This window comes from Clostridium sp. JNZ X4-2 (assembly GCF_054889485.1).
On the sequence record NZ_CM142685.1, the window covers coordinates 3458927 to 3559965 of the forward strand.

Here is a 101039-nt window from a genome sequence, read left to right on the forward strand (position 1 = left end):
CTCCAGTCAATCTATGAATTACCATATTAGGAGGAATACTGCATAAGGCCAAGCATACCATATCTACATATTCATCTTGTGTCATAAATTTTAGTTGTCCCTTATTGTACAGCTCCACAAGGGGAGTGTATTTCATTAAATGAAGTAAGTGAAATTTTACTCCCTGTATATCTTGATTTGAAATATACTTTATTGTATTCATCATATCAGCTTTATTTTCTCCAGGTAAGCCCATTATTATATGGGTTACTACATCAATTCCTATTTCTCTAAGTACACTTACGGCCTTCTCAAAAGTCTTTAATTTATACCCTCTATTTATTGTTTCTGCCGTACAGTCATTGGAAGTCTGAAGGCCAAGTTCCACCCAGGTATAAATTTTCTTATTGAATTCCTTTAATAGCTCCAACACCTCATATCCAAGGCAATCCGGTCTAGTAGCTATAGCCAGCCCTACTACTCCTCTTTGATTTATAGCCTCTTCATATTTCTCCCTAAGAACTTTTATCGGAGCATAAGTATTAGTGTATGCCTGAAAATATGCTATATATTTCCCGCATTTCCATTTCTTTTTCATCATTTGTTTTATATCCTCAAATTGTTCAGTTATAGATTTTTTTCTGTCTCCTGCAAAATCTCCAGCTCCCCTTTTACTACAGAAAACACACCCTTTTACACTTATGCTTCCATCTCTATTTGGACAAGAAAATCCTCCATCCAAGGATATTTTAAACACCTTGCATCCAAATTTTTTTCTCAAATAATAGTTTAAACTGTAATATGCCTTATCTCCCCACTGCATTTCCAAGTCCTATCCTTTCCATAATATAAGTATTGAAACCAACATACAGCAATTATATCACATTTTTACCGCTTTAAAATTCTTTAAGTTCAATTCCCATTTTCCAATGGTCTGGGGAAGTACACCTTTATTATTAATTTTAGATACAATGTCAAAATTTAATATACCTGCATCAAAAGAAGAAAAAATCACATCCACTTTATCAAGAGGAAAATTTTCTTCAAACTTATAACTTATCATATCTCCAGAATCTGCCTTATAAACTCGTATGCAATGTCCTATGTTGTCATTGGTATATTGAATCGCAATAAATTTTTCATCTGGAGAGAAAGTCAAGAATTCAACCTTAGAATTTTTTAAAATATCTAAATCAGTTATATCCTTACCTATAGATTTATTTTCTCCTTGCTGGCCACCCTGTCCGCCACCGCTTGAACCACCAGCATCACCACTTCCTCCGCCTCCCTGCTGCTCTCCTGAATCTTGAGACTGTACTTGCATGCTTTCATCTATTCTAATTATTCCTATATAGGAATCTTTGGAATAAGTAACCACAGCTAACCGATCACCGTCATAAGAAAAATTGATTATACCGAAATTAGTTTTGGGAACAGGGATTTTGTCTACATTTGCTTTATCATCTTTGCTAAATACATAATTAGGCATACTTCTAATGTCCGTTATTACACTTAAGCTTACGTCATTTTGATTTCTCATTTTTAATTTGTTTTTTTCAACAAATGCCTCTCTATTTTCCACATTATTTGTTTCATCCACCTTGTAATCATTGCCTTCTTTTATTATCTTTATAGAATACTCGTCTAAAGTTGCAAAGGGCTTGCTTAAATCAGCTCTCGCCACTTTCATCTTTAGAATACCGGATTTTCCAACTTCACTGCTGTCTATTAAATTATATCCTAAAATCTGCAGGTTTTTATTTTCATCTTTATTAGATCCTTTTAAAAGATTTTTAGAATACATTTTTTTAGCATTTTCCATATCATTTTTCATAAGGTACTTCATATACGTATCCGCTGTATTAGTAGCAGATTTCATGTCAAAACTTTCATTTATACTTTCCGTATCCTGTTTCTTACTCAAATTGCATCCAGATATTACACTGCAGAAAAAAATTATAAGCAGAATAAACTTAAATAGATTCTTTTTTTTCATGCATTTCCTACTGCACACATTTATTTGTCTATCCGCAATAGGAATTTCACCCCTTTCAAATTTATTTAACCCACTATACTATTTTATAAATTATATTTTTCCCCTAAATAAAATTTTAATTTATGATTCATTATTTTTATATGTCATTTATATACTTATATTAATAGGAGTTTGTTCAAGGAGGGATATTTTTGAAAGAAAAATTATTTTTAATTTTCCAGATATCTGCTGTTTTTATAGGCACAGTAGTTGGGGCAGGACTTGCATCCGGACAGGAAATAAGTCAATTTTTTACTCAGTATGGCTATAAAAGTTTTTTTGGTATATTACTTTGCTGTGTTATCTACATAATAATGTCTATTATAATAATCAACATAAGTATAAAATATAAATTAAACTCCTACGATGGTCTTATACTTTTAGTAAGCCCTGGATTTCTCGGTATAGTTACTAATTTTTTAACTACTTTTTTTTTAATCGGCGGTTCTTCAATCATACTGGCTGGAAGTGGAGCCTTGATACATCAATATTTTGGTGTATCAAGATGGATAGGTATATTGCTTATGGTTTTTATATCCATAATCATTTTATTCAGAGATACTAAGGGACTAATTGAAATAAATTCAGTAATAGTACCTTCTCTTATACTTGTTATATCAACCTTATTTATACTTCATTTAGTTTTTTATAAAGGCATAAATTTATCTTTTATAAAAAACATACCTTATTCTAAAAATAACTGGATTCTGTCTTCATTAATATATTCAGGATTCAATATATTATGCTGCAGCGGTGTACTCGTACCTCTTAGCCTTTCAATACGCAAGGAAAAAAGCCTTATAGCTGGCTCTGTTATAGGCTCCCTGGGGCTTACAGTTCTGGCTCTTATAATAAATTTTTTGTTGATTCTAAACATACCTTATATATTTAAATATGAAATTCCTTTATTATACATAGCCAACCGATTTGGCAAGGTACTTCAAACAATGCTCCTTTTTGTAATCTGGCTTGAAATGTTTTCTACAGAAGTATCGGATATATACAGTGTAGGGAAAAACTTTCAAGAAATATTCAATATATCCTACAATAAATCCGTAATAGTAATCATTCTAATTACTATCCCCATATCCCAAATTGGTTTTATAAATCTCATTTCCTTTTTATACCCGGCATTTGGAGTAATCAGCCTTATATTTATAACTCAATGCATAGCTTTTTATGTAAGGGATCATGGAAAATAATGGTGTTTTCCATGAATACCGAAAATCATCCAAAATTTTTAACTTTTAACTTAACTATAGTTCAGTTATCTTATGTCTTTTTATAAATTTTCCATAACCTTTTTTTCCTACGAACTGGCCATCCCGTGCAATTATCTCTCCTCGAACCATAGTTAAAACCGGATACCCTTTAACTTTAAAGCCTTCGTACATTGTATAATCAACATTCTCATGAAGAATATTTTTAGTTATAGTAACTTCTTTATTAGCATCTATTAAAACCATATCTGCATCTGAACCCACTGCAATATGTCCCTTTTTAGGATAAAGTCCTGAAATTTTAGCAGGAGCTGTTGAACATATATCAACAAACTTATTGATACTTATTCTCCTTTTTACAACACCTTCAGAAAACATAAGAGGTATCCTTTCCTCAATGCCAGGTCCCCCATTAGGGCAATCAGCAAAGCTGTCTTTTCCAAACTGCTTTTCCCCCTTATAAAAAAACGGGCAGTGATCTGTGGCTATGGTTTGTATATATCCATCCTTAATTCCACTCCACAGTGCAGTTGAATCTTTTTCCTTTCTCAGAGGCGGACTCAAAATATATTTAAGTCCATCAGGCTGTCTAAGTTTATCTTCCGTTAGAAAAAGATATTGAGGACAAGTCTCTGCATATACCATCTGCCCCCTATCTCTTGCCATTTTAATATATTCCAGTCCAATTTCCGTAGAAAGATGCACTATATAAAGAGGAGCATCCCCTGCAATTGCAGCAAGATTTACCATCCTGTTTACCGCCTCTCCTTCTGCTTCAGCCGGTCTGCTTAACGCATGATATATTGGTTGTGTTTTTCCCTGTTTAATGAAACGTTCTTTAAGGTATCTTATGGAATCATTATTTTCACAATGTACGGCAGTAATCCCTCCCAGTTCTTTTTGTGTACTCAAAAGTCTTAAGGCTTCATAATCACTTAACTTGAAATCATAAGTGAGGTACATTTTAGAGCTTGGAATCCCTTCTTCTATGGCTAACTTTTTTAACTCTTCTAATTTATTATCGTCAATATGCTGGATGACACCATGAAATCCATAATCTATGACAGCCTTTCCATCCGCATATCCATGATAAACTTTCACCTGATGCATCAGGTCACAATCCTTGGGACCAAATCCCATATGATCCACTATGCATGTAGTTCCGCCACAAGCAGCTGCTACCGTACCTGTGTAAAAATCATCACTTGCTGTTACCTTGCCAACATGGATATTGAGATGGGTATGTATGTCAATGCCGCCCGGTATTACATATTTCCCCTCTGCATCAATAACAGCATCGGCCTTCTTTGAAATATTAAGACCAATTTCTGTTATTATCTCATTTTCCACATATATATCACCCTTATACATATCTTCTGCTGTTACAATAACTCCATTTTTTATTAAAATAGATATGTGTACCACCTCCTAAAATCATATACATGATTTTGATTATTCTTAAATAAAAGCAAGAACCATTCCATTTCACAAAATCAAGCAATTCTTATGTGGGTTAAAGTTTACTCATCAACAAGGAGTGCTTTTCTCCATCATACCTTATTAACAGTATTCTTAGTGTCTTTAGCACTTAGAATACGTTATCCTTTAGGGGAAGAACTCATCCAGTAAAATCACACTTTGAAAAATCGGTGTGCTGAACGGCAGCCATAGAACAAAAACAATCCTATACTAGCTATATTTTAATCCTATTTTATAAAAGCCTCATTATCATTTTAATAAAAAATTATCTTTTTGATAATGAAGAATATAATTTTTATGGTGAACTATACAATTAAGTCCCATTAACTTATAATTTATTTTAATGGGATAGTGTTTACTAAATATGGAAAGGAAGTATTCTTTATGCTAAAGCTTCTCGAAAGCTGCAAGTTATGTCAAAGAAATTGCAATATAAACAGATTAAAAGGATATACTGGTTTTTGTAAAGCTGGTAAAACCATAAAAATAGCCAAAGTTTCTCTTCACAAATGGGAAGAACCCTGCATCTCAGGAAGTAACGGTTCAGGTACCATATTTTTCTCTCATTGTAATTTAAGATGTGTTTTTTGCCAGAATCACAGTATAAGTGCTGGAAATACAGGCAGAGAAGTATCAATACAAAGGCTCAGCCATATATTTTTAGAACAGCAAAAAAGAGGTGCTCATAATATAAACTTAGTTACTCCAACTCATTATATACCTCAGATAATCCAGGCTCTTGATATAGCTAAATCGAAAGGACTAACTTTACCTATACTTTTTAACACCAATGCTTATCAAACCATAGATACATTAAAAGCTTTAAAGGGATATGTAGATGTATATCTTCCTGATTTAAAATATTTTAACGATAAATACTCCATGAAATATTCCAATGCTCCAGGCTATTTTAATTGTGCCTCAAAAGCTATAAAAGAAATGTACGCTCAGGTAGGAAGTCCCAAGTTTAATAGCAATGGGTTAATAATAAAGGGTTTAATAATACGTCATCTTATGCTTCCAGGTTTATTGTTTGATTCAAAAAAAATAATAGATTATATTTATAATACCTTTGGAGATTCAGTATATATAAGCATTATGAATCAATATACTCCTATGTATAACTCTTATAAGTTTCCAGAAATAAACAAGGTTCTAAACCCCAAGCACTATGATTCTTTTATAAACTATTGTATTTCCCTTGGAATAAAAAATGCATTTGTTCAAGAAAAGGGTACATGTTCTGAAAACTTTGTACCTGATTTTGATTTGCAGGGTGTTTGATTTCTTTTATTTAAAAACTGGCTAAAAGAAATACTTGAATATTTATCTCTCAGTCAGTTTTTAAATTATCATATCTTGTATTTATCCAGTTCCGACTTAAAGGATTCTGTTATCTTTTTAAATTCTCCTATGCTAGTCATAAGATTTTTAATGTCATTTGTATAATTGGATACATTTGCGCTGACTTCCTGGGAAGATGCTGAATTCTCCTCTGCAATGGCTGCTAAGGATTCCATGTTATCATATATTCCGGATATAGAATCTGATTCCTCAGTCAGCTTATTTATGGTTTTTATCATGGAAGAAGCCACTTTTTTTATAGAAGTAGTTGCTTCATAATTTACATCTCTCACATTTTGAAGTTTGCTGCTTTCTCCTTGAAGTATATCAAACTGTGCTCCTATCTTTTCCACCAATACCCTTATATCTTCTATGAACTTAGCCAGATTGGAATTTATATCTTTCACCGCTCCCTGAGATTGTTCTGCCAGATCTCTTATTTCTTCAGCTACCACTGCAAATCCCTTCCCCTGTTCTCCTGCACGGGCAGCTTCAATAGATGCATTGAGTGCCAACAAATTAGTTTGTTCTGAAATTCCTGAAACTATAGAAACGATACCCGTAATATCCTTTGCCTTTGATTGAAGCTCAGAACCTTTATCCTTTACCCCTTGAAAGCTTTCCAAAGTACTTAGTATATTTCTGCTTGTATTGTCTACATTTTCATAACTATTATTTATCTTATCCATTGACTTTTCAAGTTCTAATTTATTGTTGTTTTCACTTTTTACTATACCCTTCAAATTTTGAATGTTGTCATTTAACACAGATACTACTTTTTCAGTATTCTCCGCTTGACTTACTGCACAATCTGCTACCTGTTCTACCACGTCAGATATCTCATTTGATGTATTATTCATAGAATTTGATATTTTATTTATATTGAACACAAATGTATTCATCTCATCAGTTACCCCTTTAAACCCCACAAAATCCGTTTTAACCGTCTTTTTATGTTCTTTTAGGAGATTATATATATATTCAAAAAAGTCATTTGTTTCTATATCTCCATCCTCAATATAATCATTCTCATTAATTTTCTTTATGGTATCTATTATAATAGAGCGGGGTTTCATAAGCATGGAACCCGATACATAGGCTCCTAAAAAAGCTATCAGCGAAATTATCACAGATTTAAATAAATTATTTAATCCAAACATGGGAATAGACACTATCAAACATAGTATAAAACTAAATACCCCAATTTTTACTCCAATGTCTTTTATAAATCCAAGAGAAAGCACCTTGCTAAAAACATAGTCTTTCTTATAATATATATCCCTATCAAAAGTAAATTTAAATCTTGCAGAATTATCTGTCTGATCAATCTTCTCTATGTCAAGTTTTTCTCCAAAAAACTTAGCACTTCCCTCTATCATTCCCATAAGATAATCAAACATGCCTCTTTCAGATTTGTATTCAAATACAGCAGTTCTAGATGATATGGGACTTATTGTTACAAGAGGTGGTTTTGCTCCTGGAAATTTTTTAGTCATAACTACATGCACATCAAACATTGACCTTAAAAATGAATACAAGTTTTCATGCTTAAAGAAAGCCGGATAATCTTTATAAAAAGCATTTATATTATCCAGTCCTATTTTTTTCCATAAAATTTTAATATCCTCATTATTATCTTTTGCTATAATCTGAATTGCCCTTTTTATTTCTTCATCATTTATATTTTCAATTGGCGAAAATATTTTGGATGCTCCCCATCCCACCTTATCCATGGCAATATTGACAGTTTCATCACCATAAAGCTTTCTGCAAGTTCTCATCCAGGTGGCAATCACAGTACCTTTCATTCCTTTATCCCCCCTATTGGCTATTATATACACAAGACTCCCTTATTATTTATTACAAGGAACCTGTTTATAACATAATCTCCACTTTATCTAACTTTGCAATTACCTTCAAATTTTTAATTTGAACGGTTTCGGTTCTTATAGTATTTTTACCGCTTATAAGAAGCATTTTATTAGAATCCAATTTTTTTATTTGTCTTAATTCCCTCTTTTCATCATATTCTACTAAATATATGGAATTGCTTTTAATTTCTCTAGTAATATGTGCAAAGGCCAAATCCCCCTTGTGTATTCTGAAACCTTCCATATCCTCACTTTCTATCTTTAAATACAATACCTTATCCTGTGCATATCCTTCTATTTTATTTTCAACCAGGGGAAGCTGTTTGAATCCAATAGGCCTATCCATTTTATATTTATAAACAGGTATTTTTTTTAGAACCGATCCAAAGGCTTCATCCCAGATATCTTTTACCTTTTCATTTTTACCGGGCACTGGAGAAAATTTCTCCTTTTTCCCTTCATCATATACCTGTTCCTCAAAAGACATGGTTATATCATTCATATCTTTACCTAAGATCTTAGAGATTCTATCAATTATTTCTTGGTTGGCTATTTTTTTTCCCATTTCCACTTCATTGATGAATCCTTCAGAAACTCCTAACTTTTTAGCAAGTCCTTTTTGACTAATTTTTGATTCCATTCTTGCAGATTTTATTTTTTCTCCTATTCTACTCATTTTTCCCCTCCAATACCTTAGCTATATTGCATAATATAATTAATTTGACTTAACATTATGCTATTCAGAAACCTTACTATTATTTTTTTCAAACCATTCCCTTTCCTGTAGAAGATGAGTTAATAAATAATTAAAACTCCAATCAATAGAAGTTTCAGTTACCACAGCTAAAATAGGCCTTTCATTAACCTTGTTCTTCAATTCCCCCATAATGCCGCTTATCTGTGTATCTGTCAGATTATTGAATAGCACTACTTTCTCCTGTACATCATCAAAGTTATCCTGTGCTTTTAAATTTCCCTCCAATATATCCCTTATCTTCATTCCTGTCATATGATTTTTTATTACTCTAAAATTATCAGCATTGAAATCCTTACCTATTTTTTCTATAATCCTTTCAGTATTTTTGTCAAAACCATACATGAGTATAGTTCTATTGTCCTGGGAAGACATCATCATCCATCCTTTCTCAGACTACTAAAATCAATTTGCAAAAGTCACAAAAAACATCAGTATATGTAATCTAATCTTACAATTAATCTTCTGCCCGTAAAAGCCTATAGCTTAATCCTATAATATCCTGGCTATTCATAGAATTAAATATCTTTATATTTCCCACTCTATCCCTGTTATTAATTACAATATTATACTTAATCAGCTGCCTTTTCAGCTGTTCTACAGTACCCTTGCTCCCATCTATTATTGGTACATTATCATCCAATACTTTAGATATACTCTTCCTTATAAATGGATAATGAGTACAACCCAATACAACAGCTGCAATTCCATTATCCTTTAAAGGATCCAATTTCACCTTTAAATAATCCTCAATCTCTTTTCCTTCTATTATGCCCTGTTCAATAAGCTCCACAAGTCCCGGGCAGGGCAGTGGCTTTATTATTGAATTTTTATCATATCTTCTCATAAGATTATTAAATTTCTTTTCTGATAATGTCATAGGAGTTGCCATTATCACTATTTTCCCTTTTCTGTTAAACTCCACTGCTGGTTTTAAAGCTGGTTCTATGCCTATTACCGGCATATACTTGCTATATCTTTTTCTTAAATCTATTATAGCTGCACTAGTAGCAGTATTGCATGCAATAACCAATGCTTTTATATTTTTCTTCAACAAAAATTCTACAGCATTAAATGTAAGTCCTTTTACCTCTTCTACATCCCTTATTCCATAAGGCGCCATCTTTGAATCCCCAAAATATACAAAATCCTCATTTGGTAAAACCTTAACAGCTTCTCTTAAAACACTTATGCCGCCTATTCCAGAATCAAAAAAACCAATTGGTCTGTCCTCTGACTCCACTTTATCACCTCATTAATTCTAATCAATAAATGTTATTTTATTATATATATTATATATTATAGATTTAAAGTATACAAATTTTAAAAATACTGCATAAATATACATTATTTTTTTATTTTATACTCTTGATAAAATGCCAGGTACTTATATTTTAACAATATTGCAATTTCAACTATAAATTCCTTCAAAATATATTGACATATACACATATTAATTATAAAATCATAGATATATAAAATTTAAAAATATAAATTATAGATTTATTATGCACAATGATTAGAGTATTAATTTACTCTTCTAAACTATTTAGTAGGAGGGAAAACCATGTTAAAAGATCTGATCTATATAGTGCCTAAGGAAATGCACTCGGAAGAAAACTTAAAAAAAATCTTAACTTCCCATCCAGAAATAAAATTCGTATCCCTGATAGGTATAGACCTTTCTGGAAATGACACTGATGAAAAAATTCCCATTAAAATTCTCTTAGAGGACATAACCGCCTTTTTAAAGGGTGCAATCCAAACTGACGGCTCATCTGTAGTTCTTCCTGGAATTGCCAGCTTAAACAATGCAAAAGTAGATATGATATGCGACTTGGATGTAAACTGGTACGTAGAATACAATAAAGACAATGAGGATTTCGAAACAGGAAAACCCATCGGAACCCTGAGAATTCCCTGCTTTTTATATCACGAAAACAAAGCTGTAGATTCAAGATACACTTTAAAGAATTGTATACAACACTTCAAAACAAACCTTCTGAATTTATTCAAGGATCACCCGGATTCCTTATCTTCTTTTAAAATAAAATATGAGGATATAGATGATGTAGTTGCCACCTGTGCAACAGAATTGGAATTTTGGGTAAAAACACCTAATGATGAAGCTGAAATTGAAGAACTTTCTACATCTCAGGTACTCCAGGAGCAATACTGGACGAGAACAAAGGGTGCTGTTAGGACAGCTTTAGAGCAAACTATTTTGACTATGGAAACCTATGGTCTGGAACCGGAAATGGGTCATAAGGAAGTAGGCGGAGTAAAAGCTCAAATTGATGAATCCGGAAATTTCAATCACATAATGGAACAATTGGAGATAGATTGGAAATATTCTACTGCTGTACAATGTGCTGACAATGAACTTCTTGTAAAAAGTATAGTCAAAGAAACATTCAGGAATAACGGACTTGAAGTTACTTTTCTTGCTAAACCTATAGATGGAGTTGCCGGCAGCGGTGAACACACTCATATAGGATTGGCCTTGAAATTAAAAAATAATAAGATAATAAATTTATTTTCTTCTACTAAAAACCACTTTTTAAGTATTTTCGGATATTCTTCTGTAATGGGTATACTTAAAAATTATGAAGTCATTAATCCTTTTGTATCTTCTACAACTGATTCCCTTAGAAGGTTAAAGCCAGGATTTGAAGCTCCAATTTGTATTGTAACCTCTATAGGACACTCTGTTGATTTACCTTCAAGGAATAGGACAGTCCTTATAGGTGTTATAAGGGATCTTGTAAATCCTTTAGCCACAAGATTTGAGCTCAGGGCTCCAAATCCTCGTACCAATACTTATTTGGCTGTGTCTGCAATATATATGGCCATGATGGATGGAATAAATTACGCTTTAAAAAATAATAAAACAGAGGATGAGCTCTTATCTGAACTTTCTAAAAAACCTGGAGAAGATGCAGATTATTTGGAAAAGGAAAGAGCCTATAGAACTGAAGAAAATATATTTGAGGATTTTACCGATGAGGAAAGAGAAAAATTCTTCGGTAAAGCTCCTGCAACTGTATACGACAATCTCTCTGCTATTGATAAATATCCTGAGAAGAAGGCTGTGTTGGTTAAGGATAATATATTGAATGACAAATTAATAAACAGTTTTAAACTTGGTGCTACAAAAAGATGGCTCATAGAAATAAATCACAGAATCATAAATGAATTCTGTAATGAAATAAGGAACTGTAAAATGCTTCATTCTATAGATAAAGCATTGGATCTGGATGTAGCCAATTGGATGAAAATAGAAGAACTCAGATATTATTTGATGAAAGATTCTTATTCTAAAAAAAGTTTATTTTCAAGAATAAGAATTGCATCTGAAAACAAAAATTATGAGGAAGTTTCCAAACTTCAAATAGAAGCTGAAGAAAAGATGTCAGAATTAAGAAATTTATACTCAATATACAAAAAAAATTTATTAGATATTTAATAAAAAATGAGAGTAAGCTTTAAGCTTACTCTCATTTTATGAAATGTTAAAAACTCTTTAAGGGGAAATTTTTTATCAGCATTTCTTTTTTGTTATTTATTGGTTTCCAGAGCGCTATCCTATCAATCTTAGCCATTTTGTGCACTTCTTCTCTTTTAACGCTTTCACAAGCTGCTGAATATTCTTTAGAACTCCATTCTCTCATAGCATAATTGGTATTGGCCAGTGAAATATGTAAATCCCAATTATTTATATCTTTCCTGACATCAAATTTATACAATTTTAACTTTTCATTTATTTGTCTTGCCAGCCTTATAATATATCCTTTGTTTTCTATCTTCAAATTCACAGATTTATAAGGAGGTTCAAAACAAATAGCCCCATTTATCTCAACTTTAAACTTTTTATATGGTTTTATTATTTCTGAAACAATTTTATCAAATTTATCTATATCTGGATTTTCCACAACCTCCAGAGTTATATGTAAAACTGGCATATTTCTATACAACCTGTATTTCCTACATATATTTTTTTGTATATGTTCAATATATGAATAAGAATCCTTATCAAACAAGGCCACTAAATAGTACTTCATTGTTTTATCATTCCCCCAAATAATATTATAAATATATACTTCATTTTATAATATTATATCATAGAACCATCATCTTTAATAATGCTAAATTTTTTCAATAGTTTTTAGTATATAAAGCATTTAATAATGAAATACTAGTATTGTTATAAAATTTATAAAAGAAGAGGTGTTATTATGAATACTAATCACAATAACAGTATTGGCTGTATAGTTAATGAATGTAAATACCATGCAAAGGATACCAACCATTGTACACTCGATAAAATAGAAGTTACAAAACATGAGGCAATGGCAAAAGATGTTCAATGTACCGATTGCGGAAGCTTTATGAAAGACTAGTTACTTTAAGATTTATCCATCTAAAATAATATACCCATAGAACCCGGTTTTATTAAAAATAAAACCGGGTTCTTATTCTGGGAATAATTATTTTAACCTTCTGCCCATATTTTTAAATTTTGTGTTAAAATAATATAAAATTATGATATAATAAATTTTGTGTAATATGAATTAAATTTTGAGATTTTCTAAACTTTATATAAATATAAATTTGTGATAAGGATGGATATATGAATGGATAAATTGGTAATTAAAGGTGGAAATCCTCTTTCCGGTTCTATAGAAATTAATGGTGCAAAAAATGCTGCTGTTGCAATATTACCGGCCTCAATAATGGCTAGTAGCGGCATTTGCTCTATTGATAATATTCCTAATATAGAAGATGTTCACTGTATAGAGAGAATTCTTGCAAGCTTAGGCTGCAAAATAAAGACAGGTAAAAATTCAGTAGTAATTGATAGTACTACTATAAATAGCATAGATGCAAATACTGATGACGTAAGAAAGATGAGGGCTTCCTATTACCTCATAGGTGCATTGCTTGGCAGGTTTAAGAAGGCCAGAGTTGAACTGCCCGGGGGATGTCCCATAGGCGTTAGGCCTATAGATCAGCATATAAAAGGTTTTGAAGCACTGGGTGCCAAGGTGGAAATCAAGCACGGATGTGTAGTGGTAAAGGCTGACAAATTGATTGGAACTAGTATATTTTTTGATGTAGTAAGTGTAGGCGCCACTATAAACGTGATGCTGGCTGCCACACTTGCCGACGGCATCACTACTTTGGAGAACGTGGCAAAGGAACCTCATGTAGTAGATGTGGCAAATTTTTTAAACAGCATGGGAGCAAATATCAAGGGTGCAGGTACTGAGGCAATACGAATTGTGGGCGTAAAGGAACTGAAAGGATGTTCCTACAGCGTTATACCGGATCAGATAGAAGCAGGTACATATATGATTGCTGCCACAGCATGCGGTGGAGAGGTTGTGGTGGAAAATATTATACCTAAACATTTGGAATCCATATCAGCAAAACTTATCGAAATGGGTGCCGAAATAACGGAAGATGGTGATTCCATAACTGTAAAATCTAATGGAAAGCTGAAGGGCGTAAATATTAAAACTCAGCCTTACCCTGGTTTTCCAACTGATGTACAACAACCTCTCAGTGCACTTTTAACCGTAGCCAAAGGCAGAAGTATCATAAATGAAAGCATATGGGAAAGCAGATTTAAACATGTAGATGAACTAAAAAAGATGGGCGCTAATATCAAAGTTGAAGGTAGGACTGCAATTATAGATGGCGTAAACAAACTAAGTGGAGCCATAGTCAAAGCCACAGATCTAAGAGCTGGCGCAGCAATGGTAATAGCTGGCCTTATTGCAGAGGGTACTACCGAAGTCTTAAGTATTGAACACATTGATAGAGGATATCCAAATATAGAAGACAAATTCAGGGCCTTAGGTGCTGATATAAGAAGAGTATCTTATTCTAAATAATATTACGGGGAGTATTCTAATATGATTTTTTGTCCTTTGTACAGCGGCAGCAGTGGAAATAGTGTATTTTTAGCATCTCATAATGCTAAAGTTTTAATAGACGCAGGTCTTTCCGGTAAAAGTATAGAAAAGGCTCTTGTAAGAATTGGCTACAATCCCAGTGAAATAGATGCAATATTAGTTACCCATGAACACATTGATCACATCAAGGGAGTAGGTGTTTTATCCAGAAAATACAATATACCTATATATGCAAATTCTCTTACATGGAAGGCTATGATAAAGTGTATTGGTAAAATAAGAGAAAATAATATCAAAATAATTTCTACTAATTATATAAGCATAAAGGACATGGATATAACAAGTTACTCTATATCTCATGATGCTGTAGATCCTTATGGTTATGCCGTTAACTGCGGCAATAAAAGAGCCTGTGTAGCAACAGACCTAGGATTTATTTCGGAAAAAACTAAATCTATATTAAAAGACTCAGATGTATTACTTCTAGAAAGCAATCATGATGTAGAAATGCTAAAATTTGGTCCATATCCTTATGAACTGAAAAGAAGAATTTTAAGTAAAACAGGTCATTTATCCAATGACGATTGTGGAAAAGCTATATTGGATATTTTAAACAGCAGATTTAAAAGGATTATCTTAGGACATTTAAGCAAGATAAACAATTATCCTGAGTTAGCCTATCAAACTGTAGTAACTACTTTAAACGAGGCTGGTGTTAAATTAAATATAGATGTAAATATATCTATGGCGAAACGTGATGGGCCTAGCAATTTTATAAATTTTTAATAAAAAGGTGATAAGATATGAAAAAAATCTTCAGCATATTACTATGTTCTACAATTGCGTTTTCTAGCTTAACACTGACTGCCTGTGAAAAAAAAGATAATTTAAGCATGAACAATAAGCAGAAGGAAAAAGATATAGTTCTTTCAAAAGAAAAAACTAATTTATTGGATTTAGATATTTATTTCAATTCTTCAGATAAATCAAACAGTGTTAAAATTACAAAAGAAAGCAGAGTCATAAAAAAAGATGAGCTGTTAGCTGAAACAATAGTAAACGAATTGATAAAAGGTCCCTCTGTGAACAGCAAATTAACTCCTATACTTCCTAAAGACAGCAGAATTATAAGTATCTCAATAAAAGATAATATTGCTTATTTGGATCTAAGTAAAGAAGCTAATGTCAAAATGACCTATACTAGAGAGGAGGCTTGTTTGAAGAGCATAATTTTTTCTCTTGAACAGCTCCCTACTATAAAAAAAGTTAAAATTTTTATAGATAATAAGGACTCCAACCTTTGGGGAAACAATTTCGACTTGTCTAAACCCATGGGGAAAAGTGACATAGAACATTCAGGCAAAAACTAAATACTGCTTATTTAAAATTTATTTTCAAACTTTGAGAGGAGGTACTGCGGCTAAATACATGCAGCAGGATAAAATATGAATTTGTATAAAGAATGGACAGACATGGTAGTAAATTTTGTGAAGGAAAAAGGTGAAGCTGCTTTCTGGCGGGAATACGGTTCGGTTGAAAAAAGTATTTATACAGAAATATTATCTCAACATGACTCTGCCATAAGTGGAACAATAAAAGATCTGGCTGAAAAATTTAAAACTTCATCAATATTTTTTACAGGATTTTTAGATGGAATAAATCAAAGTATTAAAAAACCTTTAGAATTGGAAAACTTGGAGGAAATCTCCACTATTGACATAGAAGTTGATTTTGAAAAACTATACTATAATATGTTAGATGCCAAGGCTGATTACCTATATAAACTTCCCCAATGGAATTCCATATTTTCGGAAGAAAAAAGAAGGGAAATTCATAAAAGCTGGGCTGCTTCTAAAACAATAATTAATAAAGACAAAATAGGTAGAAATGAACCCTGCCCATGTGGAAGTGGTAAAAAGTATAAAAATTGCTGTGGAAAAAATAATTAGTAAAAAATCCTTGCACAATTTAATTTGTGTAAGGATTTCGTTATAGCTTAAAATTTGCCTCTAATATCTTTTATTTTTCTATAAGCTGTATCTTCCAGCGGCAGTTTAGTTCTAAATTTCCCATCCAACTTGAAATAAGCTCCTTGAATGGCTGGTGCTGTTGGAATACAGGTTATTTCTCCTATTCCCTTGGCTCCGCATGCAAGGGAAGAATTATTACCTTCTATTATTATAGTTTCTATTTTAGGAACCTTTGGTGCTCTAAAAAGTCCTAAAGTCCCAAATTTAGCTGCAGGTACTGAATTTTTCAATGGATAATCCTCCGTAAGTGCATATCCAAGTCCCATTACAACTCCACCTTCTATCTGGCCTTCAATATTAGTTGGATTTATGGCCTTCCCTACATCGTGAGCAGCTATTATCTTTTCAACTACTCCTTTTTCATTCAAAACTGCCACTTGAGTTGCATAACCATATGCTACATGACTTATAGGATTAGGTTTATCTGAATTTATTGGATCTGTAACTCCTGAATACTCTGCATAAAAGTCCCTGCCCTCTAACTCTTTGATTGATTTACTTTTCAAGGCTTTCTTAAGTTTTAATGCTACTAACCTAGTGGCTTCTCCTGTAAAAACAGTTTGCCTGGAGGCAGTAGTTGTACCTGAATCAGGTGTAATCTCAGTATCTGGAAAGTCCACTGTTACATCACATGGATATATGTCTGCAGTTTCACAAAGCACTTGGGTAACCATAGTGGCAAGACCCTGACCTATACAAGCTGCACTAGTTCTTATATGCACCTTCCCATTTATTATAGTCAACCTACATCTGCCTATATCCGGAAGTCCTACGCCTATGCCGCTGTTTTTGAAACAACTGGCTATTCCAGTATAAGGATATTTTTCATATTCATCTTTTACTGCCAGAAGAGTTTGTTTAAAAGCTACATCATCTTCTGCCACTTGTCCATTAGGAAGTACCTGACCTGGTTCAATGGCATTTTTATATCTGATCTCCCAAGGTGATATACCAACCTTTTCTGCCAGTAAATTCAAATTACATTCTATAGCAAATACAGATTGGGTGACTCCAAATCCTCTAAAAGCCCCTCCTGGAGGATTATTTGTATACACTGCAATTCCCTCAACCTCTACATTTTGATAATTATAAGGTCCTGCTGCATGTGTACAGGCTCTTTGAAGCACAGGCCCTCCAAGAGAGGCGTAGGCACCGGTATCAGATATAATCTTTGCTTTCAAAGCTGTTAAAACTCCTTTCTCATCACATGATGTTGCAAACTCCATTTCCATAGCATGTCTTTTAGGATGTGTGATGATACTTTCTCTACGACTTAAAGTGACCTTAACTGGTTTTTTAGTATACCAAGCTAGAAGAGCTGCATAATGTTGAACGCTCATATCTTCCTTTCCGCCAAATCCCCCGCCAACATATTTGCTAATTACCCGCACTCTTTCAGGATCCAAACCTAAGATATTGGAGATTTCCCTGCGATCATCATATACTCCCTGCGTTCCGGTATATACTTTAACTCCATCACCATAAGGCATAGCCAGTGAGGACTCCGGCTCTAAAAAGGCATGTTCTGTAAAAGGTACTGAATACCTTTGGGTAACTACATACTTGGATTTTGATATAACTTCATCCGCATTGCCTCTTTTCAAGACTTCTCTTGAAAGTATATTACCTTTAGAGTGCACCTTAGGAGCATCTTCTTCCATAGCTTTTTCTGGAGAAATCAATGGCTCTAATTCTTCATACTCCACCCGAATTAAATCCAGGGCTTTTTGTACAGCTTCTTTGGTTTCTGCTGCAACCAAGGCAATGGAATCACCCAAATATCTGGTTTCTTCTCCCACTGCAATCATAACTGGCCAGTCACTTATTATATGACCTGAATATCTCTTGCCTGGTATATCCTTAGCTGTAAGCACTGCCTCAACACCAGGATACTTCTCTGCCTCACTTATATCTATAGATTTTACTAAAGCTCTAGGGTATTTGCTTCTTAAAGCCGAACCATATAACATTCCATCTACATGCATATCTCCTACATATTGTGCTGTACCCAATGTTTTATTTCTTGCATCAACTCTGTATATCCGTTCTCCAACAAGTCCCTTAAAATTTCTTTTAGGGGGCTCAATTCCCTCCTTGAAAGCTTTTGCTGCCATACTTATAGCTTTTTCTATTTTTACATATCCAGTACATCTGCATATATTACCACTAATAGCTGTTTTTATATCCTTAGGCGTTGGATTCAAATTTTTGTTTATAATGGATTTAGCACTTATAACCATTCCAGGAATACAGAATCCACATTGTACTGCTCCGGCTTCGGAAAAGGCCCATGCAAATACTTCTTTTTCTCTCTGGGTGAACCCTTCAATAGTTGTTACATTTTTGCCTTCTACTTTAGACAAAGTAAATAAACATGCCCTTGCGGCTTTATGGTCGATTAATACCATACAAGCTCCGCAGGCACCTTCACCACACCCATTTTTTACTGACGTCAACCTTTCATTATCTCTTAGATAATCTAATAGCTTTTTATCTTCATTTACAACCTTTTCAACTCCATTTAAAATGAACTTATACATATTATTCTCCTCTTTGGCACCCTTAAAAACATATACAATCTCTATGGATTACAAACTCTGGTAGTCTCCATCCCATACTATCTTTCTATATTTATCTGGATCCGTATCGCCCTCTGTACTAAATAAAAGTACTTTTGAATTTTCATCCAATCCTAATTCTTCCCTAAGTCCCTTTAAATCATCTCTTGTCATTATTGAGCATAAAAGACCTGTTGTAACAGCTCCTGATTCTCCTGAAATAACTTTATTATCTCCTCTCAATGGATTTCCAAGAACTCTCATTCCCTTGGCGGTAACCCAATCTGGACATGCTACAAATTCACTGCTATAAGACTTTAGGACTTCCCAGCCTATGGTATTTGCTTCTCCACAAGCAAGTCCTGCCATTATAGTTGGCATATCCCCGCCAACTGACCTTACTTTTCCATCGTTTGCCACCGCAGATTTGTATAAACAAGCTGCTTCATCCGCCTCCACTACAACTGTTTTAGGACAATCATCTCCAAATACAGAGGCAAAGAAACCCTGAACCGAGCCCGCAAGGGATCCAACTCCGGCTTGTATGAATATATGCGTAGGTCTTTCAACCTTTAATTTTCTCAATTGCTCCAAAGCTTCCATTGACATAGTTCCATAACCTTGCATTATCCATGTTGGTATTTTTTCATAACCTTCCCAGGCAGTATCCTGAACCATAACCCATCCATTTTTTTCAGCATTTTTATTAGCCAGCCTAACAGCATCATCATAATTCAAATCAGTAATTGTAACATCTGCACCCTCATTCTTTATGTTCTGAAAACGGTTGTCAGATGAGCCCTTCGGCATATACACAACTGATTTTTGTTTTAATTGAGATGCTGTCCATGCAACTCCACGTCCGTGGTTTCCATCAGTAGCAGTTATAAAAGTTATTTCTCCCAGTTCTTTTCTTATTTTATCAGAGGTGATTTCTTTATAGCCTAGCTCTGAAATATCTTTATTAAGCCTTTGAGCCAAATAACTTCCCATTGAGAAAGATCCTCCAAGAACTTTAAATGCATTTAGTCCAAAGCGATAGGATTCATCTTTTACATATATACCGCCTACTCCAATTTTCCTTGCCAGATTATCCAAATTAACTAAAGGCGTTTCTGAATATTGAGGGAAGCTTTCATGAAATTCTTTAACCTTTTTAATTTCATTTTGGCCTAAAAATTCCACGGACTTTTTTTTCTCTACTTCAATAGTATTTTTTTTCCATAATATTTTCTTATTCATTTTATTTATCTCTCCTCTTCACAATAACTTTTTTATATAACTTAAAATAAAAGCAATAATCATTCCATAACAATTTAAGAAAGACTTTATATAAATCCATACCTAAAATCCAACAGATCCAAACTACAGAATATCTTAAAAAAAATATCAATTATCATTATGATATTTTTTTTCATAATGATAATTGATAAAAATTCACTTTATATTTTCTAACTTCCTGTACAGGGTTGCAATACCTATGCCCAATTTCTTTGCCGCCCTTTGTTTACCTTTTGTATCAGATCCATATATGTCCAGAGCCCTTAATATATATTTTTTTTCAACTTCTTTAATTGGTTCTATTAATTTACATGATGAATCATTGCTATCCAATTGTCCCCTATAATTCAATATGGTTTCAGGAAGCATATCCTCAGTCAGAACTTCACTTTCACCCGCCATATTTATCATAAACTCTATAGCATTTTCTAACTCTCTTACATTACCTGGCCAGGGATAGTTTATCAAAAGCCTCTTTGCTTTATTATCAATAGTATGAGTACCATTACTAAAAATATAATCATATTTTTCAATTATGTTCATAGCAAGCATTTCTATATCTTCTTTCCTATACCTAAGGGGCGGTACCTCCATAGGTATAACATTAAGACGATAATACAAATCCTCTCTAAACTTATTTTCCTTTATAAGCTTTTTTAGATCTCTATTAGTAGCAGCTATAACACGTATATTCAAATTCATAAGCTGATTGGATCCTATTCTGACTATTTTTTTTTCTTGAATAACCCTTAATATTTTAACTTGTAAATACAAAGGCATATCTCCGATTTCATCTAAAAATATTATGCCTCCATTGGCCAATTCAAACTTCCCTATTCTTCCCCTAGGATCTGCTCCACTGAAAGCACCTCTTGCATATCCAAACAACTCACTTTCCAGAAGAGTATCTGGTATGGCTCCGCAATTTATTGCTATAAAAGGTTTGTCTCTCCTATCACCTTCAGAATGTATAGCCTTAGCAATCAGTTCCTTTCCTGTACCGCTTTCTCCTGTTATAAGTACCGTTGATTTGGAAAAAGCCATTTTCTTTATTTTATCTTTTAATTTAATCATCAACTTGGACTTTCCTATAATATCATCAACTTTAATTTTCTGTGTTTTTGCCACTTTATACATCTCAGTCTTTAACTTTCGTATTTTATCAAATATAAATATCTTATCATAGAAGGGCAGTCTTGGGGAAACTGGAATCAATTGTCCCATTAGATACAGTTTTTTTTCATTTATTATAACTGTGTACACTTCCGTACCTGCTATATACTCATTGGTAGCAGTTATCTGTATACTATGTTTAAATCTTCCCAGATTTACATCAAGCTGATCCATTGCACTACTGTTCATATGGACGATCTCATTTTTATCGTTCATAACTACTACACCCTTATCCACAGAATCCATAATCTGCTTTAGAAGGTTTATCATCATATTGTTTCTCTTATTTTCAAAATGAGCATATACTTTGGAACTTATAAAATCTGCAATTTGTTCTAAAATTTCCAGATAAGACTTTATATTCTTTTTTACCCTGTGTTTTTGTTCATCATCTGAACATATAAACCCTATAACCCCAATAATCTCTTTTTCATAAATTATAGGCATAGACACCTGCATTTTCTCAATGCAGTGTTTTCTATTATCACAATTTTTACACAAAAAATTCCTACCTGGATTTTCTATTATTTGTCTTTCTCCAGTTTTCAAAACGTGATCATATGCATATCCTTCTGTTGAAATATCTTCATTAGTTTTTTCACCATATATGCCTGTACCTGCAATTCTTAAAAAGTCCTTATCCACTATTTCCACATCTACATTTATTGTATTTGAAATTATATTTGCATACTTAACAACTGTAGGTTGTATTTGTTTTAAAACAGAAGCTTCCTTCATATATTAATCCCTCGCAAATCTAAAAATCCCACTCCTATAGAGCAAGAATTACCAGTTTGATATAAATTTATACTAAAAATATAATTTAATTATATTATACACTATAGCAGAACCAAATTTATTAAATATATATGCAATTATCAGTTTGATAATAAAACCCTGTTAAAGGTTCGCTACAAATTAATTTTCCATAATTATAAATTTGTATTTACAATTTACCAACAACCCTTCATTTTATCCCGGCTTACCATGTATGATTTCATATTAATAGTTAAATGCAGTATTTTGGGTATACTTATTGCTTATAATTAATAAAAATCAAAATATATATTTACCATGCTGATAATCGGGGTGTTAAAAATATTGTTGAAAGATTTATTAGGTATATATAAAAATTGCGTTATATCAATAGTTGGGGCTGGAGGCAAAACCTCTTTTATGTTTAATTTAGCACAGGAACTTAAAACGGACAATAAAGTATTATTATCTACTACTACAAAAATTTATGTTCCTGCTGTAAAACAATATGACTTTATGTCCATTGGTAAAAAAAGCTTTCTGCGTTGCTGCACATTTTCTAAAAAAGGTATTTATATTTATGGCAATGCTATAAATAATGAAACAAAGATAACAGCACTAGATGAAGAGGTACTGCTAAAAAAGCTTTATGATTTTGACTATATACTAATAGAAGCAGATGGTTCAAAAGGCAAACCCCTTAAAGGCTGGAGAGAAAATGAACCTGTGATCTTTAAGGGCACAAATATGACTGTGGGGATAATTGATATAACCTGCTTAGGTAAGAAAATTAATTCAAATAATATTCATAGAGTAGATAAGTTCCTGGAAATAACTCACTCTCACTTAAACGAAAGGCTTTCATTAAATCATTTGATTTCACTTATACTTCATCCTAATGGTTTATTTAAAAAAGCATTGGGTGAAAAAATTTTATTTATTAATAAGGTTGAGAATACAAGTTTAACAGTATTTTCAAAAATATTATCAGAAAATATTAAAACTCACAATTATATAAATAAGATAATCACAGGCAGTTTAAAAAACAGGACTTATCAAATACTTTAAATCATGCTTTATAAGGAGGTTATAGATGATTAATGCTATTATAATGGCTTCAGGATATTCTTCTAGAATGGGTACTAATAAACTGCTTTTACCGTACAAAGGTAAACCCCTGCTTGAACATACCATTGATGCCATAACGAATTGTACTTTTGGCCAAATCATTTTAATTGCCAAAGATGCAAAGGTGATAAGCTTGGCTGAAAAAAAAGGTTTACGGATTGTAAAAAACCATAAAGCTTATATTGGGCAAAGCCAATCCATAAAGCTTGGAATTATAAATTCACCTTCTGCTGACGGATATATGTTTTTTACAGGTGATCAACCTATGTTAACTTCGGATATTATAAATGCCTTAATAGAATGTTTTAAAATTCATAAACATTCTATTATAGTGCCTAGGTTTAAACTTGAACCTGGTTCTCCTGTTATTTTTTCCAAAGATTATATAAATGAACTTTTAAGTTTAACTGAAGACACTGGTGGAAAATCTATAATAAATAAAAATATTGATAAAGTGATTTTTCTTAAGTTAAAAAATAAATATCCTATCTTTGACATTGATACACCAGATGATTATAAAACTATGTTAAATATAAAATAAAGGTGGTTTATCATGTATACTGATATTGTCGTAATTCGAGGAGGAGGGGATATTGCTTCAGGTACCATCCAAAAGCTTCATAGATGTGGTTTTAAAGTACTGGTCCTGGAAGTGAAAAAACCTACTTCCATCAGAAGATTAGTATCTTATGGCGAAGCAATATATGAAGGTGAAGTTACAATAGAGGGAATTACAGCTATATATATAAAAGACATAAAAAATATATATAAGGCATGGATAAATAATAAAATTCCTGTAATTGCAGATCCTCACTGTAATTGTTTAAATACCATAAAACCTAAGATCCTGGTTGATGCAATACTGGCCAAGAAAAATTTGGGTACAAATATAAATATGGCAGATATAACTATAGCTTTAGGTCCTGGGTTTAAAGCAGGTCAAGATGTAAATGCAGTTATTGAAACCATGAGAGGCCATAATCTTGGAAGAGTTATTTATAGTGGAGGTGCTATGCCAAACACAGGATGCCCCGGGAACATAATGGGATTTTCTAAAGAAAGGGTAATATATAGCCCCTGCAGCGGGATCATAAAGAACATTAAAGAAATTGGAGATTTAGTAAAAAAAGATACTGATATAGCTATTATAGATAATGTAGAAATCAAGACTCCATTGACTGGTGTGCTTAGGGGAATTATAAGAAATAATAGTACTGTAATCAAGGGACTTAAAATAGCAGATGTGGATCCAAGAGCTGCAGAGAAAAAAAACTGCTTTACAATTTCTGATAAAGCAAGAAATATTGCAGGAGGAGTATTGGAAGCTATTTTATACCTGAAAAATAATAAATTGAAGGTAGGTAGTTATTGTGGAAGACAAAATATTAAAGCAAATTTATGAAAGCCTTTATAGAGGAGAACAAGTAGCTTTAGCCATTATAACAAATATAAGAGGATCTACTCCAAGAAAATCCGGCTCAATGATGGCAGTATGGAAAGATGGAAAGATTTCAGGTTCAGTAGGCGGAGGATCCCTGGAACATAAAATAATATTAAAATCCATAGAATGTATAAAAGAAAATACACAAAAGGAATTTTCCTACAATCTAACTGAAAATGGAGAATTAGATGCGCGATGTGGAGGAGAACTTCATGGATTTATAAAATTATTTACACCTAAACCCAGGCTTATCATAGCGGGCGCAGGACATATTGGAAAATACCTATTTAAATTTGGTAAGTTATTAGGATTTCACACTGCAATATTTGACGACAGAGAAGAGATTACGAATGATGACTTTTTTAAGGATTCAGATGAAATAATACAGGGAAACATAGGTGAAAACCTATCTAAATACCCCATGGATAAATCAACTTATGTTATAATAGTCACTAAAGGACATAAAGATGATTTCAAGGCGCTAAAAGCTGTTGTTCTAAAGGATACCGCTTATACAGGAATGATAGGGAGCACTAAAAAAATCCTATTCATACTAAATAAATTAATTGAAGAGGGCGTACCAAAAGATACATTGGAAAAAGTATATACTCCCATAGGAGTTAATATTGCCTCAGAAAAGCCGGAGGAAATAGCTTTTAGCATTTTAAGTGAAATACTATTGATTAAAAACAAGGGTTCACTGAAACATTTGAAAGATATAAAAAAGATAAACTTATAAATAAAATATTTTCTTACCTGCAGGAGAGTATGCCCTTTAAAGGTTTACTCTTTTTTATTTTATATGTTATTATATTAATATTTGAATATAGAACACATTTCATTATTTTGAAAATTAAGAAAGGGAAATCTATTATCATGTGGAATAAAAAACATATATCTATAACTTTAATTATAGCAATTTTTATTTTTACATTTATTTATTTTAACAGTCCTCTTAGATCCAATAAAAATTATCCAATAGTAACTGGCTCCTTTATACAGTTGGATATGACACAACACTGGGACAATGCTCATTGGAAAAAGGAATTAAACTATCTTAAAGACAACAAAATGAGATACATCGTAATAACAAATGTTTCTCAAACTCAAGGAAATATAACCAAAACCTGTTATAAAAATAATATCGCAGGATATAAAAAGATATACGGAAATACAGATCCTGTAGAATTGTGTTTAAAAAATGCAGAAGATTTAAATCTGAAGGTTTTTATAGAACCCAATTTCAATAGTGACTGGTGGCAGATACCGGCGGATAATTATCTTTGGCTAAATTCTCAGATGGAACGTTCTAATATTATAGCTGATGATCTATATAAAAAATATCATTCTAAATATCCAGATGCTTTCTATGGATGGTACTTCCCCTATGAAATTGACAATGCCAGATTTAATAAAACCAGTGAATTCGGCAATCTGGCCAATGCCATTAACATTCACTTAAATTATCTTGATTCAAAGGGAGAACATCTGCCTGTTTTATTATCTCCATTTATGAATTCATCTGCCGGTACTTCAAAAGAGTATTCTGCTGACTGGCAGTATTTATTTTCAAAAACCAATTTTAAAAGTGGGGATATATTTTGTCCCCAGGACTGTGTAGGCAGCGGAAGATTGAACCTGGATGAAGTGAATTCCTGGTATACTTCCTTGAGAAAAGCTGTAAATAAAAAATCCGGTATGTTATTTTGGGCAAATGCCGAAAGTTTTGACTATGTAAATAATTCCAGTGCACCTTTAAATCGATTTTTAAAACAGCTTACATTAGAAAGTCCTTGTGTAGACAATATAATAAGCTTCTCCTATAGTCATTATTACAGTCCTGATAATATAGACAGCGGATTTAATGAGGCATACTCATATTATGTAAAAAAGGGAAAGCTGCCTTATAAAAGACTGGACAGCCCTCAGAATCTAACTGTGGCAGTCATAGAAAAAAATAAATTCAAGATAACCTGGTCATCTCCCAAACATACGGATAACCTATGCGGCTATGAAATATACAGGGATAATATTTTAATTTCAAGAATCATGGTTCAGAGGAAATACGGCGGCAACCCTAAAGATTTCTCCAAAACCATTACAGACACACCTCTACTAAAAGAAAATATAAAATCCCATACTTATACAGTAAAGTCCCTGGGGTTTTCCGGTAATGTTTCAAAACCATCAAATTCAGCAGCAGTTAAAGTAGATGCCATCAATAAATTGCCCCATTTAGTTTCTAAAAATTGCAGGTACTCCATTATACCCTTACCTCATGAAAAATATAATGACATAAGCCTTACCAAACTTACGGATGGTAAATACTCCTCTGTAAATTCAGTAAAAGACAAGGCTTTTGTAGGATGGTATAATGATCCTATAGATATAGATATAGATTTGGGTGAAATAAAATCAGTACAGCAATTTATGGTAAGCTACCTTAGAGACCCCATACCTTGGGCTGAACTTCCTGAAAGAGCTTCCATTGCCGTATCTGAAAATGGGATAAATTTTACTCCGGTAGGGCTTTTAAGAATACCTTCCATACCTTTTTCAGACAGACATGGTTCAAAGTATCCAATATACCTGACTTTAGATAAACCTATAAATGTCCGATATGTAAAGCTTACTTCCATTACTAGACCAAACTATTATACCTTTATAGATGAATTTGAGGTGAGAAATTGATCTAAATACAGATCTTTTTGAATCATTTAAAATTTTATATTTTATAATTATTGACAATATATCTTATAAACATTATAATTTTAAAATGAAGATTCATAATTTTGCATAGATAAAATCATTTAAATTTATAAAGCTATGAAGAGAAGAGTAAATATAGAAACTATTTAAAGCGAATTGGTCATGGTGAAAGTCCAATATGAATCTATATTGAAGAACATCTCGGAGTTTCTAACCGAAATTCTTTGGGAAAGTAGGCTTAGAGGTATTCAACACCTTAATGTGAAAGATAATGAAGTACATTTTTTATCTTGAAGTTGGTCATGTTTAATGACAAATTGGGTGGTACCGCGAACATAAAGTCTTTCGTCCCTTTGAGGATGAGAGACTTTTTTATTAACAATTTAAAAATACAACATACTTATGGAGGAGGAAATTATGGAAACCACATTAGTAAAATCTCTCTATAGAGAAACTAAAAAATTTACAGATAAAAAAATTCAAATTTCAGGCTGGATTAGGACTATAAGAGATTCCAAATCATTTGGTTTTATAGAATTAAATGATGGATCATTTTTTAAAAATATTCAAATAGTCTTTGACGACACACTTGAAAACTTTAAACAAATATCAAAATTGGCCATTAGCTCATCACTTTCCGTAGAAGGTGTATTGGTTCTTACCCCAGATGCAAAACAGCCTTTTGAACTCAGAGCTAATAAAATAGTACTAGAAGGTAATTCAGCCTCGGATTATCCGCTGCAAAAGAAAAGGCATACTCTCGAATACTTAAGAACTATATCCCATTTAAGGCCTAGAAGCAATACTTTCTCTGCAGTATTTAGAGTGCGCTCTGTTGCAGCTTATGCCGTTCATAAATTTTTTCAGGAAAGAAATTTCGTATATGCAAATACTCCCATAATAACAGGCAGTGACTGTGAAGGTGCAGGTGAAATGTTTAAAGTAACTGCACTGGATTTAAATAACATACCAAAAAAAGATGATGGTACTGTAGATTTCTCCAAGGATTTCTTCGGTAAAGAAACAAATTTAACTGTAAGCGGTCAGCTGTCTGCTGAAACCATGGCTCTAGCCTTTAGAAATGTATATACTTTCGGTCCTACATTTAGAGCTGAGGACTCAAATACAGCAAGACATGCCGCTGAATTCTGGATGATAGAACCAGAAATGGCCTTCGCCGAACTAAAGGATTATATGGATGTAGCCGAAGACTTGGTAAAATATATAATACATTATGTACTGGAAAATTGTCCTGAGGAGATGTCTTTCTTTAATTCCTTCATAGATAAAACCCTGTTTGATAGACTAAATAACGTAGCTAACTCAAGCTTTGGAAGAATAACCTATACTGAAGCTGTAGATATTCTCAAAAAAAGCGGACAGAAGTTCCAGTATGCCGTGGAATGGGGAATTGATCTTCAGACAGAGCACGAAAGGTACTTAACTGAAAAAGTATTTAAGAAACCTATATTTGTCACTGATTATCCAAAAAAGATAAAAGCTTTCTACATGAGGGAAAATGAAGATGGCAGGACAGTAGCTGCCGCTGATTTATTAGTACCAGGGGTAGGTGAAATAGTTGGAGGAAGTCAGAGAGAAGAAAGATATGATGTGCTTGAAAGAAGAATAGAGGAGCTTGGCCTTAATAAAAAAGATTACTGGTGGTATTTAGAACTTAGAAAATATGGTGAAACGAAACATTCAGGTTTTGGCTTGGGATTTGAAAGAATACTCATGTATATGACTGGAATGTCGAATATAAGAGACGTCATTCCATTCCCTAGGACAACTGGTTCTGCTGAATTTTAATATGCATATAAATATTTAATTTAAGGAGGGACTTCTATGGATAAAAGAATTGGCGTGGTTGCTATAGTAGTAGAAAATCTTGAAAATGCCTCAATAGTGAATGATATACTTCATTCTTTTGCAAGTATCATAGTCGGAAGACTGGGCATTCCCTATAGAGAAAGAAATGTTTCCATTATCTCCACAATAGTGGATGGCAGCTCTGATGAAATAAGTTCCATGACTGGAAAACTGGGCAAAATAAGCGGTGTAACAGTAAAAACTGCTATAACTAAAAAATAATATAGTTTATAATTTGATAATTTTAAAATAATAAAACTTCTATAATTTTTCATAAAATTGTAGGAGTTTTATTATTTATGTACTTATGTATTAAATTTTTTAAAAAAATATTTAATTTTTTTGCTGTAACCGGTTGCACATTGTTTCAATATTTATTAAATTTAGTTAAAATATAATATATAGGAAAAGTAATTATAAAAATTCTTTTTAATTATCACATGAATATAGAAAGGAAGCCTATTTATGAATCTTATGAAATTATTTGAATTACAAGAAAATTTGGATCAACAAATTAGAAAAGACATTTCTATTGATAAAACTTCTTTAATTTCAAAGAAAACCCTTGCTCTTCAAGTGAAAATGGCTGAACTAGCTAATGAAACCCGATGTTTTAATTTTTGGAGTAATGACGAAACTATAAATAAGGACTTAATTTTAAAAAGCTATATAAATTCTCTATGTTTTATGTTGACTTTAGGCATTGAGAAAGAATTTACGGATATTTCAATAAAAATAAAGCCCAATGAATATGATATAACAGCTCAATTTTTAAACCTGTATATTGATATAAACGATTTTGTAATATCTTCTTCTAAAGATCACTACATAACTTTATTTGAAGATTTCATAAGTTTAGGAAACAAGCTGGGTTTTTCCTTAAAAGAAATAGAAAATGCTTATTATTATAATAATAATTCTTTAATAAAAAAATCTGGATGTTATTAGTCTCAAATATTCTCAAGATTTTATATCTTGAGAATATTTTTTATTGAATGGATACCATTGCTTATAACTAAACTCCACCTGAATCTAAAAATTAGTCCATTATACAATATTTTTTAATACTTCCACCTTTCATAAATAAATTTGTTATGGTTAAACTAACCTCTGGGAGGTGATAATTTATGTTTGGCATATTATATTCAATAATAGCTGGAATAAGTATGAGTATTCAAGGAGTGTTCAATACCAGGCTTAGCGAAAAAATAGGTTTATGGGCTACCAATGCAATAGTTCAAGGTATTGGTTTTATAATAACCCTCATAGTAGTTCTATTAGTTGGAAAAGGAAGTTTTCAAAATATAACCCACTGCAGAAAATTATATCTTTTTGGAGGTGTCCTGGGAGTAATTATAACCTTTACTGTAATGCAGGGAATTAAATCCCTGGGTACAACCCATTCTATTGCAATAATACTTGTATCTCAGCTGCTGGCAGCAGCCCTAATTGATTTTTTTGGCCTGTTTGATTCCCCCAAAATCAACTTCACTCTAAATAAAATAGCAGGAGTAATAATTATGATTATAGGTATATTAGTGTTAAAATGGAAAGGTTAATAAATATATTAGACTAATCTTAAAGCTAACTATATAATTAATAAAGGAACTTTAAATCATTAAATAAAACAGCTTATTTTGGGGGGATATTAAAATGGATTTTAAACAAATAGATGCTTTTATAAATGTAGCTAAGTTTAAAAGTTTTTCAAAGGCTGCAAACTCTATATTTTTATCACAGCCTGCTATCAGCTCTCATATTGCTACCCTTGAAAAAGAACTAAAAGTGCAACTTTTTGACAGGACTTCAAAAGAGGTAGTGTTAACTCCCGCCGGTGAATCTTTTTTAAAATTCGCCATAGAAATCTTAAACACCCGTGATAAAGCCATACATACCTTAGTAACTTTTAATGAAACTATAAGCGGCAAGCTCAAATTGGCTGCCAGCACAACACCTTGCAACGCTATAGTTCCTTCTTTAATAAAAAAATTTCATGACATATATCCTGACGTGGCTTTTGATGTGGTAGAATTAAACTCAGCTCAGATAATTAAAAACATAATAAGATTTGACTATGAAATTGGCTTGGTGGGGGAAGAAGTAAGAGATGAAAAAATCAAAAGTTATAAATTAACTAAGGATGAATTAGTTATCATATCCCATCCTTCACTTAATGTTCCGGATATTATAGACATAGCTTCGCTTTTTAAATACAATTTTGTATTACGTGAAAAAGGTTCTGCCACTAGAAAAACTTTTGAGGATATTCTTCAACAAAATGGATACAATACTTCCAATATAAACTCATATTTTGAAGTAAATAATTTAGATACTCTTATTCAGTTTGTAAAAAAAGGATTGGGTATATCTGTAGTTTCAAATCAAGTATTCAGAGATTATATATCTTTGGGACTCATAAAGGAAAGCAAATTGGACAATATATCTCTAAACAGATCAATATATTTAATTTTAAGTTCCAAGAGAACTCTTACTCCAACTGCAAAAGCATTTTTCAATTTATGCAAAAAGACTTTTAATATCAAGGACGACTGATTTTATTGTAACATAACTCCCTTGGCCTTTAATTATTTTCAACCATGTCACATATATTATAATAACTATTATAATATATTATAAATAATCTTAAGGGGAATAATATGTTTTCCATTAAAAATAAACTGGAACCTAATTTAAGATCATCAATGGATAAAAACTTATACAAAAGTTATAGAATAATAATACAATATACTTCTCTGCCCGAAACTATAGTAAAAAAAATAAGAGCATACAAAGGAAATGTACTGCATTCTATCCCAGTTATAAATTGTATAAGTGCTATTTTAACACCTAATGCCATAAGCAGGATAATAGAATTACCCCAAGTAAGTCATATCTCAAATGATTGTTTTGCCCTGTTATGTGCTGGGAAAAGTATACTTGCTTCAAACGGCATAGTATTCCAGGAAAAATATAAGCTTACTGGAAAGGGTATATGCATAGGGGTAGTGGATTCAGGTGTTTATCCTCATCCCGATCTTATAAATCCCAAAAATAGAATTAAAAAATTTATAGACTTAATAAGAGAATACAAGTATCCTTATGATGATAATGGACATGGTACTTTTATAAGTGGAATTATATGCGGAAATGGAAATGAATCCGGTGGAGTATACAAGGGTATTGCTGAAAACAGCACTATTTACTCTATAAAGGCTTTCAATTCCCTGGGAAAAGGATTCGTGTCAGATATTTTATTTTCAATTCAGCTTCTTCTAAATGAAAGTGAAAATGAGAACATAAAGGTAATCTGTCTTCCTTTCGAATTATGTGTGAACAATTATTTTATACTATCCCTATTCAAAAAGTCCTTCCAAAAGGCAGTAGAAATGAATATAACTGTTGTAGTACCTTCGGGGCATTGTGGTAATGTTCAAGGCAGTATAAGAGGTATAGCCATTCTTGACAATTGTTTAACCGTAGCTGGAATAGACACGAGCTCCAAAATTATCAAGCCATATATCTATTCTTCCTGTGGGCCTGTAGGCAAAATGGAAAAGCCTAATTTAACTGCTGGCTGCGTAAATATATGTTCTACAAATTCTAATGCAGAATATATATCCGAAAGAAATGGTGCTAAAATATATCCAAAACCTTTGGAAAATCCATATTCCTGTTATACCGGTACTTCCTGTGCAGCTGCCTATATAAGCGGAATATGTGCTCTTATATATGAAAATAATCCTGCGCTTACTTTTAATGATTTAACATCACTTCTCAAAATATCATGTGATCTTTTAAATATTCCCAAATGGTATCAAGGCGCTGGTATGCTTAATATAGATAGGTTGCTTCCTTAAATAATATTAAAGTCTTCAAGCCGTTCTAAATATTTGACATTCTATTATTATATGCTATTATATAATATATACTATTATATAGTAATAATTTATTTAGGAGGTTTTATAATGTTAAGCGAAAGATTAAAAAAAGCTATAAACGATCAGATAAATTTTGAATATTATTCTGCTAATATTTATTTAGCCATGGAAGCGTACTTTGCAGGACAAAATTTAAACGGCTTTGTCAACTTTTTTAAAGTTCAGATACAAGAGGAAAACTTTCATGCATCAAAATTCTTTGACTACTTAAATCAAGTAGGCGCCGATATTACCATAAAAGGATTCCCTGATCCTAAAAATGATTACGAATCACCGCTTTCAGTTTTTGAAGCTGCTTTAAAACATGAACAAATTGTCACTTCAAGAATTAATAACTTAATGTCTATAGCCAGTGAAGATAAGGATTATGCTTCAATAGCTTTGCTTCAATGGTTTGTAAATGAACAGGTGGAGGAAGAAGATACCTTTAATAATGCCATTCAAACTTTAAAAAGAATAGGTGATAATCCTGCTGCACTTTATTTATACGATCAGGAACTTGCAGCAAGAACTTTTGTACCACCTGCAGCTACATCCTCGGCTGCAAATCAAAATTAACAGTATTTCTAGGTTAATAAAGATAAACTACAAAGAATATACCTTGTTATTCTTTGTAGTTTATTTTTATTTTAAAGACTTTTACATTTCTTAATAGCCTCTGTATACATCCACCAAATTATTTAATTTATCACCTGATGCATATCTTTTTAAATTATCATATATCATATTAAATCTTCTGATATCTGCTCTTTCGGATATCCATGAATTATGTGGTGTTATTATTACATTTTTAAATTCCCATAAAGGACTATTCTTATCCAAGGGTTCTTCTTCCACTACATCTAGTGCAGCTGCAGCTATTTTTTTATTTTTTATATTTTCTATAAAAGCCTTTTCATCCATTATTGATCCTCTTGCTGTATTTATAATATAAACTCCATTCTTCATGGACCTAAATGCAGCTTCATCAATCAAATGCCGTGTTTTTTCAGTATAAGGAATAGTTATTACAACTATATCACATAGTCTCAGCATATCCTCCATGTTTGCTGATGGAAAACATTTATTAAAATAAGGTACTTCTCTGCCCTTTGTATTTAACCCTAGAATTTCCACATCAAATCCTGCCAGTCTTTTTGCAGCTTCCCTAGCTATGCTGCCAGTTCCAATAAATCCTACAGTTTTGCCCCATAATTCCAGTATATCAACATCCATTTTCCACAATTTTTTTTGCTGCTTTTCATAAAATCCCCTACTGTGCCTTAACATTTCCAGTGTTTTTAATACTATCCACTCACCCATGGGTATGCTGTATCCGCCCTTATTGTTAGTAATCAATATATTATTTTTCTCAACTACATCTATGGGCAGCTGATCTATGCCGATACTAAACAATTGTATCCACTTTAACTTTTTCATATTACTTATATCTAAGGTTTTAAATGGATTATAGCAAAGCAGCACCTCTGTATCCTTCATTTCCTCTGTATAACATGCTTCCCTCTCCCTTACAGTCTTTATATCATATCCCAGTTTTTTTATATTGTCCATATTCTCATCACCAAAATTACGAGTACACAGCATTTTGATCTTCATGAAATTCACCCCTATTAAAATATGATAATTTAATTATCTAATCTTCAAATTTTCCAATACGTCTAAATTTATTATACCTGTCTTCCAGTAATTCTTTTTTAGATCGCTTTCTAAGTATACCTATTTTTTCTATAAGCTGCTCCTTTATAACCCTGGACATCTTTTCCACATCTTTTTGTGCTCCGCCTGCAGGTTCTTTTAATACTTTATCTATTATACCATATTTTTTTAAATCTTCAGCTGTAATCTTCATAACTTCAGCTGCTTCCTTGGCCTTGGAGGCATCCCTCCAAAGTATACCTGCAAATCCTTCCGGAGACAAAATAGAGTATATGGAATTTTCCAGCATCCATACTGAATCTGCCACAGCAAAAGCCAGAGCACCCCCACTTCCGCCTTCTCCCACTATGAGAGATATTATAGGCACTTCTAATTTAAATATATCCATTAAATTTCTGGCTATAGCCTCTCCCTGTCCTCTTTCTTCTGCCTCCATGCCGCAAAAAGCCCCGGGAGTATCTACAAAACATATAATAGGCCTATCAAACTTATGAGCCTGCTTCATAATCCTTATGCCTTTCCTATACCCATCAGGTTCCGGCATACCAAAATTTCTCTTAATATTCTCTTCAGTGTTTCTGCCTTTTTGCTGGGCCACTATCGTCACTGGTTCCCCGTCCAGCAGCCCAATACCGCCTACTACAGATGGATCGTCTCTGAAGTATCTGTCTCCATGAAGTTCTATAAAAGAATCAAACACATTTTTTATATAATCCAAGGAAGTAGGCCTTTCTATCATCCTTGCCAGGGTCACTTTTTTCCATACATCTTTGCTATCAAGTTTTTTATTTAAAACCTTTTGGATTTTTCCTAATTTCTCCATGTAAAAGCTTCCTTTCATTTAGAAAATTTATATAAAAATTTAAAAATATTATCTATTTTTATTATGAATTGATAATATTTTTCCTAAAGTGTTTTTTAAATTTTCTCTTGAAACTATACTGTCTACAAATCCATGCTGCAATAAAAATTCCGAACTTTGAAATCCATGGGGAAGTTTTTGCCTTATAGTTTGTTCTATTACTCTTTTCCCTGCAAATCCCACAAGTGCACCGGGTTCCGCCAATATTATATCACCAAGCATGGCAAAACTAGCTGTGACCCCTCCTGTAGTAGGATCTGTAAGTACAGATATATAAAGAAGTCCTTCCTCATTTAACCTGGAAATGGCTCCGCTTATTTTAGCCATTTGCATAAGGGAAAAGATCCCTTCCTGCATTCTTGCTCCTCCAGAAGCTGTAAAAATAATCAGCGGAAGTTTTAACTCTATAGCCTTTTCTGCTGCTCTAGTTATCTTTTCTCCTACTACAGAACCCATGCTTCCCATCATAAAATTACTATCCATAACGCATACTACTGTCTCTTCTTTCAATATAGTACCTCGCCCTGTTATTACTGCCTCTGTCATATTTGTTTTTTTCTGCATATCTTTAACCTTATCTTCATATCCTTTAAATCCTATGGGATTTACTGAAGTCATATTCTTATCAAATTCGCAAAAACTTTCTCTATCAATTATAAGATCAATTCTCTCTTTGGCACTTATCCTAAAATGATGGTTACAGTACTGACATACGTTATAATTATTTTTCAGATCATTCTTGTATAATATCCTACCACAGCCGTCACATTTTACCCACATACCATTTGGTATGCTGGGTCTTTTATTTAGATTATCATGAACGTCACTTAAAGCCTGTTGACTTACTGTAATATACTTTGTCTTTTTAAACAATTTATTCAACAAGATTTACCACCTCTTTTAAATAATGTTTTTCTCTGCCTGAACCTTGGAAAAACTTATTCAGGCTGCTTATCCTCCATTTTACAGAGCTGGGGATATTAGCTGAACCATGGGAGAAAAACATCATTCAGCGCTTTAAATTATTTTCTATAAATTTTGTATCATAAGTTCCATTTATAAATTCATCACTGTTTATGATTTTAAATTGGAAATCTATATTGGTGTCAACACCTTCTATAATAAATTCTCCCAAAGCTCTCTTCATCCTGCATATAGCCTCCTCTCTATTTTTACCATATACAATAAGCTTTGCTATCATGGAATCATAATATGGAGGAATATTATATCCTGAATAAACTGCACTGTCTACCCTTACATTAAAACCACCTGGCACATATAAATCCTTTATTTCCCCTGGCGAAGGTATAAATCCCTTTTTTACATTCTCTGCATTTATTCTACATTCTATAGAATGACCTTGAATTTTTATATCCTGCTGAGAAAATCCAAGTTTTTCTCCAGCTGCAATTTTTATTTGTTCCTTTATAAGATCTATTCCAGTTACCATCTCAGTTATACCATGTTCCACCTGAATACGTGTATTCATTTCCATAAAATAATAATTATTGTTTTTATCTAAAAGGAACTCCACAGTTCCTGCATTATTATAATGTACTGCACTAGCAGCCTTTACTGCTGTTTCTCCCATGGATCTTCTAAGTTCTTCTGTAACAACTTTACTGGGTGCTTCTTCCAGAACTTTTTGATTTCTTCTCTGCATTGAACAGTCTCTTTCACCCAGATAAACTGTATTCCCAAAATTATCTGCCAGTATCTGAATTTCTATATGTTTTGGTCTTTCTATAAACTTTTCCAGATATATGGTGTCATCACCGAAAGCAGCCTTAGCCTCTGCCTTAGCATTCTCATAATTTTTTATAAGCTCACCTTCTGTATATACAACTCTTATGCCTCTTCCTCCACCACCTGCTGAAGCTTTTATCATAACAGGATACCTTATACTTCCGGCAACTTGCAAAAGCTCTTCCTCTGAAGTCACAGCTCCCTTTGAGCCAGGTACAATTGGAATACCATACCTGCTCATTATATCTCTGGCATTGGACTTATTGCCCATTCCTTCAATACACTCTGGAACAGGCCCTATAAAAGCAATATTACATTCTCTGCATATACTGGCGAACTTGCTGTTTTCAGATAAGAATCCAAATCCAGGATGAATAGCCTGAGCACCGGATAAAACTGTGGCACTTATTATGTTCTGCATATTTAAATAGCTTTCTCTTGGAGCAGCAGGTCCTATACAAATAGCTTCATCCGCTAATTGTGTATGAAGGGCTTCCCTATCAGCCTCAGAATATATGGCTACAGTTTCTATGCCCATTTCCCTGCATGCCCTAATTATTCTAACCGCTATTTCCCCCCTGTTTGCAATCAAAATTTTACTAAACATTTTTTAAAACTCAACTCCTGACAATTTAGTCTTTGTCCCCTATCATAAACATCAATTCCGCTTCTGCAGCCTTTTTATCTTCAACATATGCTGCTGCCTTTCCTATTCCTGCAGGACCCTTAACTTTTATAATCTCAACTTCCAACTTCAGTGTATCTCCAGGTACTACCTTTTTTCTGAACTTTGCTCTGTTTATTCCTCCAAAAAAGGCTATTTTATTTTTAAATTGTTCTTTAGTCAATATAGCTACAGCTCCAGCTTGAGCCAGGGCTTCTATTATAAGCACTCCCGGCATCACAGGTTCTTCCGGGAAATGTCCTGAAAAAAAATATTCATTGCCGGTAACATTTTTATAAGCCGTAACTCTTTTTCCTGGTTCCATATACGTAACTTTATCTATCAGTAAAAATGGATATCTATGTGGGATAATTGCTTTTATCTCTTTTAATCCAAAATTCACCTTAAATTTATCTTCATCCATATGCATCTTTTCCTCCCATAACTCTTTACATTCATGCAATCAGTTGAAAAATATGGTTGATTTTAAATATTGGTTCTTATTTTAAATAGTGTTTCTCCATACTCCACCATTTGTTTATCCTTGGCTAAAATTTCCACTACCTCTCCATCTGCTTCAGTTTGAATTTCATTCATAAGCTTCATGGCTTCTATTACACAAAGAGTATCTCCCTTTTTTACTTTAGATCCTATACTTACAAAAGCAGGTTTCCCCGGGTTAGGTGAACTGTAAAAAGTTCCTACAATAGGTGATATAACATTCTTTATATTATTATCTTCTCCTACAACACTTTTTTCTTTTTTATCCGAGCTCAATTCACCTAATATGCCATTATCTTTATCCTTCTTTTTACTGTCATATTTCTTTAATATATCATTTTCTTTAGATTCATTTCCTTTTACAAAATTCACCTGACTTATATTTCCTCTCTCTCCCTCCTTTTTCATTATTATAGATATATCCTGCCAATTAACTTCCAAGTAACCAAGTCTTGAATCATCCATAGTTTTTATAATATTTTCAATTGCTTTAAAATCCACATTACTCACTCCATTTTTTTAATAGAATAACCGCATTATGCCCTCCAAATCCCAAGGAATTAGACATAGCATATTTAACTTCTACATCTCTGCCTTTATTAGGTATGTAGTCAAGATCACATTCCTCATCCTTTTCACTATAACCTATTGTAGGTGGAAGATAATTATCTTCCATGGATTTAACACATATTATAGCCTCTATTGCCCCTGCTGCGCCCAAGAGATGTCCAGTCATGGATTTTGTGGAACTCACTGGTATATCTTTTGCAAGATCTCCAAATACTCTTTTTATAGCTTTAGTTTCAGATTTATCATTACTTATGGTGCCTGTTCCATGAGCATTTATATAAGAAACTTCCTTTTTATCTATTCCTGCTTCCTCTATTGCCATTTCCATAGCTCTTGCCGGTCCGTCTCCGTCGGGAGCTACAGATGTTATATGATAGGCATCACAAGTAGAACCGTATCCAATTATTTGAGAGTATATATGGGCCTTCCTATTTTGGGCATGTTCTAAGGATTCCATTATAACAATACCTGAACCTTCTCCCATGACGAATCCTCCTCTTTCCCTGTCAAAAGGAATGGAAGCTCTCTTAGGATCACTGCTTCTGCTAAGGGCAGTTAATGATATAAATCCCGATATGGAAAGAGGTGTTATAGAGGCTTCCGCTCCCCCTGCAATCATTACATCAGCTCTTCCATCCTCAATAATTTTATAGGCTTCTCCAATAGCGTTAGTACCTGTAGCACAAGCTGATACCACTGTAGTACATATGCCTTTAGCTCCAAATTTTATGGCTATATTTCCTGCTGCCATATTTCCTATAATCATTGGAATAAACAGAGGCCTGATTTTATTAGGACCTTTTTCTATAAGAGTGCTGTGCTCTTTTTCTATGGTGCCTATTCCGCCAATGCCGGATCCTACTAAAACCCCAAATTTATATTTATCCATGGTATCCAAATCAAGCCCTGAATCCTTAACTGCCTCTTCTGCGGAAGCCATGGCAAATTGTGAAAACCTGTCAAGTCTCCTTGCTTCTCTTCTTCCCAGGATCTTATCAGCATCAAAGTCTTTTACTTCAGCTGCCAGCTTTGATTTAAAATTTTCCGTATCAAATGCTTTAATAAAATCTATTCCACAAACTCCATTTTTTATATTATTCCAAAAAGTATCAACATCGTTTCCCACTGGTGTAACTGCTCCCAGTCCTGTAATTACAACTTTTCTTTTCATAAATTTCACCTGACCTTTAAAAATTTACATTACCATTCCGCCATCTATATTTATTATCTGTCCCGTTATATAATCTGAACCAGATGATGCTAAAAATGATACTGCATCTGCTACATCATAAACAGTTCCAAACCTTTTCAGCGGTATAGCCTGCAATGTATTTTCTCTTATTTTTTCTGATAAACTGTTTGTCATATCTGTTTTTATAAAACCTGGTGCCACTGCATTTACATTTATTCCTCTTGATGCCAATTCTCTGGCTGTGGATTTGGTAATCCCTATTATTCCAGCTTTTGCTGCTGAATAATTTACCTGGCCTGCATTGCCAGTTACACCTACCACCGAAGATATATTTATTATCTTTCCCTTCCTTTGTTTCAGCATTACAGGACTTACATGCCTTATGCAATTAAAAGTTCCTTTCAAATTTACTTCTATTACCTTATCAAAATCCTCCTCTTTCATTCTGAGCAACAGCCCATCTCGAGTTATTCCTGCGTTATTTACCAATACATCTATTGTTCCAAAAAAACCCACAGCCTGCTTTATAATATTTTTTGCCTCTTCAAATACACTTACATCTCCCTGTACTGCAATGGACCTCCTTCCCTTACTTTCAATTTCACCTATTAGTTCTTCTATACTACCTGAACTATTCCTATAATTGATTACTATATCAAACCCGTCATCTGCCAATTTAAGTGCAATAGCTCTTCCAATCCCCTTAGCCGCCCCTGTGATTACAGCCACATTTTTACTGGCAATATCCATTTTATTTCTCCTATCTGTTTTTTAATATTTGCACTGTATTATTTAAAGAATCAATATCTTGAACATTTAATACAGTAACCTTTCTATTTATCTTCTTTACAAATCCGCTTAATACCCTTCCAGGACCTATTTCCACAAAGGTATCAGCTCCTGCTTCAAGCATGGTATTTATACATTTTTCAAACAGCACTGTACTCATAACCTGTGTTTTTAAATAGGCCTTTATATCCTGGACTGATTTAATTATCTCTCCTGTAACATTTGTCACTACTGGAATAGAGAATTCTCCTAAATTGATGTTATTTAACTCCACTTCCAATTTTTCTGCTGCTGGTTTCAACATGGATGTGTGAAAAGGTGCACTGACTGAAAGTTCCACTATCCTGCGTGCCCCCCTTTCTTTTAAAAGCTGGCAGGTAGCCTTTACCGCTTTTATCTCTCCTGCAATTACCACCTGACCTGGACAATTTACATTTGATGGCTCAACTATGCCTAAAGTTTCACAATGTTTACAGGCAGCTTTCACCTCTAGATAATCCAATCCCATAACAGCAGCCATGCTTCCCACACCTTCAGGTACTGCTTCCTGCATGTATTTGCCCCTCTTTTTCACTAAATCCACAGCTGCTTTAAACTCCATGGAACCGCTGCAGACAAGTGCGGAATATTCCCCCAAACTTAATCCTGCTGCAATATCAGCTTCAATATGAAAGCTCTCCAGGGCTTTCAATGCAGCTATGCTTGTAGTTAAAATTGCAGGCTGAGTATTTTCAGTTTTATCAAGTTCTTCCTTGGAACCTTTAAAACACATTTCACTTATAGGAAAACCCAATGTGCTATCTGCATCTTCAAATACCTTTCTGCAGACGTCTATATTCTCAAAAAGATCTTTTCCCATGCCCACATACTGAGCTCCCTGACCTGAAAACAAAAAAGCTATTTTTCCCATGATTTACCTCCAAATATATTTTTTACACTCTTAATATCAAAATCTGCTTGTTTAAGTATCTCTTCCATTATTTCACTGCAGCTTTGTTCCTTACATACAAGTCCAGCTATTTGTCCTGCCATAACGGATCCGTTGTCTATATCACCTTCACGGGCTGCCTTGGAAAGAGCTCCTTTCCCAAGCTTATCATACTCCTCTAAATCAGCCCTGTTTTTTTCCAGCAGCTGAAATTTCCTCACCAGCTTATTCCTGATAACCCGTACTGGATGCCCTGTAACTCTAGCTGTAACTTGAGTATCTATATCCCTTGCATTTAATATTTTATTTTTATAATTTTGATGAACTGTACATTCTTTAGCCACCAAAAATCTAGTTCCAAGCTGAACTCCCTGAGCACCTAACATAAAAGCTGCTGCCATTCCCCTTCCATCTCCGATACCTCCTGCTGCAATTACAGGAATGTTCACAGCATCAACTACTTGAGGAATCAATGACATTGTAGTCAGTTCCCCCACATGTCCGCCTGATTCATAACCTTCTGCAATAACCGCATCCACTCCTGCTTTTTCCATCCTTTTAGCCAATGCTACAGACGCTACCACCGGCATGACTTTTATATTATGTTTCTTCCACATATCTATGTATTTTCCCGGATTTCCTGCTCCTGTAGTTACAACTCTAACATTTTCTTCACACACCATTTTAGCCACTTCTTCTGCTGATTCCGATAAAAGCATTATGTTTACACCAAAAGGCTTATCTGTAAGCTGCTTTGCCTTTCTGATTTCGCTTCTCACCCAATTAAGAGGTGCATTTCCCGTAATTGTTCCAAGTCCACCTGCATTAGAAACTGCCGCTGCCAGAGAGCTGTCTGCAATCCAAGCCATACCCCCTTGAACAATTGGATACTTTATGCCAATCATGTCAAGGAATACAGAATTAATCATAAATCAACCCTCCTGTCTTTAATTTTGTCATTTACAACCTGCACCAAATCATCTATGGTTTTTATATTTTCTACATCTTCTATTTCTATTTGAAAATCCTCCTCTACCTCAATTATTATTTGAAATAGCTCCAGCGAATCTATTCCTAAATCTTCAAAAGGAGTTTCCATATCTATGTTTTTTTCCTTTAATTCCAGTTGATCTATTATAATTTTTTTTATTTTTTCACCTATCATTGTCATCCTCCAAAATCCCATATGAATTTATATTACCTTAATTACAAGTCCGCCATAAGTCAATCCTCCTCCAAAACCTGCAACAAGAACCTTATCTCCACTTTTTACTAGATTTTTTTTATATATTTCATCTAAAGCTATTCCAACACTTGCAGCTGAAGTATTTCCATAGAGATCCAGGTTAGTGTAAAATTTATTTGAATCTATTCCTAACTTCTTAGCGGCACATTCTATTATCCTGGAGTTGGCTTGATGAGGAATTATATATTTAATTTCTTTTAAATCACAATGTGATTCAGCAAGCAGCACATTCACCAATTCAACTAAAACTTTTACTGCAAATTTAAATATCTCCTTTCCATCCATACTCACTGTGCTTTTATTTAGAGATATCCCCTGATTTGCACAAAAATTATTTACTGGTATTGCTGGACAAATTAATGCCTTTCCCTTACTACCATCTGAACCCGTATATATGGACAGTATTTCCTCTTCATTTCCACTTTGCAGGATGACAGCTGAAGCACCATCTCCAAATAAAATACAGGTATTCCTATCCTGCCAGTCAATTATCTTGGAAAGAGTTTCAGCTCCTATAACAAGCACTGTATTAAACCTTCCTGTTCTTATAAATTGTGCGGCAATATCCATACCATATATAAATCCTGAGCAGGCTGCCGATATATCAAAACAAGTTGCATTAACAGCCTTTATATTTTTTTGCACTATACAGGATGTTGATGGTATAAAACTATCTGGAGTAGCCGTAGCCAGTATTATAAGATCAATGTCCTTTGGTTCTAATTTTGCACTCTCTATTACGTTTATCGCGGCCTTTGTAGCCATATCTGAAGTATCTTCTCCCTCAGATATTCTCCTCTGTCTTATCCCCGTTCTGCTTGTTATCCACTCATTACTGGTATTTACCATATGGCTCAGTTCGTCATTATTCACGATTTTAGAAGGTACATAACTTCCTGTACCTATAATTTTAACTTTATTCATTATTTTTCTCCTTTAGTCCAGCCTTAAGATTATATTTTGATTTAAAGAAACTATTTAGTTTTTCCAGTGATTCAACTAAAATTGTCTCTTCTTGTTCCGTCAATCCACTTATAGTTTCCCTAACCATATCGGAGTGAAACTTTTGGTGAACTCTAAAAGCCAGTTTTCCTTTTTTTGATAATTTTATATATACAATTCTCCTGTCCTGTTCACTGCGTTCCCTTAGGACATATTCTTTCTTTACCAAATGGTTTATAGCTGTAGTTAAAGTACTAAGTGTTATATCTAATTGGCAAGCCACTTCTGTCATGGTTCTAGGTTTATACATACCTATAGCTTCTATAGTATGTATTTCTGTAATAGACAAATCTTTAAATACGGAATATTGAAGAGACTTTTGTTCTATTACCAAAATATCATTAAAAAGATCCACTAATAATTCATTTACAATATTTATACCCTTGTTCACTAGATCACCACTTTAATAAATTTAGTATTTTATCGTTTATGTTACAATTTTTCTGCCTCCATAACAAGTTCTTTTATAAGTTCTTTAACTTTAACTATTTTATCTATCCTGTAAGCATTGCTTCCAACAAAAATCAATCCCTCATCTATATTTCCACTAACAGAATTAATTAAGGCCTCAGATATACAATAGGGAGTCTTAGCAGGATCACACTTTTTTAAACAATTATAACATTTGCCAGGTATAATCCTGCCTCCTTCAGCTTTTTTTATAAACTCATTTCTTATAGCTCTTCCAGGAAGCCCTACCGGGCTCTTTATTATTTTTATATCTTCTTTTTTTGAATTTATATATGCCCTTTTAAAACTCATTTGGGCATCACATTCCTCAGTGGCCACAAAACGTGTTCCCATCTGTATTCCATCTGCTCCTAATTTTAAAAATTTCACAATATCCTGTCCTGTATATATACCTCCTGCAGCTATTACGGGAATATTTTCCCCACCTTCAAAAGAGCCTGCAACTTTAATAACATCACACACTATATTATCCAGGCATTCCTTTCCCTCTTGAAGCTGTTCCAGGTGAAATCCAAGATGTCCTCCTGCTTCTGGTCCTTCTACCACAATTGCATCCGGCATTTTAGCATATCTTTTAATCCAGTTTCTAATTATAATAGAAGCTGCTTTCCCGGAAGAAACTATAGGTGCTAATTTTATATTGCTGCCTGAAGCAAGTTTAGGCAGGTTAAGTGGAAGACCGGCTCCTGATATTATTATGTCGGCTTTTTCCTCTACAGAAGTTTTCACCATATCATCATAATCATTTATAGCTACCATGATATTTACTCCAATTATACCTTTAGGACTTAGTTTTCTGGCCTTTCTTATTTCCCTTCTCAGAGCCCTTATATTTGCTTCTTTAGTATTTATTTTAAAGTCTGGCTCCCTATATCCTATTTGGACTGTAGAAATCACACCAATGCCACCTTCATTTGCCACTGCTTGTGCCAATCTGTATCCAGAAATTCCCACACCCATGCCACCTTGAATAATGGGTACGGTAGCTTTTATATTCCCTATGATCAATGGAGGTAATTTCATTGCAATTCTCCCCTTTTAAATTTTTGATTATCAAATATTTTGACAATCAAAGTATATATTAAAAACTTTAATATGTCTATAGTTTTTAAGAAGAAAGTTAATGTCACTTCCTATTATATCCATATAGTTTTATAAAAATCCAATTAAAATACATTATTTAAAAAATAGTTTTAAAAAAAATAATTTCATTGCTAAAATATTGACAATATTTTTTTAATATTGTATGATCAAAAAGTAGTACTTATTTGACTAACTAGTTAATTAGTTTTATGTTGAAATTTATTTGCTTTTAATGAAAATATTTTCCCATACTATCTAATGTTAAAACTATAATTTTTAACATTACCATAAAAGCTATTTTATAAAGGAGGATCATATATGTCAGAAAAAAATGTAAAAAAAGTAGACAAAGTAAATGAAATGCTGCCAATTCCTCAACTCACTACTTTAGGGCTTCAGCATGTACTTGCCATGTACGCTGGAGCTGTAGCTGTACCTTTAGTAATTGGTAGTTCCGTAGGCCTAACCTCAACACATCTGTCACTTTTAGTAGCTGCGGATTTATTCACTTGTGGTATTGCAACCTTAATACAGGCTATTGGTATTGGAAACGTTATAGGAATAAGACTCCCCGCAATCCTGGGGTGTACTTTTGCAGCTGTAGGTCCAATAATTATTATTGGTAAAAACTTTGGAATGCAAACGGTTTATGGTGCAATAATAGTCTCTGCTATATTTGTATTGCTGGTTGCACCACTATATGGAAAAATATTAAGACTTTTTCCCAATGTAGTAATAGGAACCGTTGTCACAATGATTGGACTTTCATTAATTAATGTAGGTGCTACCAGCATTGGCGGCGGCAGTGGTGAAAAGGATTTCGGAAGTATACATAACCTTTTGCTGGCTGGTTTTGTAATTATTGTAGTATTGTTATCCAATAAGTACTTAAAAGGTTTTTTTCAATCAATTTCTATTTTAAATGGTATTATTTTAGGTACTATAGTTGCCTCATTTATGGGAATGGTTGATTTTTCTGTAGTTAGAAATGCCAAATGGATAAGTTTTGTATATCCTTTTAGTTTCGGTATACCAAAATTTAATATTGGTACAATAATTATGATGTGTTTTGTAATGTTGACGGTAATGATTGAATCAACAGGTACTTATCTTGGAATCGGTAAAGTCTGTGATAAGAATATAACTGAAAAGGATGTAGTACGTGGAATCCGGGCAGAAGGCATTTCCTCACTTTTAGGGGGAATATTCAATTCTTTTCCCTATACTACCTTTAATCAAAATCTAGGTCTTTTGGCCTTGAGTAAAGTAACAAGCCGTTTTGTTGTAGTGGTTTCTGGTATTATTCTTATTGCCCTTGGATTAATTCCAAAGTTTGCTGCCTTAGCTACTATTATTCCCCAGCCTGTTATAGGAGGAGCTACAATTATAATGTTTGCTATGGTGGCCGTTGCAGGTATTCAGATGCTTTCCACCGTAGATTTTAACAAAAATTCAAATATGCTGGTTGTAGCCTGTTCTATAGGATTAGGTCTTGGAGTAACTATGATACCTGATCTATTAAAACACACTCCACAAATATTTAATTCCATATTCAGCAGTGGAATTGTTACAGCCTCAGTAACAGCTGTAATTCTCAATGCATTTTTAAATCACGGGCAACATGAAAGTGCCGTCAAAAACAGTAATAGTACAGAAGCCTTAAAGAGTACTGAAAGTTAAACAATTGAAATAAAAATAATATATTTATTTCACTGGGGAAAATAAATTCACATGAGTTTATTTTCCCCAGTTTTTTATATTATTAAAAATGTCCTATTCTATTTTTAAAAGATCTCATCAAATATCAATTTTTCTGCTGCATCAAAATATTCCTCTAAATCAAACTTACCCTCATCTATGAGATACTGCAGTGATCCTCCTAACATTAAAGATACCATTATAAAAGGTATCATGTCTTTAAGTTTGTTATCAACTTTTTCTATAGATTCACTTTTATCTAATATTTCATCCACATTAGTACGCCATATATTAAAAGTATCCTGGAACTTCTTTCTTATCTCCTTATTTACCGTACCTTGGACCCAATAGTCAAATTGAATATACTCCAATTCTTTTCTGTTCATAATTTCATCTTTTTTCTGTTCAAAAAGACCCTTAATGTTTTCTTTGGAGTCCTTATTTTTTAAATCAATATAATTCTTACGCAAAGTGGAGAATTTCTCCTGCACCTCATCTAAAAGTGATATCATTATATCGTTTTTAGTAGCAAAGTGATAATGTAAATTGCCCTGGCTCATTTTAGCCTCTTCTGCAATCATATACATGCGGGTTCCGCTTATTTTTTCTCTGGATACCACCTTCATTGCAGCATTCAATATCTTTTTTTTTATATCCTTTGTCATATCATCATAACCTCTCTTTTCCCAGCAGCTATATATTTAATTTTAAATAACGATCTTATAATATTATATTCTTTACCCCAAATTTTAAATTAAAACGGACTTAATTTCAACATAAAAATGAATTCCGGCAAAAATAAAATTTTCACCGGAATTCATCTTAGTAATATGAATTTTTAAAAACGCTTCCAAAGATCACTTGCAAGTTCACGGCTCTTTGCCATAATTTTTTCTTCGTCAATACCCATAAGTTCCCTGTCTTCCATAATTACCTTTCCATTTATAATTGTTGTATCTACACATCGTCCATTAATACCAAATAATAAATGGCTGTCAATATTGTTTTCATTAATAGGTGTTGGCGGATTGTAATCCACTATGATTATATCTGCCAGTGCACCCTCCTTTAATATTCCTACCTGTCCATTAATAAATCTCTCAGTTATCTTCCTATTATTTTCAAATAACATATTTGGTATTTCAGTATATGCCACAGTTGAATCCTTTTTAACATGCTTATGAATAATATTTCCTACTTTATAGGATTCCATCATATCATTGGTATATCCATCTGTTCCAAGTCCAAGCAATATACCCTTCTTATACATTTCAAGTACTGGAGAAGCTCCTACAGCATTGCCCATATTGGATTCTGGATTATGAACTACCATAACATCCTTTTCTTTAATTAAATCCAATTCATTTTCTGCAACATGAATACAATGTACCAAAATGGTTTTATCGCAAAGTACTCCTGCATCATACCATCTCTCTACAATTCCCTTACCATACTTGGCTCTTGAATCTAGTTCGTCTTCAGCACCCTCCCCAGTATGAACATGAAATCCAGTATTTAATCCTGCAATAGATTTTAGACACTTTTCCAGAGTTTTTTCTGAAATAGTCATAGAAGCATGAAGTCCAAACATAGCTCTTAACATATCATCATTTTTAGTATTACAGTATTTAATAAACTCTGTATTTTCAGCAATACCTTCATCTGCTATTTTTTCTCCATCTCTATCAGATGTTTCATAACACAAGTTGCTTCGAATTCCTATCTCACCTGCTGCTTCCGCAATTTTAAACAAACTGCCTCTAACTGCATGCGCACTGGCATGATGATCAAAAACTGTAGTAACACCATTTTTTATTTCATCTATCATTGGTACAATTGCGCTATAATAAACATCTTCTAATGTCAGCGCCCTGTCCAGTCTCCACCACAATCCTGTAAGTATATCCACCAGGTTTTTAGCAGGCGGACTATCATTGGCCATACCCCTGGCAAAAGTACTATAATAATGCATATGGGTATTTATAAATCCTGGCATAATAAGCCTGTTTTTTGCATCTATAAATCTGGCATCTGTATATTTTTTCTTTAATTCTTCAGTGGTACCAATCTCAGCAATTTTATTTTTGTCAACCACAACACATCCGCCATTTATAATGGGTCTTGCAGTATCTCTAGTAATTACCTTACCATTCCCAACAAGCAGCATTTATTTTCCCTCCAAACTTTTAATATTTATTTTATCATATAGCTGTATTTTTCTATACAAGCCCTAATAATATTCTCCATCTCTTCAGAAATCACATTTTTGTCACCAAGTGTATACTCAGTAATCTGACCATCCTCTTCCCTAACTCTGCAAATAAATTTTTCCTTGTCTAAAATTAAGAAGCCCTTATTTGTACTGTTTTCAAAGTCTTCCTTAAACCAGAAAAGAGTCACCTTATCTTTATAAGGATTGCCTTTATAAGGGCAGAATATCCCACAGTTCCCACACTCATTACACATTCCATCTACATGTACAATCTGATGTGAAGATGCAGAATTTTGTTCTACTTTAACTAATACATTGGCTCTATTAGGGCATACATCAATGCATAATTCACAAATATGATTACAGGCAAGACATCTCTTGGATTCACATTCGTTATAAGCAGGATTTTTTAATATACCTTTTTTACTATATAATTCTTTTGTGTCAAGAGAAATGTCTTTCTGTACAAAATCACTGCTTAAATTTTCCTTTGTCAATATGTCCTTAGCTATTGTTTTCCCATCTGCTATAGCACTCACAATAGTAGATGGTCCTTTTTTTACATCTCCTGCAACATATACATTTGAAATATTAGTCTCACATGAGTTGCTTATCTTAGGCAAACCTTTCTCATCCAATCTAATCCCATTATTAGTTAATAACTTCCCGTCTATCTGTTCTCCAACAGCAAAAATAACCGTATCTGCATCTAAAGTTTTCATGCCGCCAGTCTTTACAGGTCTCCTTCTGCCTGAAGCATCTCTTTCTCCCAGTTTCATCTCATGGCAGATAAGCTTATCATCTTTTATAGCTGCAGGTGAAAGAAGTTCTTCAAATAAGATACCTTCAGAATCAGCTAAATTCAATTCTTCCCTACTGGCAGGCATATATTTTTTAGTCCGCCTGTAAACTATAGAAACACTCTCTACCCCTGTTACTCTCTTGGCAGCACGTGCCGAATCCATTGCCACATCACCGCCGCCTATAACACAAACATGCCTTCCCAATTTAACATTTTTCTCTTCTGATTTGTATTTTTCCAGGAAAGATATGGCATCAGTAACCCTTTCTCTCCCTTCTTTTAATGATACCTTTCCAGGTTCCCACGCACCTGTTGCCACTACTATATAGTCATATTCCTTTTTCAGTCCATCTATATTAAAATCCCCATTTACACCAAACTTAAATTTTACTCCCTGATTTTTAACAAGTTGAAAATCCTTTTTAATCATATCTGAAGAAATTCTAAACTCTGGTATCACATATTCCACTATGCCATAGGGTTTTTCTCTTTTGTCCATTACCGTTACATCCATGCCATTTCTTCTTAGAAACATGGCAGATGCCAGCCCAGCCGGTCCTGCACCTATAACTGCCACCTTTTTGCTGCTCTTTAAATCCACTGGTTTGATACCTTCAACGTATTTATCCTGAGAATTTAAAACGGCTATCTTCTTCATATTTCTAATTAAAACCGATTCATCATAATCCAATCTTGTACATTTATACTGACAATTATGATTACAGATGGTTCCTGTAATTGCAGGTGATGCATTGTCCTTTACAATTACAGAAAATGCCTCATCATATCTTTTATCCCCTACTAAAGCTGTATATTCAGGAACTTGCTGATTTATAGGACATCCTATAGTACAAGGCGCTATTGCACAATCATAAATAGGGAGCTCCATAGAAATCTTTCTGCAATCTACAGTTCTCAATTCTTTAAGGTGATGTTTATCCCCAAAGGATTCCCTTGCAAGTTCTTCTAATTTAGCTGTATCAATACCTGAAAAAGCACCTTTAAGTTGTTCTTCCACTTTTTCCGCCATCTGAGTTATCCTCTCATATCCCCCTGGCTTTAAAATAGTAGTTGCAAATGTAATCGGTTGTATACCTGTAGCTAAAATTTTATCCACATTAAAGAAATCAGCACCACCTGAATAGGATATCTGTAAATTTCCGTCAAATTCCTTAGACAATTTACCCGCTAAAGTTATTGTGAGCGGGAAAAGGGATCTCCCTGACATATACATCTCCTCACCGGGCAATTCGTCATTTACTATTTTAACTGGTAAAGTATTGGTCAACTTCACTCCTATCTCCAAATTCCATTGTGCAGCAGTATGCTTTAAACGTTTTAGCATAGCTACTCCATCTGCATATTGCAAATCCTCTGTAAAATGATTGGCATTTAAATTTATATAATCATAACCCATACTATTAAAGGTATCTCTGACAAACTTCTCCCCTAAAATAGTAGGATTCATCTTTATAAATGTATTCAAATGTTTTTCCTTCAGCAGATAATTTGAGATTTTTTCAATCTCTTCTGGAGGACATCCATGTAACGTAGACAATGTAATAGATGAACACACCCTTGATGCTATTTCATTCAAATCCTTCTCATTGAATTTATTAAATAAGTTCATGTGTGAGGAAAGCACTTCTTTGCACTCTTTCCATATCTTTGTACCAGATGCATTTTTCATTCCCTCAATATAAGCATCTATTTTAGGAGATTGTATACCTTTCAAATCGTAGCCTACACTCATATTGAATATAAAATCCCGTTTCTCGCTTAAATTAAGTTCTTTCATCAAAACATGAAGCAGAAACCAAGCCTTTATATATTCATCAAATGCTTCTTGTACCCTTAACTCAGTGGACCATTCCACATTATAACATTCATCCTGGGCATAAATGCATGGCTTAGCCACAGGCAAGTCCTCTCCATCTATAGTTTGTACTGTTTTTAATTCAATGAAGCGACTTCCTGTCAAATAGGATGCCACAATATTTTGAGTAAGCTGAGAATTAGGACCTGCTGCTGGTCCCAGTGGTGAAGATAACTTTTCATTAAATATTATAGTAGATTTTTGTCCCTTATTTCTATAAAACTTATTCTTGTGAATTCCAAATATAGTCCCATTTGTATTTAACTCTTCAATGGTCCAATTAACCATTTTTTCAAAAGAAATCGGGCGCATTTTATCGCTCATTTTTTATTCTCCCTTCAATAAAATAAATCACCAATACTATCTCATTCATTAATTTTGATATAATATGGAGTGTCTCAAAACAAACTTGAGTCACTCTACAAAAATATCAATTTTCTATTTTCCTAAAAATCTAGGTGTTTTTTCTTTTAAAAGTTTATCAAATATATTAACTGGACTTTTCACCTTGCTCAATAATATCATTGCTGCAATAATATAAGGTTTATAACCTGCCTGTTTATACAGTGGATCACGATAGCGATCAAATACTGAAGCCTCTACTTCTCCTTCTTTACAACTTACACCACTTATATCGGCTGGAAGGCAGTGCATATAAAGTGCTTTTCCATTCTTAGTAAGCTTCATCATGTCTTCAGTACATTCCCAGTCTTTATGTTTTGCATTTTCTGCTAAAAGTTCCTTCTCGAGTATCTTTATTTCATCAAATTTACCTTGGCCATACAAATTTGTTCTTTTTTCCATGGCAGTAAATGACGCCCAGCTCTTAGGATAAACGATATCAGCATTTTCAAATGCCTCTTTCATTGAACTGGTCTTAACAAATTTACCGCCGCTCAATTCTGCATTTTTTCTAGCAACACTTTCTACCTGAGGCATTAAATCATATCCTTCAGGGTGGGCAAGTGAAACTTCCATTCCCATTCTTGTCATTAACCCTATAATACCCTGAGGAACTGACAGTGGTTTACCATAAGAAGGTGAATAGGCCCATGTCATAGCCATTTTTTTACCTTTAAGGTTTTCTACTCCTCCAAAATGATGGATTATATGTAACAAATCCGCCATACATTGAGTTGGATGATCTATATCACATTGAAGGTTTACAAGAGAAGGTCGTTGTTGAAGAACACCATCTTCATATCCCTGCTGAACTGCCTCAGACACATCATGCATGTATTTATTACCTTTACCAATGAACATGTCGTCTCTTATACCTATAACTTCAGCCATAAAAGAAATCATATTTGCTGTCTCACGTACAGTTTCACCATGTGCAATTTGAGACTTGGACTCATCCAAATCCTGAACTTCAAGTCCAAGTAAATTACATGCACTTGCAAAACTAAATCTTGTCCTTGTAGAATTATCTCTGAATACTGAAATACCCAATCCACTATCAAAAATCTTAGTGGAAATATTATCTTTTCTCATTTCACGAAGGATATCCGCAGCTGTAAACACAGCTTGAAGTTCTTCATCTGTTTTTTCCCAAGTTAAGAAAAAATCATTATTATACATCTTTCCATAGTCTAAACTTCCAAGTTTTTGAATTAAATTTTTAATTTCAGACATAATTACCCTCCCAATTTTAAATTCACTTATAGACTTATTAAAAATATATCCCAAATAAATTCTTTAAACATCTACTGATATTAGATTAACTAGTTAATTAAATTTTATAATAATAGCTGACCTTTGTCAATAATTTAATTATATTTTTTTACCATATCAACGGCAATTCTATGAGCTCTTTGAAAAACTTTATCACAATCTATTGTCAAAATTTTACCATCCATTGAAATAATATTACCATTAACCATGGTCATTTTAGTAAAACAGCTATTACCCAAGCACACCAAAGATACCAATGGATCATGACAGCCAGCATATTCAACCTTATTCAAATCGAACAGTATGACATCAGCTGCCTTGCCTACGTCCAATCTGCCTGTATCTGGTCGTCCTAAAACATCTGCACCACCTCTGGTAGCAATTTTTAGTATCTCATAGGCACTTAGACCACTGCTTCCATATTTCAAATGATTTAATAGATAAGCTCTTTTTATTTCCTCCCACATATTGGATCCATCATTGCTTGCACTTCCATCTACACCAATGCTCAATTTTCCTGAAGCTTTTACAATATCACTGGTCCTGCAGATTCCACTGCCCAATTTCATATTTGATGAAGGGCAATGAACTATACCTGTACCATTAAGATTATTAATTTCTCTATCATTTAAATATATTCCATGAGCATACCATACATCCGATCCAACCCATCCCAAATCCTCCATGAGCTCAAAAGGCCTTCTTCCATACCTCTCAATACAGAATTTTTCTTCATCCAGGGTTTCAGCTAAATGAGTATGCATCATAACTCCCAGTTTTCTGGCCAATTTTCTTGTTTCAACCATTAAATTCCTGGTTACAGAAAAAGGAGAACATGGTGCAAATGCAATTCTGATCATAGAAAAGTCATCTGAATCATTATATTTGTTAACCAGCCTATCACAGTCCTCCAGTATTTTATCTTCTTTTTGAATAACAGACATGGGTGGAAGTCCGCCTTCATCCCTGCCCAAAGACATGGAACCTCGAGTGGCATGAAATCTAATTCCTATTTTATTTGAAGCCTCTATTTCAGTGTCAATTAGAGTATCTGGCTGATCAGAGGGAAATACATAATGATGATCAGAAGTTAAAGTACACCCTGTTCTTAAAAGCTCACTAAATCCTACCATTGCACCATAATAAACCGCCTCTGGATTTATATTTTTCCAATAATCATAAAGCTTCATAAGCCATGGAAAAAGAGGTTGCTCCTGCACCTCCTTAATTCCCCTAAATAAGGTCTGATATAAATGATGATGGGTATTTACAAAACCTGGGAGCGCAATAAGGCCCGTACAATCTATTTCTTCATATTGTCCAGATACTGAAAAATCATTTCCTATTTTTATAATCTTGGGACCATCAATAAGTATATTACAATTTTTTAATATGTCATCTCTATCATTAAAAGTATAAACAAAATCAATATTTTTAAGCAATATCATCTTTACCTTTTCCTCCTATTATAAAAGCCTTACATTCAACAAAATACATCAGTTCCAAATAGTACTGTTATGATTTATACATGGATAATCTAAAAATTAGATTAACTATTCAGTTTAACATTATCATAGCGAAAAATACTTGTCAATATACAACAAATTTCATATTAGCCATCCATTTCATTGTTATACTTTTTTTATTTTGCTATAATAGTTTATTAGAATAGCTTTTTTAAAATGGAATTTATAAAAGGCAGGTAAAAAAATATGAGTACTTTTTTATTTAAAACCAAAGAAATCAACTATACTCCTGTAAGTAATATTTTTATAGATAAATTTATGCCTAAAGCCCGTGGAGAATTTGTTAAGGTATATATCCTGGGACTGAAATACTGCAAATCCGGTGAATTTGGCGTTAGTTCACAAATCATGGCCAGTGCTTTGCATCTTTTAGAAACTGATGTACTAAATGCCTGGAATTATTGGAATGATGAAAATGTCATTAAAATGATTCCAGTTGACAACATGGGAAATTACAATATAGAATTTCTGGATTTGACAGACAGGGGTATGGAAAAAGAAGATAATATAAACTTATTGGAAGAACTAAGTAAAAATTCTATTAAGGATATGCTTGAAGATATAGAAAAATCCATGGGAAGACCTCTCTCTTCAAAGGAAATGACCATGTATATAAGTTGGCTGAATGATTTAAATTTTTCTCCGGAAATTATACTTCTTTTGGTTCAATACTGTACATTAAAGGGCAAAACAAACAGCAGATATATAGAAAAAACCGCCATATCCTGGTTTGATGCCAAAATAAAAGATATAAACGATGCTCAAATTTTCATAAAAAAACATGAGGACAAGTGGATTAAAATAAGAAAAATCTTAAATTACCTGGGTATAAAAGACGGGGAAGTAATGAAACCGCAGGAGGAATTGCTTTCAAAATGGATTGAAAGCTATAATTTTTCTTTAGAAATAATATATAAAGCTTGTGATATATGTTTTCAAAGAATAAATAAAGCTGATTTTAAATACATTGACGGAATATTAACCAGCTGGAATAAGGATAAAATTAAGACACTGGAGGATATTGAAAAAAAGGATGTAAAAAAATCCAATTACACTAATTTTAAAAATACCAACAAGGGTGCAGAAAACAAAAAATCTAAAGGTACCTTCAATAATTTTAAGGAAAGGGATTATGATTTTAAAGATTTAGAAAAAAAATTGTTAGGATGGGATAAAAATGATTAAAGGCTACCATTCACAAGTAATGAAAATTTATGAAAAAATAAGAGAAGAAGATGAAAGATCCCTAAGTGTACGTAAAAAGGAAATTGAAAAAAGAATTCCTGAAGTAATGGATATTCAAAGGTTTATAGGAAAATTAAGTTTGAAATTATCAATAAATATATTAAATAATGTTGAAAATAAAGATAAATATCTAAAGGAACTAAAAGAAAAAATTACGGATTTGAAAATTAAAAGATCTGAGATTTTAGCAGTTAATAATTATCCCATAGATTACCTGGAAATACATTATCAATGCCCCAAGTGTAAAGACACCGGATTTATGGGAAATAAGAAATGCAGCTGTTATAAACAAAAACTTATCAAATTATATTATAATAATTCTGAACTAATAAATATACTAGATAAAAATAATTTCGATAATTTTAATTTTCAACTATATTCCTCTTTAAAGGGTAGAGACAACCCAACCAGCCCTAGAAAAAATATTGAAAAAATAGCCTCCATATCATGGAATTATATAGAAAGTTTTTCTTCTTCCAATGAAAACTTATTATTTTATGGTAATCCCGGTACAGGTAAAACCTTTTTATCAAATTGTATATCAAAAGAGTTATTGGATAGAGGTTTTTTAGTTGTTTACAGAACCTCAGAAGCTCTCATAGAGGATTTAAGAAATATAAGATTTAAAAATGACAATGATCTGGAAAATTTTCTTATGAACTGTGATTTACTTATAATAGATGACTTGGGATCAGAGCAGATAACGGACTTCTCTAAAACTGAATTGTTCAACATCCTAAATAGAAAGTTATTAAAGCAAAAAAAAATGCTCATATCAACTAATTGTGATTTAGAAGAACTTTTAAAATCTTATTCGGAAAGAATTTCCTCCAGATTATTGGGAAACTTTACACTATGTAAATTTTTTGGGGAGGATATACGCATAAAACAAAACATACAAAATAAAAATTTAAAATAAAAAACAACCCTACCATAAATCCAGGGAACAAGTACAGGTTAGATTTTTTACGTGAATCTATGCTCATCCTCCTGTACTTGTTAAATTTACATGAAAATGCAGAAATCTTATTTTTACTCATTCAGTGGAATTTCAACTTCTGCCGTCATACCAGACTTTAACACCCCGCTTTTATCTTTTATGGAAACCTTTATTTTTGTAGCTATATGATCCTTATCTGAAGTTGACTGTTTGTCTTTGGGGATATATTCCTTCTTTAAATCGATATAATTTATTTTTCCCTTCTGTGTGCCCAGCGAAGTTTTAACAGTTATAGATTGATTATAATGCACTTTATCCAGATATTTGTCCGGCAGATAACATATAACATACAAATCATTTTTTACAGCTATATCTACAATATTACTTCCAGTAGTTACAATATCACCTAATTGAAAATTCTTACTTATTATAATTCCATCGGATAATGCAGTTATATTGTATTTATCAAGTTCATTTCTTGCCTGATTCAACTGAGCTGCAGATTGATTTAAATCCTCTTGTGCTGCTTTAATTTCATCACCGGTAGCTCCATTTTCCAGAAGTTTTAACTGTGCATTTACAGCTTCGTAGTTTGCAGTTGCAGTTTCAATGGCCTGGGAGGTAGAACCCTCTTTCATTAAATCCAGCTGCTGCTTGGCATTATCAAGCTTTGACTTTGCAGAAGAAAGTGTATAATTTGAAGTATCCATTTTAGATTTGACATCATCTAATTCTTTCTGAGATATTGCTCCTGATTTATTTAAGATCAAGTATTTTTCATAATCCGACTCGGAGTTATCATATGCAGTTTGAGCAATATTTAAATCTTGCTGGGCAATTGAAACATTGTTTTGTGACTGATTTATCTGTTCTTGTCTATTCCCTGACTTCAACAAATCCACCTGCGCATTTGCGGCCTTAACTTGTGCTCTAGCCTGTTCAATTTGTTCAGGACGTGTACCTGCATTTAATTCAGATAATTTTGCCTTTTTCATATCAACTACCGCCTGTAACTGCTCCACCTGATATTTTTCATTGGAATTATCTACAAGGGCAATTATATCACCTTTTTTCACTTGTTCACCTTGATTCTTATTCATACTTATGATTTTCCCACTGACAGTACTATTGGCAGAAATAGTATTATTTTCAATGTCACCTTTTAAAGTTAGCGAAGACCTGTTACCGCAACCTGTCAATATAACTGCAGCAAATAAAATGCACATCCATATTCGCTTCATAAAACCACCCCTCATCCTAAAATAATCCTATTTTAAATCTTTCGGTATTTTTTGAGTGCCAATATATTCAATATAATAAAAGCAATGCAGATTCCTACTAAAACAAAGATGTCCATCCAAATTGAATTCAGACTTTTTCCACGTATCATAATCTGTTTAAGAGCATCTGCGGAATAATACAGAGGCATAAATCTTCCAATTACCTGAAGCCAGGATGCCATTGTGCTCATATCAAATATTCCGGAAAAAAACACCTGTGGAACTACAATAAGCGGTATAAATTGTATCATCTGAAGTTCATTTTCTGCAAATGCAGATAGTGCAGTTCCCATAGTTAGTGCCACCATGGCAGTTAAAAAAGTAATTATAAGTACTAGAATAAAAGATCCCACCATCATCATATGAATGATATGAACTGAAAACCACGCTATAAGAGCTGCCTGTATTATAGTAAATATACCGAATCCTAAAATATAACCCAGGACAATTTCCCATCTGCGTACTGGAGTTGCAAGCAGTCTCTCAAGGGTACCCTGAGTTCGCTCCCTCAGGAAAGAGACACCTGATATTAAAAATACGAAGAAAAATACAAAAAATCCGATAAGTATAGGCCCGAAATTGTCAAAAGAAGACATATCTTTGTAACCATATAAATAAGTTATATCCGGCTTAATTCCTAAATTTGATCCCTGAATACTATCTTGAACCGTTGCAATAACTGCTTTACTTTTTCCTGGATCACTTCCCTCAAGTGTAATATACGGAATTCCCCCTTTATAATCTATAACTGCATCCAATTTTGATTCACTTATAAGTATATCTGCTTCACTTTCACTATATCTTTCTACAACTGCATCCTCATCCTCTAATCTATTTATAAATTCTTGAGAGGCATTTATAACTCCTATCTTAGGATGATACTGTTTCCCATTAAAAATATAAGACATCAATGTAAGTATAAAAATAGGCGCCAGTATCATAAGTGCAATAGTTCTCTTGTCATTTCTAAGCTGATGCAAAATACGTATAGTGAGTGCAATAACTTTCATCTCTTACCTCCATAGTACAAAAAAGCTTCTTCTATAGTATTGGAATGGGTATTTTTTTTCAGCATCTCAGGAGTACCTGCCGCAATTACCCTTCCATTACGAATCATACAAAGGTTGTCACATTTATCAGCCTCATCCATCACATGTGTTGTAATTATAATGGTAGTTCCCTTTTTGCTTAAGCCACCAAGTTCATCCCATATAGATTTACGAAGTACGGGGTCAATCCCCACTGTAGGTTCATCCAAAATAAGTACTGGAGGTCGATTTAACATTGCAATAGCCAGAGACAAACGCCGCTTCATACCTCCTGAATATTGGCTGACTCTTTTCTTTAAATCCTCAGATAAATTTACTAATTCCATAACTTCATCAATACGTTTTGTGCAATCCCTTTTAGATATATTGTACATGGCTGCAAAAAACTTCAAGTTATCCTCTGCGGTAATATCTCCATAGAGAGCATCGGATTGAGCCATGTATCCTATTTTATTCATCATTGAAAGCTTTGGCATTTTCTCACCTAATACATAAATTTGTCCATGAGTGGGCATATCAATGCCTGAAATCATTTTCACAAGAGTTGTCTTTCCAGAACCGGAGGGTCCTAGTAAACCAAAAATCTGAGAATATGATATTTCCAAGTTTATATTGTAAAGTATTTGCTGCTTTCCAAAATACCTATCCACATTTTCAACTGCTACACTACAAGAATTATGCTCCATAGTATTCCTCCTCACAGCTGATTATACTACAGAAATGGCTATTCATAATAAACATTTTTTCTGATTTTGTTGATTTTTATTTTACTTTACATGTAAAATATTACATGAATCCAAGGGAAAGCGAAGTGAACATTCATGACCTCAAGAGCAAACCAGTTGCTTAAAGACATCTTTATTGAACTATATACATATAAACCTATAAACAAAATAAGCGTAAGGGAGCTATGCTAGAAATCCGGCTTAAACCGCGGAACATTCTACAATTACTATGAAAACATAGATAATCATAGGATCCTTTTACCCATATAAATATAAGCCTCATAATCTTTGATTATGAGGCTTATCCATGGTGCTGGCAGTAGGCTTCGAACCCACGACCTACTGATTACAAGTCAGTTGCTCTACCAACTGAGCTATGCCAGCAGATATGGCGACTCAGAAGGGTATCGAACCCTCGACCTCCGGCGTGACAGGCCGGCACTCTAACCAGCTGAGCTACTGAGCCATATTAAAATATAATATTACATGGTGGGCACAATAGGGCTCGAACCTATGACCCTCTGCTTGTAAGGCAGATGCTCTCCCAGCTGAGCTATGCGCCCATATAATAATTGGTGACCCCTAGCAGACTTGAACTGCTGTTACCACCGTGAAAGGGTGGTGTCTTAACCGCTTGACCAAGGGGCCTTATAAAAAATAAAAACATAGTATCATAATCTCCAACTTAAATGAGTAAATCTCCCCCTTAGAGTAGACTTCTCATTTAAGTCAATCAATTATTGATTTTACAAATATATATATATATCTGTATACATGGCGACTCAGAAGGGTATCGAACCCTCGACCTCCGGCGTGACAGGCCGGCACTCTAACCAGCTGAGCTACTGAGCCATATTAAAATAATAATATTACATGGTGGGCACAATAGGGCTCGAACCTATGACCCTCTGCTTGTAAGGCAGATGCTCTCCCAGCTGAGCTATGCGCCCATATAATAATATTGGTGACCCCTAGCAGACTTGAACTGCTGTTACCACCGTGAAAGGGTGGTGTCTTAACCGCTTGACCAAGGGGCCTTATGTATTCTTTCAAGTCATATCTGGCGACCTAACATAGTCTATAATACAAAATATTCGTTAAAGTGTCAACACCTTTTTTTCAGATTCCCAAATATATTTCCCCATATTACCTCTAAAATCCTTATATATCAACACTTTAAGAAAATTTCCAGGTTTTTAATTAATTATACAACTTTTTGTTTACAAGCCTGTATATATTAAGATTAATAATTTTTTGTGCCCATATAACCTATATACTCCATTATTATCAGTGCGGTATCTTCGACAGCCCTTTTTGTCACATCTATTACTTTGCAATGCAGCTTTTTTATAAGCCTGTCCGAAAACTCTAATTCTTGAAGGACTCTCTCTTCATTGGCATATTTTAATTTTGTTGACATCATATTATACCTATCCATTCTATGCTTTCTTATTTCTATTAAATGTAGTGGATCTATGGTAAGCGCCACAATTTTTCTTCTGTCAATTTGAAATAATTCTTCCGGTACCGGTACTTCCGGCATAAGTGGTATGTTTAAGGCCTTTATCCCCTTGTTTGCCAGATACATGCACAGTGGCGTCTTAGATGTTCTAGAAAGGCCCAATAAAACTACATCTGCATGTTTGATACCTGAGCTGTCCTTGCTGTCATCATATCGAATAGCAAATTCTACTGCTTCTATTTTTTTATAATACTGAGAATCTATCTCCCATACAGCACCTGGCCTGTATTCAGGTATCTTGTTTAACAATCTGGAGGCCATACTTATACAAGGGCCTAGAATATTACTTATAGGTATGCCGGATTCTATACATCTCTGAATTAAAAATTCCCTAACTTCTACAAGTACAATTGTAGATATAATCATAATATTTTCTTTACTTTCTAATCCATTTATAAATTCATTTACATCTTCAAAACTCTTTATATATGGAACTCTATGAACTTCTATGTCTGAATAAAACTGACAGGCAGTTCCCTTAGCTACAAGTTCTGCTGTTTCACCTATAGAGTCGGATACTGCATATATTTTTAACATAAATAAGCCCTCCTACTTTTGATGTCTTTTTGATAATTCTACAAGTGCACATCCCTCAACGGCATCTATTCCATTATTATTGCAAAAATCCAATATTTCCTGGCTTTCCGCACCAGGCTGTATTAATATTTTATCTATTCCAAATTTGCCAGCTGCTTTAACTATATCAATTCCCACTGCAGGATTTATACATAAATCCAATACATGTACCTTAGGAAACACCTTTTCCAAAGAATCATAAACATTTCCAGCAATATCCCTGGGGTTTACTCCAACCGCATTAAACCCTGCAGCCTTTAGAGAATTTAATATCTTAAATGCATATTTCCCCTCCTTAGAAACATTCCCAATAACTGCCCAATTCTTATAATATAGCAAACTAGAAGCCTTCATCCTTATCTCCTCTTTCCATAATAATACTTCATAATAAATTTTAATAATTTCATCTCTAATATTATTATAAACAACTTTTCGTAAATATATATGTTTTTTTACAGTAATTTAAAATTGCAAGCTATATTAAAAATACCATAAGTAAGTTAAAATATATATTATAAAGTTTATTAAAATAAGGGGGTATATTTTTGTTTTATGAAATAATTGTGATTGGTGCAGGTGCTTCCGGTATCATGGCTTCAATTACTGCAAAAGATAATGGAAAAAGCGTAGCAATACTGGAATTCAAAAATAGAATGGGAAATAAAATACTATCTACTGGAAATGGCAGATGTAATATAACAAATAAAAATATAAATCTTGCCAAATATCATAGTAAAAATATTCATTTTGCTGAAAATATTTTAAGTAAATTTTCAGTTAAGGATACAATTACATTTTTTGAGTCCTTAGGACTTCCTCTTATAACCTTGGAAAATGGAAGAATGTACCCTCTTTCCCTTCAGTCCTCATCTGTATTGGATATATTAAAAATGGCAATTGAAGATAGAAACATACCCATTTATTTTAATTCTAAAGTTACTGATGTACTTTATGACAAGAAATCCTTTAAAATTTTCTGTAATAATGAAGTCTATGAATGTAACAAGCTCATATTATGCACTGGGGGCAAATCTGCTCCTCATACTGGTTCTGACGGCTCAGGTTTTGACATATGCAAAAAATTAGGCCACAGCATAATAACTCCTCTTCCTGCCCTGGTACAGTTGAAACTAAGATATGATCATCTAAAGGCTCTATCTGGAGTAAAATTCAATGGATACGTGGATATATTAGTGAATGATGAAATTAAAGGGCATGAATATGGTGAAATTCTATTTACAGACTATGGCATATCAGGTCCTCCCATATTGGGACTAAGCCGTATAGCTTCCTGTAATTTATTAGATAATAAATCCGTGAAAATTAGGCTTGATATATTCCCAAATTTACAAAAGGAAAAACTACCGGAGTTTTTAGAAAATCATTGGGGAACATTTAGTTACAGAAGTGTATATAATTCTCTTATAGGAATAATAAATAAGAAAGTCATACCAATACTTTTAAAAGAAGCTTCCATAAGTGATATTCATAAGCCTTGTTATGAACTGGATTGGCGAGAAAAAAAGAATATATACAATTTACTGAAGTCCTGGGAATTCATTGTATACGATACTAACTCTTTCAAAAACTCACAAGTTACCTGCGGCGGCATTGATACAAATGAAGTAAACTGTAATACCCTGGAATCCAAAAAAATAAAAAACCTGTATCTGGCCGGTGAAGTATTGGATGTAGATGGTGACTGCGGCGGTTTTAACTTACAATGGGCATGGAGTTCCGGATTTATGGCAGGAAAAAGTGCTGCTGAAACATAATTCATCAGCATTTCCCTCTATTTTTATCTTTCATTACTATGCCAGATAGCCTCTATAACGGATAGTTCCCTGCCATTGTCATCAATAATCTTATGTAAAGATACATAGTTTCCATCTTGTTTTTTTAATTCAGTAAATACCTTTATTTTTTCCCCATATAATGCTTCTTTTTCATAGGTTATGTTTATATGCTTTATAGTATATTTAAGTATTATATCCAAAGGTATAGTTTCTACAATCCAATCTATATATTTAACATTATTGACATGCCTGTTAGTATCTATGTCGCTATATCTTACATTAAAACTTTTTTCAATGGTAAACTTTTCAGGCAGCTTCACATTTTTAATAGGCAGAGGCTTATTGTCACTTTCAGTTAATCCAAAAATTTTATACATGTCTTTAGTTATTCTAAGTATTTTCCTTTTATTGATATCTATTAAAAGCCATATTGAATTAGCCTTTGCTATAACATTATCATCTTGATCCAAAACTTCAAAAGTTCTATAACCATAGAATTTTCTGAATGAACAAGCATTGGTCCTTACCTTAATCTTCTGACCATACTTGGGATATTGGTCTATATCTATATCCCACTTATACAAAACCCATGCCACTCCATTTTTCTTTGAATAGCCCAAGCCACCCCCTAAATCTTGAGAATGTTTGGTAGCTATATCTCCAAAGTAATTTACAAGGCTGGTTATCAGCAGCCTTTCTTCATAATCTATTTCGTAGTAATTCACTTCATATTCTTTTTCAGCAATTGATCTGTTCATTATCTCTCACTTCCTATTCTTAATTATAATATTCAAAATATAATGTATAAGTTTATTTTTTATCTTTAATTGTACACTATAATTATATATTATAATATAATCTCTATTTTTTCCATAGAATAAAATATCATCTTTAAATAAGTTTTACTGTAAGAACTTATCTAAAGATGATATTTAAATATATATTTTATATATGACTTACATCTATTGTCTGATCCCTTCCCGGTCCCACAGAAACTATAGATATTTTTGTATTTGTAAACTCTTCTATTCTACTTAAATATTTCTTAGCACCTTCTGGTAATTCACCATAAGTTCTGGCTTTTTCTATACTTTTGTTCCATCCCTGAAACTCTTCATATATAGGTTCACATTCAGCCAAGTCTTCCAGACTTGCAGGCACATAATCTATAATCCTTCCATTAACTTTATATCCAGTACAAATTTTTACCTTTTCAAGTCCTGCCAAAGTATCTATTTTAGTAATGGCAAAGCTTGTAAGTCCTGAAAGCCTGCTGCTGGTCTTGAGTATTACCAGATCCAGCCATCCGCACCTCCTGGCTCTTCCTGTAGTAACTCCATACTCATGCCCATTTTCTCTAATCCAATTTCCTGTTTCATCAAAGAGTTCTGTAGGGAATGGTCCTTTTCCTACCCTAGTAGTATAAGCTTTGGCCACACCTACCGCACCTGTTATCATAGTAGGTCCTATTCCCGAGCCAATACAAACTCCTCCTGCAATGGTACTGGAAGAAGTAACATAAGGATAGGTACCATAATCTATATCCAGCAGGGTTCCCTGCGCTCCTTCAAATAACACTTTTCTGCCGGTTTTTATATTTTCATAAACTTTTACAGATACATCTCTTACATAAGGAGCTAATGCCTTTCCATAATTAATGTATTCATTGTATATTGAATCAAAGTCTAAAGGTTTTTCTCCATAAACCTTTGTTATTATATCATTTTTCACTTTTAAATTTTCTCTTAAATTTTCCTGGAATACATCCTGATGCATGAGATCACATACTCTTATACCGCTTCTCTCCATCTTATCCGTATAACAAGGCCCAATTCCCTTTCCTGTGGTTCCTATGTCCTTTTTACCTCTTGCTCTCTCTTTAATACCGTCTAACACTTTATGATAGGGCATAATAAGCTGAGACCTATCACTAATTATCAAATTCTCAGGTGAAATATGCACACCTAATTTTTTTAAATAATCTATTTCTTCAAATAGAGCCTTTGGATCAAGCACTACTCCATTTCCTATTACATTAATTTTATCCCTATAAAGTATCCCAGATGGTACAAGATGAAGTTTATACTGTTTATCTTCCACTTCAACTGTATGGCCTGCATTACTACCACCTTGGAATCTAACAACCATATCTGCGCTTTTAGCAAGATAATCTGTAATTTTGCCTTTTCCCTCGTCGCCCCACTGGGCTCCTAAAACAATAAATGCTGACATAAGAATTTCCTCCCCTTTTTATATAGGTTAATATTTGATAAATATTTGTAATTGCAAGAGCAATAGGTATTTATATTATAATCCAAGTATATCTCTGGCAACTACTACCCCTGTTACTGAAGCTTGCATAAGACCTCTTGTGATTCCAGCACCGTCTCCCATTGCATATAAATTTTTTATAGATGTTTCAAATTTCCCATTTGTTTCAAATTTACTGGAATAGAATTTCACTTCTACACCATAGAGCAGTGTATTTTTGCTATAAAGCCCCGGTGCAACATTATTAAAAGCTTTTAATGCTTCCACTATAGATGTCAAATATCTTTGAGGCAAAACAAAACTTAAATCTCCAGGTACTGCAGATTTTAAAGTGGGTATGGTAGTTGATTTTTTAAGCCTGGAATAATCCGTTCGTCTTCCGTTTAATAAATCCCCTAATCTCTGAACCATTATGCCTCCTCCTGTAAGCATATTACCAAGCTTTGCAATATATTTGCCATAAGTTATGGGCTGATTAAAGGGCTTGGTAAAAGATGTAGAAACCAGCATGGCAAAATTTGTATTCTCTGTTCTGAGCTCTTTCTCCTCATAGCTATGACCATTTACCACTGCTATTGTACCGTCATAATGTTCTTCCGATACAACTCCACCCGGGTTCATACAAAAAGTTCTAACTTTATTATCAAATGTATCTGAATAATACACAAGTTTTGCCTCATATAGATCCCTGGTTAAATTATCCATTATGGAATTTGGGACTTCCACTCTTACGCCTATATCTACAGCATTATTGGTGGTTTTTAGGTTTAATTTCTTGGATTGAACTGTAAACCATTCTGCACCAGCTCTACCTGGAGCAACTACTACATAATCTGCCAGAATATTTCTCTCTCCATCCTTGTTTTTGACAGTTACTCCAACAGCCTTATTATTCTCAACCAATATATCCTTTACTATTGTGAGTTCACTAAATTCCATGTTTGTATTATTTAAAAGATGATAATACATTTTTTTTAATATCTCATAGGCCAATTCTGTTCCCAAATGTCTAACCGGACATTCTATAAGCCTTATATTGTATTTACTTGCCTCATATTTTATTTTATCTATTTTCTCATTGTTCAACCCATATATGGTTTTATTAGCTCCAAAATCCAAATATATATCGTCACAATATTTTATTAGCTTTTTACATTCATCTTCTGAAAAATATTCTAGAATTCTTCCTCCCACTTCCGGACTTAAAGAAAGTTTTCCATCAGAAAAGGCTCCTGCACCAGACCAGCCAGAAGTAATACCACATGGATTGCAATTTACACATTTCCCAGTTATTCTTGCAGGACATTTCCTGCTTTCTATATTTCTGCCCTTATCAATTATTAATATATTCATTCTTTTTTTAAGTTTTGTAAGCTCTAAGGCAGTAAATATTCCTGCAGGACCAGCTCCAACTATTATAACATCATATTTCTCTTTCAAGTAGCATCCCTCCTTCAATATGGTATCAAAATTAAATGTTTCAGTCAATAAAAAATGCGAATATTTTTTATAAATTTCGTGTCAAAATTCGTAAATTGCATCAAAACATATATTGTACTTTTCACTATAATCTGTAAAATTATAATACAATTTTATTAACATTTTGATTTTACTTTCATAATATATATTGTAGTAAATTTTATGGAGGTACCTAATGAACAACGACAGTAAAGACATCAATGAAGAATTCATTGAAGATTATGATTATTCCAAGAATACTTATCCACCTTACTATTGCCCTTTGTACAATTGCCCCTATAGCTCATCAATGATGGATCAATATGATGATGAAGGCGCAGAGGAAGCAGGTGATCCTGATTCAGCCTACAGACAGCATGGTCGCAGAAGGCGCAGAAGAAGACGCAGGAGAAGACGCAGAAACTCGTTTTTCCCTGGAGTGGGCCCAATAATTTTCCCAATTGTATTTCCATTTGGAGGTTTTGATGATTGGGATTATTGAATAAAACCTTTTCCATTTACATTATAATATCATCCTATACCTTTTAAATAAAAAATGCTTCAAATTGTTGAAAAATCCTAATAATCATGGAAATTTCAAAACAACCTGAAGCATTTTTTGTTTTAAGCTTTAAATATACTTAAACAATAACATGATAAATCTACAATATATCTTTTAATTCAGGTACTATATTTGGCGGGACTTCACCACGCACTGCTTTTACTAGATTTTCTGCGGCAAGCATTGCCATATTAAAACGAGTTTTTGCTGTAGCTGAACCAATATGTGGCACAGTTATAGCATTTGACATTTTTAAAAGAGGGTTGTCAGGATTTATCGGTTCTGTTTCATAAACATCCAATGCTGCAGCTAATATTTTTTTGTTATTGAGGGCATCTATTAATGCCTTTTCATTAACCACTTGTCCTCGAGAAGTATTTATAAAAATTGCTGATTTTTTCATCATGTCAAATTCCCTGTAATCAATCATATGCCAGGTATGCTTATTATAAGGAACCATAATTGAAATAAAATCTGATTTTTTCAGCAAATCATCAAAATTTTCATACTTTACTCCCAGCTCTTTTTCAATATTTACTCTTCTATTTTTATTGTAATACAGAACATCCATATTAAATCCAAGTCTTGCCTTTCTGGCAACATATTCACCTATTCTTCCCATACCAATAATCCCTAAAGTGGCATGATTCATATCAACTCCAAAATTATCACTTTGAATTTCTTTTTTCCATCTTCCCTGTTTTACATATTGATCCAACTCTGTAATTCTTCTGGCGGATGAAATCATCAGTGCAAGAATCAAATCCGACACCGTTTCATTCAATACAAAAGGAGTATTAGTTCCAATGACACCTTTTTTCTTCATGGCCTCTATGTCAAAATTATCATAACCAACAGAAATATCACTGACAACCTTAAGCTCAGGTGAATGAAACAATATTTCTTCATCAATTTTCGTACCTGAAGTTAAGAGACCTTTCACATCAGCTAAATTTTCAATAAGTTTATCCTTAGGTATTCTTTCATCAGAATCCCATTTTTTATATTCACAGTATTTTGAAATAAGATCTTCTACCTTTTCTGGAATAGGTTTCGCTATAAATACTTTAGGTTTATCCATTATCCTCCTCCTGACAATATTATTTAATTAGGATTTTATAACATTTTTTATTCCATATATGCCCCGCTCATTGCTGATGCAGCATGTTCAGTATATCGTTTAAAAACTCCATAACGTTCATGATGCTTAGGCGGCTGCCAGCTAGCTTTACGTTTCACCAATATTTCATCAATCTCTCCTGCTGAACACTCTTTTCCCCTTATTCCTATTATGCTTAATTTTCTGCTATCTATGTCCAGTTCAATTAAATCATTATCCTGCACCAATGCAATGGGACCTCCAACCTCAGCTTCAGGAGATACATGCCCCACACAAGGCCCCCTTGTAGCACCAGAATAACGCCCATCTGTGATCAATACGGTGGAACCGCTTATTTTAGGATCACACATCATAGCCTCTGTAGTCATAAGCATTTCAGGCATACCTGAACCACGTGGTCCTTCATATCTAATAAACAATACCATTCCCGGTTCTATTTTTCCCTTTACAATTGCCTCATGGCAATCTTCCTCTGAATCAAATACTTTTGCCGGACCTATATGATGCATCATATCTTTAGATACTGCGGAATATTTAATTACTGCTCCTTCTGGTGCCAAATTTCCTTTAAGTACAGCTACAGATCCATAGGTTTTTGTTTCATTTACAGGTTTTATAATATCTTCTCTTTTAAGCCCATAGTTACGCAGGTATCCATATATTCTATCAAAAAAACCTTCCCTATGTAACTTTTCCAGATTATTCCCCAGTGTTTTTCCCGTAACTGTCATAACATTTAAATCCAGATAATCTCTAAGCACCCATTGAACCATTGGAATCCCTCCTGCAAACCATAATGTTTCAGTAGGATATTTTCCACTGGGCGCTATATTGCAGATATGGGGAATCTTATGATTTGTTTCATCAAAAATTGCAGGATTTAACTTATAGCCCATTTCATATGCAATTGCCGGAAGGTGAATCAATGCATTAGTAGAACCACCAATAGCAGCATGTACAATAATAGCATTTTTAAAAGCTTCCGGTGTCAATATATCTCTGGCTGTAATATCTTTTTCAATTAGATTCATAATTTGACGGCCTGCCACTTTAGACATTGCTATAATATCCCTCATAGTTGCAGGTGATAATGCTGTAGCAGGCAAAGCCAGACCCAATGCTTCAGCCATGCACTGCATAGTACTTGCAGTTCCCATGAACTGACAGGATCCGCATGAAGGGCATCCTGTTAATTTATAATTCATAATCTCCTGTTCCGAGATATCATTTTCCTCTTCTCTTAATGAAACTTCTCCGCCTTTTACAGATGTGGACATATCAGGCCCGGGTCTCATGCTTCCCCCTGGAATAAAAATTGTGGGTAAATTTAATCTTGCTGCTGCCTTCAAGTGTGCCGGCACTGCTTTATCACAAGAAGAAATAAGAATTAGCCCGTCCCATGGCGAGCATGAAGCATGAAGTTCCACCATATCTGCTATAATTTCCCTTGAAGCCAGAATATAATTCATACCATCATGTCCCTGAGCCCATCCATCACAAATATCTGTTACATGAAAATTTGCCGGACGACCACCTTTTTCATATACTCCTATGCTGGTTTCCTTGGCCAGTTTTGATAGATGAAAACTTCCCGGATGACTTTCCCCAAACACATCATCTATAAGTACTTGAGGCTTTTCTAAGTCTTCCTCATCCCAATCCATTCCTAGCTGTAATGCATCGTGTTGTGACCAAATTTGTCTTGCATGCTTACATTTCTGAGTATAAACCATATACAATCATCCTCTTTATTCTATATTTATCAGAACCTTTATTTTATTTCTGATATCTTCATCTGCCTTAATACTATAATTTTTTAAGGATGTATTTATATTCATATTCAAACGTATGCTAACTGCTTCTTTCAGTGTTATTATGAAAGGATCCATCAGACTATACATTTCCATTAGTCTATTTATTTTATTTTGACAGGTCAATAATTTATCAACATCCTTATCCAGAAAAGCCTTATAAGTATTTATAAATACCTTTGCATTCACATTTGTTAAACCGCCTATAATTCCAGCACCTTGTGATAGAAGATTAGGTATCAGGTATTCTTCAAATCCTGAAAATATAGAGAAATCACTGCGAATCTTTCTGATTTTTTCACTGAACTTCCTCACATTGCTTATAGAATCCACGGTATCCTTTACACCAACAATATTTTTAAAATCGGCAACCAGTCTGTATATAAAATCCGCTGATAAATTAGTGCCGGTTCTATCTGGAAAATTGTATAAAATTATAGGTAGTTTTGTATTCCTGGCTATAATTGAATAATATTCATAGAGATGTTGTTCATTTAAGCTAAAATAGTATGGAGTTACAACTAAAACAGCATCTGCATTTATCTCCTCAGCAAAGTGATTTAGTTCTATGACCTCCTCTATATTGTTAGAGCCTGTACCAATTAAGAATTTAATCCTTCCTGAAATAACTTCACCTACAAACTTTACATATTCTTTTTTCTCAGCAAGAGATAAGCTAAAAAATTCTCCCGTACTTCCCAATGCCACAATACCATCAACACCGTCAGAAATTAGTTTTTCAATTAAAGCACTAGTAGCTTCTTTATCAATACCTCCTTCATCATTAAAAATAGTGAGCATTGGTGTATAAATTCCTTTGAACATCACAATTTCCTCCTTAGTCTATTCCTTATTTGGAATAACGTTTTATATGTAGATTATATTTTTAGCTGACTTAAAATTAAGTCAACTAAAAGTTTTAAAACAATGTTTCTTTTGTATAGCCAAGTTTCTTGGAAATTTTCAGGGCTGCCTTTATTGCAAATTTCCTATGTTTTTCCGTGCTCTCATTATTTTTCTTTATTTTTAAATTTGATATGGATACTGCAGCTATGGCCTTTCCTGTATTATCATATACTGGAACCCCTATACAAAATATACCATCTTCATTCTCTTCATCAGATATAGAATACCCTCTTCGTCTTGTTGCTTCCAAATCCCTTAATAAATCCTCTGGATTTATCAGTGTGTTCTTTGTCCTTGGCAGCAATTTAATGCTGGATAAATATTCATTCATCTCTGTTTCACTATAGGTTGCCAGAACAGCTTTGCCCAATCCTGTGGAATAAAGGGGCATTATTGATCCCAAATTGGCAGTTGTTCTCAAGGCCTTTTTTGACTCCTTCTTGTCTATATATACGAGCTCATTATTATTTACTATGGCTAAAAATACAGTTTCCAAAACATTATCAGCCACCCATTTCAAAATAGGATCTGCAATGTTAACCAACTCAGTTTTATTTAAATATAAACTTCCAAGTTTAAATGCCCCAATTCCCAATTCATAACTTTTTAATTTTTTATCTTCTATTGAAAGAAAATCCTTTTCAACCAATGCATTTACAATATTAAATACGCTGGTTTTAGGTATCTCCAGACACCTGCTTAATTCAGCTATGGTAACAGGCTCTTCACTTTCCCCGATAAATTTTAAAATATCCAATCCTCTCAAAATTGCCTTATTCAAACAATTCACCTCATCATTTTATATATGAAATGCTATTTCATATGTTAAATACATTATATGAATCTTTTCTTTCCTTGTCAATGATATTTTAATTATGATGGAAATTGAAGCTGCTCATATTAAATTTATACTATAAATTTCTTATCTTTCATTTCCAGATTGAAATCCTTAATGGCCTCAACATTACCTGAATATATTTTACATATATGTCTTAATGATAAGTTTGCCACTTTACCATGCTCCCTTTCTATTAATACCATTCCTTAAATAAACTTTTTAAGTATATTGGGGTAATTTGTTATGATACCATCTACTCCTAAATCTATAAGCTTTTTCATATCATTTCTTCTATTCACCGTATAAGTGTTTATGAGTATACCGCTTTTTTTGATATTCTGAACTATTTTTGCATCCATAACCAATGAAAAAAGTGGATGAAGTGCATCAGCTCCCATTTTTTTCGCATATTCTTCCGGTTTATAAATAGCTGATCCATATAATAGTCCTGTTTTTATGCTGCTGTCATAATGTTTAACTTTCTGCATAGACTGATGGTTGAAAGAAGATATTATAATATTTTCTTTTAATCCATATTCATATATTTTATCTATAGTATTTTTTTCCAAGTTGTCATAGTAAATAATATCATTTTTAAGTTCAAGATTTAAAAACAGATCCCTATCCTTCACATAACTTAACAATTCATCCAAACTGGGAATCTTTTCTCCTTCTCCGGCGCTAAATTTCCTTATTTCTTCATAAGTATAGTTCTTTATAAACCCACTTCCATCTGTAGTTCTGTCTATAGTTTCATCATGACATATAACTATAATACCGTCTTTTGTTACATGCAGATCCGTTTCTATTCCATCTGCACCTGCCTCTGCTGCCTTTTTAAAAGACAGCATTGTATTCTCAGGATACAATCCACTAAAACCCCTGTGCGCAATATTCAAAGTTTTAATCATACTTCTAATCGCCTCTTTATTCTTATATATTATTTCTTATTATACTGATTATATTTTTATATAGTCGAATTTATGCTGTCCACTGAATATCCATTTTTTCACATAACATTTAAAGAACTAGATAAAAATTTACTATCTTAAATATTCTTACAAGTATTGCCTTCACAGCAAATTAGTAGTATACTAAAGTAAAATTTAATAAAAGTTACAGGGGGACTAATATAGTTGAGAAGGATTAAAAGCCTGACCCTTAGAACCTGTCAGTTAATACTGTCGTAGGAAGTCAAAACATCATTCTGATATTGAAATCAAGCTGTTTTAAATCTATACGATTGAAACAGCTTTTTTATACTGTTATTAATAAACAAAATAAATAGCAATACATAACTTTTATGCAAATTTAAAAAGCATGAAAAGGGGTACACCACCGCGGGCGTATTTACTTTTCATGCTTTTTTTATTTATAAATAATATCTAGGAGGATTGATAAAATGAATGCAAGTGTAGCAATTCAGGTACTGCCAAAAGTGGAGGATAAAGATCTGATCCCTATTGTGGACAAAGTTATTGACTATATCAGGAGTACAGGGTTGAACATATTTGTGGGCCCTTTTGAAACCACAATTGAAGGGGATTATGACCAGCTTATGGATATAGTAAAAAAGTGCCAGATCATCTGTATAGAACAGGGAGCACCAAGTGTAATGTCCTATGTTAAAATAAGCTACAACCCAGAAGGTGTCTGGAGTATTGAGAAAAAAACCAAAAAGCATCACCCTGAAATGAATGGAGGCAGGTAAAGAAAATGAAAAAATCCATTATCAAAAAGGAAGTTTTTACAGCCCTGCTGGCAAGTATATCCTACGTACTCAGCACCTTTGTATCCTTTCCAAGAATGGCTCCATTTCAACACTTTGCGAATGTCATAGGTGCAGTTTTTCTGGGGCCCCTGTGGGGATTCAACTGTGCCCTTATGACAGGTCTTATGAGAATGATATTGAACGGAAGTACAATTTTGGCGGTGATAGGAGCTGTAGTAGGGGCATTTCTTTCAGGACTGCTGTATAAAAAGTTTCATAAATTCATCTGGGCAGTAGTAGGAGAAGTAATTGGAACGGGAATCTTAAGTGCAATTATTTCATATCCATTTATGAGAGCATTTTACGGGCTTCCAAAAACTTCAATTTTCACTTATATACCTTTTTTCATTCCAGCATCCCTAATGGGAGCAACTCTTGGGTATATACTTCTAAAGGCACTCGATAAATCAAAAGTGCTTGTATATTTAAAGTCTCTTGTAAATAACTAAACAAGCTTTTTTAGTATGGACGTCCATAAAACTAGCTTAAATTCAGCTAGTTTTATGGATGTGCAACTATTTTATTTCATCAGCTCTTTTGATATATGGCAGTAACCGCCTGGATTTTTTTCAAGATACTTCTGATGATATTCTTCAGCATCATAAAAATTTTTAAGAGGAAGAATTTCTGTCACAATTTTTTCCTTGTAATTTTTCTGCTGACTTTGTGTGGATTTCTCTATAATATTCACATCATTGTCATCTATATAATAGATTCCGCTCCTGTATTGATTTCCCCTGTCATTTCCCTGCCTATCCACAAGAGTAGGATCTACTATCTTCCAATACATTTCAAGCAATTCTTCAAGTCCCACAATTTCAGGATCATATTCTAAGAAACAGGCTTCCGCAAATCCCATGATTCCACTGCATACTTCCTCATAGGTGGGGCTTTCTCCCCTTCCGTTGGCATAGCCCACTTTTGTATTCAGGATTCCTTTTTTACCATCAAAATATGCCTGAACTCCCCAGAAACATCCTCCTGCAAATACAATATTTTTCATAAGTCATATCCCCTTTGTAATTGATCATATGATTACTTCTGTATTATTCTTAATTTCTCCAATTTTATTCATAATATTTCTTGCATCATTGATATATACACTCCAACCTAAAATTGCCTTGTACATAATTCATATGATATAATCCATTTTATACTCTTTGTTTTTTTAAACAATATAAACGTTATATATAAAAATTATAAATACTGAAAGGTGATTTGATTTGTCAAAAAATTTTTTTTCCAGGGTTTACGCTGTAGTTTCCAAAATACCACAAGGTAAAGTTACCACTTACGGTCAGATAGCCTTGATGCTGGGAGAGCCCAGAAGTGCCAGAATAGTTGGATGGGCCATGACAAAGGCTCCTAAAAACCTCCACCTTCCCTGTCACAGGGTTGTGAACAAATCCGGCAAACTGTCACCGGATTATGTGTTTGGAAGTTCCGATGTACAGAGATGCCTTTTGGATTCGGAGGGAATTATCTTTAAAAGTGATGGGAGCATAGATATGGGAAAATATTTGTGGAGTGGTAAAAGTTAAAATATATCTTTATACAAGATTACATCACTGCCTTAATAACACCACAAGCTAACCTTTTACCAGATGCTCCAGAAGGTTGAGTTTTATAATCATCCGGGCTTTCATGTATAATCAGGGACTTTCCAATAATCTGAGAAACATTGAATTTATTTGTAAAAAAGGTCATTCTGGAATAACCATTATTAGAAAAGAGAACAGGAAAATCTCCTGCATGATTGCCATGGGGCTGGTTAGTTGGATTCCAATGTTCTCCAGCAGGATTGAACGGTTCCACAGGATCACCTACAGCACATGTACCATTCTGATGTATATGGAATCCATGAGGTCCAATTTGAGGATTTCCATCCATGGCAGGTCTGTACGGGGGTAATCCACTGACCTCTGCAGAGACCTCAGTTCCTCCACGTACTTGAGTAAAGGTAACAGTACCTCTTATGCCAGGGGCCAGAGGGCCTCCCACTATATGAGCTACAGCCTTTCTGGCAGGGACATTCATATCATTTCTATATCCGCAGTCATTATAATTTAGAAAAGGGCATTCATATTGATCAAAATACATAATATCCTCCAAATTAAGCACTTCAATTTATCTTATGTAAAACTTTTAAAATAGTTACAAGAAAGTCAATAATTTATATCATAATAATAATGATCTTGAAAGAAAAAACACTTCATATTTCGAGGTAATCATATAAAGTGCCATATCATAAGGAAATTTTTCTTTTTCATCACAAGCTGAATTAGAGTATTTTGAACAGGATTGGACCTGGGAAGGACAAAACACAAACACCCATTGATATTATACCCCCCAACTGCCCTTCTCTTCCCTTTTTCGGGGAATTTTTATTGACAATAACAATGGTTTAAAAAATTTATAAATAACGTGACGCATCATATTTTTATAATACCTTATTGTGGTTTCTCTTAAATTTTTAACTCTACAATATAAAATAAATTCTTCAAAACTTTTTTGAAATGTTTTATCTTGCTTAATTTTATTTAACTCAATTCTCTCTTTTCTCATAAAAAAATTGCTCACTTATTTACCATATTTTAGATAGTAAACAAGTGAGTGATTTTCGCATTGCAATATTTCAAAATGCCTGCAAACCCTTCATATATCTTTTCTTGGTGCTCCCAAGAGGAGTCGAACCTCCGACCTACTGATTACGAATCAGTTGCTCTACCAACTGAGCTATAGGAGCAAATGTACATTATTATTTTAATACAAATCCTGATTATAATCAAATATAAATTAATTTATTTTATAATATTGTTGTCCATAAATAACTATCAAGATAATAAGTCATTATAAATAATCTTTATAATGGCTTATTATCCTATTCCTGATGAATTACATCAAGATTTCCAAACTTACTGAACTGCCCCATCCATGCCAGTTTTACAGTGCCTGTAGGACCATTTCTCTGTTTTGAAATAATACATTCAGCTATATTTTTTTCTTCTGTTTCTTTATTATAGTACTCATCTCTATATAAAAACATAACTATGTCTGCATCTTGTTCTATTGAACCAGACTCCCTTAAATCTGAAAGCATGGGCCTATGATCTGTCCTTGCTTCAGGGGCACGTGATAATTGAGATAATGCAATAACCGGACATTGCATCTCCTTGGCAAGAGCTTTAATTGATCTTGATATTTCCGATACTTCCTGTTGTCTATTTTCTGAACTTCTTCCCCCACTCATAAGTTGAAGATAGTCCACAACTATGATGTCTATACCCTGTTCTATTTTCAATCTCCTGCACTTGGATCTCATTTCCATAATTGATATACCCGCTGTATCATCTATAAATATCTTCGACGCAGCCAGAGGTCCTGAAACCCTGGCTATATTTTCCCAATCCTTATCTTCTAGATTTCCAGTTCTAAGCTTTAGCATATCTATATGAGCCTCCGAACATAATAATTTATATGCCAGTTGCTCTTTTGACATCTCAAGAGAAAATATAGCTACCTTTTTTCCTTCTCTTAAAGCTGCATATTCCGCTATGTTCAATGCAAAAGTTGTTTTACCCATAGAAGGTCTTGCTGCCACCAAAACCATGTCTCCCTTTTGAAAACCGGAAGTTTTAGCATCCAGTTCCCTAAATCCTGAAGCTATCCCTGTAGTCTCTCCCTTATTATTAAATAATCTTTCTATTTCTAAAAATCCTCTTTCAAGCACAGCATTCATGGATTCAAAATCTGAAGTCTTCATATTATTGGATAAATCAAATATAGATTTTTCAGCCATATCTATAGTTTTTTCTACATCATCCTGAGCATTGTAACTTTCTTCTATTATTTTCGTAGAAGCTTTAATAAGCTTTCTAAGCGTAGATTTATCCTTTATAATTTTTATATAAGATTGCAAATTAACTGTGGACACGATGGACCCACTTAGTTCACTTATATAGGTTATTCCGCCTGCGGCCTCAAGTTTAGATTTTGATTTCAAATTTTCTGTTAATGTGATTATATCTACAGCTGTATCTTTTCTATATAGATCAAGTATGGATTCAAATATAACTTTATGGGTATCTTTGTAAAAATCCTCAATTTTTAAAACCTGTATACATTCAACTATGGCAGTTTTATCAATGAGCATAGAACCAATTACACTTTGTTCAGCTTCTATATTATGGGGTATGCTTTTAAAAGGTATATCCATGGAAATTTCACTCCTCAGATTTTAATAATAAGTAAATTTATTTAACTCTCTAATACCCATAATATCTACTTGAATATTATTTTTATAAGTTCTTCAATATTGGATATGGCTTTGACCTTTATATCCTCCATATCCGCAGGTACTTCTTTTAAATTTTCTTCAGGCACCAATATAGTTTTTATTCCATTTCTTTTTGCACCATAAATCTTTTCAAAAATACCTCCTACAGGTTTTATATTACCCCTTAAGGATATTTCTCCTGTCACAGCTACATCCTGTCTTAAAGGTTTATCCAAAAGAGAGCTTATAATACATGCCGTAATGGCAGCTCCTGCTGAAGGGCCATCAATTTTTCCTCCTCCTATTATATTTACATGGATATCGTAATCACCTATATCTTTATCAGTGACCTTTCTTATGACTGAAGCGGCATTAAACACTGAATCCTTTGCCATACTCCCTGCCGTATCATTGAACCTTACAATTCCCTTTCCACTTTCTTTAGCCTTAAACACCACTGATTCTATTTCTATAGTAGAACCTACATACCCCATTACACCTAATCCATAAATATGTCCTACTTCATATTTTTTCTTTGAAGTCACTTCTTCAAAGGAAACAAGTCTGCTTATGGATATAACTTTTTTTAAATCATCTACTGAAATACTGATTTCATCTTTTAAGTCCCTGACTCCACTGTTATAAAGTACATAACCATAGGCATCAGATAATATGTTAACGGCTTTCCTTCCTTCAATGGTATATTTACTTATGAGCTCGGATACACCATCTTCAATTTCTATATGGAGCTTTACAGCTGCATTTTCTACTATTCTTTTTATATCTTTTGCAGAAAGAGGTTCAAAATAAACTTCAGTACATCTGGATCTGAGAGCAGGATTTATCTCACTTGGATCCTTAGTTGTAGCTCCTATAAGCAAAAAATCTGCCGGAGCCCCCTTTTCAAATAAATATTTTATATACTTGGGAATATTTTCATCATCAGGATCGTAATATGAAGATGAAAATTCAACTCTCTTATCTTCCAGTACTTTTAAAAGCTTGTTTTGAAGCATTTCATCCAGTTCCCCTATTTCATCAATAAAAAGCACTCCTCCGTGGGCTTCTGTAACAAGCCCCAATTTGGGCTCTGGTACTCCACCTTCTGCCAAGTCCCTTTTTGTACCCTGATATATAGGATCATGTACAGAACCTAGAAGGGGATTTGTAATTTCTCTAGGATCCCACCTTAAAGTACTACCGTCCACTTCTACAAATTTGGCATCCTTGCTAAAAGGTGTAAACTTCAACTTTTTAGCTTCTTCCAGTGCAATTCTAGCGGCTGTAGTCTTACCCACTCCTGGTGGTCCATATAAAATTATATGCTGTGGATATGGTGATGCTGTTTTTGAGAGTATTGACTTTATGGCTCTTTCCTGACCTACAATTTCTTCAAAGGTTTCAGGTCTTAAAAGTTCCTGGATATTTTTACTAAATACTTTGGAATCCAATACCTCCAGCTTTGCATATTTCTTTAAGGTCTTTGCATTTTCAGGTCCCTTTTGCTTTTTTATAATCCTAAGCCTGATGTCATCCATATATTTATCCTGACGTTCTGTAAGATTTTTTTCAACTTCTTTTTCAATGCTATTTCTAACATATCTTTCTGCCAGTACTTCTGCAATCCAATTATTAGTATTTTCCAGTGCATCATGTACATCTGATTGATCTGGTACAATTTCTATGCCTTTTCCATCACTTACTATTTTATTTAAAGCATATAGCCTTTCAAATGAATTTTTACTGTTTATATAATTCTGAAGCTTATATTTCACTATTCTGGATTTTATAGTACCCTCATCTATCATTTTCTTTAGTAAATTATTCAATACTTTTATTTGGGTATCTATAGGTATAGAATTATTAAGCTCTTTATTTAATCCATCAACAAATTGTAGTTTCACAGACTTTCCTCCTTATTTTTCTCCAATAACTACCTTTATTTTAGTGGATATTTCAGGATATAATTTGATTTCTACATAATAGATGCCAAGTTGTCTTATATTATTGATTACTATTTTTTTCTTGTCTACATCTATATTAAATTTCTTCTTAAGTTCATCTGAAATATCTTTACCAGTTATAGAGCCAAATAGTCTACCATTTTCCCCTGACTTAACAGTTAAATTTATCTCTTTTCCCTTCAAGCTTTCAGCAAGTTTTTGTGCTGTTTCTACCTCTGAAAGTTTCTGTTTTCTTTCTGCTTCTTTTTTATTGTTCCATATATGAAGATTCACTTCATTTGCCTCTTCTGCAAGTCCTTTAGGTATTAAATAATTTCTTGCATATCCATCTGAGGCTTTTACTACTTCTCCTTCTTTTCCTAAGGATTTTACATTTTTCAACAATATAATTTTCATTTAATCTTCACTCTCCTCAACATATTTCTTTATGGCATTTTTTAATTTTTCCAAGGCTTCATCTATAGTTACAGATTCTAATTTTGTTCCTGCCATAGTCATATGACCACCACCCCCTAAGGCTTCAAGTATAATCTGTACATTTATATCGCCTAGAGATCTTCCACTGATAAATACTTCATCTTTTATTTTAACAAAAACAAAAGATGCTTGAATACCTGTAATATTTAGCAGTTCATCTGCCGCCTGAGCAGTCAATAACATGTTTCCTATCTTTTCAGGACACACTGCTATAGCAATGTTATTATATATTTTAACTGATTTTATAATTTCAGCTCTTTTCAAGTAGGTATCCAGATCATCAGAAAAAAATTTTTTTACATCTATAGTATCCGCTCCCAATCTTCTTAAAAATGATGCGGCCTCAAAAGTTCTCACTCCAGTTTTAAAATAAAAGTTTTTAGTATCCACACATATTCCTGCAAGAAGAGCTTCTGCTTCTATTACCTTTATTTTCGGTTTTTCTATCATATAAGGTAACATCTCAGTAATCAGCTCAGAAGTAGATGAGGCATATGGTTCAATATAATTCAGAAGAGAATCTTTTATAAAATCTGGGGCTTTTCTATGATGATCAATTACAGCCATTCTATTAAACTTCCTGACTAAATCCATGTTTTGTACATATCCTTCACTATAAACATCTACAATTATGAGAAGGCTATTTTCATTTATCTTATCTTCACAATCCTTACTGTGCACAAAAACATTATGGTACTCTTCTTCCTCCTTTATTTTATCTAATATAATCTTTATACTTTCATTGCTATTATCCAGTATTATAAAACATTCTTTATCCAATTGGCTGACTACACTATGGAGTCCAACTGATGCACCCAGACAATCTATATCGGGGTTGATATGTCCCATAATAAATATATTACTGCTGTCTTTTATTATATCTACAAGTGCCTGCGCTATTACCCTTGCCTTGACTTTAGTTCTTTTCTCCACTTCCTTAGTTTTTCCTCCATAAAACAATAACTTATCCTTACTTTTCACTACCGCTTGATCTCCACCTCTTCCCAGTGCCAATTCTTTAGCTGACACTGCAAATTCCTCATTTTGCTGAGGAGTTTCTCCACCTCTTCCCACACCAATACTCAGTGTTACTGAAAGCCTGTTTCCCATGTTTATTTCTCTTACAGTATCAAGTATCTCAAATCTTTTTTCCATTTCCTTTTCTATATATTTATTCTGTATGCAGAACACATACTTATTTGATTCATATTTTCTTACCATGGAATTTAAACTTTGAGCATAAATATTTATAGTTCTCTCTATTTCAGCTATTATAAGAGGTTTATCATCCTCTTCCATAGTTTTTATAACATCGTCAAAATTGTCAACCTCCATAAGCATTATTGTACTTTTATTTGCATTTATGGACGTCATAATATCATATGAATTTGTCACATCATAAAAATATAATATCATAATTTTATCTTTGGAGTTTTCAGAAGTATCAACTATATTAGAATATATATCATAATGTTTATCCTTAATCTTTATGTATCTAAATATGTTTTCCCTTCCGTTGGCAGCCTGTTTAACATTAAAATCTCTGGCTATATTTTTAATATTTTGACCTAATATATCTTTTCCCTTCAATATAAATGAAAAATTCTGATTATACCAGAGTACATCACCAGTCATTTTTATTATAACAAGAGGAAATGGCAATTTTACAAGAGTACTTCTAGTAGCTATGTCGAGTTTAGATGAAAAATTTTCTATGAATTCTTTCCATTTGTCTTTTCTGGATCTGGTATTCTTTATATTATAGATCACAAGAAATACATATAGACAAGTAGCTATAATTCCTATAATTCTATTTCCATATAGTATTAACATTAAAATAAGCACTGCAATTATTACCATGTATACTTTACTACTATTTATAAAGTAATTGTACTTATTATCCATTGAATAAGCCCCCAGTTACTGTTTTTTTAATTTTTTATAAGGGTCAAGCTTTCTAAAATCAAATATCATATCTATAAATCCTGCTAAAACATAAAATAATGATAAACTGGATAAAGCCGTCAATACTATAACGATAGCAGTAACTTTTTTAGACATTTTAAATTTTTTCATTAGATAGTATGTTATCAGTGCTAATCCATCTATAAAAAAGATAAGCTGTAATATAAGCTCTGAAGAGGTAATCATATATTGTCCAATAGCCATATTTTTCCTGTTAAGCAATATTCCTATAACAAGCATTAATCCCCCTAAAGTACCCAATCTGGTATTCATATACCATTGATTAAAAGGTTTAATCTCATTAACTTCATATTTTAACTTTATAAGTATGGCTCTGGTTATTATGTAATTTAGATATGATAAAATAAATGATACAATTATTATTCCCGCAGGAATAAGTTTCATAATATATTCTGGTGTAAATACCTTCACCATATTTTCCACGGAAGCAAGTTGACCGCTGGATACACCGGCTTTTTCATACATACTTTTGCTTAAATTCATCGATTGCTTAAAAGTTTCCACCATGTTACTGACAAATCCATATAATCCTCCTTTACTCATGAGCGTTACATAGACAACCAGATAAAAGATCATTCCCAGGGCCATTGATATAGATAAAAATATTATGGTGGTCCCAAATTCTTTTTTGTTTTTTATACAATACCCCAAAGTCATTCCCGTTAATCCTATGGACACTGTTAAAGATAATGCAGCTATAGGATTATAAAGCATTGATATCAATATACCACTTGCTATGATAGAAATCAAAGTAACCTTATAATTTTGTTTAATATACAATACTGTTATAGGTACTGGCAATACGAAATTAGCAAATACGGAAAATACAGGTACATATATACTTATGAGCATTATTACTACTGTAAGTGCTGTGGTCAAACTAGCTTCAATTAGAGCTTTTGTATCATACATCTTTTTTTGCATTTTTACCTCCGTTAATCCTTTTCTTTAAGATGATTATATAATTTACTTAAATCTTTTCCCTGCTGTTCTATTTTATCTTCTTCAATTATACCAATTTTTAATTTCTTTTTCATGGTTTCATCTACTGCTGTATGAGAATACCCCAGTCTTTCTGCAAGTAAATATAAAATTATTATTGCCCCGGAAATACAATCCAGTATAGATTCCTGCGCTACATTACTTCCTTTTGTAAGCAATTTAAAAAAATCTCCTATTATACACAAAAGGTCTGCTTTTAAATCTTCTATTATCTTAACATTATACATTATGTTAAAATTCTCCTTATTCATACAATCGCCCCCCAACCTCTGATTCCATTTTAGCTTCTTTACTATTCTTATACAATAAATTCTATTCTATAATTCTAACTTATGTATAATAATATTATACATAAGTTAGAATATAATATTAAGCTAAAATAGTAATTTAAAAATTATTATTTATTTAAATATAAAAAAGTGAAGAATAAACATTCTTCACTTTTTAAACCTATTCTGTTGTAAAAGGCAACAGCGCTATGTTCCTAGCTCTTTTTATAGCTTCAGTAAGCTCTCTTTGATGTTTTGCACAGTTTCCAGAAATTCTTCTTGGAAGAATTTTTCCTCTCTCTGTAACATATTTTCTCAATTTATTTATATCTTTATAATCTATAAACTCAGATTTATCCGCACAAAAAGCACAAACTTTTCTTTTGGATCTTCTCATTTTTCCAGAGCTTTTTCTTCCGCCTTCTCTATTTGCCATAAGCTTATCCCTCCTTACTTTTAAAATGGGATATCCCCATCATCAACCGGTGTAATATCCTCTCCATAAATCTCTTCATTAAAACCTTTATTTTTACCTGAACCTGCAGATGAACTTTCATTTAAATTCTCATTATGTGAGTTTCTTGCAGTTTTTTCTCCCCATTCAAGAAATTGAACTTCTTCTGCAATAACTTCAGTAACATATTTTCTACTACCGTCTTTAGCTTCATAACTTCTAGTTTGGATTCTACCGCTAATTCCTATAAGTTTTCCTTTACTCATATAGTTCGCCGTAGATTCAGCCTGTTTTCCCCACACAACAATGGGAATAAAATCTGCCTCTCTCTGTCCATCTTTAGAAAACCTTCTATCAACGGCTATAGTAAAGGTGGTAACTGCTTTACCCATTCCTGGTGTAAATCTCAGTTCTGGATCTTTAGTTAATCTTCCAATTAAAACAACTTTATTCAATTAAAACACCACCTATTTTTCATCCTTTACTATTATATGTCTTATAACTGTATCTGTAATTCTAAACACTCTATCTAATTCTTTTGGCAATTCAGAATTGCCATTAAAACTTATTAAGGTATAATATCCTTCGTTAATCTTATTTATTTCATAGGCAAGTTTTCTCTTACCCCAAACATCAACGTTTTCTATTACTCCTCCACCATTTTCTATTACACCTTTGAACTTTTCTACATTAGATTTAAAAGCTTCTTCATCTAATGATGGATGTAATATAAATATAGTTTCGTATTTTTTCATTGATTCCACCTCCTCCCTCTGGACTAATGGCTGTAACTTTCACAGCAGGGACTACAATTTCTTATTTTACCACTCATGAAATATAAAATCAATCAATTTATATTTGACTTTCACGGAGTTTTTGTATCAGCATCATTCTGTTTAATAATTTTTTTTACATTCTTGGAAAATTTATTTCTTGGCAGCATTACTATCCTTCCACATCCACAGCATTTAATTTTTATATCAGCTCCAAGCCTTATTATCTGCCATTCATTACTTCCACAGGGATGACCCTTCTTCATTTCTACTATATCACCCATATAAAAAACCTTTTCCATACTTTATCCCTCCTTTAATAATTTTATTGATAAACAAGGAGTTTTTACATTTTTTGATTTCAGCATTTCTCCAATTTCCTTCCTAAGCTTCATTTCCATATTCCATTGTGTCATTGGTTTAGTTTTACCGGATATTCTGATTGTTACCTTATCATCTTCTATATTTGTAATACCCTGGACAATAGGCCCTTCTGTAATAGCATTATTTTCTTCCTTAAACTTATTACATAAATTGGAAATTAATTTCATAACCTCACTAATATTTTCATCATAAGAAATATCTGTATCTACAATAATTCTTATATTTCCCCTGGAATGATTAGTAACTTTTGTAATAAGTCCGTTGGGAATTATATGTAAATCTCCATTAAAGTCCCTTATTTTTGTAATTCTAAGCTCTATGCTTTCCACAACACCACTTTTATCATCTATATTAATGTAGTCTCCAACTGAAAATTGATCCTCAAACAGTATAAAAAAACCATTGATAACATCCTTTATGAAGCTTTGGGCACCAAAACCAATTGCCACCCCTCCTATCCCCGCAAAAGTCAAACCGGTAGCACCTGCCTTTGGCGATATCACTGTGATTATAGTAAATATTCCTAAAAAATATACTGAATATCTCAATATACTTTTTAAAACAGCTCCAACTGTCTTAGCCTTTTTATCATTCAATGAAATCCTAAAATCCTTCTGTCTGGAAACATACTTGGTTATAATTCTGCTTCCCAACTTAATAACTAAATACATAATTATCAATATAAATATTATTTTAAAGATTACTTCCACAAGATTAAAAATACTTTCCTTATATATGGATATTCTTCCTATTTTAATAACATCATTTTCTACAACAATCTTCAAAAAAGAAAAAATACTACTTCCCAACATATCTTACCTCCAAAACTACAACTGCGTATATCCTGTATCAGTTCTTTTATAGATATTTTTAATAATTAATTGTCCTTGTTTAACTAATTGTAATATCATTTCTATATATTCAGCATCAATTCTTATACTTATTCCACAACTCTTAGTAATAACCGCTGGAGTTGGCATTACATTAACTTTTATACCTTTTTCTTTTAAAAGTTTTTCACCATTTATTGCTCCATGAGTATTTTTAAATGTTATTATATAATATTCCCTCATAATCATAAAACAGTTCTAATAAGACTGTAACCTCCTGTAAAATTTTACTATTATTATATACAACAATAATTTATTAGTTTATAATTATTATATAGGTAATCTACTATTTTATATTTATTATAGCAGAAATATCACTACAAGTTTATAAAATATTTTATAAGATGTTTATAATTATTTTACAAAACCCCTTCTAATTTACAATTATTTTTGTATGCAATTAATAACCAGCGAATAAATAAAAAAAGGAGTTGTTATTACTACTGTGAAAGAACTGATAAACAAAATGGATAAATTTCTTTTATTTTTTATAATTTATACAATAATTTTTTTATTATTTTTTGGCACTCTTAACTACACATTACCTTTTATTCTAGCTTTAATATGTGCTTTGATACTCAGAAAGCCCACTTTATTTATTATAAGAAAGCTTAAAATAAAGAATGGCATTGCTTCCTTAATTACAACCACGGTATTTTTTTCAGTAATATTGATTGTTCTATCTTTTGGTATAATAGTATTAACTCAAGAAGCTATTCAATTTGGAAAGAACATACAGGTATATATATCCGGCAACTCCTCTAATATAGAGAACTCTTTATATAGGCTTCAAAAATATTATAATAATTTAGATCCATATATAATAAATTCTATTGAAAAAAACTTTGCAGGATTTATTAATAAAGCATCGAATCTGGCAGTAAGTTTTTCTGGTAAGTTAGTAAGTTATCTGGTGAATTTAGTAGCCACAATACCATATTTATTAATGGTGATACTTTTTACACTATTAACCACGTATTTTTTCACAAAAGACATGACTTCATCCAAAATGAACATATCCAATCTTCTGCCTGATAATAAAACTACTAAAGTGTTAAGAATATATAATGAAAGTAAAAAAATGCTGGGAAATTATTTATTATCATATATGATTATTATCTCTCTTACCTTTATAGAGACCTTGCTGGTATTTTCAATATTTAAAATTAAATATGCTTTAATACTAAGCAGTATCTGTGCTATAGCAGATATACTTCCCATTATAGGAATTGGAATTATATATATCCCTCTTGCTCTTATTTATTTATTTGCAACCAATAACTACGTTATTTGCATCGGACTAATTATATCTTATCTTTTAGTATCAATTATACGACAAATTATTGAACCTAAAATAGTATCCTCCTCTCTAGGTATACATCCTGTAGCAGTCTTAGCATCTTTATTTATTGGATTAAAAATCAATGGACTTTTAGGAGTAATATTCTGTATATCATTAGTTATTTTTTTTAACATATTTAGAAAATTAGATATGTTGTAGGATTTTAAGTCAAAACATATAATTACATGTATAAATAACCTCCTTATGGTAATAACTACATTATAGGAGGTTTTATTATGATTAAAAAAACGGTAATAGATCCATCATCTTCAAGTTCAATATTTACTTTAAGAGATGTCATAAGCAATGAAATATATCCTGTTATGAGATCTGGGAAAACCATAATAATACTCTGCATAGGTACAGACAGATCTACTGGAGACAGTTTAGGACCTATAGTGGGAGATAAATTGAAATTTTTAATACGAAATAAGGTTGAATTATACGGTAATTTACAGTATCCAGTACATGCAAAAAATATTACAGATGTTATAAATGAAATACATTCTAAATATAATAATCCATTTATTATAGCAATTGATGCCTGTCTAGGTGCAACACAAAATGTCGGTAAAATAATAATAGAAACCAAACCGCTTCATCCTGGATCTGCTATGAATAAATCTCTTCCACAGGTAGGAGATTTAAGTATTACAGGTATTGTAAATATATGTGGTGCTATGGAATTTATGGTGCTGCAAAATACCAGGCTATTTACTGTCATGCAGCTTGCTGACACAATCTCCAGAGGAGTATATCATTCCATATTGAAAACTGTTGGAGGAAAAAATTCAAATAACCTTCTCCAAAATATAGAAGCTTAATGTCTTAAAAAGCTCTATCTTTAAGTATATATTCTATTTCTTCTATATTTTTTCTTCCTAAATCTATTATTAAAGTATCTTTATTTTTTATATGTAAATTTGCAAGTCCATTATCTTTTAACTTACAAATTATAGCATCATATTTTGTATCTTCACTGTCATTTATTATTTTATATCCTCTTTTTTGTAATTCATTTCCTATATAATTTAAATCACTTGGAATATATATTTTCATATAAAAAACCTCCTTAGAAAATAATTTTCCCTTAAGGAGTTTTTTTTATGTAAACAACATTATATTCTTTTATTTATACATTCTTCTAAAACCTGCTTCTCTTCTTGAGATAATTCATATCTGGACATTCCACTGTCTATAGGCTTTGCATAAGTGGTGCTTTCATCTCTTCCATATATTCCAGTAATTATTACGCCATCATTTTTTTCGTCCAACAATGCAATTGAAAAACTCAAGTCACTGCCTACATCTTCAAAAGCCCTATATCTTATAATTGATATTTTCTGAATACAGTATTTTATCCTTAAACTTAAGTTATCATATAATTTTTTAATATCTTCAGATCCCTTTTTAACATTATCTACATTATCCAGATATTTTATAATAAGTTCTTCTAAGTTTTTATTATTTGAACCTCGCATAAGCCTTTTATATCTTTTTTCCAATCTATTTAATGATTTAAAAATTATTACATTCATAATTATCAGTATTATTGCCACTACAAATAAGCCAATTACAACATACAGCTGTAAACTATTTATTAAATTAATGATATTTTGCATATTTTTCTCCCTTCCCATTATATAAATGTTTCACGTGAAACATTAAAAACCTATTAAATTTCTAGTATGTCCAATATTCTCTGTAAATCTTCCTGAGAATAATATTCTATTTCTATTTTTCCTTTATTTTTTTTATCCATCAGCAAAACTTTAGTCCCAAACAAATTTTCCAATTTTTCTTTTATATCTAAATAGTAAATATTTTGCTTCTTAATAACCTTTTCTTTAGGTGTTTCACTAGAACCTAAATTTTTAATAATTTTTTCTATATCTCTCACTGTTAAATCCTTATCTACTATCTCTTCAGCTAATTTATACTGCATTTCTCCATTTTCTATTCTCAAAAGTGCTCTTCCGTGTCCTTCACTTATGACTCCATCTATAAGATATCTTTGAACTCTGTCATCCAGATTCAAAAGTCTCATACAATTTGAAATTGCAGTTCTGGATTTTCCTATTTTACTACTTAATTCTTCTTGAGTTAAATTAAAGTCATCAATTAATTTTCTATAAGCTAAGGCCTCTTCTATAGGATTTAAATCCTGTCTCTGTATATTTTCTATAAGAGAAATTTCTAAAACCTCACCACCTGACAAATTCATTATAATGGCAGGTACCTCTTTAATACCAATAAGTTTAGCAGCTCTCCATCTTCTCTCACCTGCTACTATGCTATATGTATCATCTCCAATTTTATTAAGTATAAGTGGTTGTATTATACCATGCTCTTTTATTGATTGAGAAAGCTGTATAATCTTATCTTTGTCGAAATTTTTTCTAGGCTGCTCTCTATTGGCTTCTATGAAATCAATATTAATATAATTTATGCTGCCTTCACCTTTTTCTACATTTTGAAAAGTATTATCAGGTATTAATGCTTTAAGCCCCTTACCTAATCCATATTTTTTACTCAAACTCTTGTCACTCCTCCTGCCTATGTAGAAACTCCTTAGTCAATAGTTCATAGGCTTCTGCACCTTTACATTTATCATCATAAAGCATTACAGGCAGTCCAAAACTTGGAGCCTCTGCCAGCCTTATATTCCTGGGTATAGTAGTTTCATATACCTCATCTTTAAAAAACTTCTTTACTTCTGAAACTACTTGAGTGGACAAATTAGTCCTCATATCACACATACTCATAATTACTCCTTCTACCTTTAGACCACTATTTAATGATTTTCTAACCAATTGTATGGTATTTATTAGTTGTCCAACTCCTTCTAATGCATAAAACTCACATTGAATAGGAATAATCACACTATGAGATGCCGTAAGTGCATTTATAGTCAATAAACCTAATGATGGAGGGCAATCTATAAATATGAAATCAAACTTCTGTTTTAAATTTTTTAATTTATTCTTTAGTATATTTTCCCTGCTTCTTCTATCTATAAGTTCTATCTCAGCTCCAGCTAATTCCATAGTAGAAGGAATTATATAAAAATTATCTATTAGTTCACACTTTTTTATAATTTCATCCATATCAGCCTCTGAAGCTAATATATCATATATAGAACCTTCCACAGTCCTTTTGTCAATCCCCAATCCGCTGGTGGTATTACCCTGTGGATCAATATCTATATCCAATACCTTATATCCCTGCATAGCTAAGTATGCACTTAAATTAATACATGTAGTAGTTTTTCCTACTCCACCCTTTTGATTAAATATTGATATTACTTTTATCTTAATCACCCCCTTGACTTACTTTTACCTTATTTTTAATTATATATTTTTATTCAAAATAATAAAAGAGTTTTCATATAAATTTAATTTAAAAATAAAGTACTTTCAAACAACATAAAATAACCGTACACCATTTTAATTCAGACATACGGTCTAATAATCTTCATTATTCAATTAAACTTAATCTTCAGATACTAAATGTTTCACATGAAACATCTTACTTTTTAGGAATAGTAATTATTATCTGTATTTCTTCATCAAGATCCTGAGAAGTATAATTTGCATTTAGGCCATATTTGTCAAATATTTGTTTAACTGTATTTATATAAACTTTAGGAGAAAATATACCCTTTATTTTTTTTGTTTTACTTTTTTTTGCCTTACTGCTTATAATTTTATCTAATTCCCTGTTGATAAGCTCTTCTGTCTTTTTTACATTTAAATTTTTTTTAACTACATCTTTTAATACTTTTTTCTGAAGTTCTACTGTTGGAAGTTTTAACAACGCTCTTGCGTGTCTTTCAGTCAAACCCTTGTCCAATAATACATTTTTAACTTCCTTATCCAATTTAAGTAATCGAATCTTATTTGCAATAGTAGATTGTTTCTTTCCTATAACTTCGGCTAATTTTTCTTGAGTATATGAATGATCCTTTATTAAATTATAATATGCCTCTGCTTCTTCTAAAAAATTAAGATCCTCTCTCTGTAAATTCTCCAAAAGTGCTATTGCCGCAGATTCTTTATCACTTATATCTACTATTATTACAGGTACTTCACTTAACCCCGCCTTTTTTGCCGCTCTAAGTCTTCTCTCCCCAGCAACCAACTCATATTTATTTTCACCTAATTTTCTCACTGACAAAGGCTGAATTACTCCATATACATTTATAGATTGAGCTAATCCTTCTAAACTCTCTTCATCAAAATGTTTTCTTGGCTGATATACATTAGGTAAAATTAAATCTACAGGTATATAATTAACATTTTTTTGCATATTTAACCATCCCTCTTATGTTTCCTATTATTAACATTTCTTTATTTTTTTATAAAATCCTGCTAACTTATATAAATTTCGTATGACAAATTGCTACATTTATTTTAATGGTTTCTTAGAAACCATTCCCGGCTTCCTTGGATACGCTTTGGGAGTTTCTTTAATCTTTTTTATTATGACTAAATTGTGATTAAAATTATTATTTTCTACTTTTATTATATCTTCTATTTCACCACCCAAAATATTAATTGCATTTCTACTCTCTTTTATTTCATCTTCTACTGCAGGACCTTTCATAGCTATAAAATAACCACCTATTTTTACATATGGAATACAAAATTCACTTAAAACTGTTAAATTTGCCACTGCCCTTGATACAGCTGCATCAAACTTTTGTCTATATTCCAATTCTTTAGAAAAATCCTCTGCTCTTCCATGTATACAATTTACATTATTCAATTCAAGACTCAATACAACTTGATTTAAAAAATTTATTCTTTTATTTAATGAATCCAAAAGTGTGATTTTTTTTTCTTCATCAACTATCTTTATGGGAATACCCGGGAATCCAGCCCCTGTTCCTATATCAATAATATTTGAAATGTCTTTTATAGGTGAGAACTTAAATATTTCTATAGAATCTATAAAATGCTTTTTTACAATATCTTCATCCTCAACTATTGCAGTAAGATTTATTTTATTATTCCATGATTTAAGTATATCCTTATATTTCATAAACTTATTATACTTTTCTTCATTAAAACTCAACCCAACATCATTACACGCTGCATTCATACTCTCAAAATACTTCATAATATTTCTCCAAACTTATTATTATTTTAACAACTATCAAGTAATTCCTGGTTTCAGATGGAGTTTTCTCATAAGAAACACCTTTTTATCCTGAACCATATTAACAGTATTCTTAGTGTCTTTAGCGCTCAAAATACATTATCCCTTAGGAAAAGAAATTATCCACTGGCATATCATCAATTATCCCTTGTCTTATAAAGGCGGGATCTTAGAAAATACTAGCCATGGGACAAGTTCTTTTCTCTGCTCATTTTTTCCATGTAAATTAGCAAAACAGAAATATCCGCCGGTGAAACTCCAGAAATTCTAGAAGCCTGACCAATATTCATAGGCCTTATTTTATTTAATTTTTGTATGGCCTCTATTCTCAATCCTTTAATTTCATGATAATCTATATTCTCTGGTATAACCTTATCTTCGAATTTCTTAAATTGGCTAACTTGTTCAAGCTGTTTGTCTATATACCCTTCATATTTTGAAATAATATTTACTTCTTCCTGAACATCTTGACGTAATTCAGATCTATTCACATCCAAAGGTTCTATATTAAAATAATCAAGCTCAGGTCTTTTAATTAACTCATACAAACTAACACTTTTTTTCAATTCAGAAGAATTCAACGAATTCAAAAAATCAATTACACATTTTTTTGGTGTTATTTGAACATTTTTTATCCTTTCTAACTCTTTTTCTATACTATGCTTTCTATTTAAATACTTCTCATATCGTTTTTCATTAACTAGTCCTATTTTATGTCCCATCTCCGTAAGTCTTAAATCCGCATTATCCTGTCTAAGTATCAGCCTATATTCAGAACGGGATGTCATCATCCTATAAGGCTCTTCAGTTCCCTTTGTAACTAAGTCATCTATTAAAACACCTATATAACCATCAGATCTTTTTAAAATAAAAGGTTCTCTTTCCATAGCTTTAAGGGCAGCATTAATACCTGCAATTATTCCCTGAGATGCTGCTTCTTCATATCCAGAACTTCCATTTAACTGACCTGCTCCAAATAAGCCTTCAATCTTCTTAAACTCTAGTGAAAGTTTCAACTGAAGCGGATTTATGCAATCATATTCAATAGCATAGCCACTTCTTAAAAATTCTACATTTTCAAGTCCCTCTATAGTTTTATACATGGCAATCTGTACATCTTCCGGCATTGATGTAGATGCACCATCTACATACAATTCATCTGTATTTTCTCCTTCTGGTTCTATAAATATTTGATGTTGCTTTTTATCAGGAAATCTAACTACCTTATCTTCAATGGATGGACAATATCTTGGACCCACGGATTTAATAGATCCATTGTAAAGTGGTGATCTTTCTATGTTATCTTTTATAACCTTCAATGTACTTTTTGTAGTATAGGTTAAATAACAAGACACCTGCTCCCTATCTATATTTTCGCTCATAAAAGAAAATGGAATTATATTTTTGTCACCAGGCTGTTCTATCATTTTTGAAAAATTTACACTTCTCTTATTTATTCTAGCTGGTGTACCTGTTTTAAACCTTCTAAGTTCTATTCCTAAATTAAGTAAACTTTGTGAAAGATCATTAGATGGCATAAATCCATTTGGGCCTGAACTATAGCTTACATCACCTATAATTACCTTTCCCTTTAAATATGTTCCTGTAGCTAAAACCACGGCCTTCGTTCCAAAATATGCTCCATTTTTGGTAAGCACTCCAATAACCTTTCCATATTTGTCTGTCCTTATTTCTATTACCTCTATTTGTCTCAAATATAAATTAGTTTGCCTCTCAAGTACCTTTTTCATTCTCCCTGAATAATTTCTTTTGTCAGCCTGAGCCCTTAATGAATGTACAGCCGGTCCTTTTGAAGTGTTGAGCATTCTTGATTGTATAAATGTATGGTCTATATTTACACCCATTTCCCCGCCTAATGCATCTATCTCCCGTACTAAATGTCCCTTGGCTGTTCCTCCAACATTAGGGTTGCAGGGCATAAATCCTATACTATCTAGATTCATGGTACACATTAAAGTCCTACATCCCATTCTAGCTGCGGCAAGCCCTGCTTCACAACCAGCATGGCCCCCTCCAACAACTACTACATCATAATTACCTGAAAAGTATTCCAATCTTAACTACCTACTTTCCTAAACAAAATTGTGAAAATATTTTATCAATTATATCTTCTTCTAAAGTATCTCCGGTTATTTTACCAAGATTAATCCAAGCATTTCTTATATCTATAGAGGCTAAATCTATAGCTAAAGTGTTCTTCAATGCTTGTAAAGCTTCAATACAGCTTTCTTTAGCTCTAATTAAACCCTCTTTATGTCTCATATTAGTTATAAATAGATCCGTGGATTTAATTTCACCTTTAAAAAACAAATCTTTAATACAGCTTTTAACTTTATCTAATCCCTCACCGGATTTAATTGAAGTTTTTATTATAAATTTTGAATTCAATTTGCAAATACCATCTAAATCTATTTTATCACCTAGATCAGTTTTATTTAATAAGATTATATATTTTTTCTTATTTATATAATCTATAATTTTATTATCTTCCTCATCTAATTTTTTACTTGAATCCAGCATCAGTATGATTAAATCTGAATCATCTATTTTCTCTTTTGATCTTTTGACTCCAATTTTTTCTACTAAATCATTAGTTTCTCTAATTCCTGCAGTATCAATTATTTTTACAGGTATTCCATCTATACTCATATATTCTTCTATAACATCCCTTGTTGTACCTGGTACATTTGTAACTATAGCTCTATTTTCCATAATCAATGAATTTAAGAGAGATGATTTGCCTACATTTGGTTTTCCTACAATTACTATATTTAAGCCCTCTCTAATTATCTTCCCCTCTTCCGCAGTATTCAATATAAAATTTATCCTGTCTAATATTTTATTTAATTTTATAGACACTTCATCAGCTGTTACTTCTTCCAAATCAGATTCTGGATAATCCACTGCAGCTTCAATAGATGCAATTATTTTTAGGAGCTCTTCTCTTAATGAATTAATTTCATTGGAAATTTTTCCTCTTGATTGCTGCACTGCAGATTTCATTGAGACTTCAGTTTTTGCATTAATTATATCTATCACCGCTTCTGCCTGGCTTAAATCAATTCTTCCATTTAAAAATGCCCTTTTAGTAAATTCACCTGGTTCTGCCATCCTAGCTCCAGATTTAATAACTTCCTCAAGTACTTTTTTAGCAGCTAGAATTCCACCATGGCAGTTTATTTCAACAGTATCTTCAGCCGTATAACTTCTAGGAGCCTTCATAAAACTTATAAGTACTTCATCTAATAATTCTTCAGTTTCCTTTTCTACTATAAAACCATATCTCATTGAATAAGGTTTTATATCCAGCAGTTTTCTATTGTCTTTTCCCTTGAATATTTCATTTACTATTGTAAGAGAATTCTCACCAGAAACTCTCACAATGGATATGCCACTTTCACCTAATGCTGTGGCTATAGCTGCTATTGTATTGCCCTTTTCCATCATTTCACTTCCCTTTAATCTCTAATACATAAGATATATCAAACTTTTCATCAATTTTATCAAATATGTAAAAAAGAAAGCCTTTAGGCTTTCTTCAAATCAACTACAACTCTTCTAAAAGGCTCCTGTCCTTCACTATAGGTATTTACATAAAAATCATTTTGAAGAGCAGAATGAATTACTCTTCTTTCATAAGGATTCATAGGTTCCAACTTAACTATTCTTCCTGTTTTTCTAACCTTTTCAGCTACCCTTCTAGCAAGTCTTTTTAATGTTTCTTCTCTTTTTGCTCTATAATTTTCTGTATCTAAAACAACTCTCTTATATTCCATCTCATGATTCTTATTTATTACAAGACTTAAAAGATATTGAAGTGCATCCAGAGTTTCTCCTCTATAACCTATAAGTATTCCCATATCTGAACCAGTTAAGTATATTTTTATTACATCATTTTCTTCTTTTACTTTTATTTCAGCTTCTACCTTCATTTTATCTAAAATATTTTTCAGAAATATTTTTGCATCATATATATAATCTCTCTTTAATTTAACCTTTATTTTAGCCGGTCTTACCCCTATAAAATTAAAGAAGCCCTTATTGCCTTCATCCAATACTTCAACTTCCACTTTGTCTTTTTCAACTTTCAATTCTAATAGTGCATTCTTAAGTGCCTCTTCAACAGTTTTTCCTGTGGTTTCTATAACCTTCATGCCACATAGCCACCCCCTAAGCCTTACTAGTTTTTTTACTCATTTCAATCTTTTTAATAACTAAAGTTTGTGCTATTTGAATTAAATTACTAACAACCCAATACAATACCAATGCAGATTTAAATTTCATACTCATATATACCATGAATACAGACATTCCTATATTCATCATCTTGCTCTGCTTTGCCTGTTCACCTGTAGAAGGCATTACTAAAAACCCTGATAAATAGGTAGTTATTCCTGAAATAATAGCAAGAAATATATCCGTCTTAGCTAAATCATTCACCCATAAAAAACTAACACCATTTATTCCGGATAAATTATTAAAAACATAGTAGAGAGCTATTAAAATAGGCCACTGAATAAGAAGTGGTAAACATCCACTAAAAGGGCTTGCTCCTTTTTCTTTATATAATTTCATCATTTCTTTTTGTGCTCTTTGTGGATCTTTTTTATATTTTTCCTGCAGTTTTTTAACTTCCGGTTGAATTTCATTCATTGCAAATGAAGATTTTAATTGTTTTATTCCCAATGGAAGTATTATAATCCTAATTATTATAGTCATTAAAATTATTGCTATACCATAGGAAAGATTTTGATTAGGTACAAACGAAGTTACACTACTATGTAAAAAATTAAAAAACCGAACAAAAGCATTATTTAAATATTGCAAAATATTAAACCTCCTGAAATTTATTTAACTGGATCATATCCGCCTTTGAAAAATGGATTACACCTCAATATCCTTTTTATGGACATAAATCCACCTTTTATGGTACCATATTTTTGTAATGCTTCCAATGCATATTGTGAACAAGTAGGATAAAACCTACAACATGGTCTTTTTAGAGGTGATATATATTTTCTATATAGTCTAATTAAGAAAATTAAAAAATCTTTCATTTATTATATAAACCTGCTTTTTTAATTAAATTTTTTATGGAATTACCTATTTCTATATAATTTTTACCGTTTGATAAATTTCTAGCTATAAATACCAAATCATAGCCTATTTTTATATCCTTGACATCTAATCTGCATATCTCTTTAATCAATCGTTTTATTCTGTTTCTCTCAACACTCTTTCCTACTCTTTTACTTATAGATATACCTAATCTATTTATATTCTTCTTATTTCTGTAGATATATAAAACTAGCAAATTATTAGAAAAAGATCTTCCTCTTTTATATACAACACGAAATTCTGCATTTTTTTTTATTCTGTAAACTTTCATTTTTGCTCCTTTTTTTCTGCTTGCAGAAAAAGGCCACAAAAGCGGCCTATGCTGTTAATTTCTTTCTACCTTTTTGTCTTCTTCTCCTAATAACATTTCTTCCCGATAGGGTTCTCATTCTTTTTCTAAAGCCATGTTCTCTTTTTCTCTGTTTCTTTTTTGGCTGGTAAGTCATCCACATAATCCTATACAACTCCTTTCTAAATTTAACATTTAATTTCTAGGTCCAGTTTTTATATATGGAATCTAATATTCTCATTATTAAATAAACAGTCCCAAAATAATCGTTTTAACTTTTTAAAAATATAAAATCCAAAAGTTATAAATAGTATACTCTTAAAAGTTTTAATTTATTTTCAGTCTACATTCTAAAGTTTTACTATTAAATTATATATTCACTAACTTACAATGTCAATACAAATTAAAAAGTATAATTTGTAATCAATATTTTTTATATGTATTTTTGTGGATAATTTCTTGAATAGGTTGTTAGGTTTTGATATTATAAATAGAGGCTTGTTAATAACTTTAAAAATATATACTACTTATCCACAGCTGTGGACAAAAATGTGCATAACTTGTTTAAATCATATTTATTTTTATTTTTTTGACTATTTCACTAACATTATTCGTTGTAAATAATGTTAATATTTATTTTTATAATTAAATTTACACTTTTTTTATTTTTAAATTATAAACTTAATTATACACATGTGAATATTTTTATACACATATGTCAACAAAATATAATAATGAAGTATTTAAACTGGGATTTATTTTTCTAAGACTGGAGGATACAAA

Annotated in this window: 101 protein-coding genes, 8 tRNA genes, 1 riboswitch and 1 other annotated feature (1 of these 111 cut by a window edge); of the genes, 30 read left to right on the forward strand and 79 right to left on the reverse strand. The window is 32.6% G+C overall.

The genetic code is table 11. From position 1 onward, the window contains the following. Both mnmL and ACYUJ6_RS16695 read right to left on the reverse strand, forming a co-directional pair. Window positions 1-802, reverse strand: the 5' portion of a protein-coding gene (mnmL, locus tag ACYUJ6_RS16690; RefSeq protein WP_461845529.1) for a tRNA modification radical SAM protein MnmL/YtqA. Its footprint begins 122 nt before the window's first position; only the first 802 of its 924 coding nucleotides appear in the window; the start codon lies at window positions 800-802; the stop codon falls past the left edge of the window. Window positions 803-859: 57 nt separating this feature from the next. Beyond that, window positions 860-1975: a hypothetical protein gene (locus tag ACYUJ6_RS16695; RefSeq protein WP_461843801.1), complete on the reverse strand. Its 1116-nt coding sequence runs from the start codon at window positions 1973-1975 to the stop codon at window positions 860-862. 191 nt (window positions 1976-2166) lie between these two features. Here ACYUJ6_RS16695 and ACYUJ6_RS16700 point away from each other — a divergent pair, with 191 nt between their 5' ends. Then, the gene (locus tag ACYUJ6_RS16700) at window positions 2167-3216 is read left to right on the forward strand and encodes a YkvI family membrane protein (protein WP_461843802.1); all 1050 of its coding nucleotides are present in this window, start codon (window positions 2167-2169) and stop codon (window positions 3214-3216) included. Between the two features lie 54 nt (window positions 3217-3270). On the opposite strand, the gene hydA is transcribed toward ACYUJ6_RS16700, so the two are convergent. Next, window positions 3271-4650, reverse strand: coding sequence for a dihydropyrimidinase (gene hydA / locus ACYUJ6_RS16705; RefSeq protein ID WP_461845530.1), 1380 nt, complete (start codon window positions 4648-4650; stop codon window positions 3271-3273). Window positions 4651-5097: 447 nt separating this feature from the next. On the opposite strand from hydA, the gene ACYUJ6_RS16710 reads away from it, so the two are divergent. Beyond that, window positions 5098-5997, forward strand: a complete 900-nt coding sequence (locus ACYUJ6_RS16710) for a radical SAM protein (RefSeq protein ID WP_461843803.1) — start codon at window positions 5098-5100, stop codon at window positions 5995-5997. A 68-nt stretch (window positions 5998-6065) separates the two neighbouring features. Here the strand turns inward: ACYUJ6_RS16710 and ACYUJ6_RS16715 are convergent, their stop codons facing one another. The 4 genes from ACYUJ6_RS16715 to murI all read right to left on the reverse strand — a co-directional run bounded on the left by ACYUJ6_RS16715 (window position 6066) and on the right by murI (window position 9925). Beyond that, window positions 6066-7865, reverse strand: a complete 1800-nt coding sequence (locus ACYUJ6_RS16715) for a heme NO-binding domain-containing protein (protein ID WP_461843804.1) — start codon at window positions 7863-7865, stop codon at window positions 6066-6068. Between the two features lie 67 nt (window positions 7866-7932). After that, on the reverse strand, window positions 7933-8604 hold the full coding sequence (locus ACYUJ6_RS16720; protein WP_461843805.1) for a S24 family peptidase: 672 nt from the start codon (window positions 8602-8604) through the stop codon (window positions 7933-7935). 60 nt (window positions 8605-8664) lie between these two features. Then, window positions 8665-9057, reverse strand: coding sequence for a DUF3783 domain-containing protein (locus tag ACYUJ6_RS16725; RefSeq protein ID WP_461843806.1), 393 nt, complete (start codon window positions 9055-9057; stop codon window positions 8665-8667). An 82-nt stretch (window positions 9058-9139) separates the two neighbouring features. Next, window positions 9140-9925 carry a glutamate racemase gene (murI, locus tag ACYUJ6_RS16730; protein ID WP_461843807.1) on the reverse strand — a complete coding sequence of 262 codons (786 nt, stop codon included), beginning with the start codon at window positions 9923-9925 and terminating at the stop codon, window positions 9140-9142. A 324-nt stretch (window positions 9926-10249) separates the two neighbouring features. Here murI and ACYUJ6_RS16735 point away from each other — a divergent pair, with 324 nt between their 5' ends. Beyond that, a complete protein-coding gene (locus tag ACYUJ6_RS16735) occupies window positions 10250-12148 on the forward strand; it encodes a type I glutamate--ammonia ligase (protein WP_461843808.1) in 1899 nt (632 codons plus the stop codon). Window positions 12149-12194: 46 nt separating this feature from the next. On the opposite strand, the gene ACYUJ6_RS16740 is transcribed toward ACYUJ6_RS16735, so the two are convergent. Beyond that, complete coding sequence (locus ACYUJ6_RS16740; protein ID WP_461843809.1) at window positions 12195-12743, reverse strand: 2'-5' RNA ligase family protein; 549 nt, start codon at window positions 12741-12743, stop codon at window positions 12195-12197. Between the two features lie 174 nt (window positions 12744-12917). Between ACYUJ6_RS16740 and ACYUJ6_RS16745 the strand changes: the two genes are divergently transcribed. From ACYUJ6_RS16745 to ACYUJ6_RS16765, 5 genes are all read left to right on the forward strand, one after another. Beyond that, complete coding sequence (locus ACYUJ6_RS16745; protein WP_461843810.1) at window positions 12918-13082, forward strand: DUF1540 domain-containing protein; 165 nt, start codon at window positions 12918-12920, stop codon at window positions 13080-13082. Window positions 13083-13316: 234 nt separating this feature from the next. After that, on the forward strand, window positions 13317-14579 hold the full coding sequence (locus ACYUJ6_RS16750; protein ID WP_461843811.1) for a UDP-N-acetylglucosamine 1-carboxyvinyltransferase: 1263 nt from the start codon (window positions 13317-13319) through the stop codon (window positions 14577-14579). A 21-nt stretch (window positions 14580-14600) separates the two neighbouring features. Continuing rightward, entirely contained in the window at window positions 14601-15386 is a 786-nt protein-coding gene (locus ACYUJ6_RS16755; protein WP_461843812.1) for an MBL fold metallo-hydrolase, read from the forward strand. 17 nt (window positions 15387-15403) lie between these two features. Next, window positions 15404-15970, forward strand: coding sequence for a GerMN domain-containing protein (locus tag ACYUJ6_RS16760; protein WP_461843813.1), 567 nt, complete (start codon window positions 15404-15406; stop codon window positions 15968-15970). A gap of 75 nt (window positions 15971-16045) precedes the next feature. After that, a complete protein-coding gene (locus ACYUJ6_RS16765) occupies window positions 16046-16549 on the forward strand; it encodes an SEC-C metal-binding domain-containing protein (protein ID WP_461843814.1) in 504 nt (167 codons plus the stop codon). A 47-nt stretch (window positions 16550-16596) separates the two neighbouring features. Here ACYUJ6_RS16765 and xdh read toward each other — a convergent pair whose 3' ends face one another. The 3 genes from xdh to ACYUJ6_RS16780 all read right to left on the reverse strand — a co-directional run bounded on the left by xdh (window position 16597) and on the right by ACYUJ6_RS16780 (window position 22380). After that, window positions 16597-19170, reverse strand: coding sequence for a selenium-dependent xanthine dehydrogenase (gene xdh / locus ACYUJ6_RS16770; protein ID WP_461843815.1), 2574 nt, complete (start codon window positions 19168-19170; stop codon window positions 16597-16599). 48 nt (window positions 19171-19218) lie between these two features. Beyond that, window positions 19219-20430, reverse strand: coding sequence for a diaminopropionate ammonia-lyase (gene dpaL, locus ACYUJ6_RS16775; protein ID WP_461843816.1), 1212 nt, complete (start codon window positions 20428-20430; stop codon window positions 19219-19221). Window positions 20431-20625: 195 nt separating this feature from the next. Continuing rightward, window positions 20626-22380, reverse strand: coding sequence for a sigma-54-dependent Fis family transcriptional regulator (locus ACYUJ6_RS16780; RefSeq protein WP_461843817.1), 1755 nt, complete (start codon window positions 22378-22380; stop codon window positions 20626-20628). A 336-nt stretch (window positions 22381-22716) separates the two neighbouring features. Here ACYUJ6_RS16780 and yqeC point away from each other — a divergent pair, with 336 nt between their 5' ends. The 12 genes from yqeC to ACYUJ6_RS16840 all read left to right on the forward strand — a co-directional run bounded on the left by yqeC (window position 22717) and on the right by ACYUJ6_RS16840 (window position 34041). Continuing rightward, window positions 22717-23466: a selenium cofactor biosynthesis protein YqeC gene (yqeC, locus tag ACYUJ6_RS16785; protein ID WP_461843818.1), complete on the forward strand. Its 750-nt coding sequence runs from the start codon at window positions 22717-22719 to the stop codon at window positions 23464-23466. A gap of 25 nt (window positions 23467-23491) precedes the next feature. Further along, a complete protein-coding gene (gene mocA, locus ACYUJ6_RS16790; RefSeq protein ID WP_461843819.1) occupies window positions 23492-24067 on the forward strand; it encodes a molybdenum cofactor cytidylyltransferase in 576 nt (191 codons plus the stop codon). 12 nt (window positions 24068-24079) lie between these two features. Further along, window positions 24080-24928 (forward strand): selenium-dependent molybdenum cofactor biosynthesis protein YqeB, encoded by an 849-nt coding sequence (gene yqeB / locus ACYUJ6_RS16795; protein WP_461843820.1) that lies wholly within the window; start codon window positions 24080-24082, stop codon window positions 24926-24928. After that, window positions 24897-25706, forward strand: coding sequence for an XdhC family protein (locus ACYUJ6_RS16800; protein WP_461843821.1), 810 nt, complete (start codon window positions 24897-24899; stop codon window positions 25704-25706). Before yqeB ends, ACYUJ6_RS16800 begins: the two co-directional genes overlap by 32 nt. A gap of 137 nt (window positions 25707-25843) precedes the next feature. Next, window positions 25844-27658, forward strand: coding sequence for a DUF4434 domain-containing protein (locus ACYUJ6_RS16805; protein WP_461843822.1), 1815 nt, complete (start codon window positions 25844-25846; stop codon window positions 27656-27658). A gap of 126 nt (window positions 27659-27784) precedes the next feature. Continuing rightward, window positions 27785-28032 (forward strand) — a binding site (T-box leader). Between the two features lie 61 nt (window positions 28033-28093). Beyond that, window positions 28094-29485 carry an asparagine--tRNA ligase gene (gene asnS / locus ACYUJ6_RS16810; protein ID WP_461843823.1) on the forward strand — a complete coding sequence of 464 codons (1392 nt, stop codon included), beginning with the start codon at window positions 28094-28096 and terminating at the stop codon, window positions 29483-29485. A 36-nt stretch (window positions 29486-29521) separates the two neighbouring features. Then, window positions 29522-29767: a TM1266 family iron-only hydrogenase system putative regulator gene (locus tag ACYUJ6_RS16815; RefSeq protein ID WP_461843824.1), complete on the forward strand. Its 246-nt coding sequence runs from the start codon at window positions 29522-29524 to the stop codon at window positions 29765-29767. A gap of 243 nt (window positions 29768-30010) precedes the next feature. Continuing rightward, on the forward strand, window positions 30011-30493 hold the full coding sequence (locus ACYUJ6_RS16820; protein WP_461843825.1) for a dUTP diphosphatase: 483 nt from the start codon (window positions 30011-30013) through the stop codon (window positions 30491-30493). A gap of 179 nt (window positions 30494-30672) precedes the next feature. Continuing rightward, a complete protein-coding gene (locus tag ACYUJ6_RS16825) occupies window positions 30673-31104 on the forward strand; it encodes a DMT family transporter (protein WP_461843826.1) in 432 nt (143 codons plus the stop codon). Between the two features lie 94 nt (window positions 31105-31198). Further along, window positions 31199-32098 carry a selenium metabolism-associated LysR family transcriptional regulator gene (locus ACYUJ6_RS16830; protein ID WP_461843827.1) on the forward strand — a complete coding sequence of 300 codons (900 nt, stop codon included), beginning with the start codon at window positions 31199-31201 and terminating at the stop codon, window positions 32096-32098. 104 nt (window positions 32099-32202) lie between these two features. Further along, window positions 32203-33402 (forward strand): S8 family serine peptidase, encoded by a 1200-nt coding sequence (locus ACYUJ6_RS16835; protein ID WP_461843828.1) that lies wholly within the window; start codon window positions 32203-32205, stop codon window positions 33400-33402. Window positions 33403-33510: 108 nt separating this feature from the next. After that, on the forward strand, window positions 33511-34041 hold the full coding sequence (locus ACYUJ6_RS16840; RefSeq protein WP_461843829.1) for a ferritin: 531 nt from the start codon (window positions 33511-33513) through the stop codon (window positions 34039-34041). Window positions 34042-34131: 90 nt separating this feature from the next. On the opposite strand, the gene ACYUJ6_RS16845 is transcribed toward ACYUJ6_RS16840, so the two are convergent. The 14 genes from ACYUJ6_RS16845 to ACYUJ6_RS16910 form a co-directional block, all read right to left on the reverse strand. Further along, window positions 34132-35079: a phosphoglycerate dehydrogenase gene (locus ACYUJ6_RS16845; RefSeq protein WP_461843830.1), complete on the reverse strand. Its 948-nt coding sequence runs from the start codon at window positions 35077-35079 to the stop codon at window positions 34132-34134. A 37-nt stretch (window positions 35080-35116) separates the two neighbouring features. Next, window positions 35117-35962, reverse strand: coding sequence for an acetyl-CoA carboxylase carboxyltransferase subunit alpha (locus ACYUJ6_RS16850; protein WP_461843831.1), 846 nt, complete (start codon window positions 35960-35962; stop codon window positions 35117-35119). A 48-nt stretch (window positions 35963-36010) separates the two neighbouring features. Continuing rightward, complete coding sequence (gene accD, locus ACYUJ6_RS16855; protein WP_461843832.1) at window positions 36011-36886, reverse strand: acetyl-CoA carboxylase, carboxyltransferase subunit beta; 876 nt, start codon at window positions 36884-36886, stop codon at window positions 36011-36013. A gap of 124 nt (window positions 36887-37010) precedes the next feature. Further along, window positions 37011-38354 (reverse strand): acetyl-CoA carboxylase biotin carboxylase subunit, encoded by a 1344-nt coding sequence (locus ACYUJ6_RS16860; protein WP_461843833.1) that lies wholly within the window; start codon window positions 38352-38354, stop codon window positions 37011-37013. 25 nt (window positions 38355-38379) lie between these two features. Next, entirely contained in the window at window positions 38380-38835 is a 456-nt protein-coding gene (gene fabZ, locus ACYUJ6_RS16865; RefSeq protein ID WP_461843834.1) for a 3-hydroxyacyl-ACP dehydratase FabZ, read from the reverse strand. Between the two features lie 62 nt (window positions 38836-38897). Then, window positions 38898-39413 carry an acetyl-CoA carboxylase biotin carboxyl carrier protein gene (accB, locus tag ACYUJ6_RS16870; protein ID WP_461843835.1) on the reverse strand — a complete coding sequence of 172 codons (516 nt, stop codon included), beginning with the start codon at window positions 39411-39413 and terminating at the stop codon, window positions 38898-38900. A gap of 1 nt (window position 39414) precedes the next feature. Further along, window positions 39415-40653 carry a beta-ketoacyl-ACP synthase II gene (gene fabF / locus ACYUJ6_RS16875; RefSeq protein ID WP_461843836.1) on the reverse strand — a complete coding sequence of 413 codons (1239 nt, stop codon included), beginning with the start codon at window positions 40651-40653 and terminating at the stop codon, window positions 39415-39417. A 24-nt stretch (window positions 40654-40677) separates the two neighbouring features. Beyond that, window positions 40678-41424, reverse strand: coding sequence for a 3-oxoacyl-[acyl-carrier-protein] reductase (gene fabG, locus ACYUJ6_RS16880; RefSeq protein WP_461843837.1), 747 nt, complete (start codon window positions 41422-41424; stop codon window positions 40678-40680). 10 nt (window positions 41425-41434) lie between these two features. Then, window positions 41435-42373: an ACP S-malonyltransferase gene (gene fabD, locus ACYUJ6_RS16885; RefSeq protein ID WP_461843838.1), complete on the reverse strand. Its 939-nt coding sequence runs from the start codon at window positions 42371-42373 to the stop codon at window positions 41435-41437. Continuing rightward, on the reverse strand, window positions 42361-43320 hold the full coding sequence (gene fabK / locus ACYUJ6_RS16890; RefSeq protein ID WP_461843839.1) for an enoyl-[acyl-carrier-protein] reductase FabK: 960 nt from the start codon (window positions 43318-43320) through the stop codon (window positions 42361-42363). Before fabK ends, fabD begins: the two co-directional genes overlap by 13 nt. Continuing rightward, window positions 43317-43556, reverse strand: coding sequence for an acyl carrier protein (locus tag ACYUJ6_RS16895; RefSeq protein ID WP_461843840.1), 240 nt, complete (start codon window positions 43554-43556; stop codon window positions 43317-43319). The genes fabK and ACYUJ6_RS16895 overlap by 4 nt, the downstream gene beginning before the upstream one ends. A 27-nt stretch (window positions 43557-43583) precedes the next feature. After that, window positions 43584-44561 carry a beta-ketoacyl-ACP synthase III gene (locus ACYUJ6_RS16900; RefSeq protein WP_461843841.1) on the reverse strand — a complete coding sequence of 326 codons (978 nt, stop codon included), beginning with the start codon at window positions 44559-44561 and terminating at the stop codon, window positions 43584-43586. Next, a complete protein-coding gene (locus tag ACYUJ6_RS16905; RefSeq protein WP_461843842.1) occupies window positions 44554-45030 on the reverse strand; it encodes a MarR family winged helix-turn-helix transcriptional regulator in 477 nt (158 codons plus the stop codon). Before ACYUJ6_RS16905 ends, ACYUJ6_RS16900 begins: the two co-directional genes overlap by 8 nt. A gap of 41 nt (window positions 45031-45071) precedes the next feature. Beyond that, complete coding sequence (locus ACYUJ6_RS16910; protein ID WP_461843843.1) at window positions 45072-46133, reverse strand: NAD(P)H-dependent flavin oxidoreductase; 1062 nt, start codon at window positions 46131-46133, stop codon at window positions 45072-45074. 378 nt (window positions 46134-46511) lie between these two features. On the opposite strand from ACYUJ6_RS16910, the gene ACYUJ6_RS16915 reads away from it, so the two are divergent. Next, window positions 46512-47873, forward strand: a complete 1362-nt coding sequence (locus ACYUJ6_RS16915) for a nucleobase:cation symporter-2 family protein (protein WP_461843844.1) — start codon at window positions 46512-46514, stop codon at window positions 47871-47873. A gap of 104 nt (window positions 47874-47977) precedes the next feature. On the opposite strand, the gene ACYUJ6_RS16920 is transcribed toward ACYUJ6_RS16915, so the two are convergent. The 5 genes from ACYUJ6_RS16920 to ACYUJ6_RS16940 all read right to left on the reverse strand — a co-directional run bounded on the left by ACYUJ6_RS16920 (window position 47978) and on the right by ACYUJ6_RS16940 (window position 55903). Next, window positions 47978-48556 carry a TetR/AcrR family transcriptional regulator gene (locus tag ACYUJ6_RS16920; RefSeq protein WP_461843845.1) on the reverse strand — a complete coding sequence of 193 codons (579 nt, stop codon included), beginning with the start codon at window positions 48554-48556 and terminating at the stop codon, window positions 47978-47980. Window positions 48557-48729: 173 nt separating this feature from the next. Then, the gene (gene ssnA, locus ACYUJ6_RS16925; protein WP_461843846.1) at window positions 48730-50058 is read right to left on the reverse strand and encodes a putative aminohydrolase SsnA; all 1329 of its coding nucleotides are present in this window, start codon (window positions 50056-50058) and stop codon (window positions 48730-48732) included. Between the two features lie 26 nt (window positions 50059-50084). Then, window positions 50085-53105 (reverse strand): putative selenate reductase subunit YgfK, encoded by a 3021-nt coding sequence (gene ygfK / locus ACYUJ6_RS16930; protein WP_461843847.1) that lies wholly within the window; start codon window positions 53103-53105, stop codon window positions 50085-50087. A gap of 114 nt (window positions 53106-53219) precedes the next feature. After that, the gene (ygeW, locus tag ACYUJ6_RS16935; protein ID WP_461843848.1) at window positions 53220-54416 is read right to left on the reverse strand and encodes a knotted carbamoyltransferase YgeW; all 1197 of its coding nucleotides are present in this window, start codon (window positions 54414-54416) and stop codon (window positions 53220-53222) included. A gap of 134 nt (window positions 54417-54550) precedes the next feature. Beyond that, complete coding sequence (locus ACYUJ6_RS16940) at window positions 54551-55903, reverse strand: 8-oxoguanine deaminase (protein ID WP_461843849.1); 1353 nt, start codon at window positions 55901-55903, stop codon at window positions 54551-54553. Window positions 55904-56167: 264 nt separating this feature from the next. Between ACYUJ6_RS16940 and ACYUJ6_RS16945 the strand changes: the two genes are divergently transcribed. Further along, window positions 56168-57166 carry a DnaD domain protein gene (locus tag ACYUJ6_RS16945; RefSeq protein WP_461843850.1) on the forward strand — a complete coding sequence of 333 codons (999 nt, stop codon included), beginning with the start codon at window positions 56168-56170 and terminating at the stop codon, window positions 57164-57166. Then, window positions 57159-58145, forward strand: a complete 987-nt coding sequence (locus tag ACYUJ6_RS16950) for an ATP-binding protein (RefSeq protein WP_461843851.1) — start codon at window positions 57159-57161, stop codon at window positions 58143-58145. Before ACYUJ6_RS16945 ends, ACYUJ6_RS16950 begins: the two co-directional genes overlap by 8 nt. Before the next feature lie 113 nt (window positions 58146-58258). Here the strand turns inward: ACYUJ6_RS16950 and ACYUJ6_RS16955 are convergent, their stop codons facing one another. The 12 genes from ACYUJ6_RS16955 to ACYUJ6_RS17010 all read right to left on the reverse strand — a co-directional run bounded on the left by ACYUJ6_RS16955 (window position 58259) and on the right by ACYUJ6_RS17010 (window position 63672). Next, window positions 58259-59407 carry an HlyD family secretion protein gene (locus ACYUJ6_RS16955; RefSeq protein WP_461843852.1) on the reverse strand — a complete coding sequence of 383 codons (1149 nt, stop codon included), beginning with the start codon at window positions 59405-59407 and terminating at the stop codon, window positions 58259-58261. A 32-nt stretch (window positions 59408-59439) separates the two neighbouring features. Continuing rightward, complete coding sequence (locus tag ACYUJ6_RS16960) at window positions 59440-60456, reverse strand: ABC transporter permease (RefSeq protein ID WP_461843853.1); 1017 nt, start codon at window positions 60454-60456, stop codon at window positions 59440-59442. Then, on the reverse strand, window positions 60453-61181 hold the full coding sequence (locus tag ACYUJ6_RS16965) for an ABC transporter ATP-binding protein (protein WP_461843854.1): 729 nt from the start codon (window positions 61179-61181) through the stop codon (window positions 60453-60455). The genes ACYUJ6_RS16960 and ACYUJ6_RS16965 overlap by 4 nt, the downstream gene beginning before the upstream one ends. A 347-nt stretch (window positions 61182-61528) precedes the next feature. Continuing rightward, a tRNA-Thr gene (locus ACYUJ6_RS16970) sits at window positions 61529-61604 on the reverse strand. A 5-nt stretch (window positions 61605-61609) separates the two neighbouring features. Beyond that, window positions 61610-61686: transfer RNA gene (locus ACYUJ6_RS16975), tRNA-Asp, on the reverse strand. Window positions 61687-61707: 21 nt separating this feature from the next. Next, window positions 61708-61783: transfer RNA gene (locus ACYUJ6_RS16980), tRNA-Val, on the reverse strand. Between the two features lie 10 nt (window positions 61784-61793). Next, window positions 61794-61868, reverse strand: a tRNA-Glu gene (locus ACYUJ6_RS16985). A 127-nt stretch (window positions 61869-61995) separates the two neighbouring features. Next, window positions 61996-62072, reverse strand: a tRNA-Asp gene (locus ACYUJ6_RS16990). 22 nt (window positions 62073-62094) lie between these two features. Then, window positions 62095-62170: transfer RNA gene (locus ACYUJ6_RS16995), tRNA-Val, on the reverse strand. Window positions 62171-62182: 12 nt separating this feature from the next. Beyond that, window positions 62183-62257, reverse strand: a tRNA-Glu gene (locus tag ACYUJ6_RS17000). A gap of 206 nt (window positions 62258-62463) precedes the next feature. Beyond that, complete coding sequence (locus tag ACYUJ6_RS17005) at window positions 62464-63279, reverse strand: pyruvate, water dikinase regulatory protein (protein WP_461843855.1); 816 nt, start codon at window positions 63277-63279, stop codon at window positions 62464-62466. Between the two features lie 12 nt (window positions 63280-63291). Then, on the reverse strand, window positions 63292-63672 hold the full coding sequence (locus ACYUJ6_RS17010; protein WP_461843856.1) for a CoA-binding protein: 381 nt from the start codon (window positions 63670-63672) through the stop codon (window positions 63292-63294). 191 nt (window positions 63673-63863) lie between these two features. Here ACYUJ6_RS17010 and ACYUJ6_RS17015 point away from each other — a divergent pair, with 191 nt between their 5' ends. Next, complete coding sequence (locus tag ACYUJ6_RS17015) at window positions 63864-65093, forward strand: BaiN/RdsA family NAD(P)/FAD-dependent oxidoreductase (protein ID WP_461843857.1); 1230 nt, start codon at window positions 63864-63866, stop codon at window positions 65091-65093. 23 nt (window positions 65094-65116) lie between these two features. Here the strand turns inward: ACYUJ6_RS17015 and ACYUJ6_RS17020 are convergent, their stop codons facing one another. The 3 genes from ACYUJ6_RS17020 to ACYUJ6_RS17030 form a co-directional block, all read right to left on the reverse strand. Further along, window positions 65117-65872: an acyl-[acyl-carrier-protein] thioesterase gene (locus ACYUJ6_RS17020; protein ID WP_461843858.1), complete on the reverse strand. Its 756-nt coding sequence runs from the start codon at window positions 65870-65872 to the stop codon at window positions 65117-65119. Between the two features lie 187 nt (window positions 65873-66059). After that, window positions 66060-67346, reverse strand: a complete 1287-nt coding sequence (locus ACYUJ6_RS17025; RefSeq protein ID WP_461843859.1) for an adenylosuccinate synthase — start codon at window positions 67344-67346, stop codon at window positions 66060-66062. A gap of 75 nt (window positions 67347-67421) precedes the next feature. Continuing rightward, window positions 67422-68825 carry an NAD(P)/FAD-dependent oxidoreductase gene (locus ACYUJ6_RS17030; protein ID WP_461843860.1) on the reverse strand — a complete coding sequence of 468 codons (1404 nt, stop codon included), beginning with the start codon at window positions 68823-68825 and terminating at the stop codon, window positions 67422-67424. A gap of 214 nt (window positions 68826-69039) precedes the next feature. On the opposite strand from ACYUJ6_RS17030, the gene ACYUJ6_RS17035 reads away from it, so the two are divergent. After that, window positions 69040-69345 carry a hypothetical protein gene (locus tag ACYUJ6_RS17035; protein ID WP_461843861.1) on the forward strand — a complete coding sequence of 102 codons (306 nt, stop codon included), beginning with the start codon at window positions 69040-69042 and terminating at the stop codon, window positions 69343-69345. Window positions 69346-69505: 160 nt separating this feature from the next. On the opposite strand, the gene ACYUJ6_RS17040 is transcribed toward ACYUJ6_RS17035, so the two are convergent. From ACYUJ6_RS17040 to ACYUJ6_RS17060, 5 genes are all read right to left on the reverse strand, one after another. Beyond that, window positions 69506-70486: a 2-hydroxyacid dehydrogenase gene (locus ACYUJ6_RS17040; RefSeq protein ID WP_461843862.1), complete on the reverse strand. Its 981-nt coding sequence runs from the start codon at window positions 70484-70486 to the stop codon at window positions 69506-69508. 47 nt (window positions 70487-70533) lie between these two features. Continuing rightward, entirely contained in the window at window positions 70534-72258 is a 1725-nt protein-coding gene (ilvD, locus tag ACYUJ6_RS17045; RefSeq protein WP_461843863.1) for a dihydroxy-acid dehydratase, read from the reverse strand. Between the two features lie 15 nt (window positions 72259-72273). Continuing rightward, on the reverse strand, window positions 72274-73161 hold the full coding sequence (locus tag ACYUJ6_RS17050; RefSeq protein WP_461843864.1) for a dihydrodipicolinate synthase family protein: 888 nt from the start codon (window positions 73159-73161) through the stop codon (window positions 72274-72276). Between the two features lie 94 nt (window positions 73162-73255). Beyond that, complete coding sequence (locus ACYUJ6_RS17055) at window positions 73256-74023, reverse strand: IclR family transcriptional regulator (RefSeq protein WP_461843865.1); 768 nt, start codon at window positions 74021-74023, stop codon at window positions 73256-73258. Between the two features lie 263 nt (window positions 74024-74286). After that, window positions 74287-74991 carry a glycerophosphodiester phosphodiesterase gene (locus ACYUJ6_RS17060; protein ID WP_461843866.1) on the reverse strand — a complete coding sequence of 235 codons (705 nt, stop codon included), beginning with the start codon at window positions 74989-74991 and terminating at the stop codon, window positions 74287-74289. Between the two features lie 199 nt (window positions 74992-75190). Continuing rightward, window positions 75191-75290, forward strand: a riboswitch (TPP riboswitch). 192 nt (window positions 75291-75482) lie between these two features. Here ACYUJ6_RS17060 and ACYUJ6_RS17065 point away from each other — a divergent pair. Beyond that, entirely contained in the window at window positions 75483-75791 is a 309-nt protein-coding gene (locus ACYUJ6_RS17065; protein WP_461843867.1) for a thiamine-binding protein, read from the forward strand. Window positions 75792-75796: 5 nt separating this feature from the next. Further along, entirely contained in the window at window positions 75797-76300 is a 504-nt protein-coding gene (gene thiW / locus ACYUJ6_RS17070) for an energy coupling factor transporter S component ThiW (RefSeq protein WP_461843868.1), read from the forward strand. Window positions 76301-76371: 71 nt separating this feature from the next. On the opposite strand, the gene msrA is transcribed toward thiW, so the two are convergent. Continuing rightward, window positions 76372-76854: a peptide-methionine (S)-S-oxide reductase MsrA gene (gene msrA / locus ACYUJ6_RS17075; RefSeq protein ID WP_461843869.1), complete on the reverse strand. Its 483-nt coding sequence runs from the start codon at window positions 76852-76854 to the stop codon at window positions 76372-76374. Window positions 76855-77074: 220 nt separating this feature from the next. Here msrA and ACYUJ6_RS17080 point away from each other — a divergent pair, with 220 nt between their 5' ends. Beyond that, window positions 77075-77392, forward strand: coding sequence for an MGMT family protein (locus tag ACYUJ6_RS17080; RefSeq protein WP_461843870.1), 318 nt, complete (start codon window positions 77075-77077; stop codon window positions 77390-77392). A gap of 19 nt (window positions 77393-77411) precedes the next feature. Here the strand turns inward: ACYUJ6_RS17080 and ACYUJ6_RS17085 are convergent, their stop codons facing one another. The 15 genes from ACYUJ6_RS17085 to ACYUJ6_RS17155 form a co-directional block, all read right to left on the reverse strand. After that, entirely contained in the window at window positions 77412-77951 is a 540-nt protein-coding gene (locus ACYUJ6_RS17085) for a superoxide dismutase family protein (protein ID WP_461843871.1), read from the reverse strand. A gap of 240 nt (window positions 77952-78191) precedes the next feature. Next, window positions 78192-78416, reverse strand: coding sequence for a hypothetical protein (locus ACYUJ6_RS17090; protein ID WP_461843872.1), 225 nt, complete (start codon window positions 78414-78416; stop codon window positions 78192-78194). Between the two features lie 105 nt (window positions 78417-78521). Then, a tRNA-Thr gene (locus ACYUJ6_RS17095) sits at window positions 78522-78597 on the reverse strand. A 135-nt stretch (window positions 78598-78732) separates the two neighbouring features. After that, on the reverse strand, window positions 78733-80067 hold the full coding sequence (locus ACYUJ6_RS17100; protein ID WP_461843873.1) for a replicative DNA helicase: 1335 nt from the start codon (window positions 80065-80067) through the stop codon (window positions 78733-78735). 65 nt (window positions 80068-80132) lie between these two features. Further along, the gene (gene lonC / locus ACYUJ6_RS17105; RefSeq protein ID WP_461843874.1) at window positions 80133-82031 is read right to left on the reverse strand and encodes a Lon family ATP-dependent protease; all 1899 of its coding nucleotides are present in this window, start codon (window positions 82029-82031) and stop codon (window positions 80133-80135) included. Window positions 82032-82043: 12 nt separating this feature from the next. Then, window positions 82044-82487 carry a 50S ribosomal protein L9 gene (rplI, locus tag ACYUJ6_RS17110; RefSeq protein ID WP_461843875.1) on the reverse strand — a complete coding sequence of 148 codons (444 nt, stop codon included), beginning with the start codon at window positions 82485-82487 and terminating at the stop codon, window positions 82044-82046. Next, on the reverse strand, window positions 82488-84473 hold the full coding sequence (locus ACYUJ6_RS17115; RefSeq protein ID WP_461843876.1) for a DHH family phosphoesterase: 1986 nt from the start codon (window positions 84471-84473) through the stop codon (window positions 82488-82490). Window positions 84474-84488: 15 nt separating this feature from the next. Then, the gene (locus ACYUJ6_RS17120) at window positions 84489-85478 is read right to left on the reverse strand and encodes a YybS family protein (RefSeq protein ID WP_461843877.1); all 990 of its coding nucleotides are present in this window, start codon (window positions 85476-85478) and stop codon (window positions 84489-84491) included. An 11-nt stretch (window positions 85479-85489) separates the two neighbouring features. After that, a complete protein-coding gene (locus ACYUJ6_RS17125) occupies window positions 85490-85807 on the reverse strand; it encodes a MazG-like family protein (RefSeq protein WP_461843878.1) in 318 nt (105 codons plus the stop codon). Between the two features lie 199 nt (window positions 85808-86006). After that, on the reverse strand, window positions 86007-86261 hold the full coding sequence (rpsR, locus tag ACYUJ6_RS17130; protein ID WP_369704637.1) for a 30S ribosomal protein S18: 255 nt from the start codon (window positions 86259-86261) through the stop codon (window positions 86007-86009). Between the two features lie 20 nt (window positions 86262-86281). Next, the gene (locus tag ACYUJ6_RS17135) at window positions 86282-86734 is read right to left on the reverse strand and encodes a single-stranded DNA-binding protein (RefSeq protein ID WP_461843879.1); all 453 of its coding nucleotides are present in this window, start codon (window positions 86732-86734) and stop codon (window positions 86282-86284) included. Between the two features lie 12 nt (window positions 86735-86746). Then, window positions 86747-87034 carry a 30S ribosomal protein S6 gene (gene rpsF / locus ACYUJ6_RS17140; protein WP_461843880.1) on the reverse strand — a complete coding sequence of 96 codons (288 nt, stop codon included), beginning with the start codon at window positions 87032-87034 and terminating at the stop codon, window positions 86747-86749. Between the two features lie 110 nt (window positions 87035-87144). Continuing rightward, entirely contained in the window at window positions 87145-87354 is a 210-nt protein-coding gene (locus tag ACYUJ6_RS17145) for a DUF951 domain-containing protein (protein WP_461843881.1), read from the reverse strand. A 3-nt stretch (window positions 87355-87357) separates the two neighbouring features. Further along, window positions 87358-88248: a mechanosensitive ion channel family protein gene (locus ACYUJ6_RS17150; RefSeq protein WP_461843882.1), complete on the reverse strand. Its 891-nt coding sequence runs from the start codon at window positions 88246-88248 to the stop codon at window positions 87358-87360. Between the two features lie 15 nt (window positions 88249-88263). Further along, complete coding sequence (locus ACYUJ6_RS17155) at window positions 88264-88509, reverse strand: DUF3343 domain-containing protein (RefSeq protein WP_461843883.1); 246 nt, start codon at window positions 88507-88509, stop codon at window positions 88264-88266. Window positions 88510-88771: 262 nt separating this feature from the next. Between ACYUJ6_RS17155 and ytvI the strand changes: the two genes are divergently transcribed. Then, window positions 88772-89827 carry a sporulation integral membrane protein YtvI gene (gene ytvI, locus ACYUJ6_RS17160; protein ID WP_461843884.1) on the forward strand — a complete coding sequence of 352 codons (1056 nt, stop codon included), beginning with the start codon at window positions 88772-88774 and terminating at the stop codon, window positions 89825-89827. Between the two features lie 77 nt (window positions 89828-89904). After that, window positions 89905-90492: a spore protease YyaC gene (gene yyaC, locus ACYUJ6_RS17165; RefSeq protein ID WP_461843885.1), complete on the forward strand. Its 588-nt coding sequence runs from the start codon at window positions 89905-89907 to the stop codon at window positions 90490-90492. Between the two features lie 4 nt (window positions 90493-90496). Here yyaC and ACYUJ6_RS17170 read toward each other — a convergent pair whose 3' ends face one another. From ACYUJ6_RS17170 to rpmH, 13 genes are all read right to left on the reverse strand, one after another. Continuing rightward, window positions 90497-90727: a YkuS family protein gene (locus ACYUJ6_RS17170; protein WP_461843886.1), complete on the reverse strand. Its 231-nt coding sequence runs from the start codon at window positions 90725-90727 to the stop codon at window positions 90497-90499. 59 nt (window positions 90728-90786) lie between these two features. Continuing rightward, on the reverse strand, window positions 90787-91290 hold the full coding sequence (locus tag ACYUJ6_RS17175; protein WP_461843887.1) for a DUF4446 family protein: 504 nt from the start codon (window positions 91288-91290) through the stop codon (window positions 90787-90789). A 53-nt stretch (window positions 91291-91343) separates the two neighbouring features. Continuing rightward, entirely contained in the window at window positions 91344-92204 is an 861-nt protein-coding gene (locus ACYUJ6_RS17180) for a ParB/RepB/Spo0J family partition protein (RefSeq protein ID WP_461843888.1), read from the reverse strand. A gap of 7 nt (window positions 92205-92211) precedes the next feature. Next, window positions 92212-92979 (reverse strand): ParA family protein, encoded by a 768-nt coding sequence (locus tag ACYUJ6_RS17185; protein ID WP_461845531.1) that lies wholly within the window; start codon window positions 92977-92979, stop codon window positions 92212-92214. Window positions 92980-93196: 217 nt separating this feature from the next. Continuing rightward, window positions 93197-93976: a nucleoid occlusion protein gene (gene noc, locus ACYUJ6_RS17190; protein WP_461843889.1), complete on the reverse strand. Its 780-nt coding sequence runs from the start codon at window positions 93974-93976 to the stop codon at window positions 93197-93199. Window positions 93977-94075: 99 nt separating this feature from the next. Next, entirely contained in the window at window positions 94076-94789 is a 714-nt protein-coding gene (gene rsmG, locus ACYUJ6_RS17195) for a 16S rRNA (guanine(527)-N(7))-methyltransferase RsmG (protein ID WP_461843890.1), read from the reverse strand. Between the two features lie 218 nt (window positions 94790-95007). Further along, complete coding sequence (gene mnmG, locus ACYUJ6_RS17200) at window positions 95008-96903, reverse strand: tRNA uridine-5-carboxymethylaminomethyl(34) synthesis enzyme MnmG (protein ID WP_461843891.1); 1896 nt, start codon at window positions 96901-96903, stop codon at window positions 95008-95010. A 10-nt stretch (window positions 96904-96913) separates the two neighbouring features. After that, window positions 96914-98293 carry a tRNA uridine-5-carboxymethylaminomethyl(34) synthesis GTPase MnmE gene (gene mnmE / locus ACYUJ6_RS17205; RefSeq protein WP_461843892.1) on the reverse strand — a complete coding sequence of 460 codons (1380 nt, stop codon included), beginning with the start codon at window positions 98291-98293 and terminating at the stop codon, window positions 96914-96916. Window positions 98294-98376: 83 nt separating this feature from the next. Beyond that, window positions 98377-99003 (reverse strand): RNA-binding cell elongation regulator Jag/EloR, encoded by a 627-nt coding sequence (jag, locus tag ACYUJ6_RS17210; RefSeq protein WP_461843893.1) that lies wholly within the window; start codon window positions 99001-99003, stop codon window positions 98377-98379. A gap of 16 nt (window positions 99004-99019) precedes the next feature. Next, window positions 99020-99676 (reverse strand): membrane protein insertase YidC, encoded by a 657-nt coding sequence (locus ACYUJ6_RS17215; protein WP_461843894.1) that lies wholly within the window; start codon window positions 99674-99676, stop codon window positions 99020-99022. Between the two features lie 20 nt (window positions 99677-99696). Next, window positions 99697-99906 carry a membrane protein insertion efficiency factor YidD gene (gene yidD / locus ACYUJ6_RS17220; RefSeq protein ID WP_461843895.1) on the reverse strand — a complete coding sequence of 70 codons (210 nt, stop codon included), beginning with the start codon at window positions 99904-99906 and terminating at the stop codon, window positions 99697-99699. After that, window positions 99903-100238, reverse strand: a complete 336-nt coding sequence (gene rnpA / locus ACYUJ6_RS17225) for a ribonuclease P protein component (RefSeq protein WP_461843896.1) — start codon at window positions 100236-100238, stop codon at window positions 99903-99905. The genes yidD and rnpA overlap by 4 nt, the downstream gene beginning before the upstream one ends. Window positions 100239-100284: 46 nt before the next feature. Further along, window positions 100285-100419 (reverse strand): 50S ribosomal protein L34, encoded by a 135-nt coding sequence (gene rpmH / locus ACYUJ6_RS17230; protein ID WP_369704743.1) that lies wholly within the window; start codon window positions 100417-100419, stop codon window positions 100285-100287. Window positions 100420-101039 lie beyond the last annotated feature (620 nt).

What these genes read in the sequence shown, in the direction of transcription:
- ACYUJ6_RS17125 (WP_461843878.1), bottom strand. Translation starts at nt 85,807, where the DNA reads ATGAATAAGGAGAATTTTAACATAATGTATAATGTTAAGATAATAGAA.
- ACYUJ6_RS16725 (WP_461843806.1), bottom strand. Translation starts at nt 9,057, where the DNA reads ATGTCTTCCCAGGACAATAGAACTATACTCATGTATGGTTTTGACAAA.
- ACYUJ6_RS16860 (WP_461843833.1), bottom strand. Translation starts at nt 38,354, where the DNA reads ATGTTTAGTAAAATTTTGATTGCAAACAGGGGGGAAATAGCGGTTAGA.
- yqeB (WP_461843820.1), top strand. Translation starts at nt 24,080, where the DNA reads ATGTATACTGATATTGTCGTAATTCGAGGAGGAGGGGATATTGCTTCA.
- yyaC (WP_461843885.1), top strand. Translation starts at nt 89,905, where the DNA reads ATGATTAAAAAAACGGTAATAGATCCATCATCTTCAAGTTCAATATTT.
- fabG (WP_461843837.1), bottom strand. Translation starts at nt 41,424, where the DNA reads ATGGATATTGCCAGTAAAAATGTGGCTGTAATCACAGGGGCGGCTAAG.
- ACYUJ6_RS16780 (WP_461843817.1), bottom strand. Translation starts at nt 22,380, where the DNA reads ATGAAGGAAGCTTCTGTTTTAAAACAAATACAACCTACAGTTGTTAAG.
- ACYUJ6_RS16755 (WP_461843812.1), top strand. Translation starts at nt 14,601, where the DNA reads ATGATTTTTTGTCCTTTGTACAGCGGCAGCAGTGGAAATAGTGTATTT.
- fabK (WP_461843839.1), bottom strand. Translation starts at nt 43,320, where the DNA reads ATGATTAATTCTGTATTCCTTGACATGATTGGCATAAAGTATCCAATT.
- ACYUJ6_RS17060 (WP_461843866.1), bottom strand. Translation starts at nt 74,991, where the DNA reads ATGATTAAAACTTTGAATATTGCGCACAGGGGTTTTAGTGGATTGTAT.
- ACYUJ6_RS16965 (WP_461843854.1), bottom strand. Translation starts at nt 61,181, where the DNA reads ATGGAGCATAATTCTTGTAGTGTAGCAGTTGAAAATGTGGATAGGTAT.
- ACYUJ6_RS16750 (WP_461843811.1), top strand. Translation starts at nt 13,317, where the DNA reads ATGGATAAATTGGTAATTAAAGGTGGAAATCCTCTTTCCGGTTCTATA.
- ACYUJ6_RS16735 (WP_461843808.1), top strand. Translation starts at nt 10,250, where the DNA reads ATGTTAAAAGATCTGATCTATATAGTGCCTAAGGAAATGCACTCGGAA.
- ACYUJ6_RS17085 (WP_461843871.1), bottom strand. Translation starts at nt 77,951, where the DNA reads ATGTATTTTGATCAATATGAATGCCCTTTTCTAAATTATAATGACTGC.
- ACYUJ6_RS17035 (WP_461843861.1), top strand. Translation starts at nt 69,040, where the DNA reads ATGAACAACGACAGTAAAGACATCAATGAAGAATTCATTGAAGATTAT.
- ACYUJ6_RS17150 (WP_461843882.1), bottom strand. Translation starts at nt 88,248, where the DNA reads ATGTTGGGAAGTAGTATTTTTTCTTTTTTGAAGATTGTTGTAGAAAAT.
- ACYUJ6_RS16960 (WP_461843853.1), bottom strand. Translation starts at nt 60,456, where the DNA reads ATGAAAGTTATTGCACTCACTATACGTATTTTGCATCAGCTTAGAAAT.
- rnpA (WP_461843896.1), bottom strand. Translation starts at nt 100,238, where the DNA reads ATGAAAGTTTACAGAATAAAAAAAAATGCAGAATTTCGTGTTGTATAT.
- msrA (WP_461843869.1), bottom strand. Translation starts at nt 76,854, where the DNA reads ATGAAAAATATTGTATTTGCAGGAGGATGTTTCTGGGGAGTTCAGGCA.
- ilvD (WP_461843863.1), bottom strand. Translation starts at nt 72,258, where the DNA reads ATGGTTTATACTCAGAAATGTAAGCATGCAAGACAAATTTGGTCACAA.
- ACYUJ6_RS17115 (WP_461843876.1), bottom strand. Translation starts at nt 84,473, where the DNA reads ATGGATAATAAGTACAATTACTTTATAAATAGTAGTAAAGTATACATG.
- ACYUJ6_RS16945 (WP_461843850.1), top strand. Translation starts at nt 56,168, where the DNA reads ATGAGTACTTTTTTATTTAAAACCAAAGAAATCAACTATACTCCTGTA.
- fabD (WP_461843838.1), bottom strand. Translation starts at nt 42,373, where the DNA reads ATGGGAAAAATAGCTTTTTTGTTTTCAGGTCAGGGAGCTCAGTATGTG.
- ACYUJ6_RS16715 (WP_461843804.1), bottom strand. Translation starts at nt 7,865, where the DNA reads ATGAAAGGTACTGTGATTGCCACCTGGATGAGAACTTGCAGAAAGCTT.
- ACYUJ6_RS17090 (WP_461843872.1), bottom strand. Translation starts at nt 78,416, where the DNA reads ATGAGAAAAGAGAGAATTGAGTTAAATAAAATTAAGCAAGATAAAACA.
- ACYUJ6_RS16825 (WP_461843826.1), top strand. Translation starts at nt 30,673, where the DNA reads ATGTTTGGCATATTATATTCAATAATAGCTGGAATAAGTATGAGTATT.
- ACYUJ6_RS16915 (WP_461843844.1), top strand. Translation starts at nt 46,512, where the DNA reads ATGTCAGAAAAAAATGTAAAAAAAGTAGACAAAGTAAATGAAATGCTG.
- ACYUJ6_RS16830 (WP_461843827.1), top strand. Translation starts at nt 31,199, where the DNA reads ATGGATTTTAAACAAATAGATGCTTTTATAAATGTAGCTAAGTTTAAA.
- dpaL (WP_461843816.1), bottom strand. Translation starts at nt 20,430, where the DNA reads ATGAATAAGAAAATATTATGGAAAAAAAATACTATTGAAGTAGAGAAA.
- ACYUJ6_RS17145 (WP_461843881.1), bottom strand. Translation starts at nt 87,354, where the DNA reads ATGGAAAAGGTTTTTTATATGGGTGATATAGTAGAAATGAAGAAGGGT.
- ACYUJ6_RS16805 (WP_461843822.1), top strand. Translation starts at nt 25,844, where the DNA reads ATGTGGAATAAAAAACATATATCTATAACTTTAATTATAGCAATTTTT.
- yqeC (WP_461843818.1), top strand. Translation starts at nt 22,717, where the DNA reads ATGCTGATAATCGGGGTGTTAAAAATATTGTTGAAAGATTTATTAGGT.
- ACYUJ6_RS16895 (WP_461843840.1), bottom strand. Translation starts at nt 43,556, where the DNA reads ATGATAGGTGAAAAAATAAAAAAAATTATAATAGATCAACTGGAATTA.
- ACYUJ6_RS16940 (WP_461843849.1), bottom strand. Translation starts at nt 55,903, where the DNA reads ATGATATTGCTTAAAAATATTGATTTTGTTTATACTTTTAATGATAGA.
- ACYUJ6_RS16740 (WP_461843809.1), bottom strand. Translation starts at nt 12,743, where the DNA reads ATGAAGTACTATTTAGTGGCCTTGTTTGATAAGGATTCTTATTCATAT.
- rplI (WP_461843875.1), bottom strand. Translation starts at nt 82,487, where the DNA reads ATGAAAATTATATTGTTGAAAAATGTAAAATCCTTAGGAAAAGAAGGA.
- ACYUJ6_RS16720 (WP_461843805.1), bottom strand. Translation starts at nt 8,604, where the DNA reads ATGAGTAGAATAGGAGAAAAAATAAAATCTGCAAGAATGGAATCAAAA.
- ACYUJ6_RS16950 (WP_461843851.1), top strand. Translation starts at nt 57,159, where the DNA reads ATGATTAAAGGCTACCATTCACAAGTAATGAAAATTTATGAAAAAATA.
- mnmE (WP_461843892.1), bottom strand. Translation starts at nt 98,293, where the DNA reads ATGGAAAAGGGCAATACAATAGCAGCTATAGCCACAGCATTAGGTGAA.
- rpsR (WP_369704637.1), bottom strand. Translation starts at nt 86,261, where the DNA reads ATGGCAAATAGAGAAGGCGGAAGAAAAAGCTCTGGAAAAATGAGAAGA.
- ACYUJ6_RS16920 (WP_461843845.1), bottom strand. Translation starts at nt 48,556, where the DNA reads ATGACAAAGGATATAAAAAAAAAGATATTGAATGCTGCAATGAAGGTG.
- ACYUJ6_RS16695 (WP_461843801.1), bottom strand. Translation starts at nt 1,975, where the DNA reads ATGAAAAAAAAGAATCTATTTAAGTTTATTCTGCTTATAATTTTTTTC.
- ACYUJ6_RS16840 (WP_461843829.1), top strand. Translation starts at nt 33,511, where the DNA reads ATGTTAAGCGAAAGATTAAAAAAAGCTATAAACGATCAGATAAATTTT.
- xdh (WP_461843815.1), bottom strand. Translation starts at nt 19,170, where the DNA reads ATGTATAAGTTCATTTTAAATGGAGTTGAAAAGGTTGTAAATGAAGAT.
- fabF (WP_461843836.1), bottom strand. Translation starts at nt 40,653, where the DNA reads ATGAAAAGAAAAGTTGTAATTACAGGACTGGGAGCAGTTACACCAGTG.
- ACYUJ6_RS16760 (WP_461843813.1), top strand. Translation starts at nt 15,404, where the DNA reads ATGAAAAAAATCTTCAGCATATTACTATGTTCTACAATTGCGTTTTCT.
- ACYUJ6_RS16955 (WP_461843852.1), bottom strand. Translation starts at nt 59,407, where the DNA reads ATGAAGCGAATATGGATGTGCATTTTATTTGCTGCAGTTATATTGACA.
- ACYUJ6_RS17170 (WP_461843886.1), bottom strand. Translation starts at nt 90,727, where the DNA reads ATGAAAATATATATTCCAAGTGATTTAAATTATATAGGAAATGAATTA.
- rpsF (WP_461843880.1), bottom strand. Translation starts at nt 87,034, where the DNA reads ATGAAAAAATACGAAACTATATTTATATTACATCCATCATTAGATGAA.
- ACYUJ6_RS17050 (WP_461843864.1), bottom strand. Translation starts at nt 73,161, where the DNA reads ATGTTCAAAGGAATTTATACACCAATGCTCACTATTTTTAATGATGAA.
- ACYUJ6_RS17065 (WP_461843867.1), top strand. Translation starts at nt 75,483, where the DNA reads ATGAATGCAAGTGTAGCAATTCAGGTACTGCCAAAAGTGGAGGATAAA.
- ACYUJ6_RS17005 (WP_461843855.1), bottom strand. Translation starts at nt 63,279, where the DNA reads ATGTTAAAAATATATGCAGTATCCGACTCTATAGGTGAAACAGCAGAA.
- rsmG (WP_461843890.1), bottom strand. Translation starts at nt 94,789, where the DNA reads ATGAAGTATTTTGAGAGTATGAATGCAGCGTGTAATGATGTTGGGTTG.
- ACYUJ6_RS17175 (WP_461843887.1), bottom strand. Translation starts at nt 91,290, where the DNA reads ATGCAAAATATCATTAATTTAATAAATAGTTTACAGCTGTATGTTGTA.
- ACYUJ6_RS17120 (WP_461843877.1), bottom strand. Translation starts at nt 85,478, where the DNA reads ATGCAAAAAAAGATGTATGATACAAAAGCTCTAATTGAAGCTAGTTTG.
- ACYUJ6_RS16745 (WP_461843810.1), top strand. Translation starts at nt 12,918, where the DNA reads ATGAATACTAATCACAATAACAGTATTGGCTGTATAGTTAATGAATGT.
- ACYUJ6_RS16765 (WP_461843814.1), top strand. Translation starts at nt 16,046, where the DNA reads ATGAATTTGTATAAAGAATGGACAGACATGGTAGTAAATTTTGTGAAG.
- ygeW (WP_461843848.1), bottom strand. Translation starts at nt 54,416, where the DNA reads ATGTCTGAAATTAAAAATTTAATTCAAAAACTTGGAAGTTTAGACTAT.
- ACYUJ6_RS17040 (WP_461843862.1), bottom strand. Translation starts at nt 70,486, where the DNA reads ATGGATAAACCTAAAGTATTTATAGCGAAACCTATTCCAGAAAAGGTA.
- ACYUJ6_RS16835 (WP_461843828.1), top strand. Translation starts at nt 32,203, where the DNA reads ATGTTTTCCATTAAAAATAAACTGGAACCTAATTTAAGATCATCAATG.
- rpmH (WP_369704743.1), bottom strand. Translation starts at nt 100,419, where the DNA reads ATGTGGATGACTTACCAGCCAAAAAAGAAACAGAGAAAAAGAGAACAT.
- ACYUJ6_RS16900 (WP_461843841.1), bottom strand. Translation starts at nt 44,561, where the DNA reads ATGAATAAAGTTAAAATTATAGGTACAGGAAGTTATGTACCTTCTAAA.
- asnS (WP_461843823.1), top strand. Translation starts at nt 28,094, where the DNA reads ATGGAAACCACATTAGTAAAATCTCTCTATAGAGAAACTAAAAAATTT.
- ACYUJ6_RS16910 (WP_461843843.1), bottom strand. Translation starts at nt 46,133, where the DNA reads ATGAAATTACCTCCATTGATCATAGGGAATATAAAAGCTACCGTACCC.
- ACYUJ6_RS17025 (WP_461843859.1), bottom strand. Translation starts at nt 67,346, where the DNA reads ATGTCAGCATTTATTGTTTTAGGAGCCCAGTGGGGCGACGAGGGAAAA.
- ssnA (WP_461843846.1), bottom strand. Translation starts at nt 50,058, where the DNA reads ATGCTGCTTGTTGGGAATGGTAAGGTAATTACTAGAGATACTGCAAGA.
- yidD (WP_461843895.1), bottom strand. Translation starts at nt 99,906, where the DNA reads ATGAAAGATTTTTTAATTTTCTTAATTAGACTATATAGAAAATATATA.
- ACYUJ6_RS16820 (WP_461843825.1), top strand. Translation starts at nt 30,011, where the DNA reads ATGAATCTTATGAAATTATTTGAATTACAAGAAAATTTGGATCAACAA.
- ACYUJ6_RS17020 (WP_461843858.1), bottom strand. Translation starts at nt 65,872, where the DNA reads ATGAACAGATCAATTGCTGAAAAAGAATATGAAGTGAATTACTACGAA.
- ACYUJ6_RS16815 (WP_461843824.1), top strand. Translation starts at nt 29,522, where the DNA reads ATGGATAAAAGAATTGGCGTGGTTGCTATAGTAGTAGAAAATCTTGAA.
- ygfK (WP_461843847.1), bottom strand. Translation starts at nt 53,105, where the DNA reads ATGAGCGATAAAATGCGCCCGATTTCTTTTGAAAAAATGGTTAATTGG.
- ACYUJ6_RS16850 (WP_461843831.1), bottom strand. Translation starts at nt 35,962, where the DNA reads ATGGAGAAATTAGGAAAAATCCAAAAGGTTTTAAATAAAAAACTTGAT.
- thiW (WP_461843868.1), top strand. Translation starts at nt 75,797, where the DNA reads ATGAAAAAATCCATTATCAAAAAGGAAGTTTTTACAGCCCTGCTGGCA.
- ACYUJ6_RS17010 (WP_461843856.1), bottom strand. Translation starts at nt 63,672, where the DNA reads ATGAAGGCTTCTAGTTTGCTATATTATAAGAATTGGGCAGTTATTGGG.
- jag (WP_461843893.1), bottom strand. Translation starts at nt 99,003, where the DNA reads ATGAAGGTTATAGAAACCACAGGAAAAACTGTTGAAGAGGCACTTAAG.
- noc (WP_461843889.1), bottom strand. Translation starts at nt 93,976, where the DNA reads ATGCAAAAAAATGTTAATTATATACCTGTAGATTTAATTTTACCTAAT.
- mocA (WP_461843819.1), top strand. Translation starts at nt 23,492, where the DNA reads ATGATTAATGCTATTATAATGGCTTCAGGATATTCTTCTAGAATGGGT.
- ACYUJ6_RS17100 (WP_461843873.1), bottom strand. Translation starts at nt 80,067, where the DNA reads ATGGATATACCTTTTAAAAGCATACCCCATAATATAGAAGCTGAACAA.
- ACYUJ6_RS17155 (WP_461843883.1), bottom strand. Translation starts at nt 88,509, where the DNA reads ATGAGGGAATATTATATAATAACATTTAAAAATACTCATGGAGCAATA.
- fabZ (WP_461843834.1), bottom strand. Translation starts at nt 38,835, where the DNA reads ATGGATGAAGATAAATTTAAGGTGAATTTTGGATTAAAAGAGATAAAA.
- ACYUJ6_RS16845 (WP_461843830.1), bottom strand. Translation starts at nt 35,079, where the DNA reads ATGAAGATCAAAATGCTGTGTACTCGTAATTTTGGTGATGAGAATATG.
- ACYUJ6_RS16710 (WP_461843803.1), top strand. Translation starts at nt 5,098, where the DNA reads ATGCTAAAGCTTCTCGAAAGCTGCAAGTTATGTCAAAGAAATTGCAAT.